The organism is Streptomyces sp. NPDC085937, from assembly GCF_044540535.1.
Taxonomy (GTDB): domain Bacteria; phylum Actinomycetota; class Actinomycetes; order Streptomycetales; family Streptomycetaceae; genus Streptomyces.
On sequence record NZ_JBITSH010000001.1, the window covers coordinates 726,182 to 814,977 of the forward strand.

The 88,796-nt window shown below is 73.5% G+C and carries 70 protein-coding genes, 1 pseudogene and 1 riboswitch (1 of these 72 cut by a window edge); of the genes and pseudogenes, 48 read left to right on the top strand and 23 right to left on the bottom strand.

Translation table 11 applies throughout. The features are described 5' to 3' along the window. From ACIF8S_RS03185 to ACIF8S_RS03210, 6 genes are all read left to right on the top strand, one after another. Window positions 1-560, top strand: partial view of an RNA polymerase sigma factor SigF gene (locus tag ACIF8S_RS03185; RefSeq protein ID WP_037722414.1) — the 3' portion only. It extends 277 nt beyond the left edge of the window; the window shows 560 of its 837 coding nt (coding positions 278-837); its start codon lies off the left edge, out of view; its stop codon occupies window positions 558-560. 168 nt (window positions 561-728) lie between these two features. Beyond that, window positions 729-2,252, top strand: coding sequence for an NAD(P)H-hydrate dehydratase (locus ACIF8S_RS03190; RefSeq protein WP_399996981.1), 1,524 nt, complete (start codon window positions 729-731; stop codon window positions 2,250-2,252). Window positions 2,253-3,011: 759 nt separating this feature from the next. After that, window positions 3,012-4,190, top strand: coding sequence for an alanine racemase (gene alr, locus ACIF8S_RS03195; protein WP_399996982.1), 1,179 nt, complete (start codon window positions 3,012-3,014; stop codon window positions 4,188-4,190). A gap of 36 nt (window positions 4,191-4,226) precedes the next feature. Continuing rightward, window positions 4,227-5,441 (top strand): alpha/beta fold hydrolase, encoded by a 1,215-nt coding sequence (locus tag ACIF8S_RS03200; protein WP_399996983.1) that lies wholly within the window; start codon window positions 4,227-4,229, stop codon window positions 5,439-5,441. After that, window positions 5,410-5,913, top strand: a complete 504-nt coding sequence (tsaE, locus tag ACIF8S_RS03205; protein ID WP_349790912.1) for a tRNA (adenosine(37)-N6)-threonylcarbamoyltransferase complex ATPase subunit type 1 TsaE — start codon at window positions 5,410-5,412, stop codon at window positions 5,911-5,913. The genes ACIF8S_RS03200 and tsaE overlap by 32 nt, the downstream gene beginning before the upstream one ends. A 163-nt stretch (window positions 5,914-6,076) precedes the next feature. Then, a complete protein-coding gene (locus ACIF8S_RS03210; protein WP_399996984.1) occupies window positions 6,077-6,250 on the top strand; it encodes a hypothetical protein in 174 nt (57 codons plus the stop codon). Window positions 6,251-6,254: 4 nt separating this feature from the next. On the opposite strand, the gene ACIF8S_RS03215 is transcribed toward ACIF8S_RS03210, so the two are convergent. Next, window positions 6,255-6,803, bottom strand: coding sequence for a hypothetical protein (locus ACIF8S_RS03215; protein WP_399996985.1), 549 nt, complete (start codon window positions 6,801-6,803; stop codon window positions 6,255-6,257). Window positions 6,804-6,931: 128 nt separating this feature from the next. On the opposite strand from ACIF8S_RS03215, the gene tsaB reads away from it, so the two are divergent. The 7 genes from tsaB to ACIF8S_RS03250 all read left to right on the top strand — a co-directional run bounded on the left by tsaB (window position 6,932) and on the right by ACIF8S_RS03250 (window position 12,789). Beyond that, window positions 6,932-7,585, top strand: a complete 654-nt coding sequence (gene tsaB, locus ACIF8S_RS03220) for a tRNA (adenosine(37)-N6)-threonylcarbamoyltransferase complex dimerization subunit type 1 TsaB (RefSeq protein WP_231157288.1) — start codon at window positions 6,932-6,934, stop codon at window positions 7,583-7,585. Beyond that, the gene (gene rimI / locus ACIF8S_RS03225) at window positions 7,582-8,139 is read left to right on the top strand and encodes a ribosomal protein S18-alanine N-acetyltransferase (RefSeq protein WP_399996986.1); all 558 of its coding nucleotides are present in this window, start codon (window positions 7,582-7,584) and stop codon (window positions 8,137-8,139) included. The genes tsaB and rimI overlap by 4 nt, the downstream gene beginning before the upstream one ends. Then, window positions 8,132-9,229: a tRNA (adenosine(37)-N6)-threonylcarbamoyltransferase complex transferase subunit TsaD gene (gene tsaD / locus ACIF8S_RS03230; protein ID WP_349790907.1), complete on the top strand. Its 1,098-nt coding sequence runs from the start codon at window positions 8,132-8,134 to the stop codon at window positions 9,227-9,229. Before rimI ends, tsaD begins: the two co-directional genes overlap by 8 nt. Continuing rightward, window positions 9,226-9,489 carry a hypothetical protein gene (locus tag ACIF8S_RS03235; protein WP_399996988.1) on the top strand — a complete coding sequence of 88 codons (264 nt, stop codon included), beginning with the start codon at window positions 9,226-9,228 and terminating at the stop codon, window positions 9,487-9,489. The genes tsaD and ACIF8S_RS03235 overlap by 4 nt, the downstream gene beginning before the upstream one ends. Window positions 9,490-9,661: 172 nt before the next feature. Further along, window positions 9,662-10,714, top strand: a complete 1,053-nt coding sequence (locus ACIF8S_RS03240) for a LacI family DNA-binding transcriptional regulator (protein ID WP_399996989.1) — start codon at window positions 9,662-9,664, stop codon at window positions 10,712-10,714. A gap of 348 nt (window positions 10,715-11,062) precedes the next feature. After that, window positions 11,063-11,419, top strand: a complete 357-nt coding sequence (locus ACIF8S_RS03245) for a YciI family protein (protein WP_024883232.1) — start codon at window positions 11,063-11,065, stop codon at window positions 11,417-11,419. Between the two features lie 59 nt (window positions 11,420-11,478). Continuing rightward, a complete protein-coding gene (locus ACIF8S_RS03250; RefSeq protein WP_399996990.1) occupies window positions 11,479-12,789 on the top strand; it encodes an RNA polymerase sigma factor in 1,311 nt (436 codons plus the stop codon). 441 nt (window positions 12,790-13,230) lie between these two features. Here the strand turns inward: ACIF8S_RS03250 and ACIF8S_RS03255 are convergent, their stop codons facing one another. Then, window positions 13,231-14,418, bottom strand: a complete 1,188-nt coding sequence (locus ACIF8S_RS03255; protein ID WP_399996991.1) for a methyltransferase domain-containing protein — start codon at window positions 14,416-14,418, stop codon at window positions 13,231-13,233. Window positions 14,419-14,508: 90 nt separating this feature from the next. Between ACIF8S_RS03255 and ACIF8S_RS03260 the strand changes: the two genes are divergently transcribed. From ACIF8S_RS03260 to groL, 4 genes are all read left to right on the top strand, one after another. Continuing rightward, on the top strand, window positions 14,509-15,429 hold the full coding sequence (locus tag ACIF8S_RS03260; RefSeq protein WP_399996993.1) for a polysaccharide deacetylase family protein: 921 nt from the start codon (window positions 14,509-14,511) through the stop codon (window positions 15,427-15,429). Then, window positions 15,426-16,217, top strand: a complete 792-nt coding sequence (locus ACIF8S_RS03265) for a polysaccharide deacetylase family protein (protein WP_399996995.1) — start codon at window positions 15,426-15,428, stop codon at window positions 16,215-16,217. Before ACIF8S_RS03260 ends, ACIF8S_RS03265 begins: the two co-directional genes overlap by 4 nt. A gap of 525 nt (window positions 16,218-16,742) precedes the next feature. After that, window positions 16,743-17,051: a co-chaperone GroES gene (groES, locus tag ACIF8S_RS03270; protein WP_006130737.1), complete on the top strand. Its 309-nt coding sequence runs from the start codon at window positions 16,743-16,745 to the stop codon at window positions 17,049-17,051. Window positions 17,052-17,211: 160 nt separating this feature from the next. Then, window positions 17,212-18,840, top strand: coding sequence for a chaperonin GroEL (groL, locus tag ACIF8S_RS03275; protein ID WP_349790904.1), 1,629 nt, complete (start codon window positions 17,212-17,214; stop codon window positions 18,838-18,840). Window positions 18,841-19,161: 321 nt separating this feature from the next. Here groL and ACIF8S_RS03280 read toward each other — a convergent pair whose 3' ends face one another. From ACIF8S_RS03280 to ACIF8S_RS03305, 6 genes are all read right to left on the bottom strand, one after another. Then, complete coding sequence (locus ACIF8S_RS03280; RefSeq protein ID WP_399996997.1) at window positions 19,162-20,049, bottom strand: septum formation family protein; 888 nt, start codon at window positions 20,047-20,049, stop codon at window positions 19,162-19,164. A gap of 405 nt (window positions 20,050-20,454) precedes the next feature. Further along, a complete protein-coding gene (locus ACIF8S_RS03285; RefSeq protein WP_399996998.1) occupies window positions 20,455-20,937 on the bottom strand; it encodes a DUF3293 domain-containing protein in 483 nt (160 codons plus the stop codon). 252 nt (window positions 20,938-21,189) lie between these two features. Beyond that, window positions 21,190-21,618: a hypothetical protein gene (locus tag ACIF8S_RS03290; RefSeq protein ID WP_399996999.1), complete on the bottom strand. Its 429-nt coding sequence runs from the start codon at window positions 21,616-21,618 to the stop codon at window positions 21,190-21,192. Window positions 21,619-21,807: 189 nt separating this feature from the next. Further along, on the bottom strand, window positions 21,808-22,515 hold the full coding sequence (locus ACIF8S_RS03295; protein ID WP_399997000.1) for an ester cyclase: 708 nt from the start codon (window positions 22,513-22,515) through the stop codon (window positions 21,808-21,810). An 88-nt stretch (window positions 22,516-22,603) separates the two neighbouring features. Continuing rightward, on the bottom strand, window positions 22,604-23,377 hold the full coding sequence (locus tag ACIF8S_RS03300) for an SDR family oxidoreductase (RefSeq protein ID WP_349790900.1): 774 nt from the start codon (window positions 23,375-23,377) through the stop codon (window positions 22,604-22,606). A 163-nt stretch (window positions 23,378-23,540) separates the two neighbouring features. Continuing rightward, window positions 23,541-24,221 (bottom strand): MOSC domain-containing protein, encoded by a 681-nt coding sequence (locus ACIF8S_RS03305; protein ID WP_399997001.1) that lies wholly within the window; start codon window positions 24,219-24,221, stop codon window positions 23,541-23,543. Window positions 24,222-24,313: 92 nt separating this feature from the next. Here ACIF8S_RS03305 and ACIF8S_RS03310 point away from each other — a divergent pair, with 92 nt between their 5' ends. Further along, on the top strand, window positions 24,314-25,210 hold the full coding sequence (locus tag ACIF8S_RS03310) for a LysR family transcriptional regulator (protein WP_399997002.1): 897 nt from the start codon (window positions 24,314-24,316) through the stop codon (window positions 25,208-25,210). A 64-nt stretch (window positions 25,211-25,274) separates the two neighbouring features. Here ACIF8S_RS03310 and ACIF8S_RS03315 read toward each other — a convergent pair whose 3' ends face one another. Further along, window positions 25,275-25,607, bottom strand: coding sequence for a WhiB family transcriptional regulator (locus ACIF8S_RS03315; RefSeq protein WP_399997003.1), 333 nt, complete (start codon window positions 25,605-25,607; stop codon window positions 25,275-25,277). 382 nt (window positions 25,608-25,989) lie between these two features. Here ACIF8S_RS03315 and ACIF8S_RS03320 point away from each other — a divergent pair, with 382 nt between their 5' ends. The 4 genes from ACIF8S_RS03320 to ACIF8S_RS03335 all read left to right on the top strand — a co-directional run bounded on the left by ACIF8S_RS03320 (window position 25,990) and on the right by ACIF8S_RS03335 (window position 31,105). Beyond that, window positions 25,990-26,601 (top strand): response regulator transcription factor, encoded by a 612-nt coding sequence (locus ACIF8S_RS03320; RefSeq protein WP_003948568.1) that lies wholly within the window; start codon window positions 25,990-25,992, stop codon window positions 26,599-26,601. A gap of 988 nt (window positions 26,602-27,589) precedes the next feature. Beyond that, entirely contained in the window at window positions 27,590-28,177 is a 588-nt protein-coding gene (locus ACIF8S_RS03325; protein ID WP_024883245.1) for a sigma-70 family RNA polymerase sigma factor, read from the top strand. Between the two features lie 174 nt (window positions 28,178-28,351). Next, window positions 28,352-29,854, top strand: coding sequence for an IMP dehydrogenase (guaB, locus tag ACIF8S_RS03330; RefSeq protein ID WP_024883246.1), 1,503 nt, complete (start codon window positions 28,352-28,354; stop codon window positions 29,852-29,854). A 126-nt stretch (window positions 29,855-29,980) separates the two neighbouring features. Continuing rightward, window positions 29,981-31,105, top strand: coding sequence for a GuaB3 family IMP dehydrogenase-related protein (locus ACIF8S_RS03335; RefSeq protein WP_033272416.1), 1,125 nt, complete (start codon window positions 29,981-29,983; stop codon window positions 31,103-31,105). A gap of 79 nt (window positions 31,106-31,184) precedes the next feature. On the opposite strand, the gene ACIF8S_RS03340 is transcribed toward ACIF8S_RS03335, so the two are convergent. Beyond that, window positions 31,185-32,393, bottom strand: a complete 1,209-nt coding sequence (locus tag ACIF8S_RS03340; RefSeq protein ID WP_399997004.1) for a nucleotide sugar dehydrogenase — start codon at window positions 32,391-32,393, stop codon at window positions 31,185-31,187. A 297-nt stretch (window positions 32,394-32,690) separates the two neighbouring features. Here ACIF8S_RS03340 and ACIF8S_RS03345 point away from each other — a divergent pair, with 297 nt between their 5' ends. The 8 genes and pseudogenes from ACIF8S_RS03345 (at window position 32,691) to ACIF8S_RS03380 (ending at window position 48,427) form a co-directional block, all read left to right on the top strand. Next, on the top strand, window positions 32,691-34,397 hold the full coding sequence (locus ACIF8S_RS03345; RefSeq protein ID WP_399997006.1) for a glycerol-3-phosphate dehydrogenase/oxidase: 1,707 nt from the start codon (window positions 32,691-32,693) through the stop codon (window positions 34,395-34,397). A 370-nt stretch (window positions 34,398-34,767) separates the two neighbouring features. After that, complete coding sequence (locus tag ACIF8S_RS03350) at window positions 34,768-36,783, top strand: serine/threonine-protein kinase (RefSeq protein ID WP_399997073.1); 2,016 nt, start codon at window positions 34,768-34,770, stop codon at window positions 36,781-36,783. Between the two features lie 153 nt (window positions 36,784-36,936). Then, the gene (locus ACIF8S_RS03355) at window positions 36,937-39,396 is read left to right on the top strand and encodes a protein kinase (RefSeq protein WP_399997007.1); all 2,460 of its coding nucleotides are present in this window, start codon (window positions 36,937-36,939) and stop codon (window positions 39,394-39,396) included. Window positions 39,397-39,594: 198 nt separating this feature from the next. Continuing rightward, complete coding sequence (locus tag ACIF8S_RS03360) at window positions 39,595-41,250, top strand: protein kinase (RefSeq protein WP_399997008.1); 1,656 nt, start codon at window positions 39,595-39,597, stop codon at window positions 41,248-41,250. Window positions 41,251-41,332: 82 nt separating this feature from the next. After that, window positions 41,333-42,604, top strand: a pseudogene (locus ACIF8S_RS03365) (serine/threonine-protein kinase); the annotation flags it as partial. A 127-nt stretch (window positions 42,605-42,731) separates the two neighbouring features. Next, entirely contained in the window at window positions 42,732-44,534 is a 1,803-nt protein-coding gene (locus ACIF8S_RS03370) for a serine/threonine-protein kinase (protein WP_399997009.1), read from the top strand. 334 nt (window positions 44,535-44,868) lie between these two features. Then, a complete protein-coding gene (locus tag ACIF8S_RS03375; protein ID WP_399997010.1) occupies window positions 44,869-46,482 on the top strand; it encodes a succinic semialdehyde dehydrogenase in 1,614 nt (537 codons plus the stop codon). Between the two features lie 127 nt (window positions 46,483-46,609). Next, window positions 46,610-48,427: a GMC oxidoreductase gene (locus tag ACIF8S_RS03380; protein WP_399997011.1), complete on the top strand. Its 1,818-nt coding sequence runs from the start codon at window positions 46,610-46,612 to the stop codon at window positions 48,425-48,427. A gap of 122 nt (window positions 48,428-48,549) precedes the next feature. Here the strand turns inward: ACIF8S_RS03380 and ACIF8S_RS03385 are convergent, their stop codons facing one another. Together ACIF8S_RS03385 and ACIF8S_RS03390 are read right to left on the bottom strand one after the other, a co-directional pair. Further along, window positions 48,550-49,590 (bottom strand): LPXTG cell wall anchor domain-containing protein, encoded by a 1,041-nt coding sequence (locus ACIF8S_RS03385; RefSeq protein WP_399997013.1) that lies wholly within the window; start codon window positions 49,588-49,590, stop codon window positions 48,550-48,552. Window positions 49,591-50,203: 613 nt separating this feature from the next. Beyond that, the gene (locus ACIF8S_RS03390; protein ID WP_150152173.1) at window positions 50,204-50,500 is read right to left on the bottom strand and encodes a chorismate mutase; all 297 of its coding nucleotides are present in this window, start codon (window positions 50,498-50,500) and stop codon (window positions 50,204-50,206) included. Between the two features lie 349 nt (window positions 50,501-50,849). Between ACIF8S_RS03390 and guaA the strand changes: the two genes are divergently transcribed. Next, window positions 50,850-52,430 carry a glutamine-hydrolyzing GMP synthase gene (guaA, locus tag ACIF8S_RS03395; RefSeq protein ID WP_215211203.1) on the top strand — a complete coding sequence of 527 codons (1,581 nt, stop codon included), beginning with the start codon at window positions 50,850-50,852 and terminating at the stop codon, window positions 52,428-52,430. A gap of 9 nt (window positions 52,431-52,439) precedes the next feature. Here guaA and ACIF8S_RS03400 read toward each other — a convergent pair whose 3' ends face one another. Beyond that, entirely contained in the window at window positions 52,440-52,913 is a 474-nt protein-coding gene (locus tag ACIF8S_RS03400; protein WP_349790890.1) for a pyridoxamine 5'-phosphate oxidase family protein, read from the bottom strand. Window positions 52,914-53,169: 256 nt separating this feature from the next. Between ACIF8S_RS03400 and ACIF8S_RS03405 the strand changes: the two genes are divergently transcribed. The 3 genes from ACIF8S_RS03405 to ACIF8S_RS03415 all read left to right on the top strand — a co-directional run bounded on the left by ACIF8S_RS03405 (window position 53,170) and on the right by ACIF8S_RS03415 (window position 56,271). After that, entirely contained in the window at window positions 53,170-53,964 is a 795-nt protein-coding gene (locus ACIF8S_RS03405; RefSeq protein ID WP_399997014.1) for a class II aldolase/adducin family protein, read from the top strand. A gap of 291 nt (window positions 53,965-54,255) precedes the next feature. Then, the gene (locus tag ACIF8S_RS03410; protein WP_399997016.1) at window positions 54,256-55,536 is read left to right on the top strand and encodes a hypothetical protein; all 1,281 of its coding nucleotides are present in this window, start codon (window positions 54,256-54,258) and stop codon (window positions 55,534-55,536) included. Window positions 55,537-55,749: 213 nt separating this feature from the next. Beyond that, a complete protein-coding gene (locus tag ACIF8S_RS03415; protein WP_399997018.1) occupies window positions 55,750-56,271 on the top strand; it encodes a DoxX family protein in 522 nt (173 codons plus the stop codon). 56 nt (window positions 56,272-56,327) lie between these two features. Here ACIF8S_RS03415 and ACIF8S_RS03420 read toward each other — a convergent pair whose 3' ends face one another. Further along, on the bottom strand, window positions 56,328-56,564 hold the full coding sequence (locus tag ACIF8S_RS03420; protein WP_399997019.1) for a hypothetical protein: 237 nt from the start codon (window positions 56,562-56,564) through the stop codon (window positions 56,328-56,330). Beyond that, window positions 56,551-58,005 carry a PspC domain-containing protein gene (locus ACIF8S_RS03425; RefSeq protein WP_399997020.1) on the bottom strand — a complete coding sequence of 485 codons (1,455 nt, stop codon included), beginning with the start codon at window positions 58,003-58,005 and terminating at the stop codon, window positions 56,551-56,553. The genes ACIF8S_RS03420 and ACIF8S_RS03425 overlap by 14 nt, the downstream gene beginning before the upstream one ends. Before the next feature lie 180 nt (window positions 58,006-58,185). Between ACIF8S_RS03425 and ACIF8S_RS03430 the strand changes: the two genes are divergently transcribed. Both ACIF8S_RS03430 and ACIF8S_RS03435 read left to right on the top strand, forming a co-directional pair. After that, a complete protein-coding gene (locus ACIF8S_RS03430) occupies window positions 58,186-59,478 on the top strand; it encodes a PspC domain-containing protein (RefSeq protein WP_399997022.1) in 1,293 nt (430 codons plus the stop codon). Further along, window positions 59,475-60,218 carry a LuxR C-terminal-related transcriptional regulator gene (locus tag ACIF8S_RS03435; RefSeq protein ID WP_399997024.1) on the top strand — a complete coding sequence of 248 codons (744 nt, stop codon included), beginning with the start codon at window positions 59,475-59,477 and terminating at the stop codon, window positions 60,216-60,218. Before ACIF8S_RS03430 ends, ACIF8S_RS03435 begins: the two co-directional genes overlap by 4 nt. 37 nt (window positions 60,219-60,255) lie before the next feature. Here ACIF8S_RS03435 and ACIF8S_RS03440 read toward each other — a convergent pair whose 3' ends face one another. Beyond that, window positions 60,256-61,293: an NlpC/P60 family protein gene (locus ACIF8S_RS03440; RefSeq protein WP_399997025.1), complete on the bottom strand. Its 1,038-nt coding sequence runs from the start codon at window positions 61,291-61,293 to the stop codon at window positions 60,256-60,258. A 363-nt stretch (window positions 61,294-61,656) separates the two neighbouring features. Between ACIF8S_RS03440 and ACIF8S_RS03445 the strand changes: the two genes are divergently transcribed. Then, on the top strand, window positions 61,657-62,010 hold the full coding sequence (locus ACIF8S_RS03445; RefSeq protein ID WP_399997026.1) for a hypothetical protein: 354 nt from the start codon (window positions 61,657-61,659) through the stop codon (window positions 62,008-62,010). Window positions 62,011-62,158: 148 nt separating this feature from the next. On the opposite strand, the gene ACIF8S_RS03450 is transcribed toward ACIF8S_RS03445, so the two are convergent. Beyond that, complete coding sequence (locus tag ACIF8S_RS03450; RefSeq protein ID WP_399997027.1) at window positions 62,159-63,343, bottom strand: NlpC/P60 family protein; 1,185 nt, start codon at window positions 63,341-63,343, stop codon at window positions 62,159-62,161. Between the two features lie 7 nt (window positions 63,344-63,350). Next, window positions 63,351-63,497, bottom strand: a riboswitch (cyclic di-AMP (ydaO/yuaA leader). A gap of 284 nt (window positions 63,498-63,781) precedes the next feature. Here ACIF8S_RS03450 and pcrA point away from each other — a divergent pair. Beyond that, complete coding sequence (gene pcrA / locus ACIF8S_RS03455) at window positions 63,782-66,265, top strand: DNA helicase PcrA (RefSeq protein WP_349790878.1); 2,484 nt, start codon at window positions 63,782-63,784, stop codon at window positions 66,263-66,265. 56 nt (window positions 66,266-66,321) lie between these two features. Here the strand turns inward: pcrA and ACIF8S_RS03460 are convergent, their stop codons facing one another. Together ACIF8S_RS03460 and ACIF8S_RS03465 are read right to left on the bottom strand one after the other, a co-directional pair. Further along, window positions 66,322-68,010, bottom strand: coding sequence for a M23 family metallopeptidase (locus tag ACIF8S_RS03460; protein ID WP_399997029.1), 1,689 nt, complete (start codon window positions 68,008-68,010; stop codon window positions 66,322-66,324). Window positions 68,011-68,190: 180 nt separating this feature from the next. Next, complete coding sequence (locus ACIF8S_RS03465) at window positions 68,191-69,060, bottom strand: esterase/lipase family protein (RefSeq protein ID WP_399997030.1); 870 nt, start codon at window positions 69,058-69,060, stop codon at window positions 68,191-68,193. A 392-nt stretch (window positions 69,061-69,452) separates the two neighbouring features. Between ACIF8S_RS03465 and ACIF8S_RS03470 the strand changes: the two genes are divergently transcribed. Next, the gene (locus ACIF8S_RS03470) at window positions 69,453-69,869 is read left to right on the top strand and encodes a cobalamin B12-binding domain-containing protein (RefSeq protein WP_024883274.1); all 417 of its coding nucleotides are present in this window, start codon (window positions 69,453-69,455) and stop codon (window positions 69,867-69,869) included. Window positions 69,870-70,189: 320 nt separating this feature from the next. Here ACIF8S_RS03470 and ACIF8S_RS03475 read toward each other — a convergent pair whose 3' ends face one another. After that, the gene (locus ACIF8S_RS03475) at window positions 70,190-71,827 is read right to left on the bottom strand and encodes a DUF5691 domain-containing protein (RefSeq protein ID WP_399997031.1); all 1,638 of its coding nucleotides are present in this window, start codon (window positions 71,825-71,827) and stop codon (window positions 70,190-70,192) included. 124 nt (window positions 71,828-71,951) lie between these two features. Beyond that, window positions 71,952-73,064 (bottom strand): hypothetical protein, encoded by a 1,113-nt coding sequence (locus tag ACIF8S_RS03480; protein ID WP_399997032.1) that lies wholly within the window; start codon window positions 73,062-73,064, stop codon window positions 71,952-71,954. A gap of 132 nt (window positions 73,065-73,196) precedes the next feature. Between ACIF8S_RS03480 and ACIF8S_RS03485 the strand changes: the two genes are divergently transcribed. The 6 genes from ACIF8S_RS03485 to sucD all read left to right on the top strand — a co-directional run bounded on the left by ACIF8S_RS03485 (window position 73,197) and on the right by sucD (window position 81,963). Beyond that, the gene (locus tag ACIF8S_RS03485) at window positions 73,197-74,348 is read left to right on the top strand and encodes an AAA family ATPase (RefSeq protein ID WP_399997033.1); all 1,152 of its coding nucleotides are present in this window, start codon (window positions 73,197-73,199) and stop codon (window positions 74,346-74,348) included. Further along, window positions 74,345-76,729: a DUF5682 family protein gene (locus ACIF8S_RS03490; RefSeq protein WP_399997034.1), complete on the top strand. Its 2,385-nt coding sequence runs from the start codon at window positions 74,345-74,347 to the stop codon at window positions 76,727-76,729. Before ACIF8S_RS03485 ends, ACIF8S_RS03490 begins: the two co-directional genes overlap by 4 nt. Before the next feature lie 29 nt (window positions 76,730-76,758). Next, a complete protein-coding gene (locus tag ACIF8S_RS03495) occupies window positions 76,759-77,940 on the top strand; it encodes a VWA domain-containing protein (RefSeq protein ID WP_399997035.1) in 1,182 nt (393 codons plus the stop codon). 175 nt (window positions 77,941-78,115) lie between these two features. Then, entirely contained in the window at window positions 78,116-79,306 is a 1,191-nt protein-coding gene (locus ACIF8S_RS03500; protein ID WP_399997036.1) for a hypothetical protein, read from the top strand. 563 nt (window positions 79,307-79,869) lie between these two features. Further along, the gene (sucC, locus tag ACIF8S_RS03505) at window positions 79,870-81,051 is read left to right on the top strand and encodes an ADP-forming succinate--CoA ligase subunit beta (RefSeq protein ID WP_399997037.1); all 1,182 of its coding nucleotides are present in this window, start codon (window positions 79,870-79,872) and stop codon (window positions 81,049-81,051) included. Between the two features lie 27 nt (window positions 81,052-81,078). Continuing rightward, the gene (gene sucD / locus ACIF8S_RS03510) at window positions 81,079-81,963 is read left to right on the top strand and encodes a succinate--CoA ligase subunit alpha (protein WP_033272382.1); all 885 of its coding nucleotides are present in this window, start codon (window positions 81,079-81,081) and stop codon (window positions 81,961-81,963) included. 122 nt (window positions 81,964-82,085) lie between these two features. Here the strand turns inward: sucD and ACIF8S_RS03515 are convergent, their stop codons facing one another. Beyond that, window positions 82,086-83,396 (bottom strand): helix-turn-helix domain-containing protein, encoded by a 1,311-nt coding sequence (locus ACIF8S_RS03515; protein ID WP_399997038.1) that lies wholly within the window; start codon window positions 83,394-83,396, stop codon window positions 82,086-82,088. Window positions 83,397-83,492: 96 nt separating this feature from the next. Between ACIF8S_RS03515 and ACIF8S_RS03520 the strand changes: the two genes are divergently transcribed. Then, the gene (locus ACIF8S_RS03520; RefSeq protein ID WP_399997039.1) at window positions 83,493-85,235 is read left to right on the top strand and encodes a DUF6350 family protein; all 1,743 of its coding nucleotides are present in this window, start codon (window positions 83,493-83,495) and stop codon (window positions 85,233-85,235) included. A 42-nt stretch (window positions 85,236-85,277) separates the two neighbouring features. Here ACIF8S_RS03520 and ACIF8S_RS03525 read toward each other — a convergent pair whose 3' ends face one another. Then, window positions 85,278-86,042 carry a hypothetical protein gene (locus ACIF8S_RS03525; RefSeq protein WP_399997041.1) on the bottom strand — a complete coding sequence of 255 codons (765 nt, stop codon included), beginning with the start codon at window positions 86,040-86,042 and terminating at the stop codon, window positions 85,278-85,280. 387 nt (window positions 86,043-86,429) lie between these two features. Between ACIF8S_RS03525 and purN the strand changes: the two genes are divergently transcribed. Next, the gene (gene purN, locus ACIF8S_RS03530) at window positions 86,430-87,071 is read left to right on the top strand and encodes a phosphoribosylglycinamide formyltransferase (protein ID WP_037641175.1); all 642 of its coding nucleotides are present in this window, start codon (window positions 86,430-86,432) and stop codon (window positions 87,069-87,071) included. Next, complete coding sequence (gene purH, locus ACIF8S_RS03535) at window positions 87,068-88,654, top strand: bifunctional phosphoribosylaminoimidazolecarboxamide formyltransferase/IMP cyclohydrolase (protein ID WP_399997043.1); 1,587 nt, start codon at window positions 87,068-87,070, stop codon at window positions 88,652-88,654. The genes purN and purH overlap by 4 nt, the downstream gene beginning before the upstream one ends. The last annotated feature ends 142 nt before the right edge of the window (window positions 88,655-88,796 follow it).

An 88,796-nucleotide genomic window follows, 5' to 3' on the forward strand; every position in this document is an offset into this window, starting at 1 on the left:
TCGACCGGTTCGAGCTGTCCCGCGAGGTCGAGTTCACCTCGTTCGCGATTCCCTACATCGTCGGCGAGATCAAGCGTTTCTTCCGCGACACGTCGTGGTCCGTGCACGTGCCGCGCCGGCTCCAGGAGGCCCGGGTGCAGCTCGCCCGCGCCACCGAGGAACTGCGCAGCCGGCTGGGCCGTACGCCCACGACCGCCGAGCTCGCGCAGCTGATGAGCCTGACCGAGGCCGAGGTCAACGAGGCCCGGCTGGCCGCCAACGGCTACAACTCGGCGTCGCTGGACGCCGCCATCGGCAGCGAGCCGGACGGTGAGAGTGTCCTCGCGGACTTCATCGGCGCCGAGGACGCGGCGCTGGGGCTGGTGGAGGACTTCCACGCCCTCGCCCCGATGATCGCCGAGCTGGACGAGCGCGAGCGGAAGATCGTGCACTGGCGGTTCGTGGAGGAGCTGACGCAGGCGGAGATCGGTGAGCGGCTGGGCTGCTCGCAGATGCACGTGTCGCGGCTGCTGTCGCGGACGCTGAAGCGGCTGCGGGCGGGGATGCTCGCCACCAACTGAGGTGCGGTGCGAGGCGGCTTTCGCCGCCGGTTCTTGTAGCGGGTTTTGGTAGTGGGTTCTTCGTAGCGGGGTGCGGTGCCTTCGGGTGCCGCGCCCCGCTTCGTGTTGTGCGGCGGTCGTGGTGTGCGGCGGTCGTGGTGGTCGGCGTCCCGGGGGAAACTCGGTTGTATGCGGACTGCTTACGGTGTGGAGACGGTCAGGGCGGCGGAGCGGGAACTGATGGCGCGGCTGCCGGAGGGCGCGCTGATGCAGCGCGCCGCGGCGGGGCTCGCCGTGGTGTGCGCGGACGTGCTGGGGCGGGTGTCCGGGCGGGTCTACGGCAGCCGGGTGGTGCTGCTGGTGGGCAGCGGGGACAACGGGGGGGACGCCCTGTACGCCGGGGCGCGGCTCGCCCGGCGGGGGGCCGGGGTGCGGGCGGTGCTGCTGGCGCCTGAGCGGGCCCACTCGGGTGGGCTCGCTGCTCTGCTGCGGGCGGGGGGTCGTGTGGTGGACACCGGGGGTGGGATTGGTGCCGTTGAGCGAGCCGATCTTGTCGTCGACGGGATCGTCGGGATCGGGGGGAAGGGTGGGCTGCGGCCGGACGCGGTGCCGCTCGCGGAGGCCGCCGAACGCGGGCGGGGGGTCGTCGTCGCCGTCGATCTGCCGAGCGGGGTGGACGCGGACACCGGTGAGGTGCGGGGGAGGGCGCTGCGGGCGGATCTGACGGTGACCTTCGGTGCGTACAAGCCGGGGCTGCTGATCGATCCGGCACGGGAGTACGCGGGGGCGGTGCGGCTCGTCGACATCGGGCTGGAGGTGGGTGAATGCGGTGAGGGTGGTCGGGGAGAGGCGCGGGTCGAGGGGCCGGGCGAGGCGGGTGTCGAGGCGTTGCAGCATGCGGACGTGGCGCGGTTGCTGCCGGTGCCGGCGGCCGAGAGCGACAAGTACCGGCGTGGGGTCGTGGGGGTCGCGGCCGGGTCCGCGCGCTATCCGGGGGCCGCGGTGCTGGCGGTGGCGGGAGCGTTGCGGGGCGGGGCCGGGGCGGTGCGGTACGTCGGGCCGGCGGGGGAGGCCGTGATCGCCCGTCATCCCGAGACGCTGGTGTCGGACCGGGGGCCGAAGCACGCGGGGCGGGTGCAGGCGTGGGTGGTCGGGCCGGGGGCGGGTGACGACGCGGCGACGGTGGGGGAGGTGCTGGCGGCGGACGTGCCGGTGCTGATCGACGCGGACGGGTTGCGGCTGGCGGAGGCGGGGGCGGTGCGGGGGCGTCGGGCGCCGACCCTGATGACGCCGCACGCGGGGGAGGCGGCGGCGCTGCTCGGGGTCGAGCGGGAGGAGGTGGAGGCGGGGAGGCTGGCCGCGGTGCGGGAGTTGGCGGGGCGGTACGGGGCGACGGTGCTGTTGAAGGGGTCGACGACGTTGGTCGCTTCTGCGGGTGGTGGGGGTGCTGGTGACGGTGCTGGTGGGGGTGCTGGTGTGGTGCGGGTGAATCCGACGGGGACGCCGTGGCTGGCCACGGCGGGGAGCGGGGACGTGTTGTCGGGGCTCGGGGGGTCGTTGCTGGCGGCGGGGTTGTCGGCGATGGACGCGGGGAGTGTGGCGGCGTATCTGCACGGGTTGGCGGGGCGGTTCGCGGCGGAGGGGGCGCCGGTGACCGCGGAGGACGTCGCGGGGCGGATCGCGGAGGCCTGGCGGAGTGTGGTGCGGGGGTAGGACGCGACGCCTGCGGCGCAGGGTTCTGTCCGGTGGGGGCGGTCCGGTGGGGGCGGGGGTAGCGCCCGGGGTACGTGGGTGGTGCGGGGGCGGGGTGGGGACGGTCGTCCTCGGTCTGGCGCGAGAGTGCGTGTTGTGATGCGCAGGGTGCGGACGCGCCAGCCGCTGCGGGCGCCCACCCCCACCCCACCCCCTCCCCGCCGTACGCGACGACACCAGCACCGTGGCAGGCCTTCACCCGTCCAACGCCTTACGGCGGCTCCCCGCGGCTCCGCAGCCGGGTGGCGGGCAGCCTGAGCGGCCCGCCCCGCCCACTGCGGCAGTCGTGCGGCTGGGGCGTGTGAGGGGGCGGACACCTCCGCCAACTGCGGGCAGTCGTGCCGCGTGGGCGGTGAGGGGGGACCTCCCCGGCCGACGGCGGGCGGCCATGCCGCGGGGGCGGTGAGGGGGCATCCGCGGCCAACCGCGGGCAGTCGTGCCGCTGGGGCGGCACGGGTGGGCGCGGCGGCGCCCCGTAAGCGCCGGGGTGCGCGGGCTCCCCCGGCCCACACGCGCGCCGGGTGGTTGTGTGGGGCACGGTCAGGTGACCGTCCGCACCCGCGCCGGGTGGTTGTGTGGGCGACGGTCAGGTGACCCTGGCCAGCCGCGCGAACGTCCGCTGGAGCGGGCCCGGCGGCGCCTGTGCGGGCGGGGCGTGAGGACAGGTGCCGTACCCCCGGTGCAAGAGGGGAGCGCGGGCGCTCTGAGAGACTGTGCGGGATGAAAGAGACAGTTGCCCCGCCCGGCGCGGAACTGCGGGCCCGTGCCGTGATCGACCTGGCCGCCGTGCGGGCCAACGTCCGCACCCTCCGCGACCGCGCCCCCCACGCCGCCCTGATGGCCGTCGTCAAGGCCGACGGGTACGGGCACGGCGCCGCCCCCTGCGCCCGCGCGGCCGTCGCCGCCGGCGCGACCTGGCTGGGCACCGCCACACCGCAGGAGGCGCTCGCGCTGCGCGCGCCCGGTGCCGGTGTGCCGACGGAGGTCCGGATCATGTGCTGGCTGTGGACGCCCGGCGGGCCCTGGCGCGAGGCGATCGAGGCCGACGTCGACGTGTCCGTGAGCGGGCTGTGGGCGCTGGACGAGGTCACCCGGGCCGCCCGTCTCGCCGGACGGCCCGCACGGGTGCAGCTGAAGGCGGACACCGGGCTCGGGCGGGCCGGCTGCCAGCCCCGCGACTGGCCCGAGCTGGTCGCGGCCGCGGTGCGTGCCCAGGCCGAGGGGCTGCTGCGGGTCACCGGACTCTGGTCGCACTTCGCGTGTGCCGACGAGCCGGGGCATCCGTCCATCGGCGCCCAGCTGTCGCAGTTCCGCGAGATGGTGGCGTACGCCGAGGCGCGGGGTGTCGAACCCGAGGTGCGGCACATCGCCAATTCCCCCGCGACCCTGACGTTGCCCGAGAGCCACTTCGATCTGGTGCGGCCCGGCATCGCGCTGTACGGCGTCTCGCCCAGCCCCGCGATCGGCACGCCGCAGGAGCTGGGGCTGCGGCCGGCGATGACCCTGTCGGCGTCGTTGTCGCTGGTGAAGCACGTGCCGGGCGGCCACGGGGTCAGTTACGGGCGCCACTACGTGACCCCGGGGGAGACCACGTTGGGCCTGGTGCCGCTCGGGTACGCGGACGGCATCCCCCGGCACGCCTCGTCCGCCGGGCCCGTGCTGGTCGAGGGCAAGTGGCGGACCGTCGCCGGGCGGGTCGCGATGGACCAGTTCGTCGTGGACCTGGGCGGGGACGAGCCGGGGCCGGGTGCCGAGGCCATCCTGTTCGGTCCCGGTGACCGGGGTGAGCCCACCGCGGAGGACTGGGCGCAGGCGTCCGGGACCATCGCGTACGAGATCGTCACCCGGATCGGGACCCGCGTCCCACGCGTTCATGTGAACGGTGAACAGAGCGGGTAAGCGCCCTGCGTGGGTCCAGGGGAAGAGGAGCGGTACGTGAGCGAGAGCAGTACGCAGGCCGTGACGGCCGCGTCCGCCGGGGGGTGGCGCCGGGCCACCGGTGTCGCGGGCCTCGCGATAGGCGTGCTGGCCACCGGTGCCGCCGCCGGTGTCGCCGTGGAGCGGATGACGGTCGGCCGGGGCATGCGCCGCAAGGCCCGGCTGGTCCTGGACTCGGCGGGGCCGTACGGGTCCCTGCGGGGTACGCCCGGCAAGGCGTACGCGGACGACGGCACCGAGTTGTACTTCGAGGTCGACGAGGTCGAGCCCGAGGGCCAGGACGGGCGTAGGCGGCGGTTGTTCGGGCGGCGGGCGCCGGCGCCGGTGACCGTGGTGTTCAGTCACGGGTACTGCCTCAACCAGGATTCCTGGCACTTCCAGCGGGCCGCGCTGCGGGGCGTGGTGCGGACCGTGCACTGGGACCAGCGCAGCCACGGGCGTTCCGCGCGGGGCGCCGCGCAGGTGGATCGCGGGGAGCCGGTGACCATCGAGCAGTTGGGGCGGGATCTGAAGGCCGTCATCGATGTCGCTGCTCCCGAGGGGCCGCTGGTGCTCGTCGGGCACTCCATGGGCGGGATGACCGTGATGGCGCTCGCCGAGCAGTTCCCGGAGCTGATCCGTGAGCGGTGCGCCGGTGTGGCCCTGGTGGGGACGTCGTCGGGGCGGCTGGGCGAGGTCAACTTCGGGCTGCCGGTGGCCGGGGTCAACGCGGTGCGCCGGGTGCTGCCCGGGGTGCTGAAGGCGCTGGGCCAGCGGGCCGAGCTGGTGGAGAAGGGGCGGCGGGCGACGGCCGATCTGTTCGCCGGGGTCGTCAAGCGGTACTCGTTCGCTTCGAGGGACGTCGATCCCGCCGTCGCGCGGTTCGCCGAGCGGATGATCGAGTCGACGCCGATCGACGTGGTCGCCGAGTACTACCCGGCGTTCGACGGTCACGACAAGGCGGAGGCGCTGGCTCACTTCGTCGGGCTGCCGGTGCTGGTGCTCGCCGGTGTGGGGGACCTGGTCACCCCCAGTGAGCACAGCGAGGCCATCGCCGACCTGCTCCCGGACGCGGAGCTGGTGATGGTGCCCGACGCCGGGCACCTGGTGATGCTGGAGCATCCCGAGCAGGTGACCGACCGCCTCGCCGACCTGCTGGTGCGCGCGGGCGCGGTGCCCTCAGGGGCTACCGTGGGTGGCTATGGAAGCAGCAGTACCGCAGACCCCGGCTGAACTGACCGTCACCTCCCCTGAGCAGATGCGCGACCTCGGGCGCAGCCTCGCCAAGCTGCTGCGCGCGGGTGACCTCGTGCTGCTCTCCGGTGAGCTCGGGGCCGGCAAGACGACGCTGACCCGCGGGCTCGGCGAAGGGCTGGGCGTGCGGGGTGCGGTGACCTCGCCGACGTTCGTCATCGCCCGGGTGCATCCCTCGCTGGGCGACGGCCCGCCGCTGGTGCACGTCGACGCCTACCGGCTGTCCGGGGGCCTCGACGAGATGGAGGACCTGGACCTCGACGTCTCGCTGCCGGAGTCGGTGGTCGTCGTGGAGTGGGGCGAGGGCAAGGTCGAGGAGCTGACCGAGGACCGGCTGCACGTCGTCATCCACCGGGCGGTCGGCGACACCACGGACGAGGTGCGGCACGTGACCGTGCGCGGTCTGGGCGAGCGCTGGGCCGGAGCCGAGCTGAGCGCGCTGTCGGCCTGAGGCGGACGGGCCCGTGCCCGGTCAGGCGGACGGGTCCGTGTCCCGGTTTCCGACAAGGTGTCGGCACAGTGTTGCGTCCGGCGCGTCCGGCGTGGTCACATGGTATCCAGCTCGTTGTTAGGCATACCTAACCACGTCCGCCCCCGACTCCCAGGAGGCGTCCATGCCGGCCACCCACAGCGCGCGCGAATCCGCACCGCGGCCGCAGCCGGTCTCCGGGGTGCCCATGCGGGACCTGCTCGCCGCCTGCGCGGCGGCCGCGGCGGTCTCCACCCCGCCGCCCGCCCCCGAGCCGCGGCGGCAGGAACCGGCGCGCCGGCACCGCGAGGCGGCCTGAGCGCTCAGGGCACGACGACGACCGCCCGGCCGATCGTCGCGAACTTCCACATCGCCGCGCCGTCCGCCCGTGTCTCCCGGATCCCGCCCGTGCGTTCCCGCGGGTCCAGGACGGGCGCCGAACCGTCGACCGCCGCGCTGAACCCGATCACCGTGCCGTCGACGGCGGCGAAACGCACCACGTGCTCCACCGGCACGCCGTCCGAGCCGGTGACCGACCCCGACCGGGACGTGACCCGGTAGGTGCCCGGCGCGGGGTCGACCGTGCTGGGGCTGACCCCGAAGGTGCGCCGCACCCTGTCGCCCCTGTCCACCAGCCACACCCGGTCGTGCCGGAGCGAGTAGACGACGCGCTGGCCCAGCCCCGAGCGCGGGGGCAGCGCGGTCGGGCGGGTGTCGCCCCGGGGCGACGTGGGCGCGGGGGCGGGGGAGCCCGCCGACCGGTGGCGCAGGTCCGGCGGGACGGTGTCCGCCGCGCGGTGACCGAGGTAGCCGACCGTCGCGAGGGCCGTCGCGGTCAGCCCCGCCACGATCATCGAGCTGGTCCCCGCCATCGCCGTCACCCCTGTCCCGGTGTGTCCCGCTCTGCCCCGTCCTGTACGGACGTGACGCGACCGTAGCAGTCCGTGACCGTCCGGCCGGTGCGGCCGTGGCCGGGGCGCGGGAGCCGTAGGCTGTTTGCGTGCTCTTGCTCGCTCTGGATACCGCCACCCCCGCCGTCACCGTCGCACTGCACGACGGCGACGACGTCATCGCCTCGTCGAGCCAGGTGGACGCCCGCCGCCACGGTGAACTGCTGCTCCCGGCCGTCGACCGGGTGCTCGCCGAGGCCGGTCTGCGGCTCGACGCCGTCACCGGCATCGTGGCCGGCACCGGTCCCGGCCCCTACACCGGCCTGCGGGTCGGCCTGATGACCGCCGACACCTTCGGACTCGCCCTCGGCGTGCCCGTACACGGTGTGTGCACGCTGGACGGCCTGGCCTACGCGGCCGACCTGGAGGGCCCCTTCGTCGTGGCGACCGACGCCCGGCGCAAGGAGGTCTACTGGGCGCGGTACGCCGACTCCCGTACCCGCCTCACCGACCCGGCCGTGGACCGGCCCGCCGACATCGCCGGCCAGGTCGCGGGGCTGCCCGCGGTGGGCGCCGGCGCGCTGCTGTACCCGGACACCTTCCCGCAGGCGCACGAGCCGGAGCACGTCAGCGCCGCCGCCCTGGCCCGGCTGGCCGCGGAGCGGCTGGCGGCGGGCGAGGAGCTGCCCGCGCCCCGGCCGCTGTACCTGCGGCGGCCCGATGCCCAGGTCCCCAAGAACTACAAGGTGGTCACCCCCAAGTGACGGGAACCGAGACGGTCGTGCTGCGCGAGATGCGCTGGTGGGACATCGACTCCGTGCTGGAGCTGGAGCGGGACCTCTTCCCCGAGGACGCCTGGTCGCGCGGGATGTTCTGGTCCGAGCTGGCCCACGCCCGCGGGCCCGGGGCGACCCGGCGCTACGTCGTCGCCGAGGAGGGCGACCGGATCGTCGGCTACGCCGGCCTCACCACCTCCGGCGCGGAGGGCGACGCCGGTGACGCCCCGGCCGCCGACGTCCAGACCATCGCGGTCACCCGCGACCACTGGGGCACCGGGCTCGGCTCGCGGCTGCTGACCGAGCTGCTGCGCGCGGCGACGGAGTTCGAGTGCGCCGAGGTGATGCTCGAGTGCCGCGTCGACAACGTCCGCGCCCAGAAACTCTACGAACGCTTCGGCTTCGAGGTCATCGGAGTCCGGCGCGGCTACTACCAGCCGGGCAGCGTGGACGCGCTGGTCATGCGCTTGACCGACCCGTCCGCCTCCGTGACCCCGGACCATTCCGTGAACGGCGTACAAGGAACCGAGATCCATGGCTGACGAACCCCTGGTACTGGGGATCGAGACCTCCTGCGACGAGACCGGCGTCGGCGTCGTCCGCGGGACCACCCTGCTGGCGGACGCCGTCGCCTCCAGCGTCGACGAGCACGCACGCTTCGGCGGCGTCGTCCCGGAGGTGGCGAGCCGTGCCCACCTGGAGGCGATGGTCCCCACCATCGACCGCGCGCTGAAGGAGGCCGGGGTGAGCGCCCGCGACCTCGACGGCATCGCCGTCACCGCGGGACCGGGTCTGGCCGGCGCGCTGCTGGTCGGTGTCTCGGCGGCGAAGGCGTACGCCTACGCCCTCGGCAAGCCGCTCTACGGGGTCAACCACCTCGCCTCGCACATCTGCGTCGACCAGCTGGAGCACGGGCCGCTGCCCGAGCCGACGATGGCGCTGCTGGTGTCCGGCGGTCACTCCTCGCTGCTGCTGTCCGAGGACATCACCTCCGACGTGCGGCCGCTCGGCGCGACCATCGACGACGCGGCGGGTGAGGCCTTCGACAAGATCGCCCGGGTGCTGAACCTCGGCTTCCCCGGCGGCCCGGTCATCGACCGGTACGCCCGCGAGGGCGACCCGGCCGCGATCGCGTTCCCGCGCGGCCTCACCGGCCCCCGCGACCCGGCGTACGACTTCTCCTTCTCCGGTCTGAAGACGGCCGTGGCCCGCTGGATCGAGGCGAAGCGTGCGGCGGGCGAGGAGGTGCCGGTGCGTGACGTGTCGGCGTCCTTCCAGGAGGCGGTCGTGGACGTGCTCACCCGCAAGGCCGTGCGGGCCTGCAAGGACGAGGGCGTCGACCACCTGATGATCGGCGGCGGCGTGGCCGCCAACTCCCGTCTGCGGGCGCTGGCCCAGGAACGCTGCGAGGCGGCCGGCATCCGGCTGCGGGTGCCGCGCCCCAAGCTGTGCACGGACAACGGCGCGATGGTGGCGGCCCTCGGCGCGGAGATGGTCGCGCGCAACCGCCGGCCCTCCGACTGGGACCTCTCGGCGGACTCCTCCCTCCCGGTGACCGACCCGCACGTGCCGGGCACCGCCCCCTCCCACGACCACGTCCACGAGACCTCGGGGAAGAACCTGTACTCATGACGGTCGCGCTGATGTGGGAGGCCCGCGCGGTGCCCGGCCGGGGCGCGGACCTGCTCGCCTGGGCCGAGGAGCGGGCCCGGGAACTGCCCCGGCACCCGGTGCGCCGCGAGACCTTCCGCGCCCCGCAGGACCGCGTCCTCGTCATCACCTGGTGGAAGGCCCCGTACGACGCGGAGCTCCCGGAGCTCCCGGAGCCGGAGAGCACCCTGGTCACGCGGGCGGTCCACCGGTGGCGGTTCGAGTCGCTGGGAAGCGTCTGAGCGGCGGGCGGGGCAACGGGCGGGGTGACGGGCCGAGCGAAGGGCCGGGCGACGGGCCGGGCGGCGAGGTGTGAGGCGCCCGTGAGGACGCGAATGTTTCGTCCTGCATTTCGAATGTTCCGAGTGGTCGCAGGTCTTCGCCGTCGGGCCTCGCGGAGATACGATCGCCGCCATGACTTCTCCGCAGCCCGCTGAGACCCGGACCAACGGGCGCAGCTCGCAGACCGCGACGCTCGCCGAGATCGCCCGCGAGGCGGGTGTCTCCGCGCCGACTGTTTCGAAGGTGCTCAACGGCCGTGCCGACGTCGCCCCCGGCACCCGCTCCCGGGTCGAGGAGCTGCTGCGCACCCACGGCTACCGGCGCCGTCGCGCCGAGGCGACCCGGTCGCCCCTGATCGACCTGGTCTTCCACGAGCTGGAGAGCGCCTGGGCGATGGAGGTCATCCGGGGCGTGGAGAACGTCGCACGGGACGCCGGGCTGAGCGTCGTGCTCTCCGAGAGCGCCGGCCGGCTCACCCCCGGCCGCACCTGGGCCGACCAGGTGGCCGCCCGCCGTCCGCACGGTGTGATCCTCGTGCTGTCCGGCCTCGACGAGTCCGGCCGGGCGCTCCTCACCAGCCGTTCCATCCCCTTCGTGGTCATGGACCCGGCCGGCGACCCGGGCACCGACGTGCCCTCCATCGGCGCGACCAACTGGCAGGGCGGCCTCGCGGCCACCCGGCATCTGGTCGAGCTCGGCCACACCCGCATCGGGGCGATAAGCGGTCCCTCACGGATGATGTGCAGCCGGGCCCGCGTCGACGGGTACCGGGCCGCCCTGGACACCGCCGGACTGCCGGTCGACCCGGAGCTGATCGTGACCGGCGACTTCCATCACGACGCCGGCTACCAGCTGGGTCTCGCCCTGCTGCGCCGCGAGGACCGGCCCACCGCGGTCTTCGCCGGCAACGACCTCCAGGCGCTCGGGCTGTACGAGGCGGCGCGCGAGCTGGGGCTGCGGATCCCGGAGGACCTGAGCGTGGTCGGGTTCGACGACCTGCCGGTGGCCCGCTGGGTGGGGCCGCCGCTGACGACCGTACGGCAGCCGCTGACGGAGATGGCGGAGGCGGCGGCCAGGCTGGTCCTCGACCTCGGCAAGGGCGAGGACAGCTCCACGGCGACCCGGGTGGAGCTGGCGACCAGCCTGGTGGTGCGCAGCAGCACGGCCCCGCCCGCGAGGGCCTGACCCGGGTCGGGGCTCGGTCCGGCGGCCGCCGCCGCCGGCCTCACCACCGACACCGGCCCGGGCTCGCCGGGCGCACCGGACCCGCCTCGCCCGCTGCCTGCGGGGCCTGACCACCGACCGCGTCACACGGTGACCCGTGCGGGTGCTGCCCGCCCCGTCGGACCCCGACCGGGTCGTGGCCGACGAGCCGGAGGCGGGCAGGTTCCGGGCCTCGCCGACGTGAGGCGACGTGCGCGGACCGCGCACCGGAGAAAAAATCTCCGTGCCGGTGTCGATTCCCGTCCCCGCCGTTCGACGCAGGGGTGAGAGGCCGGGAAGGACCCGGCCCGCCCACCACGAGGAGCCACCATGCCCCGCTATCTCTCCCTCATCCGGATCGACGAGAACAACTCCCCCGAGGGCGGCCCCAGCCCCGAGCTGATGCAGCGCATGGGCGAGCTGATCGAGGAGATGACCAAGAACGGAGTGCTGCTCGACACTGCCGGGCTGACCCCGACCGCCCAGGGCACCCGGGTGCACTACGAGGGTGGCCGGCTGTCCGTGACCGACGGGCCGTTCACCGAGACCAAGGAGGTCATCGGCGGGTACGCCCTCCTCCAGGCCAAGGACCGTGCCGAGGCGATCGAGTGGACCAAGCGGTTCCTGAAGGTGCACGAGCCGCACTGGACGGTGACCTGCGAGGTCCGGGAGATCGAGGAGGGCTGACGCCCCGGTCCGCCGGACCCGCTTGGCCTCACCGCCGTACGGGTGTCTGATGGTGGGCTGTGACACCACAGCCCACCGCCGGACCGGACGGGACGGGCGGACCGGAGGGGACGGGCCGGCCGGAGGAAGCGGCCGGGACCGTCGAGACCGTGTTCCGCATGGAGTTCCCCCGGGTGATCGCCGGGGTCACCCGGATCGTCCGGGACGTCGGCATCGCCGAGGAACTCGCCCAGGACGCCCTGGTCGCGGCCCTGGAGCGGTGGCCGCGGGACGGGATCCCCGACAACCCGGGCGCCTGGCTCATGACCACCGCCCGCAACCGCGCCGTCGACCTGGTCCGCCGCCGCGAGACCTACGCCCGCAAGCTGGCCGAGATCGGCCGGGACGCGGCCACGGTGACGGCCCCGCCGGAGGTGCCCGCCGACCCGGACGACATCGACGACGACCTGCTGCGGCTCGTCTTCACCGCCTGCCACCCGGCGCTCTCCGCCGAGGCGCGCACCGCCCTCACCCTGCGGCTGCTCGGCGGCCTGACCACGGCCGAGATCGGCCGCGCCTTCCTCGTGCCCGAGGCGACCGTGGCGCAGCGCGTCGTGCGCGCCAAGCGCACCCTGGCCAGGAAGAACGTCGCCTTCGAGGTACCGTACGGGCCCGACCGCGAGGCGCGGCTCGGTTCGGTCCTCGACGTCATCTACCTGATCTTCAACGAGGGGTACGCCGCCACGGCCGGCGACGACTGGCTGCGTCCCGCCCTGTGCGAGGACGCGCTGCGGCTGGCCCGCGTGCTGTCCGGGCTGATGCCGAAGGAGCCCGAGGTGCACGGGCTGACCGCGCTGCTGGAGCTCCAGGCGTCCCGGACCGCCGCCCGCACCGGCCCCGACGGCGCACCGGTGCTGCTCAAGGACCAGAACCGCGCCCGCTGGAACCGCCTGCTCATCGGCCGAGGGGTGGCCGCGTTGGCCCGCGCCGACGCCGTGGCCTCCGGCCCCCCGGGCCCGTACGCCCTCCAGGCGGCCATCGCCGCCTGCCACGCGCACGCCTACCGCTACGAGGAGACCGACTGGCCGCGCATCGCCGCCCTCTACGGCCTGCTCGCCACCCGCACACCCTCCCCGGTGGTCGAGCTCAACCGCGCGGTCGCCGTCTCCATGGCGGAGGGGCCGGAGGCGGCGCTGCCGCTGGTGGACGCGCTCACCGAGGTGCCGGCGCTGCGCGACTACCACCTGCTGCCGAGCGTCCGCGGCGACCTCCTGGCCCGCCTCGGCCGCACGGACGAGGCCCGCGAGGAGTTCCTGCGGGCGGCCCGGCTGACGGGCAACACGAAGGAGCAAGAGCTGCTGCTGCGGCGTGCGGAGGGTCTTGGGGGGTGACCGGTGCGCCGGGTGCCCCCGGAGCTGTCGGGCGGCACCCGGCGTGCGGGATCGGTGCGTGGAGCGGGGATGCGGGCAGAGGCGGCGGGCCATCAGTGCGGGGCGGTGAGCCGCAGGGCGGGCTCGAAGGCCGGTCCGGTGCGCCGCGGGGCGGGCTTGAAGGCCGGTCCGGTGTGCCGGGGGCTGGACCGCGGGGCGGCGGTGGGCGGTGGGCGGCGACTGGTCCGGTGTGCGGGGCGTCCGCATCCCTGCGGGACGTTCGCTCCCCGCGCACGGGGCATCCGCATCCCTGCGGGACGTTCGCCCCCCGCGCACGGGGCGTCCGCTTCGACGGGCGGGCGGACGGGCGTGGCCGTGCGGCGCCCGGAGGTGCCGCTGCCGTGGGCGGCGGGCGGCGACGGACCGGGCGCACGGGTGCGGAAGCCGCCGCCCGCCGGCAGGTCAGCGGGCCGGGTGGCCCAGCAGCATCGTCGGTGCGCCGGCGACACGGGTCAGGAAGACCGTGACCGACGCGGAGCCGTGCGGCTTCGGCAGGGCCTTGCGGCGCAGTTCCTCCGGCTCGACGGCCGAGCCGCGCTTCTTGACAGTGAGGACACCCACCTCCCGCTCCCGCAGCAGCGCCTTCAGCTTCTTCACGTTGAAGGGCAGCTGGTCGGTGATCTCGTAGGCGGTGGCGTACGGGGTGCCGTGCAGGTCGTCGGCGGTGACGTAGGCGATGGTCGGGTCGATCAGCCCGCCCCCGACCTCCTCGGCCACCTGGGCGACCAGATGGGCGCGGATGACGGCGCCGTCGGGCTCGTACAGGTACCGCCCGACCGGCCGGACCCCGGGGTCCGGGAGCAGGGTGGCGGGGGTGGCGTGGATCCCGGCCGCGGCGGGCAGCAGGGTCGCCCGCCGCGCCCCCGGCGTCACCCCGGAGCCGAACCACAGCATGGCCTCCTTCACGTCCCCGCCGTCCGAGACCCACTCGGCCGTCGCCTCGGCGGGGATCGCCTCGTGCGGGATGCCGGGGGCGATCTTCAGCAGGCCGAGCGGGGCCTTCAGCGCGGCGGACACCGCCCAGGACAGGGGCGGGGAGTAGGCCTCCGGGTCGAAGATCCGGCCGCGCTTGGAGGAGCGCCGGGCCGGGTCGACGAACACGGCGTCGTACCCGGCGGTGTCCACCTCCGTCACGTCCGCCTCGCGCACCTCGATCAGGCCGGCGAGCCCGAGCGCGTCGGCGTTGGCGCGGGCGGCCTGACAGGTCTGCGGGTCCCGGTCGACGGCCAGCACCCGGATGCCGGCACGGGCGACGGCGATCGCGTCCCCGCCGATCCCGCAGCACAGGTCGGCGACGGACCGCACCCCGGCCGCCCGCAGGCACTCCGCCCGGTACTCGGCGACGCTGCGGCGGGTCGACTGCTCGACCCCGTTCGGGGTGAAGAACATCCGCGCCGCGTCCGCCGCCCCGAACTTCGCCGCCGCCCGCTGCCGCAGCCGCGCCTGGCCGAGCGCCGCCGACACCAGCTCGGCGGGATGCTCGCGGCGCAGCCGGGTCGCGACGGCGAGTTCGCGGGCGGGGTCGGTGTCGCGCACCTCGTCGAGGAGGGCGCGGCCTTCGGGGGTGAGGAGCGGGGCGAGGTCGTTCACCGGGTCATTGTGGGCCAGTCGGTGGACCGTGTGCCTCCGGCCGCGGTGTCGGGCCGGGCGCGGCCCGGCCGGCTGCGAGGATCCGGGCCCATGCGAGTAGTAGGACAAAACGATAAGAAGTGGACGCGGGTGGGTGTACGGACCGGCCTCGCGGTCCTCGCTCTCGCCGCCCTCGCCTCGGGCTGCGGCCGGGACCGCGAGCCGGTCGAACCGGCCGGCGGCCAGCAGCCCCTCCAGGCGCCCCCGGCCCGCGCACTCGACTCCTACGCGGGCAAGCTGAGCGCCGCACAGGCCGCGCGGGCCGCCGCCGCCAAGCGCTGGGGCCTGAAGAAGGTCCCGCTGGCCGCGCCGCCGCCCCCGGCGAAGAAGCCGAGGATCACCACCCGCGAGGGGTTCGAGGTCGACGGTCACGAACGGCTGGAGCTCCCGCCGGTGTTCACCACCGTCCCCGTCGAGGAGAAGGTCGTCTTCCTGACCATCGACGACGGCGCCGAGAAGGACCCCGAGTTCCTGCGGATGATGAGCGAGCTGAAGGTGCCGTACAGCGCCTTCCTCAGCGACTACGTCGTCAACGACGACTACGGCTACTTCAAGGACATGCAGAAGCGGGGCGTGAGCCTGCACAACCACACGCTCCACCACCCCTACCTGCCGGCGCTCTCCCGCGCCAAGCAGAAGCGGGAGATCTGCGGCATGCAGGACGTCGTCGAGGAGCAGTACGGCACCCGCCCGGTCCTCTTCCGCCCGCCCTACGGCAACTACGACAAGAACACCCTGCGGGCCGCCAAGAGCTGCGGGATCACCCACGTCCCGCTGTGGAACGAGGAGGTCTTCGTCGACCACTGGGAGTACCGCGAGTGGGACCGGAAGATCCACCCCGGTGACATCGTGCTCTCCCACTTCCGGGGCCGTGACGACTGGAAGGGCACCATGCCGGACATGATCCGCCGCTTCCTCGACAAGGTCACGGCCGAGGGGTACGCCGTGGGCAGGCTGGAGGACTACCTGTGAGGTGGCGCGGGGCTCCGTGGCTCCTCCCCGCGGCCCTCGCCCTGCTCGTCGCCGGGTGCGCCGCGCCCGACGGCGCGGGACACGTGTCCCCCCGGGCCGCGCCGACGGCCCCCGCCGCCCCGCTCCCGCCGGTCGTCGACCACGTCACGACCGACGACGGCTCCGTCTTCCTCACCTACGACGACGGCGCCGAACGCGACCCCCGCTTCATCGACCTGGTGCGCGAGCGCAGGCTGCCCGTCAGCATGTTCCTCACCGACAGCGTGATGGGCCCCGGCTACGGCCACTTCGCCCGCCTGCGCGCGGTCGGCGCGAACCTGCAGAACCACACCCTGGACCACCCCGCCCTGCCCGGCCTGCCCTACGCGGGGCAACGCGCCCAGATCTGCGGCCAGCAGCGCAAGCTGGCGGCCCGCTTCGGCATCCGCCCCCGCCTCTTCCGCCCGCCGTACGGCACGTACGACACCACCACGCTGCGTGCCGCCGCCGACTGCGGTATCGCGGCGGTGGTGCTGTGGCGCGTGACCCTGGAACCGGACGGCCACCTCACGTACGCCCACGGCCCCCACCGGCTGCGCTCCGGCGACATCGTCTCCGTACCGTCGGGCGAGGCCCCGCCCCTGTCCCTCGCGGAACGCACGACACGGCTCCTGAGGGAACTGGACGAGCGGAACCTGAAGGTGGGCAGACTCGAGGACCACGTAGGCCGCCACGCCGGCCCGGCCCCTCCCGGCCCGGCCGCATCCGGCCTGCCCGGCGCCCCCTCCGGCCCGCCAGAGGTGCCCTAGGGTCCGTCAGGGGGCACATCCAGCCCGTCCGGTGACCCCTCCGGCCCGCCAGAGGCCCTCTCCGGCCCGTCCGGCGCCACTTTCAGCCAGTCAGGCGCTACATCCAACCCGCCCGAGGCCACATCGGGCCCGCCCGGCCGTACATGCGGCCCGTCCGGGGCCACATCCGGCCCGCCCGGCCGTACATCCGGCCCGTCCGGGGCCACATCCAGCCCGTCCGGCGCTTGAGGACGAGGCCCGAAGGGCCGACAGGGGGCCCGGGGGCGCAGCCCCCGAGGGCGCCCACACCAGCACCGGCACCCCACAACCCCGCGCCGAAAAACGCCCCCAGCCCCCGACGCGCCGCACGGCAATTGGCACTCCGCTTGACCGAGTGCTAATCGCGGTCATAGTCTCAGGTCTGGCACTCCCCCCTGGAGAGTGCCAACACGCGACGGGCAGGTCCGGCACCCGCGACGACGGATCGACCTGGTCGCCACCTCAGACAGTTAACCCCGTGAGATCTCCGAAGGGGGAGGTCGGATCGTGACGACCGCCAGCTCCAAGGTTGCCATCAAGCCGCTCGAGGACCGCATCGTGGTCCAGCCGCTCGACGCCGAGCAGACCACGGCTTCGGGCCTGGTCATTCCGGACACCGCCAAGGAGAAGCCCCAGGAGGGCGTCGTCCTGGCCATCGGTCCGGGCCGCTTCGAGGACGGCAAGCGCGTCGAGCTCGACGTGAAGGTCGGCGACGTCGTTCTGTACAGCAAGTACGGCGGCACCGAGGTCAAGTACAACGGCGAGGAGTACCTCGTCCTCTCGGCCCGCGACGTCCTCGCGATCGTCGAGAAGTAACGAGAAGTAGGAGGACTCCGGGGCCTGCCCCGGAGAACTCGACCTCGTAGCAAGTACTTCTGCTCGAACACTGCGCCCCTGGCCCCAGCATCCGACAAGGAGCCGGGCGGCCCAGGGGCGCAGTGATTTCATCTAGATTTCCGAGAGGGCTCCCGCTGCCATGGCGAAGATCCTGAAGTTCGACGAGGACGCCCGTCGCGCCCTCGAGCGCGGCGTCAACAAGCTTGCCGACACGGTCAAGGTGACGATCGGCCCCAAGGGCCGCAACGTCGTCATCGACAAGAAGTTCGGCGCCCCCACCATCACCAACGACGGTGTCACGATCGCCCGCGAGGTGGAGATCGAGGACCCGTACGAGAACCTCGGCGCTCAGCTGGTGAAGGAGGTGGCGACCAAGACCAACGACATCGCGGGTGACGGCACCACCACCGCCACCGTGCTGGCCCAGGCGCTGGTCCGCGAGGGCCTGAAGAACGTCGCCGCCGGTGCTTCCCCGGCTGCCCTGAAGAAGGGCATCGACGCCGCCGTCGCCGCCGTGTCCGAGGACCTCCTCGCGACCGCGCGCCCGATCGACGAGAAGTCCGACATCGCCGCGGTCGCCGCGCTGTCCGCCCAGGACCAGCAGGTCGGCGAGCTCATCGCCGAGGCGATGGACAAGGTCGGCAAGGACGGTGTCATCACCGTCGAGGAGTCCAACACCTTCGGTCTGGAGCTGGACTTCACCGAGGGCATGGCCTTCGACAAGGGCTACCTGTCGCCGTACTTCGTGACGGACCAGGAGCGCATGGAGGCCGTCCTCGACGAGCCGCAGATCCTGATCACGCAGGGCAAGATCTCCGCCATCGCGGACCTGCTGCCGCTGCTGGAGAAGGTCATCCAGGCCAACGCCTCCAAGCCGCTGCTGATCATCGCCGAGGACGTCGAGGGCGAGGCCCTGTCCACCCTCGTCGTCAACAAGATCCGCGGCACCTTCAACGCCGTCGCCGTCAAGGCGCCCGGCTTCGGTGACCGCCGCAAGGCGATGCTGCAGGACATGGCCGTCCTCACCGGCGCCACGGTCGTCTCCGAGGAGGTCGGCCTCAAGCTCGACCAGGTCGGCCTGGACGTGCTCGGCTCCGCCCGCCGCGTCACCGTCACCAAGGACGACACCACCATCGTCGACGGTGCCGGCAAGAAGGACGACGTGCAGGGCCGCGTCGGCCAGATCAAGGCCGAGATCGAGGCCACGGACTCCGACTGGGACCGCGAGAAGCTCCAGGAGCGCCTCGCGAAGCTGGCCGGCGGCGTGTGCGTGATCAAGGTCGGCGCCGCCACCGAGGTGGAGCTGAAGGAGAAGAAGCACCGTCTGGAGGACGCCATCTCCGCGACCCGCGCCGCGGTCGAGGAGGGCATCGTCTCCGGTGGTGGCTCCGCGCTGGTCCACGCCGTCAAGGTCCTCGAGGGCAACCTCGACAAGACCGGCGACGAGGCCACCGGTGTCTCGGTGGTCCGCAAGGCCGCCGTCGAGCCGCTGCGCTGGATCGCCGAGAACGCCGGCCTCGAGGGCTACGTCATCGTCTCCAAGGTCGCCGAGCTGGAGAAGGGCAGCGGTTACAACGCCGCCACCGGCGAGTACGGCGACCTGGTCAAGGCCGGCGTCATCGACCCGGTCAAGGTGACCCGCTCCGCCCTGGAGAACGCCGCCTCCATCGCCTCCCTCCTCCTGACGACCGAGACCCTGGTCGTCGAGAAGAAGGAAGAGGAGGAGCCGGCCGCCGCCGGTGGCCACGGCCACGGCCACGCCCACTGACGACCTGAGGTCGCACCGACGACCCGGGCGTCACACCGACGACCTGAGGCCGCCGGACACCGAGTGAGGGCCCGGCTCCCCGTCCACCTGGACGCGGAGCCGGGCCTTCGCCGTACCCGCAGCCGTCCCGGCGGACCCTCCCGCCCGTCCCGGCGGACGCTCCGCCCGTCCCGGACCGAGCACGCCCGTCCGGAGCCTGTGCACACGGCGGCCGGAACGGAGTCTGGGGGACGGCGATGGACCAGACCTGACCGCGGCCGCGACGACAAGGGGGCGGCGGCGACCAGGACAGGCCCGGCCGCCGCCCGGCCACCCGTGTGGTCAGGGAGCCCAGACCTCGGCCTCTTCGGCCGGGACGGTGGTGGCCAGGCCCAGTTCCTTGCGGGCGGCGACCGACTTGTTCGGGTCGATGAGGGTGAACCCGGCGTCGTAGGCGACGTAGAACGTGTCGAGGTCGCCGGCATTCGCGGCCTTCCGCCACTCGCCGGCCGCCTTGGCCAGCGTTCCGCGCAGCGAGCCGACCTGGGCGCCCTTGACGCCCTTCAGGCCCTTGACGTGGGTGTCGAGGGCGGCGGCGACGGCCTTGGCCTGTGCCTGGTAGGCGTCCAGGTCACCCTCGATGTCGTCCGTCTCCGGCTGGTTGGCCCACAGGGCCTCGTACACCGCGTTGGAGCCCTTGAGGTACGTGAGCTGCTCGGAGTTGAACGTCTTCGCGGTGTCCAGCGACCCCTTGAACGTGCCCTTGTCGAGGCTGTACGTGCAGCTGACGAGGCGGTCGTTCGTCGCCCAGCTCTCGGCGGTCGGGGTGTAGTAGGACAGGCCGACGCCCTGGGGCAGCGCCCAGGTGTCCGGGGCGTACTTCTGCGCCTCGACCGGGCAGCGGGTGTCCGCGATCGTCGTGACGGCGTCCTCGCCGGGGTACTTCCGGGCCTGCTGGAGCGCGAACTCGCCGACCACCTGGCCCTGGTGCGCCTCGTCGCAGGGCACGATCTCGACGAGGTACGCCTCGCCCTCCGCCTTGCCGTTCGGGTTGTAACAGTCCCCGACGTCCAGCGAGAACACCGACCGCTGACGCGCGGCCTTCTTCGCCCCGTCCTTGGCACTGCCGACAGCCTCGGACACGTCCGAACAGCCGACGGCCCCGAGCGCGACCAGCGCGAAGACGGCGGTGAGCCCGCGAGGCGAGCGGTGGGGGGTACGGACGGCCATGGTGTCTCCAACCTGCGGTGCGATACGCGGGGAGGCCTCACCTCCCCAGCGTCTGCGACACCCGGGGACCCAGGAAGGTTGTAACCGCCGCATGTCAGCGCGCTTGAGGAGCGCCCTTCCCACGGGTGCGCAGGCGCCGAACCCGGTTCCTCCCGGTGGCGGACGGCCCTCGCCCTTCCGCGACGTCCACATGCGGTCGGGCCAGGTGGCGCAGCGGGGACGTCCGGTCCCATACGTGCCAGCGCGCCCCGCACACGGGGTCCGTCGCGTACGTCACCTCGGCCGGGACGCTGTCGACCGCCACCCGCTCCGCCGGCGGATCGGTGAGATCGGTGAGACGCCTGCCGCAACGAGGACAGTGATCCGGGGTCCGCATGGGGTACATGCCCATCGCCGCACTCCTGCCTACGCCGACGCCCGCACGGACGCCGCCCACCCACTCACCGCCACGGCACCGTTTTCACATGCCAGAACCCGCCACGCGCCGGGAGTCCAGGCGAAAACCGCGTCCTGGCCGAAACGGCGTCCCAGGGCACGCGCCGCCGCATCGGTCAGGCCGGTGACGGCGACGCTCTCCTCCTGGTGCGTGCCGCTCGGGTCGCCTCCCACCGCGGGCCACCAGGTGAGGCCACGGTGGCGGACCTCGTCGAGCAGAACGCGATGGGCACGGGCGTTGGCGTCGCCCGACGCGGTACGGCCACGGGGGTTCCAGGCGGTGATCACATGGACGGTGGCGCCCCTGTCATCCAGCACCAGGAAGAATCCCTCGGCCGTGCCACGAGGGCGCGGTGCGATCCGGACGGTCCGTTCCCCGAACCGGACGTCGACGACCGCCGTCCGGTAGAGCTCCCAGTTACGTGGCGTGCCGGATGCACCGATGGTGTGCACAAGGGCCTCCTGTGGAACGAGACCCCCTTACATCTCGTGCAGGGAGATCGATGCTCGTCTCCACGGGATCATGGAGGCATCGGCCGCAAGATCTCACGGCCCGGGTCCCGGAGCAAGCGGGTCGTGAAGGCACACAGGACCGAGCGCTGCTCCTCGCCGTTGCGCAGGATTGCCTCCATCAGCTCGACGGCCCGCCGGCCGGGGAGGCCGCCGGGCTGATGACGGCGAAGGTCCGGCGCGCCCGGTCCCCTGCTAAGCCAGGATGCGAGCCGGGAACGACGCGCGAGAGATCAGCGGGAGCTGGCCCTTGGGTCCGGAGACCTTGAGTTGCCTGCCCTGACGAGCGGCGACCTTGACGGTCGAGGATGCGGCGGCGGTGAGAGGGATGAGCTGTGACAACTCGTCCCGCGTGATCCCTGTGACCACCTCGTTGCCGCAGACGAGAACGGCGAACACCAATGAGGCCGGCTCGGACGTGATCCTCTGCTTGTCCTCACAGGAGAAGGTGAAGGGGTAGTCTCTCGGCCCCTCGCCGCTGCTGTACTTGATGAACAGGTGACGGTCGTGGTTGACCACGTAATGGCCGTAATTCACACTGGCGCGGTTGAGCGCGGTGAACTTCTCCGAGTCGGCGATCGCCACCAGCGCGGCGCCGTGCATGAAGTCCTTGTGATCAATCACTGTGGTCCCCTCCGGTCGGCCATGGATCGATGAACGATCACCAGGACGGACGCGTCCGCGTGACAATCAGTTCTGCAGGTGTGCCGGGACGATCTCCCGGATCAGTCGTCACAATCCGTTCGACGCTTTCCGCTGCTGGAGGTCGACACCGACACCGACGCCTGCGTCACAGGCGTCCGCCGGCCCCCGTCACAGCTCCGCCGGTTCCACCGCCCCCAACTGCGTCATCAGGCCCAGGCGGTCGTACTGCCACCAGCCCTCGGCGATCTTGCCCTCCGTGCTGAAGCGGAGGATCGTCGTGCCGGTCATGGTGGCCCTGTCGCCCGTGGCCGGGAGGCCGAGGAAGTCGCCCTTGTGGACGCCGTCCCAGCTCCAGCGGGTGCACACGCGGTCGGCCTGGGCGATGCGGTCCTCGACGCGGAACGTGAAGTCGAAGCCGGCGCGCCACATGTCCAGCTCACGGCGGAGCTGGTCCAGGCCCAGGAGGTCCCGCTCGTTGGCCGGGTCGTGGTCGTGGTAGTCCTCCTCCACCAGGCCCGTCAGCGGGGAGAGGTCGTCCGAGGCGGTCGCGACCTCGAAGAACCGCCGTGCCGTGTCCCCGTTCAGCCGCGCGTCGCGCACCACGTCCAGGTCGGTGACGGTCGGTGTGCCCAGGCACAGGGCGCTCATCTCGCGGAAGATCCGCTCCGTCTCCGGCAGCCGCGAGTTCCGCACCGCCTCCTCGTACGACGGGAACTCCACGATCTCCACCAGGTGCGACGTGTCCGTGCGGTCCTTGCCGACCACCGCGTGCGTCGCCGTCCGCCTCCCCCTGGTCTGCTCCACCCACTGGTCCAGGAGCCGGTCCATCTCCTCGAACCGGTTCGTCCTGCAGTCGATGAGCTGTACAAAGGTCATGACGTCACCTCCGGCCCCCCTCGGTCGGGGCTGGCTGGGCCTGTCATGCCCCATTTTCCTCCGGGGGGAGGCCCGCGTCCCGCCGTCGTCAGCGGGGCCCGTACTTGCGGCCCGTCCGCGAGGAGATTCCGCCCATCATCCCGCGCGGGACCAGCTTGGACGCCCCGAGCAGCACCTTGTACCGCGGGTCCGGGACGGAGAGCGACTTGCCCCGGGCCAGGTCCGCCAGCGCCGCCGCGACGACCTTGTCCGCGTCCAGCCACATCCACCCGGGGATGTTGTCCGTGCCCATCCCGGCCCGCTGGTGGAACTCGGTCCGTACGAAGCCGGGGCACAGCGCCATCAGACGTACGCCCTGACCGGCCAGGTCCTGCGCCGCGCCCTGGGTGAACTGCACGACCCACGCCTTCGAGGCGCCGTACGTCCCGCGCGGGAGGAACGCGGCGGTCGAGGCGACGTTCACGACACCGCCCCGCCCGCGCTCCCGCATCGCCTCCACCGCCGCAGAGGTGAGCCGGAGCACGGCCTCGCAGTGCACCTTCAGCATCATCAGCTCGTCGGACATGGGGACGTCGAGGTAGCGGCCCTTGTGCCCGAAACCGGCGTTGTTGATCAGCAGGTCGACGGGGTTCTTACGGTCACCGAGCCGTCGGGCGACTGCTTCGATGCCCTTGTCCTCCGCGAGGTCCGCGGTCAGCACCTCCGCCTCGATGCCGTGGCGGTCGTGCAGCTCGGTGGCCTGTTCCCGCAGCCGGCCGGTGTTCCTGGCCACCAGCACCAGGTCGTGCCCGTCGGCCGCCAGCCGCCGCGCGAACGCGGCACCGATCCCAGCCGTCGATCCCGTAATCAGAGCCGTTGTCATGGCGCAAGACTAGTTACCCGGAGCGGCAGCGTCCGCTCTGCGTCCGCCCCGCATCCGTTCGCGGTCGGCCCCGCATCCGTTCGCCGTCCGCTCCGCGTCCGGTCACGGTCGGTTCCGGGTGCGGCGGCTCCGCCGGCTGCTCCCTGCGGAGTCCGACGCCCCGTCACACCTCGGCGGTCACGCCGTACTTCTCCACGTGCGCCCGCGCCGTCGCCAGCGCCTCCGGGTGCAGCGCCTCGTGGGCCGCCAGCAGCTGGGGGAGCAGGTCGCGCTCCGTGGTCACGGCTCGGAACTGCAGGGCCACCGTCACCTCGTGGTCCGGACGGTGGACGATCCGTACGGCGTCGCCCGCGCGCACCTCGCCGGGGGTGATCACCCGGAGGTACGCCCCCGGCGCGCCCCGCTCCGTGAACCGCTTGACCCAGCCTTTCTCCTGCAGGTGGCCCTGGAACGTACGGCAGGGGATGCGTCCCGACGTGACCTCCAGGACGACCTCCGGACCCACCGCCCAGCGCTCACCGATCAGGGCGCCGGACACGTCGATGCCCTCGGTCGTGAGGTTCTCGCCGAACGAGCCGTTGGACAGCGTGCGCCCCAGCGCGCGCTCCCACTCGTCGAGGTCCTCGCGGGCCACCGCGTACACCGCCTGGTCGTCCCCGCCGTGGTGCCGCGTCTCGCAGACCGCGTCACCGGCCAGGCCGCTCCCGCCGACACCCTTCGGCCCCGGCGCCGCCACCCGCACCGGCCCGTCCACCGGACGCTTGTCGATGCCGGTCAGACCGTCGCGCTGGCCCGTGTACGGCACGGCCTCGGGGCGGCCCAGGTTCACAGAGAGAAGCTTCATGCGCTGCACGGTAAGCCATGCGCATCAAAGCGTCGACGCAATAATGCCCTGTTGATCAAAGGGTGGCTTATCCCTGCGGGTACCCTGGCAGGGTGATCGAAGCCCGCCACCTCCGTGTGCTGCGCGCCGTGGCCTCCACCGGCTCCTTCTCCGCCGCCGCCCGCGAGCTGGGATGCACCCAGCCCGCCGTCAGCCAGCAGATGAAGGCCCTGGAGGCGTCCGTCGGCACGCCGCTGCTCATCCGCTCCGGCCGCGAGATGCGGCTGACCCAGGCCGGTGAGGCGCTGGTGCGGCACGCGGCGGGCATCCTCTCCGGGCTCACCGCCGCCGAGGAGGAGGTCGCGGCCATCGCCGGGCTGCGCGCCGGGCGGGTCCGCCTGGTGTCGTTCCCCAGCGGCAGCTCCACGCTCGTGCCGACCGCGCTCGCCGCCCTGCGCGACGCGCACCCCGGCACGCGGGTCTCGCTCGAGGAGGCCGAACCGCCGCGCTCCGTCGAGCTGCTGCGCGAGGGCGACTGCGACGTGGCACTCGCCTTCCGGTACGAGGGGGCGCCGGGCGCGGAGGAGTGGGACGACCTGGTGGTGCGGCCGCTGCTGTCGGACCGCCTGGTGGCACTGGTGCCGGAACGCCACAAGCTGGCGCGCGCGCAGTCCGTCGCGATCGGCGAGCTCGCGGACGAACCGTGGATCGCGGGCTGCCCGCGTTGCCGGGGTCAGCTGGTCGAGGTGTGCGAGACGGCCGGCTTCACCCCGCGCATCGACTTCGCCACCGACGACTACCCGGCGGTGGCCGGCCTGGTCGGAGCGGGTCTGGGTGTGGCGGTCCTGCCCCAGCTCGCGCTCGAGTCGGTACGGCCCCGCGGCGTGCACACCGTGGCCCTGGAGCCCGCCGTGCGGCGGGAGATCGTCGCGCTCACCCTCCCGGACCTGGCCCAGGTGCCCGCGGTCACCGCGACGCTGGAGAAGCTGGCGGCGACGGCCGCCAGGTAAGGGTTCGGGGCACGCGCGCGTGCCCGCCGGTTCTGGTGACGGTTCTTTCCGGAGAAACGTTCCTTCAGGTGTTCGAAGCGGTGGTGTGCCCGGCGGCACCCGACGCGGAGACCAGCCGGTTGCGGGCCCGTCCCATCAGCTCTTCGCGCTCGTCCTCGGTCAGGCCGCCCCACACGCCGTACGGTTCGCGCACGGCCAGCGCGTGGGCGGCGCACTCGGCGCGCACGGGGCACCTCATGCAGACCTCTTTGGCCGAGTTCTCGCGTGCACTGCGCGCGGCGCCGCGTTCGCCCTCCGGGTGGAAGAAGAGCGAGCTGTCCACCCCGCGGCAGGCAGCCAGGAGCTGCCAGTCCCACAGGTCCGCGTTCGGTCCGGGAAGGCGGGAGAAATCTGCCATTGCGTGACCCCTTGTAGCCGTTACTCGGGCGGATCCGGTGTCCACGACCGTACAACTACGATCAAAGGAGATGAAAATATGACTCATTGCGAATCTAGCTCCGGACACCGTCGAAGGGGAAGAAAAGGGTCTAAATGGGGCATGGGTTGTGATGAAAGTTCGGGGGTACGTCGCGCATGTCTCCACCGTGAACGCCTCCTCACGTAGAGTGCCGAAGATGGCAGACGGCCCCGTAACTCTTTCGAGTGACCGTCGTTGAGAGTGCGAGGCGGTTGAAGGAACAAGCGCTCGGGCGGGCGTCCGAGACGGTCGACCGCACAGGTGACGATTTCGTACCAGCCTGGAGGCTCAAGGTGACGCGCATCAGCTGCGGAGGGCGGCCATGACTTCCGTCCTCGTCTGCGACGACTCCCCGCTTGCCCGAGAGGCGCTCCGCCGCGCGGTCGCGACCGTGCCCGGTGTCGAGCGCGTGACGACGGCGGCCAACGGCGAGGAAGTCCTCCGCCGCTGGGGTGCCGACCGCTCGGACCTGATCCTGATGGACGTACGCATGCCCGGCCTGGGCGGCGTCGAGACAGTGCGGCGGCTGCTCTCCGCCGATCCCGGAGCACGGATCATCATGCTCACGGTCGCCGAGGACCTGGACGGCGTGGCCCTCGCGGTCGCCGCCGGGGCCCGGGGTTATCTGCACAAGGACGCCTCCCGCGCGGAGCTGCGCGCCACGGTCACGCAGGCGCTCGCCGACCCGACCTGGCGGCTCGCCCCGCGCCGGCTGCGCTCGGCCGAGATGGGCGCGGCGCCCACGCTCACCGCGCGTGAGATCCAGGTCCTCGAAGGTATGAGCCACGGCCGCTCCAACGCGGAGATCGGCCGTGAGCTGTTCCTCTCCGAGGACACGGTGAAGACGCACGCGCGTCGTCTCTTCAAGAAGCTCGGTGCCTCGGACCGGGCGCACGCGGTGGCGCTCGGGTTCCGGTGGGGTCTGGTGCGCTAGGCCCCGTCCCTCGGACCCGGACGGGCGCGCGGTACGGCACCCAGCCCGGGTCCGGCGAACGGCGGCCCAGTGGCAGCCCTGCCGAGGCGCACGCACGCGGTCCGTCGGCGCGGTGCCGCGGGTGGTCCGCGGGTGCGACGGCGCGGGCGGGTGATCCGTGCGCGGCACGGGGCGGTGCGACGGCCGTGGGTACGGCCGGCGCGCGGATGCCTGTGTCCGACGTGGCGGACGCCGGCGCCGGTTTTCCTGGCGGTGCGGATGGTTGCGCCCGGGGTTTGCCTCGCCGTGCGTGTGGTGGCACCTGGGGGTTCCCTCGCTGCGCGGATGGCGGCGTTCAGGTTTCTCGCCGGGCGGATGGCGTTCGCGGTCTCCCTCGCTGTGCGTGTGACGGTGCCCCGGGGTTCTCGCGTCATGTGCACGTCGCGGTCCGGGGTTTCCCGCGTCGTCGCGCGTGCGTCGGCGCGCGTGGTCCCGCGTGCCGTACGAACGGCCGCGTCGCCGGTCTCCCGCGTCGTGGGGGCGGTGGGGTCGTGGGTCCTGCGCGTCTTGCGGGCGGTGGGGTCGTCGGTCTTGGGCCTCGTGCGGGCGGCGGGCGGTGTCGGTGTGCCGAGACAACGAGATGTCCCGGACGGCGGTGCACCGGACGCCCCCGCTGGTGTGACGGATTCTTTCGTCCCGCGCGGCGGCGCGGGACGGCCACCCGATGCCGGGGACCCCTCCGGACCTGGGCCGGGAGACCCCCGCGACCGCCTCGCCGTGTGGGCCCGCGCACGGCGAGGTCGTGGTGTTCGCCGCGGCCGGCAGGGACCCACTGCTCGTTTCGCGGCGGATGCCGCATCCTTGAGGTGTGGAGTTCCTCGGGGACGAGTCGGTCGAGCGGAAGGGGAGGGCGCAAGGGATGACTTCCGGCGCACCTGCTCATAACGCTTCGGTGCACAACCAGGGACACGGTGCCGCGGACCAGACGTCCGCAGGGCACCATGGACCGATGCGCGACGACGAGGCGGGCACGGCCCCAGGCGCCATCGGTGCGCTCGTCCATCGCGCGGTCGACGGAGACGAGCAGGCCACGCACGACCTGCTCGCCCACGTCCACCCGCTCGCGCTGCGCTACTGCCGGACCCGTCTGTCGCGGCTGCCGGGCGACGCCCGGCACTTCGTCGAGGACCTCGCACAGGAGGTCTGCGTGGCGGTGCTGCTCGCGCTGCCCCGCTACAAGGACACCGGCCGGCCCTTCGAGGCGTTCATCTTCGCCATCGCCTCCCACAAGGTCGCCGACCTCCAGCGTGCCGCGATGCGGCACCCCGGATCGACCGCCGTGCCGTCCGACGAGATGCCGGAGCGGCCCGACGACTCCCTCGGCCCGGAAGAGCGCGCCCTGCTCAGCAGCGACGCCGAGTGGGCCAAGAAACTGCTGGCCAGCCTCCCCGAGAACCAGCGTGAGCTGATCCTGCTGCGCATCGCCGTGGGACTCACCGCGGAGGAGACAGGTCAGATGTTGGGAATGTCACCCGGCGCGGTCCGGGTGGCCCAGCACCGTGCGCTGAGCCGGCTGCGAGCCCTGGCGGAGCAGTAACACCCGTCCGGGCGCCGTCTCTTCGCGTAGGCGCGTGACGCACATGAACGGACGATCATCCGTTCCCGTACGAACATACGAAGCCGGGAGTCGTGCGGAACCGTGGAATGAGACACCCACGCTTCCCGTTAGCATGGACATCCGCACCGATCAAGGCCATTTGGGGAAGGTGTCATGACTGCCAACGTCGACGGAGTGCCCGGAAAATTCGCGACACTCGGGCTGACCTACGACGACGTGCTGCTGCTGCCGGGCGCATCCGAGGTGCTCCCCAACGCGGTTGACACCTCGTCCCGCATCTCCCGCAACGTCCGGGTGAACATCCCCCTGCTCTCGGCCGCGATGGACAAGGTCACCGAGTCCCGCATGGCGATCGCCATGGCCCGTCAGGGCGGCGTCGGCGTGCTCCACCGGAACCTCTCCGTCGAGGACCAGGCCAACCAGGTCGACCTGGTGAAGCGCTCCGAGTCCGGCATGGTGACCGACCCCATCACCATCCACCCGGAAGCCACTCTCGGCGAGGCCGACGCCCTGTGCGCGAAGTTCCGCATCAGCGGCGTCCCGGTCACCGACGGCAACAAGAAGCTGCTCGGCATCGTCACCAACCGCGACATGGCCTTCGAGACGGACCGCTCCCGTCAGGTCCGCGAGGTCATGACCCCGATGCCGCTGGTCACCGGGCACGTCGGCATCTCCGGCGTCGAGGCGATGGAGCTGCTGCGCCGCCACAAGATCGAGAAACTTCCCCTGGTCGACGACGCGGGCATCCTCAAGGGCCTCATCACGGTCAAGGACTTCGTGAAGGCCGAGCAGTACCCCAACGCCGCCAAGGACGCGGAGGGCCGCCTCATCGTGGGCGCCGCCGTGGGCGCCAGCCCCGAGGCGCTGGAGCGGGCCCAGGCGCTCGCCGAGGCCGGTGTGGACTTCCTGGTCGTCGACACCTCGCACGGTCACAACAGCAACGCCCTCAGCTGGATGTCGAAGATCAAGTCGAGCGTCGGCGTCGACGTGATCGGCGGCAACGTGGCCACGCGCGACGGCGCCCAGGCACTGATCGACGCCGGCGTCGACGGCATCAAGGTCGGCGTCGGCCCCGGTTCGATCTGCACCACCCGGGTCGTCGCCGGCATCGGCGTTCCGCAGGTCACGGCCATCTACGAGGCGTCCCTGGCGGCTCGCGCGGCGGGCGTCCCGCTGATCGGGGACGGTGGCCTGCAGTACTCCGGTGACATCGGCAAGGCGCTCGCCGCCGGCGCCGACACCGTCATGCTGGGCAGCCTCCTCGCGGGCTGCGAGGAGTCCCCCGGCGAGCTGCAGTTCATCAACGGCAAGCAGTTCAAGTCGTACCGCGGGATGGGCTCGCTGGGCGCCATGCAGTCCCGGGGCCAGGGCCGGTCGTACTCGAAGGACCGCTACTTCCAGGCCGAGGTCGCCTCCGACGACAAGCTCGTGCCCGAGGGCATCGAGGGCCAGGTGCCCTACCGCGGCCCGCTGGCCAACGTGCTGCACCAGCTCGTCGGCGGTCTGCGCCAGACGATGGGCTACGTGGGCGCCGCGACCATCGACGAGATGGAGTCCAAGGGCCGCTTCGTCCGCATCACCTCCGCGGGGCTCAAGGAGAGCCACCCGCACGACATCCAGATGACGGTCGAGGCACCGAACTACAGCCGTCAGTAGCGGCGGGCTTCCCGAGGGCGGCTCCGGACCACCGGGGCCGCCCTCGCGTGACGTCCGGGGCGGTGGGCGCCGTGGCCGTCGGGGATACTGGAAGGCGCTGCAACGCATCAGGGAAAGGCCACAGACGTGACTGAGATCGAGATCGGGCGCGGCAAGCGCGGCCGCCGGGCGTACGCCTTCGACGACATCGCCGTCGTCCCCAGCCGCCGTACGCGGGACCCGAAGGAGGTCTCGATCGCCTGGCAGATCGACGCCTACCGCTTCGAGCTGCCGTTCCTGGCCGCTCCCATGGACTCGGTCGTCTCACCGGCCACCGCGATCCGCATCGGCGAGCTCGGCGGCCTCGGCGTGCTGAACCTCGAGGGCCTGTGGACCCGCCACGAGGACCCGCAGCCGCTGCTGGACGAGATCGTCGGCCTGCCCGACGAGGCGGCCACCCGCCGTCTCCAGGAGATCTACGCCGCTCCGATCAAGGAGGAGCTGATCGGGCAGCGCATCAAGGAGGTGCGCGACTCCGGCGTGGTCACCGCCGCCGCGCTCTCCCCGCAGCGCACCGCCCAGTTCTCCAAGGCCGTCGTCGACGCGGGCGTGGACATCTTCGTCATCCGCGGCACCACGGTCTCCGCCGAGCACGTCTCCGGCTCGCACGAGCCGCTCAACCTGAAGCAGTTCATCTACGAGCTCGACGTCCCGGTGATCGTCGGCGGCTGCGCCACCTACACGGCGGCCCTGCACCTGATGCGCACCGGTGCGGCGGGCGTCCTCGTCGGCTTCGGCGGCGGCGCCGCGCACACCACGCGCAACGTGCTGGGCATCCAGGTCCCGATGGCCACCGCCGTCGCCGACGTGGCCGCGGCCCGCCGCGACTACATGGACGAGTCCGGCGGCCGGTACGTGCACGTCATCGCGGACGGCGGCGTCGGCTGGTCCGGCGACCTGCCCAAGGCGATCGCCTGCGGCGCGGACTCCGTGATGATGGGCTCCCCGCTGGCCCGCGCCACCGACGCGCCGGGCCGGGGCCACCACTGGGGCATGGAGGCCGTCAACGAGGAGCTGCCGCGCGGCAAGAAGGTGGACCTCGGCACGGTGGGCACGCTGGAGGAGATCCTCACCGGCCCGTCCCACACCCCCGACGGCTCGATGAACCTGTTCGGCGCCCTGCGCCGCGCCATGGCCACCACGGGCTACAGCGAGCTGAAGGAGTTCCAGCGCGTCGAGGTGACGGTGGCGGACTCCCAGCACCGCCGCTGACCACAGCGAGACGCCTCGTACGGCACCCGAAGGGGCCGGCCACCTGAACAGGTGACCGGCCCCTTCGCGTGCCTCGCCCTTACAACCGGTGCGCCGCCCCCGTCGGGGTCGCGCCTCGGGTGTCCAGGAGGAGCTGGGCCTTCACCGAGAGGCCCTGGAGGTCGTACGTGCGGTGCTGCTGGAGCAGGATCGTGAGGTCGGCGTCCGCCGCGGCCTCGTAGAGGGAGTCCGCGCGGGGGACGGGGCGGTCCAGGATGTTCCAGGACGGCACGTGCGGGTCGTGGTAACTGATGGCGGCGCCCAGCTCCATCAGGCGGACCGCGATCTCCTGCGCCGGGCTGCCCTGCAGGTCGGCGAGGTCGGCCTTGTAGGTGACCCCGAGGAGCAGCACGCGCGCGCCGCGGGCGGACTTGCCGTGTTCGTTGAGCAGGGCGGCGGCGCGCTGCACGACGTAGCGGGGCATGCGGCCGTTGACCTCCTGCGCCAGCTCCGCCATCCGCAGGGTGCGGCCGGCGTGCGCGGTGAGGTCCTGGGGGACGGTGTGGCCGCCGACGCCGGGGCCGGGGCGGAAGGCGAGGTAGCCGAAGGGCTTGGTCTCCGCGCAGCGCAGCACGTCCCACAGGTCGATGCCGAGGTCGTGGCAGAGCGCCGCCATCTCGTTCACCAGGGCGATGTTGACGTGCCGGAAGTTGGTCTCCAGGAGCTGCACCGTCTCCGCCTCGCGCGGGCCGCGGGCGCGGACCACCTTGTCGGTGATCCGGCCGTAGAAGGCCGCCGCCGACTCGGTGCAGGCGGAGGTGAGGCCGCCGATGACCTTCGGTGTGTTGGCGGGGGTGAAGTCGCGGTTGCCCGGGTCCACCCGGCTGGGGGAGTGGGCGAGGTGGAAGTCGCGTCCCGCGCGCAAACCCGAGCCGGTTTCCAGCAGGCGCAGCAGCGGTCCCTCCGTCGTGCCGGGCGGCACGGGGGACTCCAGGATCACGGTGGTGTGCGGGCGCAGTTGCGCGGCGAGGGTGCGGGCGGCCGTCTCGACCTGGGAGAGGTCGAGTCCGCCGTCGGCGGCGGGCGGGGTGGGGGCGCAGATCACTGCGGTGCGCACCCGGCCCAGCTCGGCCGCGCTGGTCGTGACCCGGAAACCCTGCGCGAGCATGCGGCGCTGCTCGGCGGGGCTGAGGGAGCCGGGCTCGGGGCCGGTGCGGAACCCGACGGTGGGGATGCCGGCGGCGACGGCGGCCTGGGCCAGGGGCAGTCCGTAGGGGCCGAGTCCGATGACGGCGAGATCTGCGGGCATGGCGTGGGCCGTCCTTCCCGATAGCCGGAGTGCGACAGGTGCGCAAGCGCCGTGGACTGGACAGGCGAGCGCAATGTCAGACTAGGAGTAAATATGACCGATATGTGGGATTGATCGGCTCGTTTTCGGTGAGTCGTCCCGCAGGGTTGTCCACAGGCTGCGGCCGGGTGGTTGTCCACAGGCTGTGGCGGCGTGTGGCTGAAGTCGGGCAAGCCGGTCAGAATTTGGGCATGAGGGTGTGGGACCGGGCTTCGCCCCACGGGTGTGGCCGATGCGACCGATGAGCGGGAGGCAGCGGTGAGGACAGCGACACTGGGTCCGGCGCAGCGCGCCGAATCACTGGCGTCCATGGCGGAGCGCGAGCTGGACGTGCTGGTGGTGGGCGGCGGCGTGGTCGGTGCGGGCACGGCGCTCGACGCGGTGACGCGCGGACTGTCCACCGGACTGGTCGAGGCCCGTGACTGGGCGTCGGGCACGTCCAGCCGGTCCAGCAAGCTGATCCACGGCGGCCTGCGCTATCTGGAGATGCTCGACTTCGCCCTTGTGCGTGAGGCGTTGAAGGAACGCGGCCTGCTGCTGGAGAAGCTCGCCCCGCACCTCGTGCGCCCGGTGCCGTTCCTCTATCCGCTGCAGCACCGGGCGTGGGAGCGGCTCTACGCCGGAGCGGGCGTGGCGCTCTACGACACCATGGCGATGACCCACGGCCACGGCCGGGGCCTGCCCGTGCACCGGCACCTGAGCCGACGTCAGGCTCTGCGTGTCGCCCCCTGCTTGAAGAAGGACGCGCTGGTCGGCGCCCTGCAGTACTACGACGCCCAGATGGACGACGCCCGCTTCGTGCTGAACCTCGTGCGCACCGCCGCGGCCTACGGCGCGAAGACGGCCAACGGAGCCAGGGTGACCGGGTTCCTGCGCGAGGGCGAGCGGGTCGTCGGCGCCCGGGTGCAGGACGTGGAGGGCGGCGGCGAGTACGAGATCCGCGCCAAGCAGGTGGTCAACGCCACCGGGGTGTGGACCGACGACACCCAGGCGATGGTCGGCGAGCGCGGCCGGTTCCACGTACGGGCCTCCAAGGGGGTCCACCTGGTCGTGCCCAAGGACCGCATCCACTCCACCACCGGGCTCATCCTGCGCACGGAGAAGTCCGTGCTGTTCGTCATCCCCTGGGGCCGGCACTGGATCGTCGGCACCACGGACACCGACTGGGACCTCGACAAGGCCCACCCGGCCGCCTCCAGCGCGGACATCGACTACGTCCTGGAGCACGTGAACTCGGTCCTCGCGGTGCCCCTCACGCGCGACGACGTCGAAGGCGTGTACGCGGGGCTGCGGCCGCTGCTCGCGGGCGAGTCGGACGCCACGAGCAAGCTGTCCCGCGAGCACACGGTGGCCCACCCCGTGCCCGGCCTGGTCGTGGTGGCGGGCGGCAAGTACACGACGTACCGGGTGATGGCCAAGGACGCGGTGGACGCCGCGGTGCACGGACTCGACCTGCGCGTGGCGGACTGCGTCACCGAGGACACGCCGCTGGTGGGCGCCGAGGGATACCACGCGCTGTGGAACTCCCGCGCCCGCACGGCGGCCCGCACCGGCCTGCACCCGGTCCGGGTGGAGCATCTGCTCCAGCGGTACGGGTCGCTCGCCGAGGAGGTGCTGGACCTCGTCGCCGCCGACCCCTCGCTGGGTGAACCGCTGCAGGCCGCCGACGACTACCTGCGGGCCGAGGTCGTCTACGCCGCCTCGCACGAGGGCGCGCGGCACCTGGAGGACGTCCTGACCCGGCGGACCCGCATATCCATCGAGACCTTCGACCGGGGCACGCGCAGCGCGCGCGAGGCCGCCGAGCTGATGGCGCCGGTGCTGGGCTGGGAGAGCGGCCAGATCGACCGCGAGGTGCGGCATTACGAGAAGCGGGTGGAGGCCGAGCGGGAGTCGCAGCGGCAGCCCGACGACCTGACGGCGGACGCGGCCCGCCTGGGGGCGCCCGACATCGTGCCGCTCTAGGAGCCTGACCTTTCGCGGTTCCTCGCGCAGCAGGGGCCGTCGGCGTGTGACGGGGGCACAAGTCGGCCACGGCCCAGGCCGTTTCGAGGCTCGCGTGGGACGGCGGGCCGGGGCGGGCCGAGGCCGGAGCAGGGGTGACGTCCGGCCGGGAGGGTTCGCCGGGTGACGCCGGACGGCCCATTCGTGTCCGAAACCGCGCGGTTCGAAGCCCTCTTTGTCGGGACCCGTCCGGCAGGGTGGGGAACACTTCGCTCCCCCGGCCCGTCCGCCCGCCGTGTCCGGTGTGCGGACAGGGGCACCCTGGGCGTCGAGCACTTGTCGGGTGAGGGACAATGAAGGCTCTGTCAGGGCGGGTTGCATGAGGGGACGCATGTCGGAGGCGGAGCGGGCGGGGACATCCCGTCAGGACAAGAGCGCACGTCTCCTCGCCGGGCGGTACCGGCTGGGAGACGTGCTCGGCCGCGGCGGCATGGGGACGGTGTGGCGGGCCGAGGACGAAACCCTGGGCCGCACGGTCGCCGTCAAGGAGCTCCGCTTCCCGGGGAGCATCGACGACGAGGAGAAGCGGCGGCTGATCACCCGGACGCTGCGCGAGGCCAAGGCGATCGCGCGGATCCGGAACACCAGCGCCGTGACCGTCTTCGACGTGGTCCAGGAGGACGACCGGCCCTGGATCGTCATGGAGCTCGTCGAGGGCAAGTCTCTCGCCGAGGTCATCCGTGAGGACGGCCTGCTGGAGCCGCGCCGCGCGGCCGAGGTCGGGCTCGCCGTGCTCGACGTGCTGCGGTCGGCGCACCGCGAGGGCATCCTGCACCGTGACGTGAAGCCGTCGAACGTGCTGATCGCGGAGGACGGCCGGGTCGTGCTCACCGACTTCGGCATCGCCCAGGTCGAGGGCGACCCCTCCATCACCTCGACGGGCATGCTCGTCGGCGCCCCCTCCTACATCTCCCCCGAGCGGGCCCGTGGCCACAAGCCCGGCCCCGCCGCCGACCTGTGGTCCCTCGGCGGACTGCTGTACGCGGCGGTCGAGGGCAGCCCACCGTACGACAAGGGCTCCGCGATCGCGACGCTCACGGCGGTCATGACCGAGCCGCTCGAGGAGCCGAGGAACGCCGGACCGCTCAGGGACGTCATCCACGGCCTGCTCGACAAGGACCCCGCCCGGCGGCTCGACGACCGCGCCGCGCGGGCCATGCTGAGCGCCGTCATCGCGGCACCCGGCACCAAGGGCGCCGACGGGCAGCCGTCGGACGCCACCCGGGTGGTGCCGCTGCCCGAGCAGCCCGGCGGGCGCGACACCGGCCCCAAGCGGGGCGAGGAGGCCGCGGAGAAGCTGCGCGGCGCCCTGCGCTCCGTGCGCAAGGCCGCCGTGGGCGCCGGCGCGGCCGGCGCCGCCCGCACCAAGTCCGGCGGCGGCACGCCCGCTTCGGCGTCCGGCGCGGCGACGCACGCGTCCGGCGCCGGTGCCGCCGCCCCGTCCGCCGCCACCGGTCCCGCCGCGGGAACCGGACGCCAGGCCGGCGCCGGCCGCAACGCCGACTCCGGCGGCCGCAGTTCGGGCTGGCCCGTGATGACCCCGCCGGACCTGCCCGCCCGGCCCGCGCCGCGCGCCCCGATCACCGACGTGGTGCCGCGCCGCACACTGATCGTCATCGCCCTGGTCGTGGTCCTCGCCGTGATCGCCACCGTGCTCGCCCTGACGCTCGGCGGCGACGACGAGGACGGCAAGGGCACACAGGGCGGCACCGGCGACCGCACCACGGCCGGGAGCACCCCCAGCGCCGACACCAGGAACGACGACAAGGACGGCACCGGCACCGACGGTTCGGCCACCGCGTCGTCCGGCGCCGGCGCGACCGGGGGAGCCACCCCGGACAGCACCGGGACGGGCCAGGGCGCGGGCGCCGGCGACGGCGGCTCGGCGGGCGACGGCGGCGGCGCGACGAAGCCCGAGCCGTACACGACGCACAGGGGGAAGCAGGGCTACTCGATCGGCCTGCCCGCGGGCTGGAAGTACAAGTCGTCGGACGGCGCCGGGGACCGCTTCACGGGGCCGAACGGACAGAAGCTGCTGATCGGCTGGACCACCACGCCCAAGGACGACCCGGTCGCCGACTGGACGAACCAGGAGCGTGCCATGGTGCGTCCCAAGTACAAGCGCATACGGATCGTGGCGGTGGAGTACCGCGGCTGGAAGACGGCCGACTGGGAGTTCACCTACGTCGACGGCGGGACCACGTTCCGCTCCGTCGACCGGGGCACCGTCGTCAACGACGACCTCGGGTACGGCCTGATGTACACGGCCAGGGCCGACGCGTGGGACGGCGAGCAGCGCCGGAACACCTGGCGGACGCTGACGGAGACGTTCCGGCCGAAGTCCTGACCGGGACCGGCCCGCGGATCGGGGAACCAGATGTGGCATCCCCTCTCTGCGGGTTGCCTCCGGCACGTATCGTGAGTGGTTGCGGACCGTACGGAACCGGAACGGCCCGTCCGGAGAACGGAACTGACCGACCGTAGTGCCGGGGGAGGCATCGTGGACGACTATGCGGGACGGGTTCTCGCCGACCGCTACCGCCTGCCCCTGCCCCCCTCCGACGAGTACGAACTGACCGAGACCCGCGCCTTCGACACCTACAGCGGTTCCGAGGTCCTGGTCCGGCAGGTGCCGTTACCGGAGGTCGTCGAGGCCGAGGTGCTGGACGCCGAGGGGCTGCCCGACGGTTTCACCGCCCGCGACGGAAGCGCGCGCCGCGGCGGATCCGTGCCCGGCGGCGCCCGGGGTGCCGTGCGGCGGCCCGCCGACCCGGTGGTGCGGCGCGCCGTGGAGGCCGCACAGGCCGCGGCCGCCCTGCCCGACCATCCCCGCCTCGACCAGGTCTTCGACGTGTTCGCGGAGGGCGGTTCGCTGTGGATCGTCAGCGAGTACGTCGCCGCGCGCCCGCTGGCCGCCCTGCTCGCCGAGAAGCCGCTGTCGCCGTACCGGGCGGCCGAGGTCGCCTCCGACGTGCTGACGGCCCTCAGGGTGCTGCACTCGCACGGCTGGGTGCACCGCAACATCACCGCGCGCACGGTGCTGGTCTGCGACGACGGCCGGGTGATGCTCACCGGGCTGGCGGTCGGCGCCGCCGAGGAGGCGCTGTGTGGCTACGACCCGGTGCCGCCGCCCGACGACGAGCCGGAGCCGAGCACCGCGCTCGAGGCGCTGGGGCCGGCGGGCGGCCCCGGGACGGACGGCGGACGCGGACCGGCCTGGCCGCCCGGGTTCACCGCCGACCCCGACCCGGACGTGGCGCGCCGCGCGGCCATCGAGGCCCGGGCCGGCCGGCTGCCGGAGGGCGGCGGCCGGTCCGGCGCACCGGGTGACCTGTCGCCCGTGGTCGCGCCCCGCGCCCTGGACAGCGCCGGCGACGTACGCGCGGCACGTGCCGGGGCCATCGCCGCCTACCGGGCGGGCGCCCGCGCCGCCGCCCGGGTCCAGGAGGCCCAGCAGGGCACCCGCGCCGCCCTGCCCGGCGCCCGCCCCGCCCCCGAGGAAGACACCGGGCAGACACCCCCGGGACAGATAGCCGACCCCTACGGGGTGGCCGCCTCCGGCTGGCACGGCGCCACACCCCGCATCGGCACGGACACGGGCCCCGCCCCCGCCCCCGCCCTCCCCGCGCCCGCCGCCCCTGCCGAGGCGACCGGTGCCACCGCCGCCCCGGGAGGCCGCTGGGACGACCCGGCGGCGCCGGCCGCCCCCGCGCGCCGGGGCCCGGCCACCGCGCTGGCCGCCGAGCGCGCCCGGCAGGCCCGGATGGCCGTGGTCGGCGCCGTCACCGAGCGCTGGGCACCGGAACAGGCCGGCCCCGTGCACGAGAACTGGCAGCTCGCCGCGCCCATCGGACCCGCCACCGACCTGTGGGCGCTGGGCACCCTGCTGTTCCGGGCCGTGCAGGGGCACGCGCCCTACCCGGAGGAGTCGACGGCCGAGCTGGTGCAGATGGTCTGCGCCGAGCCGCCCGCCTTCGCCGAGGAGTGCGGCCCGCTGCGGCCGGTCGTGGAGTCGCTGCTGCGCCAGGACCCCACCGAGCGCCCGGACTTCGAGGAACTGCGCGGCTGGCTGCGGTCGCTGGTGCGCTCGGCGCCCGAGCCGGAGGCGGGCCTGAACGTCGTCACCGCCCCGCCGGTCGACGCCCGCCGTCTGCCGGTCATACGGCGCCGGGGAGAGCTGGTGCGCAGACGGCGCGCCGGGCTCCCCGCCCAGCACGGACGGCACAAGCGGGCCGCACCGAAGGGCGGTTCACCACGCCGTCTCGGCCGCACCCTGCTCCTGCTGGTGCTGCTCGCGCTGGCGGCGGCGGTCGCGTACGCGATGCTGTTCATGCCGAAGGCCGGTGAGAAGACCTCCGGGTCGCCGTCGTCCGACCGCACGGCTGCCGCCGGCGGCGGCGCGCCGAGCCCGTCGGGCGACGCCGGTTCGCCGAGCGCCGGGGACAGCCCGCAGAGCAGCCCGGAGGAGTCGGCGGGCACCGCGGAGACCCAGACCACGGGCCCCGAGGCCGCCGACGGCTTCACGCTGCGCAAGGACCCGGAGGGCTTCAGCGTCGCCGTCGCCGAGGGCTGGCAGCGCACCGCGAAGAACGGCAGTGGGCAGGTCGTGTACAGCAAGGGCGGCTTCGAGCTCATCGTGGTGCCGGGCCGGGACAGCGCCCAGCAGTTCGGCGGCGATCCCATGGCCTACCAGCGGGACGCCGAGCGTGAGCTCCAGCCGTACCGCGACTCCAGCTGGGCCACCTCCACCGGTCTGAAGACCATCGAGGTGGGCGGACGGACCATGGCCGAGGGCCAGTTCACCTGGACCGGCGACGCGGGCGAGCTGTACGTGCGCAACCTCGCCGCGCTGATCGACGGCCGCTACCACGTGGTGCAGGTGCGCGGGCCGGAGAGCGAGCGGGACGAGGTGACACGGCTCTACGAACAGGCGGCCGCGACGTACCGGTTCACCGGCTGATGCGGTAGGGCCGAAGCGGAGGAGAAGGCGCGGGCGGAGGGGGAGCCGGCCGGGCGGGCCGGCTCGGGGCGCGGCACCGCGGAGAGGGCACCACACACCATCACAGTGCGGTCTCCTTGGCACCCCCTCCGTTCCCAGGAAGGGTTCCGGGTACCTACCCTGACCCTGTCAAGACCATTGCGGGGCAACGTGAATCAGATGCAGGGCTCGCTCGTCGCGGGCCGCTACCGACTCGGCGAATCCATCGGGAACGGTGGCATGGGCCGGGTGTGGCGTGCGCACGACGAGGTGCTGCACCGGTCCGTCGCCATCAAGGAACTGACCGCGGCGCTCTACGTCTCCGACAGCGAACAGGCCACCCTGCTGGCACGCACCCGCGCGGAGGCGCGCGCCGCCGCGCGGATCAACCACTCCGCCGTCGTCACCGTGCACGACGTGCTGGAGCACGACGGCCGGCCGTGGATCGTCATGGAGCTGGTCGAGGGCCACTCGCTGGCCGACGCGGTGAAGGAACGGGAGCGTGTCGAGCCCCGCGAGGCCGCCCGCATCGGCCTGTGGGTCCTGCGCGCCCTGCGCGCCGCCCACGCCGCCGGCGTCCTGCACCGCGACGTCAAGCCCGGCAACGTGCTGCTCGCCCGGGACGGCCGGGTGCTGCTCACCGACTTCGGCATCGCGCAGATAGACGGCGACACGGCGATCACCCGCACCGGCGAGGTCGTCGGTTCCGTGGACTACCTGGCGCCCGAGCGGGTCCGCGGCCACGACCCCGGTCCCGCGTCCGACCTGTGGGCGCTCGGCGCGACGCTGTACACGGCGGTGGAGGGCCTGTCGCCGTTCCGCCGGACGTCGCCGATCACCACCATGCAGGCCGTCGTCGAGGAGGAGGCCGAGCCGCCGCAGCACGCCGGCCCGCTCGCGCCCGTCATCGGCGCACTGCTGCGGAAGGATCCGGCCACCCGTCCCGACGCGGAGCGGACCGAGCAGATGCTCGCCGAGGCCGCGGAGGGGCGCAGACCACGGGCGGCGCAGGAGTACGTGCCCACCGAGGCCGTCGACGCGCGCGTGCCGCGCCCGCCGGGGCAGCACGCCGGCACCGTCGCACCGGCGTACCCGGGCGGCGCCGGGACCCGGCCCCACCCGCGCGGCGGCGGGCCGACCTCCGTGCAGGCGTCGTACGGGCCGCCGGCCGTGTCACGCCGGCGTACGCGCGCGCGGACGGTCGCCCTGGTCGTCGCGCTGGCCGCCATCATCGGCGGGGGCACCGCGGTCGTGCTCCAGCAGCAGGGGGAACGGGACCGCACCACGGCCGGCCCGACGGCGTCCGCCGACGTCGGCCCGACGGTGTCGCCGGACGCGTCGGACCAGGGCGCGACCGCCGCGGGCAGCCTGCCCGAGGGCTGGGTGCGCCGGACCGACCCGTTCGGCTTCAGCGTCGTGCTGCCCGGCGAGGACTGGGAGCGGGTGGTGTTCGACGAGGAGACCCGGCAGGTCGACTACACGCCCGACGGCGGCAAGCACTTCCTGCGCATCGCCGCCGACGACGCCCCCGACTTCGACGACCCGTACGAGCACCTGGGCGACCTCGACCAGCAGGTCGGCCGGCGGCTGGTCGACTACCGGCGCGTGGACCTGCAGCGGCTGACGTACCGCGACCGTGAGGCCGCGCGCCTGGAGTACAGCTGGACCGCGCTGGCCAAGGACACCGAGTTCCCCGGTCCCTACCGGGCGATCGACCAGATGTACATCACGCGCGACGGGGTCGAGTACGCCTTCTACATGGCCGCTCCCGCCGAGGACTGGGAGACCACCCGGGAGCAGTTCGAGACCATCCTGAAGGGCTGGCGCGAGCCCTGACGCCCCCGGCGTGCGCGGACGTGCGCCCGTTGGCCGAATCGCCGTACCGGAGCGAACACATCCGGTGGGGCATGATGGGCGCATGGTGACCGAGGGGGAGCCGGACAACGGGAACGACGGGGACAACGCCCGCGTCATCGCGGGTCGTTACCGTCTTCAGGGACAGCTCGGGCGCGGCGGCATGGGCGTGGTCTGGCGGGCCACCGACCAACTGCTGGGCCGGGGCGTCGCGGTGAAGGAGCTGCCCTTCGACGAGACGCTCACCGCGGCCGACGCGCGGCGGCAGCGCGACCGCACCCTGCGCGAGGCGCGCGCGCTCGCGCAGCTCAGCCACCCGAACATCATCGTCGTGCACGACGTCGTGGAGGACGACGAACGGCCGTACATCGTATTGGAGTTGATTGACGGGCCGTCCCTCGCGGACCACATCGCCGCCGACGGGCCGGTGGGTGCGGCGGAGGCCGCGCGGATCGGCGTCGACCTGCTGGGCGCGCTGCGTGCCGCCCACACCGCCGGTGTGCTGCACCGCGACCTCAAGCCCGCCAACGTCCTGCTGGAGAACGGCACCGACCGGGTGCTGCTCACCGACTTCGGCATCGCGCAGATGCCCGGCTCGACCACGCTCACCGAGAGCGGCACGTTCGTCGGCTCGCCCGAGTACACCGCCCCCGAGCGGATGTCGGGCGCGCGGACCGGGCCGGAGTCGGACCTGTGGTCGCTGGGAGCGCTGCTGTGCGAGGCGCTCAGCGGCGAGTCGCCGTTCCGGCGGGACTCCCTGAGCGGTGTGCTGCACGCGGTGGTGGTCGACGAGATCCGCCCGCCCGCGCAGGCCGGGCCGATTCTCCCGGTGGTCCTCGGCCTGCTGGAACGCGACCCGGACCGCCGGCTGGACGCCGACCGGGCCGAACGGATGTTAAGGGCGTTCCTCGCGACCGGCCGCACGCCCGACACCGCGCCGCTCGACCTGCTTCCGGACCGCGCCCCGTCCCGTAGGCGGCTGCCGATGTGGCGGGAGGTGCCGGTCGCCGGCCGGCCCGAGGGACGTACCGTACGGCGGCAGCCCACCCGGGGCGCGCTCGTCGCGGCGCTGGTGGTGGCCGCGATGGCAGGCGCCGGGGTGTCGGCGGGGGCGCTGCTGCTCCAGGACCGCGACGGAGACGGGGGCGGCACGCCGACCACCACGGTCCCGGACACGCCCGTCACCGAGCCGGCCCCTGGGCCCCGGCCGCCCTCCACCACCGCCCCGCAGCGGCCGGTGCCCTCGTCGACGGGGCCGACCGAGGCCGGCGCCGGCACCTCGCCCACGCCGACGGAGTCCGGCGGTTCGGCGTCACCGGACACCTCCGGGACACCTGACGACGCCTCACCCTCTGCCGCATAGTGCCATGAAGACCGCATAAGGCCCGGTGTGGGTCACGGGTCTGTGACCGCTGGCGGCCCGCTGTGGAAGCGTGACGGTCCGGCACGATATGGATGGACCCATGAGCAGTGACGGGGGAGCCCGCAACGGGGCCGACGAGCCGACCAGTTTTGGTCTGCAACCGCCCAACCCGAACCCGCCGGCGGCCGTGCCGCACCCCGGCAATCCGTATGCGGCGCCGACCGTCGTCGTCCCGCCGCAGGGCGGTGACGCGCCGCACGGACACGACCGGCCGCGGCACCCGGCGGGGGACGGCGTTCGAGAACCGGACGGTGCGCGGGGACAGGACGGCGGGCGCGGGCAGGACCCGCAGCGGCGCTCCGGACCCGATCCGGCGGGCGGGCAGGACCCGTCGGGCCCGACGGCGGCCGATCCCGGGGCCGGACGGCTCATTGCCGGCCGCTACCGGCTGCTCGCCAAGCTCGGGCACGGCGGCATGGGCACGGTGTGGCGCGCCAAGGACGAGACGGTGGACCGCGAGGTCGCCGTGAAGGAGCCCCGCGTCCCGGAGCACCTTCCCGAACGTGAACGGGCCAACGCCTCCGAGCGGATGCGGCGCGAGGCCCGCGCCGCCGCGCGCCTGGACCACCCCGCCGTGGTCAACGTCCACGACGTCGCGGTGGTCGACGGCCGGCCGTGGATCGTCATGGAACTCGTCCAGGGCCGCTCGCTGGGCGCGGTGCTCCAGGAGGAGGGCACCCTCTCCGTGCGGGAGGCCGCCCGGGTGGGCCTGGAGGTCCTCGGCGCGCTGGAGGCGGCGCACGCGGCGGGCATCCTGCACCGGGACGTCAAGCCGGACAACGTGCTGCTCGGCCGGCACGACCGGGTCGTCCTCACCGACTTCGGCATCGCCCAGATCGAGGGCGAGACCAACCTGACGGACACCGGCGGCTTCGTCGGCTCGCCCGAGTACATCGCCCCCGAGCGGGTGCTGGGCCAGCGGCCCGGACCCGCCTCGGACCTGTGGTCGCTCGGCGTGGTGCTGTACGCGGCGACGGAGGGCGTCTCGCCGTTCCGCCGCAGCAACACCCCCGCGACGCTGCAGTCCGTCCTCAACGCCGTGCCGGCGCCGCCGGCCTCCGCGCAGGGGCCGCTGGCCGAGGTCATCACCGGGCTGCTGCAGAAGGACCCGGCGCGCCGGCCGAACGCCACCCAGGTGCGTGCCGCGCTGGAGGCGGCCGCCGACCCGCCCGCCCCGCAGCCCACGCAGATGGCCGCGCTGCCCGTGCCGGGGCGGCAGGGCGGCATCCGCATCGGCCGTAAGACGCTGCTGGGCCTGGGCGCGGCGGTGGTCGCGGCGGCCGTCGCGGTGACCCTGGTGGTCGTGGACCCCTTCGCGGGCCCGCTGCCCGACGGCTGGAAGCGGCACGACCTTGGGGACCGGGTGGGCGTCGCCCTCGCGGTGCCGGAGGGCTTCGTGAAGGACAAGCCCGCCGACGACTGGGACGGCACGGTGGTCGGCTTCACCGACCCGAGCGGGATGGTGCGGATCGAGACCGACCGCGACCTGAAGGCCGACGACAAAAACAACGAGCTCCCGGCATCCGCCTCCGAGGAGGCGTTCGCCCACTGGAACGAGCTGAAGGACGGCGAGTTCTCCTGGGGCATCGCCGGCCAGCCCGCGCCGCAGGGGCGGCCGCGGGAGACGACGTACGAGGACCGGGACGCGGCGACGAACACGATCGTCTTCACGACGACGACCACGCCGCCGCTGGAGCGTGAGGCGCAGGTCCTGTACTACCGGAACACGGACGGTGACATGTACCGCCTGTGGGTCGTCTACCCGGCGAAGGGCTACTTCGCCGAGGACGGCCGCGAGATCGCCCGCACGGTCTTCGACGCGTGGGACGTCCACAAGCGGTGACCCGGCCGGCGTGGGCCGGGCGTGGGCCGGGCCCGCGGCGGCGGGCCGACGCCCGGCGCCCAGGCCCGGCGCCCAGGCCCGGCGCCCAGGCCCGGCCCACCGGGGGCTTCCGGCGCGGTCGGCGGGTCGGTGGGCCGGTCGTGCGGTCGTGCGGCCGGGCTTCCGGTGGACCGTGGGGCGGTCGGGGCGGGGTGGATCAAACGGGGGCGCGGGCGGGCGGGCAACATGCTGATCAGCGGGTGCGTTGCCAGCGTTCACTGGCATTGTGTGAGGCCTGCGGGAATCTGTTACCGACGGGTACACAAAGTGTGCGCCCGGGCATACCCTGCGCCTCATGACGGACGCGCAGACCCGGGCAACGACCGGCACCAATCCCCTGGCCCCCGCCCCCCAGGGCGCACGCACCGCTGCCGACGTGGTCACGCCGGAGCTGATCGCCCAGCTGACCAAGGGCGTGGTGGGCTCAGGCCGCACCGCCAACCACACGCCCTTCACCGGCGAGAAGCTCGCCGACCTCCCCGAGTCGACGCCCGAGGACGTGGCGAAGGCGTACGAGGCGGCCCGCGCCGCCCAGGCCGTGTGGGCGAAGGTCCCCGTCCGGGACCGCGCCGCCGTGCTGCTGCGCTTCCACGACCTGGTGCTCGGCCGCCAGGCCGAGGTGCTGGACCTGATCCAGCTGGAGACCGGCAAGGCCCGCCTGCACGCCCACGAGGAGGTCCAGGCGGTCGCCGTCGCCGCCCGCCACTACGGCCGCCGGGCCGCCGCCTACCTGCGGCCCAAGCGGCACGCGGGCGCCATGCCGGTGCTGACGAAGGTCACCGAGCTGCGCCACCCGCGCGGCGTGATCGGCCAGATCGCGCCCTGGAACTACCCCCTCGAACTCTCCGTCGGCGACGCGCTCCCGGCGCTCGTGGCGGGCAACGCCGTGGTGATGAAGCCCGACACGGAGACCTGCCTGACCGCGCTGTGGGCCCGTGACCTGCTGATCGAGGCGGGCCTGCCCGCCGACGTGTTCCAGGTGGTCCTCGGCGAGGGCCCGGTCGTCGGCCCCGAGGTCGTCCGGCACGCCGACTACGTCTCCTTCACCGGCTCGACCCGCACCGGCCGCGAGGTCGCCCAGGGCGCCGCCGCCCGCCTGGTCGGCGTCTCCCTCGAACTCGGCGGCAAGAACGCCATGCTGGTGCTGGAGGACGCCGACCTCGACAAGGCCGCCGCAGGTGCCGTCCGGGCCTGCTTCTCCTCCGCCGGCCAGCTCTGCATCTCCATCGAGCGGCTCTACGTCCACGAGGCCGTCGCAGACGCCTTCCTGGAGCGCTTCGCCGCCCGCACCAAGGCGTTGCGCCTCGGCACTTCCCTCGCCTACGGCGCCGACATGGGCTCCCTGGTCGGGCAGCGCCAGCTGGACGCGGTGACCCGGCACGTCGAGGACGCCGTCGCCAAGGGCGCCCAGGTGCTCGCCGGTGGCACCGCGCGCCCGGACATCGGCCCCTACTTCTACGAGCCGACCATCCTCGACGGCGTCGAGAGCCCGATGAGCGTGTGCACGGAGGAGACCTTCGGCCCGGTCGTCTCGGTCTACCGCTTCTCCTCCGAGGACGAGGCGGTAGAGCGCGCCAACGGCACGCCGTACGGGCTGAACTCCTCGGTGTGGACGAAGGATGCCCGGCGGGGCCGCGCGGTCGCCGCCCGTCTGCGCACCGGCACGGTGAACGTCAACGAGGGCTACGCGCCCGCGTACGGCAGCGTCCAGTCCCCGATGGGCGGCATGAAGGACTCCGGCCTCGGCCGCCGGCACGGCTCCGAGGGGATCCTCAAGTACACCGAGGCACAGACCGTCGCCCAGCAGCGGGTGCTGCCGATGGCGCCGTCGCTCGGCATGGACGACGAGAAGTACGCGGCCTTCATGAGCCGCAGCCTGCGCCTGATGAAGGCGTTCCGGTTCCGCTAGCCGCTAGCCGCTAGCCGCTAGCCGCTAGCCGCTAGCCGCTAGGCCCTCCGGCCCTTCCGCCGAGTCACCCCGCCAGGTCCGCCCCCCGGCACCCCGCTTCCGTAAGAGCTTTCGACGAGGAGAGCACGTGTCACAGGAGAACCACGCCCCCGCCCCGGACGACGACGCCGGATACGACTACGACGTCCTCGTCGTCGGCTCGGGCTTCGGCGGCTCCGTCTCGGCGCTCCGGCTGACCGAGAAGGGCTACCGCGTCGGCGTGCTGGAGGCCGGCCGTCGCTGGACCCGGGAGTCCCTGCCGAAGAACTCCTGGGACCTGAAGAACTACCTCTGGGCCCCCAAGCTCGGCATGTACGGCATCCAGCGCATCCACCTGCTGGGCAACGTGATGGTGCTGGCGGGCGCGGGTGTCGGCGGCGGTTCGCTGAACTACGCCAACACCCTCTACGTCCCGCCGAAGCCGTTCTTCGAGGACCCCCAGTGGGGCGGCATCACCGACTGGCAGGACGAGCTGGCGCCGTACTACGACCAGGCGCGGCGCATGCTCGGGGTGCGGCTCAACCCGACGATGACCCCCTCGGACGTGCACCTGAAGGCGGCGGCCGAGCGGATGGGCGTGGGCGACACCTTCCACATGGCACCCGTCGGGGTGTTCTTCGGCGACGGCGAGGACGCCGACGGGACGGTGAAGGCGAAGCCGGGACAGGAGGTGCCCGACCCCTACTTCGGCGGCGCGGGACCCTCACGGCGGGCCTGTGCCGAGTGCGGCGAGTGCATGACCGGCTGCCGGCACGGCGCGAAGAACACCCTGAACGAGAACTACCTGTACCTCGCCGAGAAGGCGGGCGCGGTCGTGCACCCGATGACGACGGTGGTGTCGGTGACGGAGGACTCGCGCGGCGGGTTCGCCGTCGCCACCCTCCCGACCCACGACCGCCGCAAGGGCAGGGGCCGTACCTTCACCGCCCGCCGGATCGTGCTGGCGGCCGGCACCTACGGCACCCAGACGCTGCTGCACCGGATGCGGACGGGCGGCCAGCTCCCGCACCTCTCGGAGCGGCTGGGCGAGATGACCCGCACCAACTCCGAGGCCCTGGTGGGCGCGCAGACCGACGACCGCCGCTACCGCAAGGCCACCGGCGAGCCGAAGGCCGACTTCACCCGCGGCGTGGCCATCACGTCCTCGATCCACCCCGACGAGAACACCCACATAGAGCCGGTCCGTTACGGCAAGGGCTCCAACTCCATGGGCTCGCTGTCCATCCTCCAGGTGCCCTACGCCGACAACGCCTCGGGCGCGGTCCGGGTGCTGGGCTGGCTGGGCAACGCGGCCCGGCACCCCTGGCTGATGCTGCGGTCGCTGTCCAACCGGCGCTGGTCGGAGCGGACCATCATCGGCCTGGTGATGCAGTCGCTGGACAACTCGCTGACGACGTACCTCAAGCCGTCCGGGGTCGGCCGCGGGCTGCTCACCGCACGCCAGGGCCACGGCGCGCCGAACCCCAAGCAGATCAAGGCGGCGTCCGACGGAGCGTCGACGCTGGCCGCCGAGATCAACGGATTCGCCGGTTCCAACGTCGGTGAGCTGACGGGCATGCCGCTGACCGCCCACTTCCTCGGCGGCTGCGCGATAGGCGACTCCCGCGAGACCGGCGTGATCGACCCGTACCACCGGCTGTACGGCCACCCGGGCATCTCGGTGGTGGACGGGTCGGCCGTCTCCGCGAACCTCGGCGTCAACCCCTCGTTGACGATCACGGCGCAGGCGGAGCGGGCGATGTCGTTCTGGCCCAACAAGGGCGAGGCCGACCCGCGTCCGGCACAGGGGGAGGAGTACCGGCGGCTGACGGCGGTCGAGCCGAAGGCCCCGGCCGTCCCGGCGGACGCGTTCGGCGCGCTGAAGCTGCCGTTCCTGGGGATGCCGGCGGTGCCGCCGAAGAAGTAGCGCGGTGCCGGCCGTGGGAACGGCCGGCACGCGTCGAAGAGGAAAGGACCTGTGCCCCCCTCCGAGCTCAGGTCCTTTCCTCTTGTCCTGGGTGCTGCCGCGCGAGGCGCGGGCGAGCGGTGTTACGCCTCGGCACCGGCCCTGCGCCGGCGGACCACGACCAGCGCACCGGCACCGGCCACGACGGCGGCGCCGCCGACCAGGCCGATCACCGGCAGGGCGGAGTTCGAGCCGGTCTCGGCGAGGCTGCCGGTGACTCTCACCTCGCTGACCTTGTCGAGCTCCTTGACGCCGCCGGTCTGCGGCTTGGCGTCGTCCGGCTCACCGGCGTCGGAGCCGGCGGCCAGGATGTCGAAGAAGTAGAGCCAGCCGTTCGGGTCGTCGGCGACCCAGCAGCCCTCGGTGTCCGCGTACTCGGCGAAACCGCCGGTGAGGCCGAGCGCGTCCGGCACCTGGCCGCTCACGGAGAGCCGCAGCTGGTACGAGACGGACTGGCCCGCGCCGAGCGAGAACGCGGCGAACGTGGCGCCCTCGCCCGCGGCCTCCGCGAGCGTGTTCCACTTGCCGGTGCCCTTGTCGTACGCCTGGACCGTGATCTTGCCGGAGTAGTCCCGGGCGTCCTCCCAGCCGATGGCGGCCACGCCGATCAGCGGCTTGATGTTCTTGATCTCCTCGTCGCCCCGGTTGGAGACGTCGAAGGAGAACGTGGTCCAGCCGCTGCCCGCGACGACCGTCTCCGGCAGGCCCGACAGACCGCTGCGGAGGTCCGCGCTGAGCCCGGCGGTGCTCTCGCCGTCCTCGTCGACGCAGAGCTCGGGGTCCTCCTCGACCGGGGTGCTCGCGCTCGGGCTCGGCGTGGGGGTGCCGGCCGACGGCGAGGCGGTGGTGGAGACGGTCGCGGACGGGGTGGCCGGCGCGGACGAGGTCGCGTCGGTGCCGGAGCCCGGCTGCGTCTCCTCGGTCTCCGGCGTGCCGGCCGGCTCGGACTCCGTCGTGGACGGCGAGGCCGAGGGGGAGGTCTCGGTGGTGCCGTCCTCCGTGGACCGGCTCGCGGAGGTGGCGGGCGCGGGGTCGGTCGCGTGGGCGGCCGGGGCAGTGAGCAGCGCGGCGGGGACTATCGCTGCCGTCGCGGCCGCTGCGGCCAGGGCGCGGCGAAGCTTCATGAAGACCTCGGTGAGTCCGGTGTGCCGCGCGGTCGCGGCACGGGCGGAGCGCCTCCGTGTGGGGCGCACAGGTGTGATCCCTGAGATGTCGGTGAGTTCGATCACCGAGCCCCGCGGATGGTTGTCCTGACCCTCACGAAATCTTTACGTGATGTAGGTCACATGAAGAGTGCCCGGAGCGAGGCCCGCGGCCGGACGGACGCCGGCACATGCGTCGGCCGGCTCCGGGCGTCCCCGGAGCCGGCCGTTTTCTCGCGTGACCGGGATGGCTGTCCCCTGCCGCCCGGTCACCTTCTCCGGAGCGAGGTCCCACGACGTGCGGCATGACCCGTACGTCTCATCGCTCCGGCGAGCCACGCGTGGTGCTGCTCAGGCCCGCCCCTGGCTGGCGCGGACACCGGTACCAACGACCCGTCCGGGCCGCCGGTCACGCGCCGGACGGGTGAGAGGCGATGCGTACGTCAGTACCGGGAACGCGTCTTCAGTACCGAGGGCGCGTCTTCAGTACCGGGCCCACGCCTTCAGTACCGGGAACGCGCCGTCAGTGCAGGGGGAGCGGATGCGGCTCGCGGCGTCCGATCGCGGATGCGGGCCGAGGACCCGGCTCGCGGCGTCAGATCTTGCCCCGGCACAGCTCCAGCAGGGTCATGGCGAGCGCGGTGCCCGGCTTGCCGAGGGCGTTCCGGTAGGTGGCGAGGATCTCCATCTCACGGGAGAGGTTCACCCGGCGGCCGCCGGACGCGATCCGTTCCTTCTGGATCACGGCCGACACGGCCATCCGTTCCTGCACCAGGCCGATGATCCGGTCGTCGAGCGCGTCGATCCGCTCGCGGGCGTCGCTGATCAGTTCGGCGGCCTCGGCGGTGCGGGCGCCGGTCTTCTCGGTGGGCTCGGTGGTGGTGGCGGTCATCTCGGGCTCCTCGCTGGGTGGTGGTGCGGAGCCTCCGGGGCGACACGGTCCGGGAGAACGACAGGCGCCCCGGACCTTGTCGGCCCGGGGCGCCTGGGAAGTCGCTTGTCAGTTGCTCAAGCAGCACGACCATGGCAGCCGGCGGGCCGGGTGCCATAGGTAAAGAGGAAGGTCGGGTGCGTGAGCATGCGGCCAGTATGCCCGGCAGGGCGGGTCCGTCCAAAGCCCGGCCGGATGCTGAGACGGGGGTCCGCGGAGCCGGGCGGTTCCCGGTCCGGGACCGACCCCGCCGCCACCTCGGTAGAATCGGGAGGCACAAGACCCCCTCCCCACCGCCGGAAGGCACCTCGTGTCATCAGCGACTCCCGCTGCCAACGCGCCCGACACCGTCCTGGTCGTCGACTTCGGCGCGCAGTACGCCCAGCTCATCGCCCGTCGCGTCCGCGAGGCGCGGGTCTACAGCGAGATCGTGCCGAGCACCATGCCGGTCGCGGACATCCTCGCCAAGAACCCTGCGGCGATCATCCTCTCCGGCGGCCCCTCGTCCGTGTACGAGGAGGGCGCCCCCCGCCTCGACCGCGAGCTGTTCGAGGCCGGCGTTCCCGTCTTCGGCATGTGCTACGGCTTCCAGCTCATGGCGCAGACCCTGGGCGGCCAGGTGGACAACACCGGCGCCCGTGAGTACGGCCGCACCGACCTGCGCGTCGCCAGGAACTCCTCCACCCTCTTCGAGGGCACCCCCGAGGAGCAGGCGGTCTGGATGTCGCACGGTGACGCCTGCTCCGCCGCCCCGGAGGGCTTCACCGTCACCGCGTCCACCGACGTCGTGCCGGTCGCCGCCTTCGAGAACGACGAGAAGAAGCTCTACGGCGTCCAGTACCACCCCGAGGTGATGCACTCCACGCACGGGCAGCAGGTGCTGGAGCACTTCCTGTACCGGGGCGCGGGCATCGAGCCGAACTGGACCACCGGCAACGTCATCGACGAGCAGGTGGCCGCCATCCGCGAGCTGGTCGGCGACAAGCGCGCCATCTGCGGCCTGTCCGGCGGTGTGGACTCCGCCGTCGCCGCCGCCCTGGTGCAGAAGGCCATCGGCTCGCAGCTGACCTGCGTCTACGTCGACCACGGCCTGATGCGCAAGGGCGAGACCGAGCAGGTCGAGAAGGACTTCGTCGCCGCGACCGGCGTCCAGCTGAAGGTCGTCGACGCCGAGGAGCGCTTCCTCACTGCCCTGAAGGGCGTCTCCGACCCGGAGGAGAAGCGGAAGATCATCGGCCGGGAGTTCATCCGGGTCTTCGAGCAGGCCCAGGCCGAGATCATCGCCGACGAGGGCCCCGCGGTGGAGTTCCTGGTGCAGGGCACCCTCTACCCGGACGTCGTCGAGTCCGGCGGCGGCACCGGCACCGCCAACATCAAGTCCCACCACAACGTGGGAGGCCTGCCCGAGGACCTCGAGTTCAAGCTGATCGAGCCGCTGCGCCAGCTGTTCAAGGACGAGGTCCGGATGGTCGGCCAGGAGCTCGGCCTGCCCGAGGAGATCGTCCACCGCCAGCCCTTCCCGGGCCCCGGCCTGGGCATCCGCATCGTCGGCGAGGTGACCAAGGAGCGGCTCGACCTGCTCCGTGACGCCGACGCCATCGCCCGCGAGGAGCTCACCGCGGCCGGCCTGGACCGGGACATCTGGCAGTGCCCCGTGGTGCTGCTCGCGGACGTCCGCAGCGTCGGCGTCCAGGGCGACGGCCGCACCTACGGTCACCCGATCGTGCTGCGCCCGGTCTCCAGCGAGGACGCCATGACCGCCGACTGGTCGCGGCTGCCGTACGACGTCCTCGGGAAGATCTCCACCCGGATCACCAACGAGGTGCGGGACGTCAACCGGGTCGTCCTGGACGTCACGTCCAAGCCGCCGGGCACCATCGAGTGGGAGTAGTCCCCGCGGTCACGTCCGTTTGAGGGTGCGCACCGGCTCTCCGGGCTTCCAGACCTGGACGACGAGAAACTTCTCGTCCTCCACGGAGGTCCGTACGACCTCCGTGATCTCGGTGCGGAAGAGGTGGAACGGCTCCGGCGGTTCCACCTCTTCGGCGTACCTGGACCGGGTCCCGGTGTCCTCCTCCGGGACCTCGACCGCCCGGCCGGCGATCCGCACGTCACCCCCGCCCATGGCCGTGCCCTCGCCCGGATTGGCCTGGAGCGCGAAACGGGGGTCGCGCCGCAGGTCCAGCGCCTTCAGGGAGTCCGGCATCATGCCGAACCACAGCTCCCCGTCCACGAAACGGACCTCCAGGCCCGTCGTGCGCGGCGAGCCGTCCCTGCGGAGGGTGGCGAGGACGTGGTGGGTGTGGGCGGCGAAACGCTCCTCGACGGTTCTCGCCAGCCCGGGTTCGGCCGCGGCGAAGGACCGCCAGCTCACACCGGCGCCCGACGTCGTGGGCGTGCCGTGCGTGTTCGTGCCGTGCGTGTCCGTACTGCCCCTGTCCGTACTGCCCCTGTCCGTACTGCCTGTGTCCGTACTGCCCGTGTTCGTGCTCATGGGACGAGTGTGGCGCGGATACCCGACATCTTCTGTCGGTTATCCGCGGGTACCCGGTGTTACGGAACAGAGCTGTCGTACGGCGCGGCCCACGGGTAACTTCCGCCCCGTACGCGAACCCCCTGCGGGAGGACTCATGCACGGGCCCACTCCGCCCCTGCCGCTGCCCACCGACAAGCTGCAGTTCGCCATGCCGCCCATGCACGAGTCCGTCGAGGACGAGCGGAAGCACCGCAAGGAGCGGCTGGCGGGTGCGCTGCGGCTGTTCGGACGGCTCGGCTACGAGGACGGTGTCTCCGGGCACATCACCGCGCGCGACCCCGAGTTCAGCGACTGCTTCTGGGTCAACCCGTTCGGCATGCCGTTCCGGCACGTCACGGTGAGCGACCTGGTGCTCGCCAACCAGGACGGCCAGGTCGTCCAGGGCGGGCACCACGTCAACCAGGCCGCCTTCGCCGTGCACGCCCAGGTGCACGCGGCCCGGCCCGACGTCGTCGCCGTCGCGCACTGCCACTCGGTGCACGGCCGCGCCCTCGCCGCCCTCGGCGAGCTGCTCGACCCGATCACCCAGGAGAGCTGCGCCTTCTACGAGGACCACGCCCTCTACGACGCCTACACCTCGGTCACCGTCGACCCCGAGGAGGGGCGGCGCATCGCCGCCGCGCTCGGCTCCCGCAAGGCGCTGGTGCTGCGCAACCACGGGCTGCTCACCGTGGGCGACTCGGTGGACGCGGCCGCCTGGTGGTTCGTCACCATGGAACGCTCCTGCCAGGTGCAGCTCACCGCGCGGGCGGCGGGTCGGCCCGTGCTGATCGACCACCGCCAGGCGGTGGCCACCCGGGAGCAGCTGGGCGGGGACCTGGTGGCGTGGATCAACTACCAGCCCATGTGGCGGGACATCACCCGCAGCGAGCCCGATCTACTGGACTGAGCGGGCGCGGGGTCCGCCGGCCGGACTGGGCGCGCGGTGTCCGCCGGCCGGACTGGGCGTGTGGTGCCCGCCGCCGGACTGGGCGCGCGGTGCTCGCCGCCGGTCGCGGTGCGTCAACACGGCGTCCGCGGGTTCACCCGTGGCGACCGGGGCCGGGGGACGGACGGGCCGTGTCGTAGGGCACAATTCGCTCTCGTCACGGGGGAGTTGTCCGGTGGCCGCCGACGCGGTCACCGACGCCGGTCGTGGTGGTGTGTCGAGATGTCGGGTGTGGGGAAGGCGGCTGCGGGCGTGGCGGTGCAGGAGGCGAGACAGGGCGGCGCGGACGCGGCCGCCCACGAGGGCGGCTGCACCTGCGGGGACTGTCCGCACGGGGCACGTGAGGGGCATCGGCGCGCGGTCGCCGCGTTCCTGCTGAAGCGGGACGAGTACGCCACCGGGCAGGGCCTTCCGGCCGCGGTGGCCCACTCCGCGTCCGCCTCCCGGCAGTGGGTCTCCGAGGAACTCGCCCAGGCCGCCGAGGCCGTCGCCGAACGCGGCCGGGCCGAGGGCGCGGCCTGGCTGTCCCGGCTGTGGCGGCGGACCGCCGTGGTGGTCTGGGCCGGCGTCGTCCTGCTGCTGCTCGGGCAGGCGCTCACGGCGATCGGCGCCGGGTGGACCGGCGCGCGCACGGCCGGGCTGCTGGCCGCGGTGCTGGTCGCGGGGGCGCTCACCGCTGCGTCCTGGTTCCACCGGGCGCGCGGTGGTGTGCTGGCCCCGCTCGTCGGGGAGGACAACCGCCTCTCCACGTCCCGCGCGGTCGCCGGCTCCTGGGTGCTCTTCCTCGCCTTCGCGGTGCTCGTGCTGGTGGGGGAGCTCGCCGCGGCCTCCGGGCCCCGGGAGCGGGACGCGCTGATCGACGGGCTCGACCTCGCCCGCGGCGCCGGTGTGGTCACCGTGCTGGCGGTGGTGAGCGGGATCGCGGTGCTGGTGCGCCGGGTGGTCGGGCTGCGGGTGCAGGGACAGCGGCTGCAGAAGGTGCGCGCCCACCGGCCCAGGGCGGCGGACCTGCTCACCGACGACTCCGGGCGGGGCTCCTTCGCCGACATCCAGTACGTCGTGATCAATGCCGTCGCCCTGGCGTTCGCGGCGGTGCGGCTGGCGCGCCGGCCGGACCAGCTGCCGGACCTGCCCTGGGGACTGGCCGTGGTGGTGCTGGTGTCGGCGGGCACCTACCTCGCGGGCAAGTACGCCGAGGGCGGGCGTCCGGTGATCCTGTCGGTGGTGCGGGCCCGGGAGGCCGGTGACCTGGACGGGCCGATCCGGACCGGCGACGACATCGAGATCCGGGGCACCGGCTTCGTGCCGGCCGGGGCGCAGGGCGCGGACCGGCTGGCACGCATGGTGGTACGGGTCGGCGCGGTGAACGTCCATGTGCCGCTGGTGCCGGTGGTGGGCGGCTTCGACAACCCCGCCGACGACCTCCTGACGGTGCCCGTGCCCGCGGAGGTGGAGCCCGGCCGGGTCGAGGTGCAGGTCGTCACGGCGGCCGGCGTGGAGACCAACCGGTACGCCATCGACGTCACCGAGTAGCGGCGGCAGCGGAGCGGCTGGAGCGGATGCAGGGGCCGGACCGGGGCGGTCGGAGGGGCCGGACCAGGGGGGGGCGGAGGGGCCGGGACGGGCGGGCGGGCGCCGGGGGCGAGCCGGTTCCTGAGAAAACACTGTCGGCCAGGTTCAACCGGCGCCGGGTGCCGTACGTTCGGTCTGTCCAGGTGGGCCCGGCAGTGAGAGGCAGCGGACGAGATGACGCACGGCATGCGCGCAGACACGTACTCCCCCCGTCCCGACGGCGACGGCGACCTGCGGGACCGCGCCGCCCGCTACGCCCTGCTGCCCCTGCGGATCTTCCTCGGCGTCACCTTCCTCTACGCCGGTCTCGACAAGCTCACCGACAGCGCCTTCCTGAAGGACTCGGGGGCCGGGTCGATCGGGGACATGATGCGGGCCGTCCGGGACTCCTCCGCCATCCCCGGGCTGGTCGACATGGCGCTGGAGAGCCCCGTCGGCTTCGGGTACGCCATCGCCCTCGGCGAGCTGGCCGTCGGGATCGGCGCCCTGCTCGGCTTGCTCACCCGGATCGCCGCCCTCGGCGGCGCGCTGATCTCGCTCAGCCTGTGGCTGACCGTGAGCTGGGCCGCCGACCCCTACTACTACGGCAACGACCTGCCCTACCTCATGGGCTGGATCCCGCTGATCCTGGCGGGGGCGCCGCTGCTTTCCGTGGACGCCGTCCTGCGCGCCCGACGGCGACGCGGCGTCGCATAACCTCCTGTCGGCTTCGGCTTCGGCTTCGGCTTCGGCTTCGGCTTCGGCTTCGGCTGTCAGTTGTCGGCTGCCGGGGCCGGCTTTTCGGGGATCCGGCGGGCGCGGCGGCGGCGCACCTGTCCGGTCACCAGGCCCACCGCACCGGCCAGGCACAGGCCGCCCACGACGACCGGGATCACCACGAACCAAGGGGTGTCCCAGACGCCGCCCGCGTCGCCGCCGTAGACCACGGCGGCGGCGACGAGTGCGGTGCCGGCGACCAGCCTGCCGGGCTGGAACTCATGACGCAGCACGGGTCACCTCCGCCTGTCCCGCGCCGACCCTGAGATCGAGGCGGAGCGTGCCGGCCTTCGCGGCGCCGGCGGGCGGCTCCAGAGTCACCCGCTGATGCTTGCCCGGTGCCACGTCCACGTCCTTCCGTCCGTCGCCCGGCAACTGGATGTCGCCCACTCCCACCTCGACGTTCAGCCGGACGGTCACGTCCTGGGGGACGATCACACGGATCCGGCCCAGTCCCACCTCGACCTGGGTGGAGACGGTGTCGCCCGCCGGGACACGGACCGCCGACAGGTCCAGCTCGCCCTCACCCGCGCCCAGGTCGTACAGCGGGCGTATCTGGGCGACCGAGGCGGGCTGCCAGCCGGTGCGGGTCCAGTCGGTGCCGATGTCCTCGGGCACGGCGGTGGAACCCGCGAGCAGACCCGCCGTGAGGAGCGCGAGGACGATCGATCCGGCTCCCGTGCGGCCGAGGAAGGCGCTGACGGCCACGCCGAGGCCGGTGACACCGAGGGCGGCGGCCAGGCCGGTCTGCAGGCTGGTGCCGAGGGGCTGTGTGTCCCAGGTGAGGCCGATGCCCAGGCCGGCCGCGAGCAGGGCGAACAGGAACACCCAGCCGCCGATCCCGCGCGGCCCGCGCTGCTTCGGCGGGCGTGCCTGCGGCGGACGCACGCCGTCCCGGACGCCCGCACGGGTGCCGGAGCGGACGCCGACGCCCACGGCGGTGGCGATGTCCAGGTCGCGGGAGTCCTCGGGGCCCCACAGATAGCCCGTCCCCCCGACGTAGGTGCCGTCCTTCACGATGGGCTCGCGCCACCACGACGGGTAGGCGGCCGGGACCGGCGGGGCCTGGGGCTCCGGCGGGGCGTCGGCGGCGGCCTGTGCGGCTATGGGGTCCGGGCGCTCGGTGCCGCGCCGACGCGACCAGTAGGCGGCGCCGCCGAGCAGCAGGGACAGTATGACGGCGAAGCTCAGCACCCCGTCGTTGCTCAGCATGGAGAGGAAGACGCCGCAGCCGACCAGCGCGAACAGCACGGCCGCCAGGGTGTGGCCGTCGACCCGGCCGGTGAGCAGCCGGCGGACCTGGTTCTCCTCCTCGTCGTCGTACGGGACGAACAGCCAGGCGAAGCCGTAGAAGATCAGGCCGATGCCGCCGGTGGCCGACAGCACCGCCAGCGTGATCCGGAAGATCACCGGGTCCATGTCGTACTGCCGGCCGAGCCCGGAGCAGACCCCGCCGAACATCTGGTGCCGCCGGTCGCGCCGGAAGTGCCGCTCCGGGCCCGACGGCTCCGCGCCGCCCGGGGCACCGGCCGCCGCGGCGGCCGTCCCCTCCTTCCCCGCGCCCGCGCGTCCGCCCGCACGCGGAGCGTCCGCCGCGGTCGCGCCGGACCGGGGCCCGGGGCGCGGGTCCGGTCCCGCTCCCGGACCCGCCGCGGCATGCTGGTGATCCGTCATGGGTCCATGGTGACGGGCGAGCCGCCCCGGCGGCAGTGGGAACGACCCTGGCCGGACCCTGATATCCGTCCCTGAGCGGCCGCCCGGGGGAGCGTGCGACCGTCCCCGAGAGCGGGATCAGGGGAGTTCCAGGGTCCGACCCTGATGCCCTCACTCCCACGGCATGTGACCATCGTTGCCATGTCGGAAGCCGCAGCAGCGCCCCTCGCCGAGCCGCGGCCGCCGCGCAAGCTCTACCGCAGCAGTGACGGACGCTGGCTCGGTGGAGTGGCACGGGGGCTCGCCGGACACCTCGGCCTGCCCGTGATCTGGGTGCGCCTCGCGTTCGTCGCCCTGTTCATGGCCGACGGTCTCGGGGCCCTGCTGTACGCCGCGTTCTGGTTCTTCGTCCCGCTCGGCGTCGGCGGCGTCGACGCGCAGAAGCCGCCCTCGCCGACAGGCACCGAGACCTCCCCGGACGGCCGGCGCAGACTCGTCACGCGGAAACCGGACAAGGGACAGATCGTCGCCCTGCTCCTCATGGTCGTGGTGGCCATGATCTTCGTGGGCAGCGTCGACCTGACCAACGGCGCCCGGGCCTACCTCTGGCCGACCGTCCTGGTCGGCGCGGGCGTGGCCCTGGTGTGGCGGCAGGCGGACAACGCGCGCCGGGCCCGCTGGATGGAGGTCGGCCGCCGCCGGCGCACGATGACGCTGCTGCGGGCCGTCGCCGGTGTGCTGCTGGTGACGGCGGGCGCGTCCGGGATCTTCGTCCTGCGGGGCTCCGGCAGCCACCTCGGCGCGGTGCTGCAGGCCGCGCTCGCGGTACTCGTCGGCATCACCCTGCTCGCCGGCCCCTACCTGGTGCGCATGACGCAGGACCTCTCCGAGGAGCGTCTGATGCGCATCCGGGCGCAGGAGCGGGCCGAGGTCGCCGCCCACGTCCACGACTCGGTGCTGCACACCCTCACGCTGATCCAGCGCAACGCGGACAGCCCGGGCGAGGTGCGCCGCCTGGCCCGCGCCCAGGAGCGCGACCTGCGCGCCTGGCTCTACAAGCCCGAGGGCAACGGCAAGGACGAGGACGAGGAGCCCACCACCCTCGCCGAGGCGGTGAAGCGCAACGCCGCCGAGGTCGAGGACAAGCACGGCGTCCCGCTGGAGGTCGTCGTCGTGGGCGACTGTCCCCTGGACGAGAGGATCGGCGCACAGATGCAGGCCGCGAGGGAAGCAATGGTCAATGCCGCCAAGTACGGTGGCGAGGGAGGCGCGGTCCAGGTGTACGCGGAGGTCGAGGGGAGGACGGTGTTCGTGTCCGTCCGTGACCGCGGTCCCGGGTTCGACCTCGACTCGATACCCGCCGACCGCATGGGCGTCAGAGAATCGATCATCGGCCGCATGGAGCGCAACGGCGGTACGGCGCGGCTGCGCGCGGTGCCGGACGGCGGCACGGAGGTCGAGCTGGAGATGGAGAGGGCGGAGAAGACGTCATGAGCGAGCCGACCGAAGCGAACGGGACTGCGGAAGCCGCACCGGGGGCCGGGTCCGCGGAGCCGGCCGGCGGCACCGGAGGGCGCCACGTGCGGGTGGTCCTCGTCGACGACCACCGCATGTTCCGTACGGGGGTCCAGGCGGAGATCGGGCAGACCGCACAGACGGGCGTCGAAGTGGTCGGCGAGGCCGCCGACGTCGACCAGGCGGTCACGGTCATCACCGCGACCCGCCCCGAGGTGGTCCTGCTCGACGTGCATCTGCCCGGCGGCGGCGGCGTCGAAGTGCTGCGCCGCTGCGCGCCGTTGATGGGCGACACCGAGCAGCCCGTGCGTTTCCTCGCGCTGTCCGTGTCGGACGCGGCGGAGGACGTCATCGGGGTCATCCGAGGCGGCGCCCGCGGCTACGTCACCAAGACGATCACCGGCACCGACCTGATCGACTCGATCTTCCGGGTGCAGGAGGGCGACGCGGTCTTCTCGCCGCGGCTGGCCGGTTTCGTGCTGGACGCCTTCGCCTCGACCGACGCCCCGCCGGTCGACGAGGACCTCGACCGCCTCACCCAGCGGGAGCGGGAGGTGCTGCGGCTGATCGCCCGCGGCTACGCGTACAAGGAGATCGCCAAGCAGCTGTTCATCTCGGTGAAGACGGTGGAGTCCCATGTCTCCGCGGTGCTGCGCAAGCTCCAGCTGTCCAACCGCCACGAGCTGACCCGCTGGGCGACGGCACGCCGGCTGGTGTGAGCCGGCGCCACCTCTCTCGGTGCGGAGGCCGGGCCCGTCACACCACCCGCGTCGCCCCGGCGAAGGGCATCTGGTCGACGGGGGCGACCCGGACCGGGGCCGACGGGTTGGGGGCGTGGACCATCTGCCCGTTGCCGACGTAGAGGCCGACGTGGCTGATGCCGGAGTAGAAGAACACCAGGTCGCCGGGGAGCAGTTCGGAGCGGGAGACCCGGCGGCCCGCGTTGATCTGCGCGTAGGTCGTGCGCGGCAGGGAGACGCCCGCGGAGCGGTACGCGGCCAGGACCAGCCCCGAGCAGTCGAAGGCGTCCGGGCCGGTCGCGCCCCAGACATAGGGGCTGCCCAGCTTCTGGTAGGCGTAGGCGACGGCCTGCGCGGCGCGGGCGTTCGGGGCCTGCGCCGGGGCGGCGTCCTCGCGGGCGCCCGCCGAGCGCGTGGCGCGGTCGGTGCCGCCGGTGAGCTCCGCGCGCTGCTCCGGTGACATCCGGGACAGCAGCCGCCGGGCGGACGACAGCTTCTCGGTGACGGTCTTCCTGTGCCGCTCCAGTTCGGCCCGGCGGGAGGTGAGCGTCTTCACCTCGACGCGGGCGGCACCGCGCAGCTTCTCGACCTCCCGCAGCTGGGCGCGCACCCGGCGCAGTTCGGCGTGCCGGCGGCTGCCCGCGCGCTCGGCGAGGGCCGCGCCGTCGAGGTAGGCGTCCGGGTCGTCGGACAGGACCAGTTGCAGGGCGGGGTCCAGGCCGCCGGCGCGGTACTGGGCCGCCGCGACCGTCCCGAGGGACTCCCGTGCGGCGTTGAGGCGGGCCTGCGCCCGGGCCGTCTCGTCCTGAAGGTCGCGCAGCCGCTGCCGGGCCGAGTCCGCCTTCTCCTTCGCGCCGTTGTACTTCTCGGTGGCGACCTCCGCCTCACGGTGGAGCCGGTCCACGTCGGCCCCCGCCGGCGCCGGCCGAGGCGCGGCGTGTCCCGCTCCGCCGAAGCCGGCCGCGGTGGCCGCTCCGGCGAGGACGACGGTGACGGCCGCACGGGCCGTGGTGCCGCCCACCGGACGCTGTCGGACCCTGCGGTGCGCTGCCACCCTCGCTGCCGTCCTTCCCATGACCGCCCGCCGCGGCCGGGCTCTCGTCCGGCGGTCCGGCGGCGGGGTGACAGGGGAGCCGTCCGCCGCCGGACCTTTCTTCGGCGGTGGTGTCCGGCCGCCGCTCCTGGTCCGAGCGGCGATGCAGAGCCGGTCACCTGGTGCAGGACGCTAGGCCGGGGCGCGCGGGATCGGATACGGGTTGTGCGGAACTGACATCCCCGGAGCGCTGGGTGACCGTAAGTGACAGCGATCTTGTTCCCGGTGCTTCGTTCTCACTCTGGGTGATGACCGATGTGGTGAAGGCGGGAAGGGCGAGGGCGGCGGAATGCTATGAGACGCCCCTGGCTAGGCTCCGGCCTCATGGACGTACTCATCCACCTCTTCGTCGGTCTGCACATCATCGGCATCGCGTCGCTGCTCGGCGGTTTCCTCACCCAGATGAAGGCGATGGGCGCGGGCACCGCCCGTTTCGTCCCGGCGATGCTGCACGGCGCGCTGACGATGCTGGTCACCGGTGTGGTGCTGGTGGGCCTCAACCAGGCCCAGGATTACTCCGTCGACAACGTCAAGATCGGCGTGAAGCTGGCCGTGCTGATCGTGATCCTCGGCCTGGTCTACGTGAAGCGGGACGAGGAGAAGGTGGACAAGGGCGTCTTCGGCCTGGTCGGCCTGCTGACCGTGGCGAACATCTTCATCGCGGTCCTCTGGACCTGAGCCCCGGGCCCCGGCAAGCCGGACCCACCTCCCCCGCCGACCGCGCCCTCACCGGCCCGGTCGGCGGTTTCGTATCCACGCTTGTCAGCGCGTCCAAGGGCAGCCGACGCGCGGCGGCCCGGGATCACACGCTCATGATTGCGGCCCGTCAGGCCGGGCGGACGATGCTGTGGATCGCGGAGTCGCCGTCGTAGTAGATGGACTCCTCGCGTACGTAGGCGCCGGGCTTCGGGGCGTGGATCATCATGCCGTTGCCGATGTAGATGCCCACGTGGGTGACGTCGTCGTAGAAGAAGACCAGGTCGCCGGGCTGTGCCTGGGACACCGGGACGGCGGTGCCGGCGTTCACCTGGTCGTAGGTGGTGCGCGGCAGGGAGACGCCGGCGGCCTTCCAGGCGGCCTGGGTGAGCCCCGAGCAGTCGTAGGAGCCCGGCCCGGTCGCGCCCCAGACGTACGGCTTGCCGATCTGCGCGCGGGCGAACGCGAGGGCCTTCTCGGCCTTGGTGCCGTACGAGGAGTCGGCCGGCGGGGTGTCGGTCGAGCCGGTGGACCCGGAACTTGCGGACCCGGAGCCGTCCGAGGTGCCGGCGCCCTGCTGCGCGGCCTCCTCGCGGGCCTGCTCCTGCTCCGCCTGCTGGCGGGCCAACTCCGCCGCCTTGCGGGCGGCCTCCTCCTGCTTCCGCTTCTCGATCGCGGCGAGCCGCGCCTTCTCCTCGGCGGTCAGCTGTGCCATCAGCTCGCGCGCGTCGGCGAGCTTCTTCTGGACGGTGGCCTTGGCCGTCTTCAGGTCGCCCTGCGTCTCGGTGAGCGTCCGGAGGCTCTCGGTGGCCTCCTTGCGCTTCATCATCGTCTCGGACTGCTGGGTGACGTAGTCGTCGACCGCGTCCTTCTGCCGGCCGGTCATCCGGTCCAGCACCCGTCGCTGGTCGAAGAGGTCCTGCGGGGTCTGCGCGAGCAGGAACGTCGCCGTGTCGGGGAGGCCGGCGCCGGTGCGGTACTGCGCGGCGGCGTAGGAGCCCAGCTCCTCGCGCGCCTCGTTCAGCGACTGGGTGCGCTTGGCCACGTCGTCGAGCAGGGTGTCGACGCGCTTGCGCTGCTTGGTGGTCTTCTCCTTGGCCGCGTTGTACTTCTCGGTGGCCGACTCGGCCTGGCGGTAGAGGTCGCCGACCTTCTTCTCGACCTCCTCCAGGCTCGGCCGGTCGTCGTCCGTGGGAGCGGCCTGGGCGGTCTGGGAGAGCAGGGCCACGGAGGTGAGCGCGGCCGTGGCCAGGGCCGGGGTGCGTATGCCTGCCACGCGCGTGCCCGGGGTGCGCGACTTGCGGTGCGACGCCAAGGGAGGCGACTCCTTCCGTACTCCGCCTACCGGGTTAGCTGTCGGGTTCGGGCGGTGGAAGGGTTGCCCTACGGCCCGCTCCCTGAGGGAGTGGTCCGATTCACCCCAAGTCTCGGTGGGTCCCCGGCTCCGGCTGCCACGGCGGACAGTGACGGACTCGGCGGGGGCCGCGCGGCCCGGCGAGGTTCGCCGGCGGGGGACGAGCGGCCCGAACCGCACCGTAGCCAACTGGTGTGGCCCCTGTGAAGGTTGATGGGTGATATGCCCGATACATTTTCGTGACCTTGTTCGTGGGGTCACTCTCGGTGAGACGGCGGGCGTGGAGGGTGCCCGCCGCGGGACCACGCAGAGGAAGCCGCAGGACCGCGCAGGGGAAGCCGTGTGATGTTTCCGGGGCGGCCCCGGGTTGTCGGTGCGGCGCCCTAGACTCGGAGAGCGATGAGCAGCCTCTTTGACGACAGCTTCCTGGCGGACCTCCAGGCCCAGCGGGGCCCCGCGGACGAGCCCCCGCCGCCACCCGAGGACGAGCACGCCCCGGAGCCCCTTCCGGACGACCTGTTCGGCGGGAAGTTCGACGCGCCCCCGGAGCGGGACGCGTACTACCGCGACGGCGCCCCCCGCCCGGTGATCGACGCCGCCGCGCTGCTGGAGGGGCTGAACGACAACCAGCGCGCCGCCGTCGTGCACTCCGGCTCCCCCCTGCTCATCGTGGCCGGAGCCGGGTCCGGCAAGACCCGTGTGCTCACCCACCGCATCGCGCACCTGCTCGCCGAGCGGGGCGTCCACCCGGGCCAGATCCTCGCGATCACCTTCACCAACAAGGCCGCGGGCGAGATGAAGGAGCGCGTCGAGCAGCTCGTCGGCCCGCGCGCCAACGCCATGTGGGTCATGACCTTCCACAGCGCGTGCGTGCGCATCCTGCGCCGGGAGTCCAAGAAGCTCGGCTTCACGTCGTCCTTCTCGATTTACGACGCCGCCGACTCCAAGCGTCTGATGGCCCTGGTCTGCCGCGACCTGGACCTCGACCCCAAGCGTTTCCCGCCGAAGTCCTTCAGCGCCAAGATCAGCAACCTGAAGAACGAGCTGATCGACGAGGAGGACTTCGCCGCGCAGGCGACCGACGGATTCGAGAAGACCCTCGCCCAGGCGTACGCGCTCTACCAGTCCCGGCTGCGCGAGGCGAACGCGCTGGACTTCGACGACCTGATCATGACGACGGTCAACCTGCTCCGCGCCTTCCCGGACGTCGCCGAGCACTACCGCCGCCGTTTCCGGCACGTCCTGGTCGACGAGTACCAGGACACCAACCACGCCCAGTACGCCCTGGTGCGCGAGCTCGTCGGAGGCGCCTCCGAGCACCCCGTCGACGTGCCGCCGGAGGCCGAGGTGCCGCCCGCCGAGCTGTGCGTGGTGGGCGACGCCGACCAGTCGATCTACGCCTTCCGCGGCGCGACGATCCGCAACATCCTCCAGTTCGAGGAGGACTACCCGGACGCGACGACGATCCTGCTGGAGCAGAACTACCGCTCCACGCAGACCATCCTCTCCGCCGCGAACGCGGTCATCGAGCGCAACGAGTCCCGCCGTCCCAAGAACCTGTGGACCAACGCCGGCTCGGGCGCGCTCATCACCGGGTACGTGGCGGACACCGAGCACGACGAGGCCCAGTTCGTCGCCGACGAGATAGACCGCCTCACGGACGCGGGCGAGGCCAAGGCCGGCGACGTCGCCGTCTTCTACCGCACCAACGCCCAGTCCCGTGTGTTCGAGGAGATCTTCATCCGCGTCGGCCTGCCCTACAAGGTCGTCGGCGGGGTGCGCTTCTACGAGCGCAAGGAGGTCCGGGACGTCCTGGCCTACCTGCGGGTGCTCGCCAACCCCGAGGACTCGGTGCCGCTGCGCCGCATCCTCAACGTCCCCAAGCGGGGCATCGGCGACCGCGCCGAGGCCATGATCGACGCCCTCTCCCAGCGGGAGAAGATCAGCTTCCCGCAGGCGCTGCGCCGCGTCGACGAGGCGTACGGCATGGCCGCCCGGTCGGTGAACGCGGTGAAGCGGTTCAACACCCTGATGGAGGACCTCCGTACGGTCGTCGAGTCGGGGGCGGGACCCGCGACGGTGCTCGAGGCGATCCTCGAACGAACCGGCTACCTCGCCGAGTTGCAGGCCTCCACCGACCCCCAGGACGAGACCCGCATCGAGAACCTCCAGGAACTCGCTGCCGTCGCCCTGGAGTTCGAGCAGGAGCGCGCCGAGGGTGAGACCGGCACACTGGCCGACTTCCTCGAGCAGGTCGCCCTGGTCGCCGACTCCGACCAGATCCCCGACGAGGAGGAGGACGGCTCCGGCGTCATCACGCTGATGACCCTGCACACCGCGAAGGGCCTGGAATTTCCGGTCGTCTTCCTCACCGGCATGGAGGACGGCGTCTTCCCGCACATGCGCGCCCTCGGCCAGACCAAGGAGCTGGAGGAGGAGCGGCGCCTGGCGTACGTCGGCATCACGCGTGCCCGGGAGCGGCTGTACCTGACGCGGTCGACGCTGCGCAGCGCCTGGGGCCAGCCGTCGTACAACCCGCCCTCGCGGTTCCTGGAGGAGATTCCGGCCGCGCACCTGGAGTGGAAGCGGACGGGCGCGAGCGCGCCGGTGTCGTCCGGTCCGGCGTCCGGGGTGGCGGCGTCGCTGTCGTCGTCCCGCTCCCGTTCGTCCGCGTCGGGCGCCTCGGGGTTCGCCACCCGGCGCGCCTCGGAGAAGCCGGTGGTGTCGGTGGCCGTCGGGGACCGGGTCACGCACGACCAGTTCGGTCTGGGCACGGTCGTCGCGGTGAAGGGCACGGGAGCGAACGCGGAGGCGACGATCGACTTCGGTGACACCAAGCCCAAGCGCCTGCTGCTGCGGTACGCGCCGGTGGAGAAGCTCTAGGGCTGCCCGGCCGGTGGCCCGTCGCGGGGCCGGAGTCCGCTCCGGCCCGGCGGGCCCTACGTCGGTTCGAGGCCGTGGCTGCGGAACCAGGCGAGCGGGTCGATCGACGAGCCGCCGCCGGGGCGCACCTCGAAGTGCAGGTGCGGGCCGGTGGAGTTGCCCGAGTTCCCGGAGAACGCGATCTGGTCGCCGGCCTTGACGGTCGCCCCGGAGGGCACCTGGTAGCTGGAGAGGTGGCAGTACCAGGTCTCCGTGCCGTCCATCGCCGTCACGATCAGCATGTTGCCGTAGGCGGAGTTGTACTGGGTGCGCACCGTGCCGTCGGTCGCGGCCAGCACGGGCGTGCCGTACGAGACGGGGAAGTCGATACCGGTGTGGACGGACATCCAGTTGATGCCGGACTGGCCGTAGTAGGCGCTGAGGCCGTGCTGCGCCACCGGAAGCGCGAACTTCGGGCGGAGCCGTTCCTTGCGGGCCGCCTCCTGGGCCGCCCGCTTGCGCTCGGCGTCCTGCTGGGCCTTGAGGTCGATGCGCCCCTGGGCTCGGCTGGCCCGGTCGGCGAAGTCGTCGGCGCCGGCGGCGAGGCTCTCCAGCTGGGTGTCCAGCTTGACGTTGGCGGCGGAGGGCTTGACCGGCGCCGCGTCCGCGGCGGTGGTCCTGGTCTCCTGGCCGCCGTCCTCGGTGAGGTCGCCGACCGAGGCCGCGGCGATGCCGGCGACCCCCATCACGCAGGCCGAGGGCACGGCCACCGTCAGCAGCGCGGAACGCTTGGGAGGGGGGCGGCGGCGGGAGCGGGAACGCGAGGCGGCGCGCGGGGCGGGAGCGGGGAGGACCTCCTCCTGCTCGTCGAGCAGGGACACCGCGGGCAGTTCGCCGGTGTCGGCCGGTTCACCGGCCCCGGGTTCGTCCGGTCCGGGCTCTCCGCGGTAGGCGTCCTCGGCGTACGGCTGGTCGGGCGCGTCCTGGCCGAAGGACTCCTGTCCGTACGACCCCTCCGCGAAGTTCTCCTGCTCGTACGGCTCCTCGCCGTACGTCTCCTGCTCGAAGGAGCCGGTCTGCGGGTCGTAGGTGTCGGAGGCCTGCGTGTTCGCGGCCGTCTCGCCGCCGTCGGAGTTCCACTGCGTGGCGTCGTACACGCCGCTGTCGAAGGTCTGCGTACCCCAGTCCCACTGCTGCGTCGGGTCCGCCGGCTGTTCCGCCTGGTCGGGCTGGAGCCATCCGCTCGCGTCCCACTGGCCGCTCTCGGGGGAGCCGCCCTGTTGCGGGATGGCCGCCATCGGCTGCGGGCCGGTGGTCCAGGCGGTGGCGTCGTGGCCGCCGGTGTCGTACGGGGAGGTCTGCTGCGCCGCGTACACGTCGTAGTGACCGGTGTCCTGGCCGTCCACCGACCAGTGACCGGTGGTGTAGGCGGCCGCGGCGGGATCGTCGCCCGGGAGGCTTCCGAAGAGGGGGTCGGCGGCGAAGGTGCCGGCGGTGTGCTCGCCGGTGCCGTAGTACGTGGCGTCGTAGCCGCCGTAGGAGGTGACGTCGCCGTACTGGGCCTCCTGCGTGCCGTACGACGCGTAGGGCGCCGAGGCGGCATCGGAAGCCGGGGCCGGGGTCATGGTCCCCGACGGGTGACGGTCGTTCACCAACTTCTCTTTCGCCTCGACAACAGGGGCTGCCAGAGCAGTGCGGCGACTGTACCCGGCGGTATGCGGGCGCGACAATCTTCCCCAGGTTTCGCGGCCCCAGGAAACGGGCATTCGGTCGGGTTTTGGCGGTCGGCGGGCGCGGTCTTGGCTCTATGTTCGACGATTGTTCGAAACTGTGACGCCTCGACGTCGGCAAGTCGGCCGTGTCCGACCGATGTTGTTCGCTTGTGGACGGGAAGGATCGCCTGCTCCCGGAAGGAGCGTGCCGGGCGTGTCGAGCGCCCCGCCGCCTCAGGCGACCGTCAGGCCGTTCGCCCGTCCGTCGGACGGTTCACCCGGGTGGGCCGTGTCCAGCGCCTGTCGTATGCCGGTCGCCACCGCAGGGTGCACCGGCAGCGCGAGGTGGCCCACACCGCTCACCCGCACGTTGACCGCCGTCAGGTCCGGGTGCTCGACGCACGCCGTCTCCAGCGGATCCATGATGTGGTCGAGGTCGCTCCAGAACGCGACGAAGTGCGTACGGCAGCCGGGGGCGGGCTGGGCGAGCTCGTCGAGGACCGGTGAGCCCGGGCGCATCTGCCGCACGATGGGGTGGGCGTTGGCCAGGGGCGCGACCCGGGTGCCGGAGTGCGGGGTGCCGAGCGTGACCAGCGTGCGCACCCGGCGGTCGCCGCCCAGCCGCTGCACGTAGTACCGGGCGATCAGGCCGCCGAGGCTGTGCCCCACCACGTCCACCTGGGTGCTGCCCGTACGCTCGCACACCTGCTCGATGTGGCGGCCGAGCAGTTCGGCCGCGATACGGATGTCGCAGGTCAGCGGGGAGTAGTTGAGTGACTCGATCTGCTGCCTGCCGTGCTGGGAGAGGCTGCGGCGCAGCAGGACGAAGACCGAGCGGTTGTCGATGAAGCCGTGCAGCAGCACGACCGGGGGCTTGGCCTGGGCCGGCAGCTGCGCCGTCCCCTCCGGTGCGGGCAGCGCCGAGCGGTCGGGTCCGCGGCGCTCCTGGACGATTCCGGCGGGATAGAGAAGGACGTGGCCCGCGAGGATCGCCAGCTCAAGGGCGGTCGCCTTCAGCAGGGTCACGGAGAGATCCGCCAGCCGGGCCGGCAGGAGGCGCCGGCAGAGGGGCAGGAACGGAAGAGCTGCCTGGGTGACCTTCATGGCCGACCTCCTGTCGGCACGTGGAGGGACAGCCTCGTCCCCCGTGTGCCCTCGTGGGATGCCGCTCCGGAAGCGGTCGGCCGCGCGCGCCGGTGACGCGTGGACGGTGCGCGGCGGCGGGTCGACCTCGAGGCGCATCCCTTAAACGCATGTTCCCACTGATGTCCTTGTGTCGCACGGGCACTCGGTTCGTGTACCGGGCCCGGGAACGCTGCGCGACGGACGTGTCCCACCGTGTGATTTCCCCCTCCCTGTGCACCGTGAAACTGCCGGTTGCGGGATGCTGGAGATAACGTTCGTTCACTTCCACGGCCGGTTGGGGCCGGGGTGTCCGTGCGATGTGTGCGGTACTGGTCGATACGGATGGATGTAATCGCTTCATGGAGGCAGTGATGGGTGTGGCAGCCGGTCCGATCCGCGTGGTGGTGGCCAAGCCGGGGCTCGACGGCCACGATCGCGGGGCCAAGGTGATCGCGCGGGCCCTGCGTGACGCCGGTATGGAGGTGATCTACACCGGTCTCCACCAGACCCCCGAGCAGATCGTCGACACCGCGATCCAGGAGGACGCCGACGCGATCGGCCTGTCCATCCTCTCCGGCGCGCACAACACGCTCTTCGCCGCGGTCATCGACCTGCTGAAGCAGCGGGACGCCGAGGACATCCTCGTCTTCGGCGGCGGGATCATCCCCGAGGCCGACATCGCTCCGCTGAAGGAGAAGGGTGTCGCCGAGATCTTCACGCCGGGTGCCACCACGGCGTCCATCGTGGACTGGGTGCGGGCGAACGCCCGTCAGCCCGCGGAGGCGTAGGCCGGCCCCCGGGTGGCCTGACGCCGCCGAACCCGCTCGAGCGGGACTGCACTCCGCCGGGGCGTCGTCCCGGCGGAGCGGGCGGCCCGTGGACCTGTGACGGGCGGGGCCCTGTCGAAGGCTCGGCGTGGGCGGGTCGGCGCGTGCCGGCTCGGGCGCCCGTGCCGCGGTGCCGGTTCGTGTCCTCGTGGCGGTGGACGGCCCTGTACCGGTGGACGGCCCCGTACCGGGATTTCGGCGGTGCGGGCCCTCGGCGGCGGGGGTGTCGCCCTGGCCGGCGTGGGCGGTGAGCGGCGGTGTGGCGGGACGCACCGGTCCCGTCAGGGGGCCGAGGCCGGCGGCGGGGTCAGCTCGGCCAGCATCGCCGCGCGCAGACGCAGCGTGGTGACCAGGCGCTGGAACGCCTCGGACCAGTAGCCCCCGGCGCCGGGTGCCGCGTCCTCCGGCTCGTCCGGTACCGCCAGCAGCGCGTCGAGGCGGCTCGCCTCGGACGGGTCGAGGCAGCGTTCGGCCAGGCCCATGACTCCGCTGAAACTCCATGGATAACTCCCTGCGTCCCGCGCGATGTTGAGCGCGTCGACCACGGCCCGCCCGAGCGGCGCGGCCCAGGGCACCGCACACACCCCGAGCAGCTGGAACGCCTCGGACAGGCCGTGCGTCTCGATGAACCCGGCCACCCACACCGCCCGTTCGCCGGCGCCCAGGGTGGCGAGCAGCCGGGCGCGTTCGGCCAGGGACACCGCCCCCGGACCGCCGGCCTCCGGCGCGGAGGGCTCCCCGAGCAGCGCCCGGGACCACCCCGCGTCCCGCTGCCGCACCGCCGCCCGGCACCACGCCGCGTGCAGCTCGTCCTGCCAGCCGTCCGCCACCGGCAACGCCACGATCTCCTCGGGCGTCCGCCCGCCGAGCCGCCGCGACCAGCTGTCCAGGGGTGCCGCCTCCACCAACTGACCGAGCCACCAGGACCGTTCGCCCCGGCCGGCCGGGGCCTTGGCCACCACTCCGTCGCGCTCCATCGCCGCGTCGCACTCGGGCGGCGCCTCCACGACGATCGTCGGCACGTCACGCGTGCGGTCCACGGCCACACAGGCGGCGGCGCGTACGGCCATCCGCGCGGCCAGCGCCGATCCGGGCAGCGCCGACAGCAACTCGGCCGCCGTCGCCCGCACGTTGCGGCTGCGGTCGGCCAGCGCCCGCTCCAGGAAGGCCTCGTCGTCCGGATGGAGCCCGGCGCGCAGGGAGTCCAGGAACATCAGCCGGTCCTCGGCCCGCTCCACCGCCCAGGTCTGTGCGAGGAGATCGCGTGCGGCGGCCGGGTCACGGGAGCGCAGCGCCGTGAGCAGGGTGACCCGCTCGGCGAAGAGACCCTCCTGCCAGAGCCTCCGTACGCCTGCCGCGTCCGTCGGGTCGGGTGCGGAGGAGCTGCCGCCGGGGGCCGCGCGCAGGGCGAAACGCCAGTCCGGGTTGAGCCGGGCGAGCCACAGGGCGCGCGGGCCCGCGAACCGGAGCGTCGCCGGGCGCAGGTCGGTGCGGCCCCGCGCGGCGTCCAGCAGGGCGGGCAGCGCCTGCGGGGGCGCCGCGAAACCACGGGCGTTCGCCGCGTGGAGCCACTGGGGCAGCAGCTCCATGAGGTCCGGTGCGGTGCCCCGGCGGCCGCCACCGGAAGCGCCGGGCCGGTCGGAGAGCAGCACCGCGAGCCGGCGCGCCGCCGCGGGGGGCAGCGCGGGGCGCGGGTCCTCGGGGGCAGGACGCAGGCGCTCCGCGGCCGGTGCGGGGCGCAGCCCGGCCCGGCGCCGTACGGTCGCGACGGCCGCCGCGTCCAGCAGGGCCGACGGCGCCTGCGGGCCGGGTGCCACACCCGGCGGGGTGCGCCGGTCGGTGCCCAGCAGAGCCGTGGTCACCAGCTCCTCCCAGCGGTCCGGGAGGGACGCGTCCACGGCGGCGGTCGTCCTGCTCATGAGCTTCCTTTCCGACGGGGGTCCCGGTGCGGTCGAAGACTCACGCGCACCGAGTGTCCAGTGATGTCCGAAAGATGCATGGGGGTGCCGGGGCGGGCGGGCCCCGAGGGGTCCGCAGGGCGTGTCAGCACAGGGGAACCGCCTCGCCGGGTCCCTGCGGCCATGCCGCCAGAGGAGTGAATCCGCGCGGGCCGCACTCGCCGAAGACCCGGACCGGAGCCCCGCCGGACAGGGCCACCAGACGCCACAGCCCCGGGCGGGACCGGCCCGCCGGCCCGATCGGCAGGGCGTGGTCCTCGTCGGCGTCGGCCAGCTGCCAGCCGTCACCGTCCGGGACCGGCACGACACGGTCCAGGGTCACCGGAACCGACTCGCACCACGGGTCGTCGCGCAGCGCCGCGCCGTAACGGGCGAGGGCCCCGGCCGTGGTCGTACCCGGCGGGCGCACCGCCGTCGGCGCGGGCGGCGCGAACTGCTCGACCAGTGCCATCCGAGGCTGTCCGGCGCCCGGATACGCGGACAGCTCCGCGTCGACGGCCAGCCCGGCCGGCAGCGCGAGGTCGGGGGCGCGGCCCGCGGCACCGTAGGAGAGGAGCAGCGCCGTACGGCCAGAGCCCGCGCCGTACAGCCAGACGCGACGGGTGGTCAGGTGGCCGTCGGACCGGTCGTACCGGGCCAGCACCAGCCAGTCGTCCCGTATCGCGGGGCCGTCCGCCGGTGCGGTCAGGCCCACGCGGGAGCGGACCGTCGCTGCCAGATCCTCCGGCAGCCACTCGCGGCGGAGCCAGGCCCGGGCGAGGAGGTGGAGCAGCGCGGCCTCCTCCAGCAGCCGTACCGGGGCGCCCGCACCGGCGGCCGGGAGCGCACCCAACTCCCGTGCGCGGTTGGCCAGTCCCTGTGCCTGGGCGTCGACCATGCGGGCGGCGGTCTCCTCCCACAGGGCGGGGCCGGACCGCTCGGCCGACGCCAGCCCGCCGCGCAGCAGATCCTCCAGGCGCTGCTCCAGCTCGGCCGCGCCCGCCGTGATCCGCTCGGCCCGGCGCTCCGCCCGCCGCAACGCCGCGAGCGCCGCCGGCGCCGCGGACACGGCGAGTCGGGTCCCCGCCCTGTCCGACACCGCGTCCGACACCCCGTCGGACACCGCGTCCGACACCCCGTCGGACACCGCGTCCGACGCCCCGTCGGACGCCGGTGCCGGCCCGTGGTCCGTGGTCCGGCGCACCCCCTGATCAGTCATGCCCCGACGGTAGGTCCCGCCACTGACAGTGGCGTTGGAGCGGACGTCTGCCGAGGTCAGGGCGATTGTCAGTGGCGTGGTGCACGGTGGGTGACAGATCCGAACCGGCCGAGCTGGAGGGGGGACCCAGCCATGTCTGTGTCCGCAGAACCGACGTCCGTCGACCCGAGGCGGAACGGCTCCGCGCCCGCGGACACGCGGCCGGCGGACACCCTGCGCCCGCACGCCGAGCACGCCTTCGCGGACGAACTCGCCGCGCTGGCCGCCCAGGACGACCGCCCGCGCCCCGCCCGCTGGCGCCTGTCGCCCTGGGCCGTCGCCACCTACCTGCTCGGCGGCACCCTGCCGGACGGCACCGTCGTCACCCCGAAGTACGTCGGCCCGCGCCGGGTGGTGGAGGTCGCGGTGACCACCCTCGCCACCGACCGCGCGCTGCTGCTGCTCGGCGTGCCCGGCACCGCCAAGACATGGGTGTCGGAGCATCTGGCCGCCGCGGTGAGCGGCGACTCGACCCTGCTGGTGCAGGGCACGGCCGGCACCCCGGAGGAAGCCATCCGGTACGGCTGGAACTACGCCCGGCTGATCGCCCAGGGCCCCAGCCGCGAGGCCCTCGTCCCCAGCCCGGTGATGCGGGCCATGGCCGAGGGCAGGACCGCCCGGGTCGAGGAACTGACCCGCATCCCTGCCGACGTCCAGGACTCCCTGATCACCGTCCTGTCGGAGAAGACCCTGCCCATACCCGAGCTCGGGCAGGAGGTGCAGGCGGTCCGCGGATTCAACGTGATCGCCACGGCCAACGACCGCGACCGCGGGGTCAACGAGCTGTCCAGCGCCCTGCGGCGCCGGTTCAACACGGTGGTGCTGCCGCTGCCCGAGACCGCCGAGGCGGAGGTCGACATCGTCTCGCGCCGCGTGGAGCAGATCGGCCGCTCGCTCGACCTGCCCGCCGTGCCCGACGGCATCGACGAGATCCGCCGGGTCGTCACCGTCTTCCGCGAGCTGCGCGACGGCGTGACCGCCGACGGCCGGACCAAGCTGAAGTCACCCAGCGGCACCCTGTCCACCGCCGAGGCGATCTCCGTCGTCACGGGCGGGCTGGCCCTCGCCGCCCACTTCGGCGACGGCGTGCTGCGGGCCGGTGACGTCGCGTCGGGCATCCTCGGCGCGGTCGTCCGCGACCCGGCGGCGGACCGGGTCGTCTGGCAGGAGTACCTGGAGACCGTCGTGCGTGAGCGCCAGGGCTGGGCGGACTTCTACCGGGCCTGCCGGGAGGTCGGTGCGTGAACGGCTCGGAGGCACCGGAGGCGGGGCCGCTGCTGCTCGGGGTGCGGCACCACGGCCCCGGGTCGGCGCGGGCGGTGCGGGCCGCGCTGGACGGGGTCCGGCCGCGCGTGGTGCTGATCGAGGGACCGCCCGAGGCCGACCCGCTGATCCCGCCGGCCGCGGAGGAGGACATGCGCCCGCCGGTCGCCCTGCTCGCCCACGCCGTGGACGAGCCCGGCCGGTCGGCCTTCTGGCCACTGGCCGCGTTCTCCCCGGAGTGGGTGGCGCTCCGCTGGGCGCTGGAGCACGGGGTGCCCGCCCGCTTCATCGACCTGCCGGCCACCCACACGCTGGCCTGGGAGCGGGAGGAAGAGGAAGAGGCAGGAGGGGGCGGAACGGAGGGGGTGGACGGTCCGGAGCAGGGAGCCGAGTCAGATTCCGGGTCCGCGGACGAGGACGTGCGGATCGATCCACTCGGGGTGCTCGCCGAGACCGCCGGGTACGACGACGCCGAGCGCTGGTGGGAGGACGTCGTCGAACACCGGGGGGCGGGCAAGGGTGACGTGCTCGCTCCGTTCACGGCCCTTGAGGAAGCCATGACGGCGCTGCGGGAGGAGTACGGCAGCGGCGGACACGGCCGGGACCTGATCCGCGAGGCCCATATGCGGCTGCGGATCCGGGACGCGCAGCGGGAGTTCGAGGACGGCGTGGCCGTGGTCTGCGGAGCCTGGCACGTACCGGCGCTGCGACAGCGTACGACCGTGACGGAGGACCGGGCCCTGCTGAAGGGCCTGCCCCGTGTGAAGACGGACATGACGTGGGTGCCGTGGACGCACCGCAGGCTGTCCCGGGCCGGCGGGTACGGCGCGGGCGTCACCTCCCCGGGGTGGTACGCGCACCTGTTCGACGCCCCGGACCGGCCGGTCGAGCGGTGGCTGACCAAGGTCGCGCGGCTGCTGCGGGCCGAGGACCGGACCGTCTCGCCCGGGCACGTCATCGAGGCCGTGCGGCTCGCGGACACCCTCGCCGCGCTGCGCGGACGTCCACTTCCCGGCCTGGGCGAGGCCACCGACGCCGTACGGGCGGTGATGTGCGAGGGCTCCGACGTCCCCCTGGCGCTGGTGCACGACCGGCTGGTCGTCGGCGACGTGCTGGGGGAGGTGCCCCCCACCGTGCCCGCGGTGCCGTTGCAGCGGGACCTGGAGCGGACCCGGCGCCGGCTGCGGCTGAAACCGGAGGCGGCCGAGCGGGAGCTGGACCTCGATCTGCGCAAGGACACCGACGCCGAGCGCAGCCGGCTGCTGCATCGGCTGCGGCTGCTCGGCATCCCCTGGGGCCGGCCGGCCGCCTCGCGCGGCGGCACGGGCACCTTCCGGGAGACCTGGCGGCTGCGCTGGGAGCCGGAGCTGACCGTGCGGGCCGCCGAGGCGGGGGTGTGGGGGACGACCGTGCTCGCCGCCGCGACCGCCAAGGCGGAGGCCGACGCGATCGCCGCGCACGGTCTCGCCGACGTCACCGGCCTCGCGGAGCACTGCCTGCTGGCCGCCCTGCCCGGGGCCCTGCCGACGGTGATGCGCGTCCTCGCCGACCGCGCCGCTCTCGACGCGGACGTCGCCCACCTCGCCCAGGCCCTCCCCGCCCTGGTCCGCTCGCTGCGCTACGGCGACGTACGCGGCACCGACACCGAGGCCCTCACCGACGTCGCCGCGGGCCTCGCCGGGCGGGTCTTCGTCGGACTGCCGCCCGCCTGTGTCTCCCTGGACGCCGAGGCGGCCGAGGAGATGCGGGGCCATGTCGACGCGGTGCACGGCGCGCTGGGCCTGCTCGGCGACACCCCCGCGGCGGGGGGCGGCGGACTGCGCGAGCGGTGGCGGTCCGTGCTGCGGAAGCTGTCGGCGCGGGACACCGTCCCGGGGGTGCTGCGCGGCCGGGCCGTGCGGCTGCTGCTGGACGAGGGACAGCTGGCGCAGGACGAGGCGGCGCGGCTCATGGGGCTCGTGCTGTCACCTGGCACACCCCCGGCGCACGCGGCCGCGTGGATCGACGGGTTCGTCGGCGGCCCCGGCGGCGGGCTGCTCCTCGTCCACGACGAGCGGCTGTTCGGCCTGGTCGACCGGTGGCTGACGGGCGTCCCGGCGGAGGCGTTCACGGACGTACTGCCGCTGCTGCGGCGGACGTTCTCGGCGTACGAGCCAGGGGTACGGCGCACGCTCGGCGAACTGGTGCGCCGTGGACCCGGGGGACACGGCCGTACGGCGGACGCGACGGCCGGGGCGCCCGGCTTCGGGCCGGGCCTGGACGGCGCGCGGGCGGACGCCGTCCTGCCGGTGCTGCGGCTGCTGCTGGGACCGGACGGGGACGACGAGGACGCCCTGACGGAACGGGCGGAGGTGCCGCGATGACGGGGGAGCCGGTGACGGGGGAGGCGCGCATGACGGGGACGGCGGACCCGGCGGGGGAGCGGCTGCGCCGCTGGCGGCTCGTGCTCGGCGGGGACACGGCCGACGGGACCGGGCACGCCCTGTCCGGGCAGGACGCCGCGATGGACGGGGCGCTCACCGCGCTCTACGGCAAGGACGACACGGCGCGGGCGGGCCGCGAGCGGACGGGAGGACTCGGGGCGTCGGCGCCCTCGGTGGCGCGCTGGCTCGGGGACATCCGCACCTACTTCCCTTCCTCCGTCGTCCAGGTCATGCAGCGCGACGCCATCGACCGGCTCGGGCTCGGGACGCTGCTGCTGGAGCCCGAGATGCTGGAGGCGGTCGAGCCCGACGTGCACCTCGTCGGCACCCTGCTGTCCTTGGTCAAGGCGATGCCCGAGACGACGCGGGAGACGGCGCGGGCGGTCGTGCGCACGGTCGTCGAGGACCTGGAGCGGCGGCTCGCCACCCGCACGCGGGCCGCCCTCACCGGCGCCCTCGACCGCGGCGCCCGCGTCCGCCGGCCCCGCCACCAGGACATCGACTGGAACCGCACCGTCGCGGCCAACCTCCGGCACTACCTCCCCGACCACGGCACGGTCGTGCCCGAGCGGCTCGTCGGCCACGGGCGCGCCTCGCGGGCGGTCGAGAAGGAGGTCGTGCTCTGCGTCGACCAGTCCGGGTCGATGGCGGCGTCCGTCGTGTACGCCTCGGTGTTCGGGGCGGTCCTCGCGTCCATGCGGTCGGTCTCCACCCGCCTCGTCGTCTTCGACACCGAGGTCGTCGACCTCACCGAGCGGCTGGACGACCCCGTCGACGTGCTCTTCGGCACCCGGCTCGGCGGCGGTACGGACATCAACCGGGCGCTCGCGTACTGCCAGTCTCGCATCACCCGCCCCGCGGAGACGGTCGTCGTCCTGATCAGCGACCTCTACGAAGGGGGGATACGCGACGAGATGCTCAAGCGGGTCGCGGCGATCAAGGCGTCGGGCGCGCAGTTCGTGTCGCTGCTCGCCCTGTCCGACGAGGGGGCGCCGGCGTACGACAGGGAGCACGCCGCCTCCCTCGCGGCGCTGGGCGCACCGGCGTTCGCCTGCACCCCCGATCTGTTCCCGGAGGTGATGGCGGCGGCGATCGAGAAGCGGCCGTTGCCGGCACCGGACACGGGGGACGGATCCGACTCCCGCCCGTGAAAAGGGACATGAGTGCCCATCGGTGACGGAGGGCTTGCGGGACCTCGGGCGTCGCGTGCAAGGATCGGGGGCGTTCGATCGAGGACCCGTGAAGATGCCCGGTGGTCCCGCAGTCCGGAGAGGGAACGCCCTGTCGACCTGGCCAGCAGCAGCCGTAGCCGGGGCCGCTGCGCGCGTGGTGCGCGCGGCGGCCCGGCGGCGTGCCGTCCGGCTGGCGCTGGTGGCGGGCGCGGTGTTCCTGCTCGGCCTGCTGTGCGGGGAGCGGGCCGCCGCGGCGGACGGCCCGCCGCAGCAACGGTTCCCCTCCGGCGCGGGACCGGTACGGGTCGACACGGAGGGCGTCCGTTCACTTGTCGACGCCCTGACAGCGCCGGGTACGGATGTGGCCGCGCCTACCCGGTCACGGGCCGAGGGGGCGGTGCGGGGCGCTGCGCGCGAAAGGGGCGTGAGGTTCGGGGCCGGGTCCGGCAGCCGTGCCATGGAGGCGCCGGTGGTGCCGACGGCCGGCGAGCGGATGGCGAGTCCCGCCCGTGAACAGGTCGCGCGGCCGGCGGTGAAGCCGGCGGTGCGTCCGGCCACGAAACCGGCCGTCCGGCCCGCTGCCGAGCAGCTCACCTCGCCCACCACGCAACGGCTCGCCCCTCCCGTCACCGGGCGGCTCCTGCGGCCCGCCGCGGACCACGTCGTGCGGGCCGTCGTGGATCAGGTCGTGCGGCCCGCCGCGGATCAGGTCGTGAGGCCTGTCGGGCAGCGAGTCGTCGGGCCCGTCGTGGATCAGGTGGCGCGGCCGGTCGGGCAGCGCATCGTCCGGTCCGTCGCGGAGCCGGTTCTGCGGCCCGTCGCGGGGCAGGTGCTGCGCCCCGTCGGGCAGCTCGTGCGCGGGGTGACGGAGAAGCTGGGCGCGGGCACGGTGACCGTGCCCGTCCCGCACCTTCCCGGTCTCCCGGTGCGTCTCCTTCCCGCGGCCGACGCGGTCGGCCGCCCCCAAGCACCCACGGCCCGGGCGACCGTGGCGCCCATCCCCGACGGACGCGCCCAGCTCACCCCCGCCACCCACGGCCCCGCAGCGGCGCCCGTAGCCACACCCCCCGGCACCCGCCCCACCCCCCGCCCCGACGGGCAGCACACCGCCCCCGTCGCCCGGGCGAGCTCGCCGCAGGTGTTCCGGACTCCCGCCGGAGGCGCCCCCGACGGGGCCCTCGGCAGCGGTTCCGCCGTCGATCGGGGCACCGCACGGCACGGCGACACCGGTGCCGTCCCCGCCCACCACCGCCCCACGCCCCGGCTCGTGCCCGGCGCCACCGTGCGCGCCGACGCCCCCGGGACGCGGGACCACACGCGGGACGTCCCGGTCCCGCCCGCCTAGGCCGTACGGCCCGCCCTCTGCGCGGGCGCGCACCCGTACGGACATTCACCCTGTCCCGGCCGAAACCGCCGTGGACCGCCGCTCCCGATGTCCCTGGTCGCGCACCCGCCTGTCACCCGTTCCTGACTCACGGGTAACAAAGGACTCCGCGGGGAAGGACCCGGACAGCCGAAAGCCGTCGGCTCGTCCGGCGGCGACCTCGCGGAGGGGAGGCCGGCCCCCATTGGGGAATGGAGGCCGGCCGCCCCGCAACCCCGGATCAGGGCTTCACGGCCCGTCCGGGTTGTTCGGCAGGGCCTCACCGGGTCAACCCCAGCCCGGTGAGGCCCCTCACGTCTGGCACGCCGTGCCGGAGAAGCCGACATCATGTGACAGGTATCACCGCTCACGTGTGACTCGCGATTTAGAGAGGTCACCCATGCGGCGATAACCTGCGAGACGGACATGCCGCGCGCTCGGACACCGTGTGCGCCTCCCTTGTGACAGAGCGGACGTCACGTTGCCCTTCGCGGCACGCCCACGCATCCAACGAACCGCGAGATCACTGATAGGGACGGAAGCGCGTGGACCTGTTCGAGTACCAGGCGAGGGACCTCTTCGCCAAGCACGATGTACCGGTGCTGGCCGGTGAAGTCATCGACACGCCTGAGGCGGCCCGCGCAGCCACTGAGCGTCTCGGTGGCAAGTCCGTCGTCAAGGCCCAGGTGAAGGTCGGTGGCCGCGGCAAGGCCGGCGGCGTGAAGCTGGCCGCGAGCGCGGACGAGGCCGTGGCCCGTGCGACCGACATCCTCGGCATGGACATCAAGGGCCACACGGTCCACAAGGTGATGATCGCCGAGACGGCCCCGGAGATCCTGGAGGAGTACTACGTCTCCTTCCTCCTCGACCGTGCCAACCGCACCTTCCTCTCCATCGCGTCCGTCGAGGGCGGCATGGAGATCGAGGAGGTGGCGGCCACCCGTCCGGACGCCGTCGCCAAGATCGCGATCGACGCCATCGACGGCGTGGACGAGGCCAAGGCCCGCGAGATCGTCGAGGCCGCCAAGTTCCCGGCCGAGGTCGCGGACAAGGTCGCCAACGTCCTGATCAAGCTGTGGGACACCTTCATCAAGTCGGACGCCCTCCTCGTCGAGGTCAACCCGCTCGCGAAGGTCGCCTCCGGTGAGGTCATCGCCCTGGACGGCAAGGTGTCGCTCGACGACAACGCCGAGTTCCGTCACCCCGAGTACGAGGAGCTCCACGACAAGGCCGCGGCGAACCCGCTCGAGGCCGCCGCCAAGGAGAAGAACCTCAACTACGTCAAGCTCGACGGCGAGGTCGGCATCATCGGCAACGGCGCGGGTCTCGTCATGAGCACCCTGGACGTCGTCGCGTACGCCGGTGAGAAGCACGGCGACGTCAAGCCGGCCAACTTCCTGGACATCGGCGGTGGCGCCTCCGCCCAGGTCATGGCCAACGGCCTCGAGATCATTCTCGGCGACCCGGACGTCAAGTCCGTCTTCGTCAACGTCTTCGGCGGCATCACCGCCTGCGACGAGGTCGCCAACGGCATCGTGCAGGCCCTGAAGCTGCTGGAGGACCGCGGCGAGGAGGTCACCAAGCCCCTCGTCGTCCGCCTCGACGGCAACAACGCCGAGCTCGGCCGGCAGATCCTCACCGACGCCAACCACCCGCTGGTGCAGCGCGTCGACACCATGGACGGCGCGGCCGACAAGGCCGCCGAGCTGGCCCACGCCGCCAAGTAAGCACTCAGGACGAGGACAGAACACACCATGGCTATCTGGCTCAACAAGGACAGCAAGGTCATCGTCCAGGGCATGACCGGCGCCACGGGCATGAAGCACACGAAGCTCATGCTCGGTGACGGCACGAACGTCGTGGGCGGCGTGAACCCGCGCAAGGCGGGTCAGACCGTGGACTTCGACGGCACCGAGGTACCCGTCTTCGGGACCGTCAAGGAGGCCATCGAGAAGACCGGCGCCAACGTCTCCGTCATCTTCGTGCCGGAGAAGTTCACCAAGGACGCGGTCGTCGAGGCCATCGACGCCGAGATCCCGCTGGCCGTCGTGATCACCGAGGGCATCGCCGTGCACGACTCGGCCGCCTTCTGGTCGTACGCCGGCAAGAAGGGCAACAAGACCCGGATCATCGGCCCGAACTGCCCCGGCATCATCACGCCGGGCCAGTCCAACGTCGGCATCATCCCGGGCGACATCACCAAGCCGGGCCGCATCGGCCTGGTCTCGAAGTCCGGCACGCTGACGTACCAGATGATGTACGAGCTGCGTGACATCGGCTTCTCGACCGCCGTCGGCATCGGTGGCGACCCGATCATCGGCACCACGCACATCGACGCGCTCGCCGCGTTCGAGGCCGACCCCGAGACCGACCTGATCGTCATGATCGGCGAGATCGGCGGTGACGCCGAGGAGCGTGCCGCGGAGTACATCTCGAAGAACGTGACCAAGCCGGTCGTCGGCTACGTCGCGGGCTTCACCGCGCCCGAGGGCAAGACCATGGGCCACGCCGGCGCCATCGTCTCCGGCTCCTCCGGCACCGCGCAGGCGAAGAAGGAGGCCCTCGAGGCCGCCGGCGTCAAGGTCGGCAAGACGCCGACCGAGACCGCCAAGCTGGCGCGCGCCATCCTCGCCGGCTGACCCGCCGGCGCGACAGCGCACCGAACGGGTGGGCCCGTTCCCCGCAGTTGGGGACGGGCCCACCCGTCGTTCCGGCCCTGCCCTGCCCTGCCCTGCCCGGCGCGGCCCTTCGCGGCCCGGGCTCAGCGGGCCTGCGGCGTCAGGCGCTCCGGTCCGTGGTGCAGGGCCTCGCGCAGACGGTCGCGCAGCTCGCGGCGGTCGTCCGACAGCGGTCCCGGCGCCACCCGCGGCGGGACGCCCTGGACCGTCTCACCCGGAGGCACGGGCGGCACGTAGTGCGTCGGAGCCGTGTGCAGCGTCAGCGCCGTGGCGCCGATCAGCACGACCGTGAAGGCCGTCGCCGCGCGGGTCCAGAAGCGGGCCCGGCGCTCGCTGCCGCCGCGCACCGCCGACGGCTCCGCCGCCCGCAGCCGCCCGGTGGACGCCAGCTCGGCCAGCCGGTGGTGCAGCTCCCGAGGGTCGGCCAGCTCCGGCACGCGGGCGGCGAGGGTCTCCCGCGCGTACATCAGCCGCCCGGCCGTCGCCCGCGTGCTGGCCTCCGTCTCCGCCGCCGTCTCGGGCAGGTCGAGGCCGACGCCGTCGTACAGCACGAGCGTGCGGCGGTAGGGCGGCGGCAGGCTCAGCAGCCCCTCGAGGAGGGTGCGGTCGTCCTCCTCCGGAGGCGGGGGCTCGGGGTGCCGGTAGCGGCGGCGCAACCGGTGCCACGGCGAGAGGGCCCACTCGTGCGCCGCCGCCCGCACCCAGCCGGCCGGGTCCGGGTCGCGGGCCACCTCGGGCCAGTGGTCCCATGCCCGCTGGAAGGCCCTCTCCACGGACTCGTGGGCGAGGTCGCGGCGGCCGGTCAGGAGATAGGCCTGCCGGACGAGGGCGGGGGCGCAGTACGCGTACAGCGCGTCGAAGGCCTGAGCGGGCGTCAGGTACGGGAAGGCTTCGCAGCCCGCGGCGGACCGCGCCCACGAGGGGGCCTGGCGTTCGCCCACGGGCCCCGTCCCGGGCGGCTCCAGCACGAACGCCCCGGGGTCCGGTGCCCCCGCGGCGTCGGTGCCGCCGCCCCCCGTCCTCTCCGGACGCACCGTCACCACAACGGCTGCCTCACCCTTCTGACGGCCCACCGGCTCGGCGGACGCCCCGGCCGTCGCCATCGCCACCGCGTCCTCCGCCGCCCCGGTCATCGCCATCGCCACCGCGTCCTCCGCCGCCCCGCCTTCCGTCGCCGTCCCGCCGTCCGCCGTCGCCTTGAGGCCGGCCAGCAGTTCCGCGTACGCCTTGCGGTTCCGGCCGCGCGGTGTGCTGCGGCCGGACTCCCACGCGCGCACCGTGTCGGGCCGTACGCCGACCCGTTCGGCGAGCTGAGCGCGCGTCAGCGAGCCCGCCTCACGCAGGCGTCGGCGTTCCCTGGGCGGGGGGAGCGGATGGGCGGGGCTCCGCGTCACTGGGCGTCCCTCAGTACAGAAAAGTACATAAACGTATATTGAGCGACACAGCCGAGCTTCGCTCGTTACGCCGGATAAGCGCGTGTCGTTGGGAGCATGGCGGGCGTGATCCAGACGACCGTCCGCCGTTCGCTGCCGGCCTCCCTGCTCCTGCGGATGCGCCACCGCTCGCCGGGGCTGGCCTCCGGGCTCGTCGGGGGTGCCCTCGCCGCCGGGCTGGGCCTCGCGGCGTGCACCGTCCTCGTGATGCTGCTGTGGGTCAGCTCGCCCTACCCCGACAGCGGGCCCGGCGGCGCCCTGCACGTCGCGACCTCGCTGTGGCTGCTCGCGCACGGCGCCGAGCTGGTCCGCGTCGACACCCTCTCCGGCGGCCCCGCCCCGATGGGCGTGCCCCCGCTGCTGCTCCTCGTGGTGCCGCTGTGGCTGCTGCACCGGGCGGCCCGCGACGCCGCCGAGGGGGGCGCCCGTCACCACGCCCGGCTGGTCCCCGGCCGTACCGCGTGGACCGGCGTCGTCCTCGGCTACCTCGCCGTCTGTGCCCCCGCCGCCCTCTACGCGGCCGGCGGCGCGCTGCGTCCCGCGTGGCCGTGGACGGCGGTGTGCGTGCCGCTGGTCGCCGTCGTGGCGGCCGGGACCGGGGTGTGGACCGCGTACGGCCGGCCGAGCGGGCCGCTGGAGCAGCTGCTGGGCGCGCTCCTGCCCCGGGGCGTACGCCATCTGGTGCTGGGGCCGGACGGCCGCCCCGGTGTCGCGGCGCGGGCGGCGGCGGCCGGGGCGGTGGTGCTCGTCGCGGGCGGGGCGGTGCTGCTGGCGGTGTCGCTGGGCGCGCACGCCGGTCGGACCCGCTCGGCGTTCGGGCGGCTGACCGAGGGCTGGTCGGGGTGGCTCGCGGTGGGGCTGCTCTGCCTCACCCTGCTGCCGAACGCCGCCGTGTGGGCCGCGTCCTACGCCCTCGGCCCCGGCTTCCTGCTCGGCGCCGGAGCCCCGGTGACGCCGCTCGCCTCCGGGGCGGCGCCGCTCCTGCCGCCGTTTCCGCTGCTGGCCGCGGTGCCGGACCCGGGCGCGGGCACGGCGGTGCACTGGGCGGCCGGGGCGGTGCCGCTGGCGGCCGGTGCGGTGGTGGGCCGGTACGTCGGCCGCGGGGCCGCGAGGGGCGGGGGACCGCCCGCCGCCGCCTGGACGCCGGGCCGGACCGCGGGCGCGGCGGCCCTCGCGGCCGGGCTGTGCGGGGTGCTGCTGGCGCTGCTCGCCGGGCTGGCGGGCGGACCGCTCGGCACGGAGGCGCTCGCCCGGTTCGGACCGGTGTGGTGGCAGGTGGGCGCGGCGACGGTGGTGTGGATCGCGCTGACGGCGGCCGTCAGCGCCCTGACCGTACGGGCCTGGCGCCGCCGGCGGCTGTGCCGGCGGGGGGACGGCCGTCCGGGCCGTGCCCCCGCGCCGCGCCGTCCGGTCCTCCCGCGCGCGGTCGACCGGACGCGGCGCTCCCGCGGCCGCTGGTTCACCCGGCGCCGCGCCGGGACCCCCCGTACGTCCGCAGCGGTCGCCCCGGACGAGCCGTACCTGCTGCTCGACCACGACTACGACCACGACGACGACCACGACCACGACGGCATCGCCGCCCTCCGTCCGCGGTCCGCACCCGGCCACGACAAGCAGTCCCCCGTCCCGGCGGCGACGGACCCCGTGCCCCCGCGCGGACCCTCCGACCTGCCCGGGCTGGATCCGGACGACGACGACCCCTGCCCGCTCCCCGGCCACGACGACGGTCCGCCCTCGGCGCTCGACGTACGTCAGTGGCGGTCGGCCCCCGCGAACGGAGAACCCCGCCCTCCCGCGTGAGCGGACGGACGGGGTTCGGCAGCCTTCGAGCGGTCCTCCGGATCAGCTCTCCTCGTCCAGCAGCCCTCGCCAGAACTCCGGCAGGTGCTCGCCGCAGGACTGGCGGGCCTGCTGCGTGAGGGCGTCGCTGGTGCACTCGTAGTAGTCGCTGAAGACCAGGCGGGCCGTGAAGGACCCGGCCACCAGAACCAGCGCCAGCGACGCCGTGACCAGGCCGCTCACCGCCGCCGTGGTCTGCGGCCGGGCCTTCTGCCGCTCGGGCGCCGGGGTGTCCGGGTCCTGACCGCGGGGCTTGGCGCGCAGGGCGCTGATGCTCCAGTAGAGGGCCAGCGCACCCAGCAGCAACGCCAGGTACGTCCAGCTGAAGAGGGCGAAGAAGAAGGCCCACATGCCGCCCAGCAGGGCGTAGCGCGCGCGGCGCTGGGCCGGGTCCGTGGGGTCCCAGCGCATGCCCGGGCCCGGCTGGCCGCCGCCGCCCTGGCCCTCCGGTCCGCGCGGGCGCTCGCCGAAGCCGCCGGAGGAGCGACCGGGCTGGCGGTCGCTCCAGTTGCGGCCCCACGGGGAGCGGTTGCCCCCGTCCTCGCCGCCCGAGGGGTGCCGGGGCTGCCAGGGGCGGTCGGGCGTGCCCTCCGGCGGGGGCGCGAACGGGTTGTCGTCCTGGCCCTGGCCGTCACGGCCGTCGTCGCCGTCGCCGCGGGGGGCGTCGGGCGGCGAGGAGGGGCGCTCCCGCAGCAGCACGGCGCCACGCTCCCCTCCCTGGGCCGACTGCTGGGGGAACGTGAGGAGTCGCAGGCTGCGGTCCGGCATCAAGTGAGCGTCTTCCCCTTTGTGAAGCACGGCGTGGTCCGGCGTGACCGCCTCGCACGACGTATCGACTACGACTGAGCTGTGAGCTGGTGCGTTCCCGTCAGCTCCGCGCGGCCCGGGTCCGTCGCCCTGTGAACGATCGGTGCGCGGTCGGCGTTCCCGTGCGCCCCGGCGTCCAGGGACCGGCGTACCCCGGCCGGCTCCCACCAGACGCTACCTTCCGGCCAGGCCCCCGTCCCGTGGGGGCCCGTCGGGAGTGCCGGTATCGTTGCTGCCGGTCGGCCGCTTCGTAGGCTTCCCCGTATCAGGGGGCGCGAAGCATTCGTAGGAATGTACAAAGCGCTGTGCCGCCGACCGTACAGACGCTCCCCGAGAAAGGGCCCCACCGTGGCCGCCAAGCCCGTGGCCGAGCGCGCCAGGCGTCGTCTCGTCGTGCTGGTCTCCGGATCCGGCACCAACCTGCAGGCGCTCCTCGACGAGATCGCGGCCGTCGGACCCGACGCCTACGGGGCCGAGGTCGTCGCGGTCGGCGCCGACCGCGAGGGCATCGAGGGGCTGGCCCGGGCCGAGCGCGCCGGGCTGCCGACCTTCGTGTGCAAGGTCAAGGACCACCCGGCCCGCGAGGAGTGGGACGCGGCGCTCGCCGAGGCGGTCGCCGCGTACGAGCCCGACCTCGTGGTGTCCGCCGGGTTCATGAAGATCGTGGGGAAGGAGTTCCTCGCGCGCTTCGGCGGGCGGTTCGTCAACACCCACCCCGCCCTGCTGCCCAGTTTCCCGGGAGCCCACGGCGTACGGGACGCGCTCGCGTACGGCGCCAAGGTCACCGGCTGCACCGTCCACTTCGTCGACGACGGCGTCGACACCGGGCCGATCATCGCGCAGGGCGTGGTGGAGGTCCGTGACGAGGACGACGAGAGCGCTCTGCACGAGCGCATCAAGGAAGTCGAGCGAAAGCTGCTCGTCGAGGTCGTGGGGCGCCTCGCCCGCAACGGCTATCGCATCGAGGGACGAAAGGTAGTTATCCAGTGACCGCCGAGAGCAACAAGCGGGCCATCCGACGGGCGCTCGTCAGCGTCTACGACAAGACCGGCCTCGAGGATCTCGCGCGCGGCCTGCACGAGGCCGGGGTGGAGCTGGTCTCCACCGGGTCCACCGCCGCGAAGATCGCCGCCGCGGGCGTCCCCGTGACCAAGGTCGAGGAGCTGACCGGCTTCCCCGAGTGCCTGGACGGCCGGGTCAAGACGCTGCACCCCAAGGTCCACGCCGGCATCCTCGCCGACCTGCGCCTCGCCGACCACGAGCAGCAGCTCAAGGACCTCGGTGTGGAGCCGTTCGACCTGGTGGTCGTGAACCTCTACCCGTTCCGCGAGACCGTCGCCTCCGGTGCCACGCCCGACGAGTGCGTGGAGCAGATCGACATCGGCGGCCCCTCGATGGTCCGCGCCGCCGCCAAGAACCACCCGTCGGTCGCCGTCGTCACCAGCCCCGCCCGCTACGGCGACGTCCTCGCCGCGGTCCAGGGCGGTGGCTTCGACCTCGCCACCCGCAAGCGGCTCGCCGCCGAGGCCTTCCAGCACACGGCCGCGTACGACGTCGCCGTCGCGAGCTGGTTCGCGTCCGAGTACGCCCCGGTGGACGACTCGCAGTTCCCCGACTTCCTCGGCGCCACCTGGGAGCGCAAGAACACCCTCCGCTACGGCGAGAACCCGCACCAGCCGGCCGCGCTGTACGTCTCGACTGTGTCCAGCAGCGGCTCCGCCGCGGGGGGCGGTCTCGCCGAGGCCGAGCAGCTGCACGGCAAGGAGATGTCGTACAACAACTACACGGACACGGACGCCGCGCTCCGTGCCGCGTACGACCACGACGCCCCGGCCGTCGCGATCATCAAGCACGCCAACCCGTGCGGCATCGCGGTCGGCGCGGACGTCGCCGAGGCGCACCGCAAGGCGCACGCCTGCGACCCGCTGTCCGCCTTCGGCGGCGTGATCGCGGTGAACCGCCCGGTGTCCAAGGAGATGGCCGAGCAGGTCGCCGAGATCTTCACCGAGGTCATCGTGGCCCCGGACTACGAGGAGGGCGCCCTGGAGGCGCTCATCAAGAAGAAGAACATCCGCGTGCTGCGCGCCCCCGAGGCGCCGTCCGCCCCGGTCGAGGTCAAGCCGATCGACGGCGGCGCGCTGCTCCAGGTCACCGACCGGCTCCAGGCCGAGGGCGACGACCCGGCCACCTGGACGCTGGCCACCGGCGAGGCGCTGAGCGGGGCCGAGCTGGCCGACCTGGCCTTCGCCTGGAAGGCGTGCCGTGCGGTGAAGTCCAACGCGATCCTGCTCGCCAAGGACGGCGCCTCCGTCGGCGTCGGCATGGGCCAGGTCAACCGCGTCGACTCCGCGAAGCTCGCCGTCGAGCGGGCCGGTGCCGAGCGGGCCCAGGGCTCCTTCGCCGCCTCGGACGCGTTCTTCCCGTTCCCCGACGGCCTGGAGATCCTCACCGAGGCCGGCGTGAAGGCCGTCGTCCAGCCCGGCGGTTCGGTCCGCGACGAGCTGGTCGTCGAGGCCGCGAAGAAGGCGGGCGTGACCATGTACTTCACGGGCACGCGGCACTTCTTCCACTGACGCGCGGGAGCGGGGCGGGGGCCCCGGGGCCCCCCCCCCCCCCGGGGGGGGGGCGCGGGGGGGGCCGGGCCCCCCCGGGGGGCCGGGGGGGGGGCCCCCCCCGGGGGGGGGGGGCGGGCCCCGGGCCCCGGCGGGCGAGGTG

Bases quoted from the DNA above. Each gene is read 5' to 3' on its own strand.
- ACIF8S_RS03445 (WP_399997026.1), top strand. From the start codon at position 61,657: ATGGACGTACTCATCCACCTCTTCGTCGGTCTGCACATCATCGGCATC.
- ACIF8S_RS03405 (WP_399997014.1), top strand. From the start codon at position 53,170: ATGCACGGGCCCACTCCGCCCCTGCCGCTGCCCACCGACAAGCTGCAG.
- ACIF8S_RS03525 (WP_399997041.1), bottom strand. From the start codon at position 86,042: ATGCCGGACCGCAGCCTGCGACTCCTCACGTTCCCCCAGCAGTCGGCC.
- ACIF8S_RS03295 (WP_399997000.1), bottom strand. From the start codon at position 22,515: ATGACCTTTGTACAGCTCATCGACTGCAGGACGAACCGGTTCGAGGAG.
- ACIF8S_RS03390 (WP_150152173.1), bottom strand. From the start codon at position 50,500: ATGACCGCCACCACCACCGAGCCCACCGAGAAGACCGGCGCCCGCACC.
- ACIF8S_RS03385 (WP_399997013.1), bottom strand. From the start codon at position 49,590: ATGAAGCTTCGCCGCGCCCTGGCCGCAGCGGCCGCGACGGCAGCGATA.
- ACIF8S_RS03425 (WP_399997020.1), bottom strand. From the start codon at position 58,005: ATGACGGATCACCAGCATGCCGCGGCGGGTCCGGGAGCGGGACCGGAC.
- ACIF8S_RS03480 (WP_399997032.1), bottom strand. From the start codon at position 73,064: ATGACTGATCAGGGGGTGCGCCGGACCACGGACCACGGGCCGGCACCG.
- ACIF8S_RS03460 (WP_399997029.1), bottom strand. From the start codon at position 68,010: ATGCCCGTTTCCTGGGGCCGCGAAACCTGGGGAAGATTGTCGCGCCCG.
- ACIF8S_RS03475 (WP_399997031.1), bottom strand. From the start codon at position 71,827: ATGAGCAGGACGACCGCCGCCGTGGACGCGTCCCTCCCGGACCGCTGG.
- ACIF8S_RS03340 (WP_399997004.1), bottom strand. From the start codon at position 32,393: ATGCCCGCAGATCTCGCCGTCATCGGACTCGGCCCCTACGGACTGCCC.
- ACIF8S_RS03300 (WP_349790900.1), bottom strand. From the start codon at position 23,377: ATGACAACGGCTCTGATTACGGGATCGACGGCTGGGATCGGTGCCGCG.
- pcrA (WP_349790878.1), top strand. From the start codon at position 63,782: ATGAGCAGCCTCTTTGACGACAGCTTCCTGGCGGACCTCCAGGCCCAG.
- tsaE (WP_349790912.1), top strand. From the start codon at position 5,410: ATGGAAGCAGCAGTACCGCAGACCCCGGCTGAACTGACCGTCACCTCC.
- ACIF8S_RS03305 (WP_399997001.1), bottom strand. From the start codon at position 24,221: ATGAAGCTTCTCTCTGTGAACCTGGGCCGCCCCGAGGCCGTGCCGTAC.
- groL (WP_349790904.1), top strand. From the start codon at position 17,212: ATGGCGAAGATCCTGAAGTTCGACGAGGACGCCCGTCGCGCCCTCGAG.
- ACIF8S_RS03320 (WP_003948568.1), top strand. From the start codon at position 25,990: ATGACTTCCGTCCTCGTCTGCGACGACTCCCCGCTTGCCCGAGAGGCG.
- ACIF8S_RS03315 (WP_399997003.1), bottom strand. From the start codon at position 25,607: ATGGCAGATTTCTCCCGCCTTCCCGGACCGAACGCGGACCTGTGGGAC.
- ACIF8S_RS03235 (WP_399996988.1), top strand. From the start codon at position 9,226: ATGACGGTCGCGCTGATGTGGGAGGCCCGCGCGGTGCCCGGCCGGGGC.
- alr (WP_399996982.1), top strand. From the start codon at position 3,012: ATGAAAGAGACAGTTGCCCCGCCCGGCGCGGAACTGCGGGCCCGTGCC.
- ACIF8S_RS03435 (WP_399997024.1), top strand. From the start codon at position 59,475: ATGAGCGAGCCGACCGAAGCGAACGGGACTGCGGAAGCCGCACCGGGG.
- ACIF8S_RS03350 (WP_399997073.1), top strand. From the start codon at position 34,768: ATGTCGGAGGCGGAGCGGGCGGGGACATCCCGTCAGGACAAGAGCGCA.
- ACIF8S_RS03210 (WP_399996984.1), top strand. From the start codon at position 6,077: ATGCCGGCCACCCACAGCGCGCGCGAATCCGCACCGCGGCCGCAGCCG.
- ACIF8S_RS03370 (WP_399997009.1), top strand. From the start codon at position 42,732: ATGAGCAGTGACGGGGGAGCCCGCAACGGGGCCGACGAGCCGACCAGT.
- ACIF8S_RS03245 (WP_024883232.1), top strand. From the start codon at position 11,063: ATGCCCCGCTATCTCTCCCTCATCCGGATCGACGAGAACAACTCCCCC.
- ACIF8S_RS03495 (WP_399997035.1), top strand. From the start codon at position 76,759: ATGACGGGGACGGCGGACCCGGCGGGGGAGCGGCTGCGCCGCTGGCGG.
- ACIF8S_RS03215 (WP_399996985.1), bottom strand. From the start codon at position 6,803: ATGGCGGGGACCAGCTCGATGATCGTGGCGGGGCTGACCGCGACGGCC.
- ACIF8S_RS03190 (WP_399996981.1), top strand. From the start codon at position 729: ATGCGGACTGCTTACGGTGTGGAGACGGTCAGGGCGGCGGAGCGGGAA.
- sucD (WP_033272382.1), top strand. From the start codon at position 81,079: ATGGCTATCTGGCTCAACAAGGACAGCAAGGTCATCGTCCAGGGCATG.
- ACIF8S_RS03520 (WP_399997039.1), top strand. From the start codon at position 83,493: ATGGCGGGCGTGATCCAGACGACCGTCCGCCGTTCGCTGCCGGCCTCC.
- ACIF8S_RS03430 (WP_399997022.1), top strand. From the start codon at position 58,186: ATGTCGGAAGCCGCAGCAGCGCCCCTCGCCGAGCCGCGGCCGCCGCGC.
- ACIF8S_RS03325 (WP_024883245.1), top strand. From the start codon at position 27,590: ATGCGCGACGACGAGGCGGGCACGGCCCCAGGCGCCATCGGTGCGCTC.
- ACIF8S_RS03240 (WP_399996989.1), top strand. From the start codon at position 9,662: ATGACTTCTCCGCAGCCCGCTGAGACCCGGACCAACGGGCGCAGCTCG.
- ACIF8S_RS03280 (WP_399996997.1), bottom strand. From the start codon at position 20,049: ATGGCCGTCCGTACCCCCCACCGCTCGCCTCGCGGGCTCACCGCCGTC.
- ACIF8S_RS03260 (WP_399996993.1), top strand. From the start codon at position 14,509: ATGCGAGTAGTAGGACAAAACGATAAGAAGTGGACGCGGGTGGGTGTA.
- ACIF8S_RS03465 (WP_399997030.1), bottom strand. From the start codon at position 69,060: ATGAAGGTCACCCAGGCAGCTCTTCCGTTCCTGCCCCTCTGCCGGCGC.
- ACIF8S_RS03375 (WP_399997010.1), top strand. From the start codon at position 44,869: ATGACGGACGCGCAGACCCGGGCAACGACCGGCACCAATCCCCTGGCC.
- tsaD (WP_349790907.1), top strand. From the start codon at position 8,132: ATGGCTGACGAACCCCTGGTACTGGGGATCGAGACCTCCTGCGACGAG.
- ACIF8S_RS03415 (WP_399997018.1), top strand. From the start codon at position 55,750: ATGACGCACGGCATGCGCGCAGACACGTACTCCCCCCGTCCCGACGGC.
- ACIF8S_RS03485 (WP_399997033.1), top strand. From the start codon at position 73,197: ATGTCTGTGTCCGCAGAACCGACGTCCGTCGACCCGAGGCGGAACGGC.
- guaB (WP_024883246.1), top strand. From the start codon at position 28,352: ATGACTGCCAACGTCGACGGAGTGCCCGGAAAATTCGCGACACTCGGG.
- ACIF8S_RS03360 (WP_399997008.1), top strand. From the start codon at position 39,595: ATGCAGGGCTCGCTCGTCGCGGGCCGCTACCGACTCGGCGAATCCATC.
- ACIF8S_RS03470 (WP_024883274.1), top strand. From the start codon at position 69,453: ATGGGTGTGGCAGCCGGTCCGATCCGCGTGGTGGTGGCCAAGCCGGGG.